This is a genomic window from Nocardia coffeae (genome assembly GCF_019890715.1).
Lineage (GTDB): Bacteria > Actinomycetota > Actinomycetes > Mycobacteriales > Mycobacteriaceae > Nocardia > Nocardia jiangxiensis.
This window is the reverse complement of the sequence record NZ_JAINZY010000014.1, coordinates 115,344-230,686: the sequence shown is the minus strand read 5'-3', so window position 1 is coordinate 230,686 and position 115,343 is coordinate 115,344. Positions and strand designations below refer to the sequence as shown.

The following is a 115,343-nucleotide window of genomic DNA, read 5'->3' as shown; positions in this document are numbered from 1 at the left end:
GTGCTCGAGCACCATGTCGTCGGATGTGGCACGGATGCCGTTGTTTTCGTGCGCGAGAGGGGACTTGAACTCCTGATCGCGGCACTCGTGCCAGGATTGCGTGTTCGAGCAGTTCGAATAATGCCTGGGCGTTGAGGTCCTGCCAACGAGTAGCGGCTGCACGGAGATGCTGCACGAGTTATCTCGGAGAGCGTCCGCGCACCCGGACAGCTGCGAAACACCTGATTTCCCAGCAATGTTCAGATGGGCGAATTCCACGCGGTCTGGATGTACTCGTATTCGTATCCACTGCGGGTGTGGAGGATTCCGCGGCCCGGTGGGAGCTTCTCGAAGCGGAGGCGGGGCAGTCTGCCTTCGCTGGGGTCGCTGCTCATGATGAGGGTGGTGGTGCTGAGGTGACGGAGCTCCCCGAGTGTTGGTTCGGCCATGCCTCGGTCGGCCCCGACGGAGCTTCGCGCGATGATCAGGTGGAGGCCGACCTGACGCGCGAAGGACAGTTGTGCCATGAGTCGCCGCGCGGGGTTGTCGTGAGTGTCGGGGGCGAGTTGGTGGTCGTCGATGACGACGAAGATGTCGGGGCCGGGCCACCACCGCTCCGGCGCTTGCGGCGTGCTTTCCTGCGGTCCTGGCATCCGCCTTTTCAGGTACTGTGCCAGTTCGCCGAGCAGATCCCCGGCGGTCTGGACACCCTCGCTGTATCCGGCGAGGAACTTCTCTGGAATGCTGTCCACGAGGCCCGTGGCCCGATAGTCCACGAGGACGAAGCGTGCCTGTTCGACGGTGTTCGATGCGCAGATCGCCGCGATGATCGAGCGCAGTACTGTCGTCTTGCCGCATCCAGGTTCGCCGATGATGATCAGGTGCGGGGTGGCTTCGAAGTCGAGATAGACGGGCGCGTGGTGGGTCTCGTCGATGCCGATCGGAAACCGCAGGCAAATTTCGTCCGAGTCCACGCCGGACGGCCAGTTTCCGGCTCGGCGCAGCAGCTCGTCGCGGTCCACTCGTTCGGGCAGTTGGCGGATGGCCGGTGCCGGATGTCCCGGTGTGTCGGCCCGGATCTTCGCTATCGCCAAGGTTGTTGCGTTGTGCAGTGTTTCGGGATCGGTGTCGCCGTCCAGTCGCGGGAGCGCAATGCATATCTCGCGGTCTGCCAAAGTCAGGCCGCTTCCGGGAGGGTCCTGGGGAACCTGTCGGGCGATCTCGGAGTCGTCCGAGCGATACCGCGGGCCCGGCATGCGCAATCCGAAGCGAGTTCCGAGTGCCTCATCCAGCGGTGGATCCGCATCAGACCAGTAACTCATCACCGTAAGGACATGCACCCCGTAGGCGGGACCTCGGGCGCCGAGACCGACGATCGCTTTGTAGAATTCAGTCTCGCGGTCATTGCGCAGCTGGCGGAGGCCGTCGGTCACCAGGAACACATCGCCGAACGGGTCGTCGCGGATCGCGGCCGACGCGGCGGGATTGTCACCCGAATCCATTGTGCGCAAACGCCGGAACTGATCCATCGATTCGATACCCGTTTCGCGGAAATATCGCTCCCGGTGCTGCACCAGTGCGGTCAGCTGGTTGAGCATGCGTCGCACCGGGCCCTCGTCGTAAAGCGTTGCCACCGAACCGACGTGCGGCAACTGCTCGAGGCGGGCGAGTTCAGGACCGATGCAGAGGCAGTAGAACTGCACCTGTTCGGCAGTGTGCGTCAGTGCCAGCGCCATGATCAGCGACTGCAGGGCGGTCGACTTCGTCGAAGGATCTGCGCCGTGGATACCGACGTTGCCCTGGGGCCCGGACAGATCGACGATCAGCGGATCACGGCGTTGCAGTTCGGGGCGCTCGACGATGCCGATCGGGACGCGCAGAGTGCTCACCCGCCGGTTGTCGCCGGTGCTGGTCATGTCGATGAGCTGGTCGAGTGTCGACGCTGGGTCCAGTGGTGGCAGCCAGATGGCCCGTACTCGTTGATCGTGCGAATGTATTTGGGACACAATGATGTCGAGCTTTGCTCGATCATCCGCATCATTCGGATGGGCGTCGTGGGATCTACGCAATCGGGTGGGACGTGCGGCGGTGAATCGAATCGGTTCGAGATGACCGTCACGAAGATATCCGTGACCAGGTGCATCCGGCAGCATCGGGGCATCGTCGGTGCCCAGGACGCGCTGGGATTCCTCGGCGGACAGGTTCCCCAGGGCGATACGGCACGTGAAATGGTTGTCGACTCCGCGAAATGGGTTCTCCGTCAACTGTTGTGCGCTGACGAGCAGTGAGAATCCGTGTGTGCGCCCCACGCGGCCCATCGTGTTCACCGCATCGGCGAACTGCGGTCGCTGGGCGAGGAGTTCGTCGAGTGCATCGATGACGACCACCAGCCTGGGCAAAGGCTCCGCATCCGCTTGCCTGGCTCGTTGATACTCGGCGGTGTTGGCGAGTCTTCCCGCGGACCGGTACTTCTCCTCCCTGCGTGCGAGTTCCCGGATCAGCGCGTTCGCGATTCGGTCGGCCAGGGAAAGATCCTGCGCGACACCGGAAACCAGCCCGGATACGTGCGGCAGGTCCGCCAGGTCGTCGAACGTCCCGTCGCCGCGGAAATCGACCAGGAAGAAGCCGATATCCTCCGGTGAACAGGCGATCGCCGCCCCCACAACGGCCGTCCTGAGCAGCTCCGATTTGCCTGATCCGCTTGCGCCGACCACGATCCCGTGCGCATTCGTCTCCGCGTCCAGCGGGATCTGCAGTGCGGCGGGATTCCCGGTCGAGTCGATACCGATCGGTATCCGCAGGAGGCCGTGAGTGTGATGCGACTGCCGGGCAGCGCCCAGCTCCCGTTCGGAGAGACCGTATAGCGCAGCGAAATCAACACCACTCCAGGTGAATTCATCCACTGACCGCTCCGCCGAAGGATCGAATCCCACAACGCCCCCTCACATCGACGACACCGTACAGTCGGCACATTGCCCCGGTGATCATAGCCGCGGACGCGAAGCGTGATACTCCAGCCGGACTCATGGTTATGGATGCTGCTGGTCAGGTAGTGATGTCGGGCGGCTTCCGCGTGATCAGGTTGTATTTGTATGGGACATAACCGGATTCACGATCCTTCACCCCGAGCTCGGTGAGCCCGGCGCAGATGGACTCGACGCCCCACCGCAAGCCGCCGCGCTCGCGACGGGTGCAGGCCGGTTTTCACCTTGCCGTTGCGGATGCGGCGCGCGTCATGCCGAAACGAGGCCGGAAAACTGTTGTCTCCGGCACGATTTGATGCATGGGGTTGATAGCGGGGATTCGCGGGTGGATCGAACGTCAGCAGGAGGCGACGCGCAACCACGATCGGTGAGATTGGACATCGAGCCAGTGTGAAGATGGGCGCCGACATGATCGGCGCTGGTCATGACGCTAGGCGTCACCCGGTGACGGCTGTGCGTCATGATCGAGAACTTTTTCGCGCCGCCGGCGGCGATAGTCGCGCTGGCGGCAACGCCGAACAATGCGTGGCATCAGCGCGCAAAAGACAGCCCCCGGGATAGATCCGCCCGCCACAGCCGGGACAGACGATGGCCTCCGGCTCCTCGCCGACCCGGCCGTCCCGCCGGGCGGACATCGTGCGCTCGAATACCGCCAAAGACCTCTTGCGAGCGCGATAGGTGCGAGCCACTGGCCTCGTTCCAACTGCGAGACAGCCCGTGCAGCAACGGGTTTCCGTCAATCATCAACCGTTCGGCCGGCTCCGGCGGGGTCAGCCTGCATACGATCGCGAAACGAGCCGACGTCGGGCAGGGCACGCTGTACCGGCACTTCCCGACCCGCGAAGCGGTGGTGCTCGCGGTCTACTGGCAGGACATGCACCAGCTGCTCTCGGCGATCTCGCCCAGGCCCGCACCCTGGGGTGAGATCCTGCCCACCCTCGAGGGGCCGGGAGTAACTCGAGGGTTGCTGTCGCAGGTACCGCCGAACAGGGAAATTGGAGGTACGACCACCGCCGCCACCGAGACCCTGGGGATCCGATCTTGCACTTGAAGGCTCCGACACTCCCGCACGATGTCAGCAATCACGCACCCGTTGCGGAGACCGACGGCCGTGTTCCTGCTGTCGCGCGCCGCCTTCGTGCCGTGGCTGCGCTGAACTGTCCCGGTCGTGGGCGTTCTCGCCGCCCTGGCGCTGCTCGTTCCCTAGCTGGGGCCACCCGGAAATCGCGGCGGAGGCAGGTGTTGGCGGGCCTCGGTGCGCTCGGCATGCTCGGGGCTCTCGTGGTGTTCGTTGTCCCGCAGCCGGTTGCCGGGGCGGCCGTGGGTTCTGCGGGTGCGGAGAATCCCGCAGCCCGTGCGGCTGTCGCGGACTTGACCGGAGCACATCCGGGGACGGTCGCGATTCCGACGGATTTCGCCGACGAAAGTGGATACCGGCCGGTGATCACGGACGGGCTGCTGGTCGATCCGGGTGGCGAATGTTCCTCGCCGGTGCGCTTGCCCGCCCAATTCCAGACCGCGTGCCAGGCGCACGACCTGGGCTACGACATGTTGCGCTACGCCGACGCCCACGGGCAGCCGCTGGGCCCGTGGGCGCGCCGAGCCGTCGACACCGCGCTCGAACAGCGAATGCGGAGCGCCTGCGATCACCGCCCCGAGCTGGAGCAGGCCCGGTGCCAGGCGATGGCCACCGTCGCGGTAAAGGCGGTGGACCTGAACTCCCGCCGTCAGAACTACGCGACGCCCCGGCCCGAGTACCTCTTCGGGATCCAGCTCTCGGGCGAGCATCTCGGCCGCCAACTCCTCGCCCCTGCCGCACTGGTGCTCAGCGCTATCGCGCTTGCTCGTCACCGAGTTCGTACGCGGCGGCCGGCGGCGAGCGGCGCAAAACACCGGGGGCCACTCGGGGGCCACTGGCCACTGGTGTTGCTTCATCGGTTCGCCTCCTTCAGTGCACGCAGAGTTGGAGTGAGTAGTTCGGCCACAGTCACGGGGGCGTGGACAGCGAGCGATGCAGAGGACGGGTCGGCCAGCAGCAGCGCTCGGTCTCCGATCGCCAGGCCCGCCTGTCGGCGCAGCCGGTACGGGATGCGGAGGAAGCCGTCGTGCATCGCGACCAGCCCGCCCGCCACGGGTGCGGCAACGAGAAGGCGCTGCTCGGTGACAGTGAGGGACAGGCGAGTTCCCGGTGCCCAGCCCAACGCGGCGAACAGACACCGATCCGTGACACGTCCGGCTCACCGACCGTCGAGATGCCGTACAGCAGGTCCGTGCGCGGCGGGGCAGTAGCCGTCGGTGCCGAGCGGTGGAGAATCTCGTGCAGGGTGCCCTGTGGGGGCACGATCGGCTCGATCATGCGAGCCCTCCCGCGGGATGCCCGACGGCCGCGTGGGCCAGGATGAAGAAGTGGCGTCTCCGGCAGATCCGCCGGGAGTCCTTGCGGGTCGGACACATTCTCACAGTCGCCTCCGCGTGCTCTGGTAGGTCTCGAGCACGCTCGACGCAGATGTCTCACCGGTGACCGGTCTTTGTGCGCGAGAGGGGACTTGAACCCCTACGTCCGTCAGGACACTGGAACCTAAATCCAGCGCGTCTGCCATTTTCGCCACTCGCGCGTGCTGGTACGACCGTCCAAACTCTACCGGGCGTGGCGGCTGGAGCGAAGCGCTGGATCGGCGTTTCGTACTCGTGGGTAACACCACCTGGAGTTATAACGATTGCATAACGGTCAATATGAGGGCCCCTCAACTTTTCTGAACGGGGGTTACCGGCCTCACCAGCGGGTTCAAACGTGAGGGAGGGTCATGTTTGGCGGCATTCTTGTACGGTCGTGCCGAAATACTCAACGGTAGCCGTGGGGGTACGAGGCAAACGTGAGGATTTCCTCATGATTTTGTGCCATCCTCGCCATAGATCAGTCCTCAGGGCCGAGGAGTGCGGTGTGCACACCAGGTGCGGCTCCGAGTTCAGGGGCGAGCCACCACGAGTAGGAAGTCGAACGTCTTGACGATCAACGAGAGCACCGGGACCGGATCTACCGCAAAGGTCTCCGGGGGGGTTCCCGACACGGGTATCAAGTCGTCGCTTGTGGACCGGCTGCTGGCCGGAGAGGCCTATGCGCTGGCCTTCGGCGGCCAGGGGGCGCAGTGGCTGGGCGAGCTCGAGGAGATCGGGCGCGACAGCGCCCTGGAGCCCGAGCTGACCGCGCTGGTGAACGAGGCCGCGACGCTGCTGGGGCCGGTCGCCTCGCAGCTGCTGGTGGTCCGGCCGGTCGGTTTCGACCCGGTGGCCTGGATGCTCGAGGACGAACTGGCCGACGAGGACTCCGAGGAGATCTCCGGCGCACCCTCGCCGCAGCTGTTGCGCTCGGCCGCGGTCTCCATGCCGGGTGTGTTCCTGAGTCAGGTCGCCGCGCTGCGGGCGCTGCGGCTGCAGGGGCTGGATCCGGCCGAGCACGCGCCGGTCGCGGTGGTCGGGCACTCGCAGGGCCTGCTGGCGGCGAAGGCCGCGCAGGAGAACGGCTCGCGCGATGCCGAACTGCTCGCCACGGCCCAATTGATCGGTGCGGCAGCGACTCTCGTGGCGCGCCGTCGCGGGCTGATCCCGGTCGGCGAGAAGTCCCCGATGGTCGCGGTGTCCAATGTCGACCCCGAACAGCTGCAGGCGATCATCGCCGAGGTGGCCGAGGGCGTGGATCCGGCCGCGGCCGCGGTGCTGTCCATTCGCAACGGACGCCGCCGGGTGGTGCTGTCCGGCACCGTCGCCCAGCTGGACCGGGTGCGGCAGCGCTGCGCGGAGATCAACGACGAGCAGACCCGCGATCGTGACGCCAAGAAGCGCGGCGGCGCGGTGTTCGCGCCGGTGTTCGAGGATGTCGAGGTCGAGATCGGCTTCCACCACCCGGCACTGGCCGAGACCGTGGATCTGGTGTCCGGCTGGGCCGACAAGTGCGGCATCGACGCCGAACTCGCCGGTGAACTCGCCCGGCAGATCCTGGTCGATCCGGTGGACTGGGTGTCCATCGTCGAGAGCACGGTTTCCGAAGGCGCACAATGGATTCTGGATCTGGGCCCGGGTGATCTGCTGACCCGCCTGACCCAGGGTTCGCTCAAGGGCACCGGCGTCGGCATCGTCGCCGCGGCCACCCGGCCCGGCCAGCGCGCGTTGTTCACCCCCGGTGCGGCCCCCTCGGTCGCCGCGGCCTGGACGACGTTCGCGCCCCAGCCGATTCGGCTGCCCAACGGCCGGGTCGTGGTCGAAACCTCGTTCACCCGGCTCACCGGCCGCTCGCCGATCCTGCTGGCGGGGATGACCCCCACCACGGTCGACGCGAAAATCGTTGCGGCCGCGGCGAATGCGGGCCACTGGGCCGAACTCGCCGGTGGCGGTCAGGTGACCGAGCAGATCTTCGCCGATCGCGTCGCCGATCTGAAGACCCTGCTGCACCCGGGACGTTCGGTGCAGTTCAACTCGCTGTTCCTGGACCCGTACCTGTGGAAGCTGCAGCTGGGCGGTAAGCGCCTGGTGCAGAAGGCTCGTGCGGCCGGAGCCCCGCTCGACGGCGTGATCGTCACCGCCGGAATTCCGGAGCTGGACGAGGCCGTCGCCCTGATCGAGGAACTGACCGAGGTCGGCATCAGCCACGTCGCGTTCAAGCCGGGCACCGTCGCGCAGATCCGCGCTGTGCTGCGCATCGCCGACGCCGTACCGGACTACCCGGTCATCATGCACATCGAGGGCGGGCGCGCCGGCGGCCACCACTCCTGGGAGGATCTGGACGATCTGCTCCTGGACACCTATGCCGAACTGCGCAACCGCGCGAACGTCGTGGTCTGTGTCGGCGGCGGGATCGGCACCCCCGAGCGCGCCACCGAGTACCTGACCGGCCGCTGGTCGCAGGTGTACGGCTACCCGGCGATGCCGCTGGACGGCGTGCTGGTCGGCACCGCCGCGATGGCGACCCTGGAGGCCACCACCGCACCCGAGGTCAAGCAGTTGCTGGTGGACACCCCCGGCACCCCGGACTGGGTCGGCGCGGGCACCGCGACCGGCGGAATGGCTTCGGGCCGTAGCCAATTGGGCGCGGACATCCACGAGATCGACAACGCCGCCTCGCGCACCGGCCGCCTGCTGGACGATGTCGCCGGTGACGCCGACGCGGTCGCCGAGCGTCGCGAGGAGATCATCGCCGCGCTGAACGGCACCGCCAAGCCGTACTTCGGCGATCTGGTCACGATGACCTACCTGGAGTGGCTCGAGCGCTACGTCGAGCTGGCGGTGGGCCTGGACCGGCGCAAGGACTTCGACTGCGGCACCGATCTGGGCGACGCGATCACCGACGCGACCAGCTCGGTGTGGCTGGACATCACCTGGCGGGACCGGTTCGCGGAGATGGTGCGCCGCACCGAATCCCGGCTCAACCCGGCCGACCGTGGCGAGATCGCAACGCTTTTCGCGAGCGACGACGCGTTCGAGGCTCCGGTGCAGGCGATCTGCACGTTGAAGGAGCAGTACCCGGCCGCCGCCGAGGCGGTGCTGCACCCCGCCGACGTGCCGTTCTTCGTCGCGCTGTGCAAGACCCCGGGTAAGCCGGTCAATTTCGTGCCTGTCGTGGACGGCGACGTGCGTCGCTGGTGGCGTTCGGATTCGCTGTGGCAGGCGCACGATCCGCGGTACTCCGCCGATCAGGTGTGCGTCATCCCCGGCACGGTCGCGGTCGCGGGTATCACCCGGGTGGACGAGCCGGTCGGCGAACTGCTCGACCGCTTCGAGCAGGACACCGCGTATTCGCTGGTGCGCGAAGGGGTTACACCTCGCGCCGTGGACGGCCGCCGTCGCGCCGACGTGATCGCCGGCGCCATCGACCTGGTGCTGGCCGCCCCCGACGTGCAGTGGGCCGGGCGCACCGCGCCGAACCCGGTGCACCGCTTGGGCGATCCGGGTGACTGGACCGTCGGCGAGCAGGGCGCCTACCACCGCTCCACCGGTGCGACGCTGGCCGCGGTCGAGGGTCCCGACGCGGACAACGCGTACGTCGAGCTGGCCGTGCCGCTGGCACGCCTGACCGGCCGGGAGACCGAAGCCGGTGCGAGCGTGCGGATTCGGCTGACCGTGCCCGCCTCGGCCTACAACGGCGGTGCGCCGGTCGTCGCCGAGGACGACGCCGCGGCCGCGATGTCGGCGCTGCTGGCCGTCGCCGCCGGACAGGCGCTGCCGGAGGTCAAGTCCGCCGACGGCACGCACGTCGCACACGTGAATCTGGCCTGGTCGCCGGATCTGATCGCCGATCACGCCGGTGTCACCGGCTCGGGTCTGCCCGCCGCGCTGAGCACCATCGGCCGTATCGTGCCCGACGTCCTGGTGGGCGCCTGCTGGCCCGCGGTCTTCGCGGTGCTGGGCGCGGCCCGCACCGAACAGGGCGGCAGCGTCATCGAGGGCATGCTGGATCTGGTCCACCTCGATCACCGGATCGAGCTGGCCGACGTGCTGCCCGACGAGCACGCGGTGCTGGCCGTGCGTGCGGAGTCCGGTGCGGTGCTCGACACCGATCTGGGTCGCGTCGTCGAGGTGAGCGTCACCGTCGGCGTGATGCGCGACCACGGACTGGACACTCCGGCCGTGGCGAAGCTGGTGGAGCGCTTCGCGATTCGCGGTCGCAACGGCAGCGGCGAGCTCACCGATCCGCCGCGTGCGGCCGGGACGGTCTCGGACGACGCGACCGACACCCCGCGCCGCCGTCGCCGCGACGTGACGATTCTGGCTCCGCGCGCGATGGCCGCCTTCGCGGCGGTCTCCGGCGACCACAACCCCATCCACACCTCCGACAACGCCGCCAAGCTGGCCGGTCTGGGCAGCCCGATCGTGCACGGCATGTGGCTGTCCGCGGCCGCGCAGCACGCGGTCTCGGCGATCGATCCCTCCTCCCCGCTGCCGCCGCGCAGCCTGACCGCCTGGACCACCCGATTCCTGGGAATGGTGCGGCCGGGCGCGGAGATCGACGTGCGCGTCGAGCGGGTCGCGGTGGACGCGGGCACCGAGATCGTCGAGGTGTCCTGCCGTATCGACGGTGATCTGGTGATGACGGGCACCGGGCGGCTTGCCGCGCCGAAGACCGTGTACGCCTTCCCGGGACAGGGCATTCAGGCCAAGGGGATGGGCCTGGATGCGCGGTCCCGCTCCAAGGCCGCCAAGCAGATCTGGGAGCGCGCCGACAAGCACACCCGCGAGGCGCTGGGCTTCTCGATCCTGGCCGTGGTCCGGGACAACCCGACCTACCTCAAGGCGCGCGGCGTGGAGTACCGGCACCCGCAGGGCGTGCTGCATCTGACGCAGTTCACCCAGGTCGCGATGGCCACCCTCGGGGTGGCGCAGGTGGCCGAGTTGCGTGAGGCGGGCGCGTTCGTCGAGGGCGCGATGCTGGCCGGACATTCGGTCGGCGAGTACAACGCGCTGGCCGCCGTCGCCGGTGTGCTGCCGCTCGAAGCGGTGCTCGAGGTGGTGTTCCAGCGTGGTTCGGCCATGCACGAGCTGGTGCCGCGGGACGACCAGGGCCGCAGCGACTATCGGATGGCCGCCATCCGCCCGTCGCAGATCGGGCTGCCCGACGCCGAGGTGATCGACTGGGTCGCGAGCGTGAGCGAACAGGCCGGGGAGTTCCTGGAGGTCGTGAACCTGAACCTGCGCGGCGCGCAGTACGCGATCGCGGGCACGGTCAAGGGACTCGAGCTGCTCGAGGACGAAATCGAGCGTCGCCGTGCGGAATTCGGCGGTAAGCGGGCGTTCATCCTGGTGCCCGGCATCGACGTGCCGTTCCACTCGACCGTGCTGCGCAAGGGTGTTCCGGAGTTCCGCGGCAAGCTCGAGGAGCTGCTGCCGCAGGAGCTGCACCCGGAGGTGCTCATCGGACGCTACATCCCGAACCTGGTGCCGCGGCCGTTCTCGCTGGATCGCGAATTCATCGCCGAGATCGCCGATTACGTGCCGTCCGAGCCGCTCGCGGCCGTGCTGGCGGACTGGGACAGCTGGTCCGCGCGGCCCTCCGAGCTGTGCCGGGTCGTGCTGATCGAGCTGCTGGCCTGGCAGTTCGCCAGCCCGGTGCGGTGGATCGAGACCCAGGATCTGCTGTTCGGCGATCCCGAGCAGGGCGGTCTGGGCGTCGAGCGGTTCGTCGAAATCGGTTTGGCCGCAACGCCTACCGTGGCGAACCTGGCGACCAACACGCTCAAGCTGCCGCAGTTCGGCACCGCGAAGGTCGAGGTGCTCAACATCGAGCGCGAGTCCGGTGTGGTGTACTCCACCGACACCGATCCCGCCCCGGTCGACGAGCCGGAAGAGGTCGAGGCTTCGACCGAAACCGCCACTGCCGCAGCGGCTCCCGCAGCCCCGGCAGCTGCCCCGGCAGCCCCGTCCGGCGGCCCGCGCCCCGACGACATCTCCTTCACCGCCGCCGACGCCACCCGCGTGCTCATCGCGCTGTGGACCAAGCTGCGGATGGATCAGATCGGCCCGGTGGACACCATCGAGGGCCTGTGCGACGGCGTGTCCTCGCGCCGCAACCAGCTGCTGGTCGACCTGGGTTCGGAACTGTCCCTGGGCGCGATCGACGGCGCCGCCGACGCCGATATGGGCGCGTTGTCGGCCACGGTGGATCGTCTGGCCCGCACCTACAAGCCGTTCGGCTCGGTGCTGTCCGATGCGATCGGCGATCATCTGCGCAAGGTGTTCGGCCCGTCCGGTAAGCGGCCCGCCGCGATCGCCGAGCGGGTGAAGAAGGTCTGGGAGCTCGGCGACGGCTGGGCCCACCACGTCACCGCCGAGGTGTCCCTGGGCACCCGCGAGGGCGCGAGCATCCGCGGTGGTGACCTGGGCGGGCTGGTATCCGGCGCGCTGGGTGACGGTGCGGCCGTGGACGCCGCGATCGACGCGGCCGTGCAGGCCGTCGCCGCGCGTCGCGGAGTGGCGGTCTCGCTGCCCACGGCCGGCGGTGGCGGCGGTGCGACCGTCGACGCGGCCGCGCTGGGTGAGTTCACCGAGCAGATCACCGGACGTGACGGCGTGCTCGCCACCGCGGCTCGGGTGGTGCTGGATCAGCTCGGCCTGACCGACCGGATCTCCGCGCCCGAGGCGTCGGACGAGTCGTTGGTGGATCTCGTTGCCGCGGAACTGGGTTCGGATTGGCCGCGGCTGGTCGCTCCGGCCTTCGACGCCCGCCGCGCGGTGCTGATCGACGACCGCTGGGCGACCGCTCGCGAGGATCTGGCCCGGTTGTGGCTGGGCAGCGACGGCGAGGAGAACGTCGACGGCTTCGTCGGCGCGGGCGCAGCCGTTGCCGCACAGGCGAACTGGTGGCGCAAGCGCGCGATGGGCGAGGCCCGTTCGGTGCTCGCCGCACAGTACGAGCGGATCGCCGAGGCGGCGCTGAACACCGTCGAGCCGGGCGTGTGGTCCTCGGACGTCGCGGTGATCACCGGCGCCAGTAAGGGTTCCATCGCCGCGGCCACGGCCGCGCGGCTGCTCGGTGGCGGCGCGACCGTCATCGTGACCACCTCGAAGCTGGACGATGCCCGCCTGGCCTTCTACAAGCGGCTCTACCGCGACAACGCCCGCCACGGCGCGGCGCTGTGGGTGGTGCCCGCGAATATGGCCGCCTACGCCGACGTGGACGCCCTGATCGAGTGGGTCGGCAACGAGCAGGTCGACAATGCCGGTGGCGCAAAGGTTCTCGTCAAGCCAGCGATGACCCCGACGCTGCTGCTGCCGTTCGCCGCACCGCGCGTGGCCGGTGACCTCTCCGACGCCGGCGCTCGCGCCGAAATGGAGATGCGGGTGCTGCTGTGGTCGGTGGAGCGGCTGATCGCCGGACTGTCCGCGATCGGCGCGGATCACGACGTCGACGCGAAACTGCATGTGGTGCTTCCGGGTTCGCCCAACCGCGGCATGTTCGGCGGGGACGGCGCGTACGGCGAGGCCAAGGCCGCCCTGGACGCGGTGGTCGCCAAGTGGCATGCGGAGAAGGCCTGGTCCGCGCGGGTCACCCTGGTGCACGCGCTGATCGGCTGGGTGCGCGGCACCGGCCTGATGGGCGGTAACGATCCGCTGGTCGAGGCCGTGGAACAGGCCGGTGTGCAGACCTGGTCGACCGAGGAGATGGCCGAGCAGCTGTTGCAGTGGTGCACCGGACAGGCCCGCGTGGTCAGCGAATCCGGCCCGCAGCAGATCGACCTGACCGGCGGTCTGGCCAGCGCGAAGTTGGACCTGCCCGAGCTGGCCAAGCAGGCCCGCGAGCAGGCCGAGGCCGAAACCGATGCGGACGAGCGGGATTCGGCTCCGACCATCGCGGCGCTGCCCTGCCCGCCCACTGTGAGCTCGGCCCTGCCGACGCCCGAATGGGGTTCGGTCACTGCGGATCTCGAAGATATGGTCGTGATCGTCGGTGCCGGTGAGCTCGGCCCGTACGGTTCCGCGCGGACCCGCTTCGAAATCGAGGTCTCCGACGAGCTGTCCGCCGCGGGCGTGCTGGAGCTGGCCTGGACCACCGGTCTGGTCACCTGGGAGAACGACCCGAAGCCGGGCTGGTACGACGCCGAATCCGGTGAGTACGTGGACGAATCGGAGATCGCCGAGCAGTACCACGACACCGTGGTCGAGCGCTGCGGCATCCGTCGCTACGGCGACGACGGCGCCATGGCCGAGAACACCGCGCCGCTGCTGACCTCGGTGTTCCTGGACAAGGATCTGACCTTCGTGGTCAACGGCGAGGCCGAGGCCCGCGCGTTCCACGCCGCGGATCCCGAGCACACCGTGATCACGCCCGTCGCGGATTCGAGCGACTGGCAGGTGATTCGCCAGGCGGGCACCGAGATTCGGGTGCCGCGCCGGGCCAAGCTCTCGCGCACCGTCGGCGGGCAGATCCCGACCGGCTGGGATCCCACCAAGTGGGGTGTCTCCGCGGATATGGCCGCCTCGATCGACCGGGTCGCGCTGTGGAACATCGTGTGCACCGTGGACGCGTTCCTGTCCTCGGGCTTCAGCCCGGCCGAGCTGATGAGCTGGGTGCACCCGTCGCTGGTGGCCAACACCCAGGGCACCGGTATGGGCGGCATGAGCTCGATGCGCTCGCTGTACATCGACAACCTGCTCGGTGAGCCGCGGGCCAACGACATCCTGCAGGAGGCTCTGCCGAATGTCGCTCTGGCGCACGTGGTTCAGTCCTACGTCGGCAGCTACGGCGGGATGATCCACCCGGTCGCGGCGTGTGCGACCGCGGCGGTCTCGGTCGAGGAGGGTGTGGACAAGATCCGCCTGGGCAAGGCCGATCTGGTGGTCGCCGGTGGTTACGACGATCTCGGTATCGAGGGCATCGTCGGCTTCGGTGACATGTCCGCCACCGCGGACTCGGCGGCCATGAGCGCCAAGGGAATCAGCGATCGCTACTTCTCCCGCGCCAACGACCGTCGCCGCGGCGGATTCGTCGAATCACAGGGCGGCGGAACGGTTCTGCTGGCTCGCGGTGACGTCGCGCTGGAGATCGGCCTGCCGGTGCTCGGTGTGGTCGCCTACGCGCAGTCCTTCGCCGACGGCGTGCACACCTCGATCCCCGCGCCGGGCCTGGGTGCGCTGGGCGCGGGCCGGGGCGGTCCGGAGTCCCGGTTGGCGGCCGCGCTGCGCAGGCTGGGCGTCACGCCGGACGAGGTCGCGGTGGTCTCCAAGCACGACACTTCCACGGGCGCCAACGACCCCAACGAGTCCGAGCTGCACGAGCGCCTCGCCACGGCGATCGGACGCTCGGAGGGCGCGCCGCTGTTCGTGGTGTCGCAGAAGTCGCTGACCGGGCACGCCAAGGGCGGTGCGGCGGCGTTCCAGATGATCGGGCTGTGCCAGGTGCTCGAACAGGGCGTCGTCCCGCCGAACCGCAGCCTGGACTGCGTCGACGAGAAGATGAGCGAGTACCCGCACCTGGTGTGGGCGCGTGAGCCGCTGCACTTCGGAGATCGGTTCGCGCTCAAGGCCGGTCTGGTCACCTCGCTGGGCTTCGGGCACGTCTCGGGTCTGCTGGCGATCGTGCATCCGCAGGCATTCCTGGAGGCGATCGACCCCGAGCGTCGCGAGGACTACCAGCAGCGGGCGCAGCAGCGCCGGCTGAACGGGCGGCAGCGGTTCACCGAGGCGATGTGCGGCGGTGCGCCTATGTACGAGCGTCCGGCGGACCGGCGGCTCGGTGGCGACGGCACCCCGGCCAAGCAGTCCCGTCAGCTCGAGGCCGACGTGCTGCTCTCCGAGCAGGCGCGGCTGGGCTCGGACGGGCTGTATCTGGCCCAGGGCGGTTGCAGCACCGGCGCTCTCGCCGAATAACGAAACATCGCACCCGGCGTCGTGACTCCTGCGGGAGGAGCGACGCCGGGTCGCACACCAACTCGTTTCCGCCGCGACGGCGCGCCGATCCCGTAAGGTCGGCGGGTAGTCGCGGCGGAAACGGTCGTGGGACAACCCGTCCGTCTCACGTCGCCCGCACTCTCACCCCCGCACTACGACGAGGAGTTCGTTCGCCTTGACGATCCTGGGTATCGGCTTGGACCTGGTCACCATCTCCGAATTCGCCGAACAACTCGAGCGCGCCGGAACCACCATGCTGCGGGAGAGTTTCACCGCCGGTGAGCGGCGCTACTGCCAGAGCAAGGGCACCGATCCGGCACGCAGTTACGCCGCGCGGTGGGCCGCGAAGGAGGCGGTGCTCAAGGCATGGGCCACCTCTCGCTTCGCCCGCAGCCCGCAGATCGGCGACAACCCCTATCCGCTGATCGAGGTCGTCAACGACGCCTGGGGCCGCCCCAGCATCAAATTGCACGGCCTGGCAGCGGAATTCCTGCCGCGCGTGCGGGTGCACCTGTCGTTGACCCACGACGGCGACACCGCCGCGGCCATGGTGGTCCTGGAAGATCCGGGCGAACTGGCCGATCTCATCGAACGGTCCTAGCCGCAACCGTTTTCGGTTCGGCGCGCGCGGCCGGGGGCCTCAGGCCTCCGGCTGGCGCTGGCCGCCGGTGCGGGATTCCTTCTCCGCCACCAGAAGATAGGCGACCATCAGTCGCTTGAGCTCGCCGACCGCGTCCTCGTGACGCAGGCCGTCCTGCACGGAGAAGTTCAGCATCGAATACACCACGTGCACGAGCACCTGCGCCATCATCGAGCGGCGGGCGCGCGGCGTACGCGGCATCAGCGGGCGCAGCATCTGCTGCACGACCTCGGCGAACTCCTTCTCGTGGATGGTTCCCGTGGCGCGGGTGGACGGGGTGGACTGCATGGCCAGCCACACCTCGCGCCGGGACGGGTCGGTCATCCACAGATCGGCCATGTGGTCCACGAACTTGTTCATGTGCCGCAGCCAGTCCATCGACGGGACCTCGCCGTTGAAATCCGACAGCTCGCGGGTCACCGCGACCAGATCCTGCCGGTTCAGCTCGCACACGATGACGTACTTGTTCGCGAAGAACTGATACAGCGTGCCGATCGGCACCTCCGCGCGCGCCGCCACCTCCTCACAGGTGAACGACTCGAATCCGACCTCCACCAGCAATTCCCGGGATGCCTGCAGCAGCGCGTCGAATTTGCGTTTGCTGCGTTCCTGGGTGGGGCGGCGTCGGGGCATGAGCTCCTGTGGGTCGTCCTGCAACTCCAACGCCGGGTCCGGACGTCGGTTCGACCTCGGGGCCGTGCGCGCTTCCACCACGTCCACCAGGCTAGCGGTAGCGACACGCTGATGACACGCGGCTGCGCCGTCGGATTCCGGTTTCGTTGCGGCTCACGACCCATCCGGGCCGGATGTCGTGACGAAGACATACCGAGTACGCGTGCATCGACGCGACTCCTCTGCTCTGAACCCAGCATTCCGCGTCGTGCAGTTCCGCGCGTGATGTGCAGAGTTCGTATCGCATGAACCCGGCTTCACCGGCACGTCGAAAGGCATGATCAGTGGTAGCACGATCTGTGGTGACCTTCGGTGTCTGCACCGAGCGTGGCGCGGTCCACGCAGTGGCCCTGTCCGACGGGGACGGCGCCCTGTCCGACCGGCTGCTGATCCAGCGGACGTTCACCATCGGTGACGGCAGGGTCGACCTGGCACGGGCGGTCGAGGCCGCGCTCGACGCGCTGGCCGAGAAGATCGGCACGGATCAGCAGATCGCCGGTGTGGCGGTCACCTATCGCGATCCGGCCGAGCGGCGCGCGATCGTGACGGGTCTGGCCGCGGGGCCGTGGCGGAGTGCGTCGATGGTCTCGGCCAAGTCCGCCCATCTGGCTCTGGCTCGGGCGATGCCGTGGACGGGCGAATTCGATCATCTGCTGATCTGCGAGGTGGTTCGGGGATATCAGTGCTTCTCGTTGATCTCGCCGGGGCGCGATCGGGTGGTGGCCTCGATCGCGGCGTCGGGGTCGGCGCTGAGCCAGGAATCCCTGCGTCCGGCGGTGACCGCGGCGTGGGACCAGTTCGATGCCGCGGGCGTGCAACCCGATGCGGTGGTGCCGATCGGTTCGCGCGCGCGCAGCTCGGTGGTCGAGGCGAGCCTGGCCGACGGATTCGACGTGCCGATCATCGCGAGCCGGATCGGCGCGGTGGCCGCGGCGGCGGGTGCGGCGCTGGCCGTGCACCCCGAGCCCGAGGTGGAGGTCCGGCGTCCGCGGGTGTCCCGCAGTGCCGCGGCGCTGGTCACCACGGCCAGTGTGCTGGCCGGTGGATTGGTCGTGGGTGGCGTGTACGAGGCGACCTCGGGCTCGCGGCCGGGTACCGCACCCGATCTGGCCGATGCCGCGAACGCCACCCCGCAGCAGCATCGCGCGGTCCCGGCCCCGCAGCCCGCCGCACAGCCCGCTCCCGCCGGATCGCCACGGCCACAGTCGCTCTCGGGGCATTCCTCGCATTCGTCCGATGCGCCCGGTGCGGCGCCGATCGATTCGGCGGGGATGCTGTGGGGCCCGGCCGGAAGCCACCGGATGGATCAGCATCAGCAGCAGGCCCCCGAGCTGATGAAGGTGACCCCGGGTCCGGCCGCCGCGGGCCCCTCGACCGAATTTCCCCCACTGCCCGAACCGAATTCGCCGGTGGTCGGGCCCAATCAGCAGCTGTTGTTCCCGGGCGAGGCCCCGCCGCCGGAGCTCACCTCACCGCAATTCGCGAAGTGGTGGGACAACCACTGGCGGCTGATGCTGGCGTGGGCCGCCGAACTGATGCCGCACCCGATGCCGCACTCCACGCAGCACCCGAGCCCGGACTCGGCGCAGCGCATGTGAGTTCGCGGCCGCGAAATACGTGAATGCCGGGACTCGTGGACGACGGTATTCGCGAATGATGGTGCGGCCCGGCCGTTTCCGGCGTCCGGGCCGCACCCTTCGGTGCTCGCGCCCTACACCGACAGATCGCGCCGCAGCTTGGCCACGTGCCCGGTGGTCCGCGAAGTCTCTCACCCCTCGGGGGTGTACTCAGCGTAACCACCCTGCTTGGGGAACGTCACGGCGGTGATCTCGTGCGAAGCGTCGATGAGGGCCCGGATGACCTTGTGGTCCGGCCCGAGGTACGGGTTGACCGCTTCCGCCATCGCTTGCAACTGTTCACGCAACGGCGTGGAAAAGTCTCGGGGAAGCTTGCCCGGGAACTCGGGCGGGTTGTTCGGATCTATCGGGTAGCTGACCGGGGTTATCGTCTCATCGTCGGCCATGGCCCTGCCTCTCAGAATCTCGGATGACACACGGAGGTCGGTACGTTCACGGTGCCAGACTGGTTGTCGTAGCGAAACTCGTGGCCTTGGATGCCGCCCCGGATCGAAACAGCGATCCGCCATGTACCGGCGTAGCAGCCCGCCGATACCTTGTAGTGACGCCGCCCGGCACCCCACGTCCCCGGGACGGTCGAGTCCGGTTGCGACACTGAGGCAACCTCCCACTTCCCGCCGTGCTGCCATTCGAGTGCGAGAGTGACCAAGTGCCGGTCTGGCCGCACGTCGCACGCCGCAACGCCTTCGCCGACTATCTGTGGTGAATAGACCGAAGGTGTGGACGGACTGAATTCGAAATCGCAGGAATTCACAGCGTGAGCCGGGCCGGTGCCGACCGTGAGTGCTGGACCGATGCCGACGAGTACAGCAGCGAGAACTAGACCTAATCGAGTATTCATCTGTCCCCCTGGGCATTTCGACTAGTTCCATACTTCAAAGCATCGCGAAACCGGGTGATCACCTCAACCGGCAACGACTTGGCCTCAGCCCCGGTCGCCAACTCCGGAACCATGTACGTTCCGGGCTCGGTGCGCTGATCAAGCTTCATGCCCTCACCCCCGGCGCGGCCAGAGCAGCAGGGCGAAGAACGCGGCCAACGGCACCGCAAACGCCACCCACACCGGCATCACGCTGACTCGTTCTCGTCGTCCACCAGCCGGAGCCGTTCCGCCTCGCAAGGGCCGAACGCTCGCGCGTCGCTACACGACTGCCGGTACTCCAGATACACCCCAGTACCCGGTACCTCACCGGGGCGCTCCTGCATTTCGAGCACCCCACCGGGAAACACGTAAAGCCTTGTACTCCTGTGCTTTTCGTTGTCTTCTGCGCTCATATCAACCCCTGTAGTAGGTCGCTGGAAGGGCAACCCGGGACCGGTACCTCTCCGCCTGCCCCGGGCGCTGGTTCCGACGCTACGAAGCGATAGCCAGCGCGGTCTATCACCGTGCACAACCGTGCAACAGAAGACGATTCCGAGTGCACGACCACTACAGTCGAGCCACAATCGAGAGTGCTAGTGCAACTTGGTGCACGACTCAATGGAGGTAACCGCGATGAACGCTACGTTTCTCGGCAAGTGCGGAAGCACCGGCGGAAACTGCCCGACCCTGCTGTCCTACGAAGACGGGTACCTGGTCCAAGCATGGAAGACCGAAACCCCTGGCACAGTCGAGCTTCCGCACAGGTTGCTTGGTTTCCTCGAACCGGACTACTACATCGGCGAACCGTTGGCTGATACAGGCCGTGGAACGTTTCTGCTGTCCGGCAGGCCGGTAACCGACCCTGGCACGCTCGCACAACTCGACATAGCGGACGATGAAACCGTCATCGCCGTAGAGAAGGCAGAGAGGACTTATTACGGTGCAACTGCTACACGGCAATCCGTGGCCTGACCTATTCGGTGAGTGCCGCCGCGAAGCATTCCATCTCGAAGTCCGGGATGCGTATGCGGTTGCCGACGAGTCAGAGCCGCTCAGGAGATTTCTCGACGGAGAGCCGGACGACTACGCATGGCTCGAGCCGTGGCTACAGCTGGTGAAGGACACCACCGGCCGGGGCGTAGCGGTCACCCGTGTACGTGTCGTCACGGTGCCGCACACGGACTACACCCGGTTCTCTCTGGCGGTTACAGAGCTGAACACCGGTGCCGGGGAAGACATCCGGTATCTGCCCCGACATGAGGCCGGAGAGGTGCCAGGAGATGATTTCTGGCTGCTGGATGACAACCGGGTGGTGTTCAACCTCGTAGATGAGAACGGACGTGCGGTAGATACGGCAGCGTTGACCGCGGATGCGGGGATTGTCGAGCACTGCCGACAGATCAAACAGCAACTCTGGTCACTCGCTACGCCGTATCGAGGATACTTCGTTCGGTGACCGGTTCTGTCAACCAGCAACGCGAATCTCTCGGGGCCAGACTCCGAGAGATTCGCTTTACCTCTGGCTTATCGGGTGCTGCACTGGCTCGGCTGAACGAGTGGCATCCGAGCAAGGTATCCAAAATCGAGTACGGCAAAATCCTACCGTCGCTGGACGATATTGCCGCGTACTGCCGAGACTGTGACGCTCCGGATCAATTGGCAGACCTAACCGCGACGCGGAGAAATATTGATACCGCATATCTGGAGTGGCAGAAGGTTCTAGGCACTGGTACCAAGCGGAGACAAAGAACATTCATTAAATCGGAATCCGAAGCGCGGATTCTGCGCGGATACGAACCTGTGGTGATACCTGGGCTGTTGCAAACCGCAGACTACGCAGCGGGAATCCTGCAGAAAGTTATCGAGTTTCAGCAGGTGCCGAACGACCTGGACGAAGGCGTATCGGCCCGGATCGAACGGCAGCGTGTCTTGTACCAGCGAGACCACTTGTTTCATTTCCTCATCGCGGAACAAGCCTTGTACACCACCGTTGGTGACGATCAGACCATGATCGGCCAAATGGATAGGCTACTTGCCGTCCAGGGAATGCCCCGCGTTACGTTGGGCATCATCCCTGCTACAGCACCGTTCGAGATGACTACAACCGCGTTCGTCATGTTCGATACGAAGGTAGTCTTCGTGGAAGCCATAACAGCTGAGTTGACGATCACACAACCACGAGAAATCAAGGTTTACCACCGGACGTTCGACATGCTCGCCCGACAGTCCGTGACCGGGGATGCTGCCCGGACCCTGATCCGCCGGGCACTCGCGGTCCGGGCCGAAGCGGCCGAGTAGGCCAGTCCGGGGCTGACCGCTGGATACACGGCCCCAGTTGCCTGTCGCTTGGGGTATCGACCCAGCGGCCCACCGTGCCCGAATCTCTCAGACGCGATTTGTTCGGCCAACGCTTCACGTAGATCTTCCGGATTGCCGAGCCAGCACCGCCCCGGCGCATCTCGGCCAGTCATTCAGACACCAATTGGCTTGCCGCTGATTTGGTTTCAGCGGTGTGCCCAAATACTCAGCGCTCTGTCGCGATAGTTCCGACCTGGTTCATACGCGGTACCGACCAAGTGCCGCGATACGGCTCGGCTCATGACAGATGAACAGAAGACCTGATGGACCGTTACGTCGGGTAGACGCGTATGCGCATGTGAGCCTGCGGCCGCGAGATGCGTGCATGCCTCGTGGACGACGGCGTCGCGAATGACGGTGTGGCCCGGCCGTTTTCGATGTCCGGGCTGCACCCCTCGGCTACCGCGCGGTGCCGGCGGCCCTACACCGACAGATCGCGCCGCAGCTTGGCCACGTGCCCGGTGGCCCGCACGTTGTACTGCGCGACCGCGATCTTGCCCTCCTCGTCGACCAGGAAGGTCGAGCGGATCACGCCGGTGATCTTCTTGCCGTACATGGTTTTCTCGCCGTAGGCGCCCCATGCGGTGAGCACCTCGCGGTCCGGATCGGACAGCAGCGGGAAGGTGAGCTTCTCGTTGTCGCGGAATTTTGCGAGTTTGGCCGGTTTGTCCGGCGAGATGCCGACCACTTCGATGCCCGCGCCGCCGAGTTCGGCCAGATTGTCGCGGAAGTCGCAGGCCTGCTTCGTGCAGCCGGGCGTGCTGGCTGCCGGGTAGAAGTAGACGATCACCTTGCGGCCGTGGTAATCGGCCAGGGACACCGGCTTGCCGTCGGCGTCGGGAAGGGTGAAGCCGGGCGCGATATCGCCCGGAGCGAGCCGGGAGTTCTCGGTCATGCCAGCACGGTAGCTCACTGGCGGGCGGGTCGGGACCGCAGCCGGGTAGCGGAGGCGGCGGCGATCTCGCGGCGGCGGATAGACTCCACGACAGCGACGCACGCCCACCGGACGAATCACAGGAGACACAACGTGGCGAAGGATACCGAGAGCATCGAGCGGGAGATCGAAGCCGCGCGCAACCGGCTCGCGAACACACTCGATGAGCTCGCCGTTCGGGCCGACCCGCAGCGGATCGCCGACAAGACCAAACACGCGGTGCTCGCGAAGTTGAACGAGCCCAAGGTGAAATACGGCCTCATCGGCGCGGGCGCCGTAGTCGTGGCCGTGACGCTGGTGAAGATCTTCCGCCGCTGAGAATATCGGGCCCGAAAAACGAACACCCGGTGTGGCATTGCGCCACACCGGGTGTCGGGTTTTCTGGGCCGGATTACTGCGTCGGGCAGGCCATTCCGGTGCCGTCCGGGTCCAGGTACGGGGCGTAGCCCGGCTCGCCGCGGAACAGCGGCGCCTTGCCCGCCTTGCGGACCTCGTCGCAATTCTTGTACACATGGCCGCCTGCGGAACCGGTCTGGGTCAGACCCGCCGATCCGGTGGAGCCGACCAGGTCGTCGATGCTCGAAGACCCGGTGCCCGCCGAACCCGACGGGATGTTGGGGCTTCCGGCAGATGCGGAGGGGGCCAGCGGGGCGGCGAGTGCCAAGCCCGTGCCCACGATCACGATGAGCCTGCGAACGTTCATGTATTCCTCGATAGTAGCTACGGATGACTGGGGCGGGACCCGACCGGCACTCCCCGTGGTGCTCGGGCCGGGCTTGCGAGTCTACTGTTCTGATGGCGTGCGCCGTTGTCAACCTGGTGTCGCGAGTGCGCCCGAATCTCCCAGCCGGTTCCCAGGGTGCGCGGGCGCCGGGTTCAGCCCTCGGACGGGCCGGGCGGCGGCGTGTGCCACGGCGTGACCGGCGGTTTCACCCAGAGAATCTTTTCGTCGGAGTAGCTGCGTTGCGCCGCAGGGTGATTCGGGTGGCGTTGCGCCCAGGCGTCTTTCTCGTCGAGTAATTGTGCTGTCCGGGACCAGGTTTCGTCGGTGCTCGGGGGATTGGTGTCCGCGGCGCGGGCGAGTTTGCGACGGGTTGCCGGGGACAACGCCAGGAGTTCGGCGCCGGTGATGTCGCGCTGCCAGATGTAGGCCGCCAGGCGACGCGCCTTCTCGGCGCGGCCCTTGGCGGCGAAGTCGGTGTGCGCGTAGTCGGCCATCTCAGGGCTGTGCCAGGCCGTGGCGGTAGGCGTAGCGGACGGCATCGGCGCGGTTGCGCGCGCCGATCTTGGCGAAGGCGTTGTTGATGTGCGTCTTGACGGTCGTCTCGGAGATGTAGAGCGATCCGGCGATCTCGGCGTTGTTCAGGCCCTGCCCGATCAGGCCCAGGACCTCCGCTTCGCGGGCGGTCAATCCGTCCGGTTTGGGCGTTGCGGCCGTAGGGTTTTCGCGTGCGGTCCGGGACTGTGAGATCGTCGCGTCGGACAGCGCGGCGACCAGGCGCTGGGAGACGGTGGCGTCGAAGGTGGACTGTCCGGCGGCCGCTGCGGTGATGGCGGCGGCGATCTCGGCGCGTCCCGCGTCCTTGGTGAGATAGCCGCGCGCGCCTGCCCGCAGTGCGCCCAGGATGGATTCGTCGTCGGCGTAGGTGGTCAGCACGATGACCGCGGTGCCCGGATGTTCGGCGATGATCCGGGCGGTGGCGCCCGCGCCGTCCAGTACCGGCATGCGCAGATCCATCAGCACGACGTCGGGGGACAGCTCGTCCACCGCCCGTACCGCCGCCTCGCCGTCACCGGCCGAGCCGACCACGCGCACCCCGTCGACGAGTCCGAGCAGCGCGACCAGACCCTCGCGCATCACCTGCTGATCATCGGCCACGAGCACCCGGATCGCGGTGTCGGGCTCCGCCGCCGCTTCCGGCCCCGACCCACTCATGCTGTGTTTTTTCGGCACGAGTGGGGGGCCTGCGTGGTTACGCTCCGCTGCCGCTTCCGGCCCTGACCCACTCATGCTCTCCCTTTCGGCCGGGCGAAATCTCCTGTGCTGACGCCCCGTCGCCGCCCGCTCAGCCGGGTACTTCCGCCGTCACCACCCAATCGCGGCCGTCGCGTCCCGGTCCGGCGGACAGGGTGCCGCCGACCAACGCGATCCGCTCGCGCATTCCGGTGAGACCGTACCCGCCGTTCTCGTCGCGCGCCCGCGGTGGTTCGGTCGGTTCGGTGCCGGACAGGATCGGATTGCGCACCGACAGGCGCACTCGGTCCGGAGTGAAACCCAGCGCGACGGTCACCGCCGCGCCGGGTGCGTGTTTGGCGGCATTGGTGAGTGCCTCGCGGGCGGTCCGCAGCAGCGACACCACCGCGGCCGACTGCACCGCGCGCGGTTCGCCGTCGACCAGGCAGTCCACACTCATCCGCCGGTCCCGGCGATAGCCCTCGACGAGTCCGCGCACCGCCTCCGGGAGCGGGGGGACGTCCTCGCGCAGTGCGGCCACCGCGCCGCGGGCCTCGGTCAGCCCGTCCTGGGCCAGGCGGTGGGATCGGCGCAGATGGGTCAACGCTCCGGTCACGTCGCCCTTCTCGCTGAGCAGGCCCTCGGCGACCTCGAGCTGCACGGTCAGCGCGCCGAGGGAGTGCGCGAGCACATCGTGCATCTCCCGGGCGATGCGGGCGCGTTCGTCCAGCGCCGCGGCGCGGGCGTGTTCCTGCTGGGCGCGGCGGGTCTGTTCGAGCAGCATTTCGGTCTGATGGATCTGCAGGCGGTACTGGCGGCGATACAGGCCCATCAACAGCACGATCGCCAGGATCGCCACGGGGGTCAGCACGTGGGTGGTGAGCTCTCCGGCGAGTAGATCGCCGATGATCAGCAGCACGGCCGCGACGGCGACGGCGGTCATGATCGTGCGGGTGCTCACCGCGATCTGCCGAGCGAAGATGCCGACCGTCACCCACAGCTGGATCACCGGGGCGCTCACCGAGTTCGGGTCGGGCCACGGTCCGGTCGCGACGGCCGAGAGCATCATGCAGCCGATCAGCGCGGGCACGACCAGACGCGGGCGGCTGTCACCGAAGACCTCGTAGATCAGGAAGATCGCGTAGGCGGCGCCGAACACGACCCACAGCCAGACGGGGACCGGACCGCGGTGATTCCACAGCAGATTCGCCGCCAGCAGCAGCCCGCCGACGATCCGGAACAGCGGACTGTTCTCCGGATCGGTGCCGAGCAACCCTCGCGCGGCACGCAGGAGTCTCTGCGCCATCACTCTCCTCACGGATCGGTACCGCCCAGCATTGTCGCCGATCACCGGCGGCGCAGCGCGGCGGCGGCGTGTCGTACGCCGCCGGTGCGGCGGGCGCACCGCTGTACCGGGCGACGTGTCGACCCTAGGTAGTGCGGCGGCGCGCGAGAACCTGCCGGCGGTGGAGTCCGCGGGTGGAGATCTCCGCACTACACCCCGGGGTGGAGACGGCCGATTCCATCCGTCGGTCCACGCGCTACGGGCCCTGCGCGAAATAGCTTTGTTCACATACCAACTCGGCGATCAGCAGGGAGAATCCGATGACCCAGCCCGTACCCACCAGCAATCGCGCATTCGGCGAGATTCCCTCCGCCGCAGCCGATTCCGCGGTCACCACGGCTGCCGCCGGTTCCTCTTCGGACCGGACCGGTCGGCTCCGGCGGATCGTCGTGAATCTGTCCCCGGTGGTGATTCCGATGGGCTCGTACTATCTGCTCACCGCACTCGGACACAGCAGTTTCGTCGCGCTGGTGTGCTCCACCGTCCTGTCGGCGCTGTGGGTGCTGGTCCCGGCGGTGATGCAGCGTCGCTTCGACGGTCTGGCCGGATTCGTCCTGGCGATCAACGGTCTGGGGCTGGTGCTCGCGCTGGTGAGTGGCAGCGAACGGATGATGCTGGCCAAGGATCCGATCACCGAGGCGGTGGTCGGCGCCGTGCTGCTGGGCAGTTGCGTGTTCGGGCGTCCGGCGATGTTCGGCATCGTGCAGCGCCTGCGAGCCTCCGGTGCGGATCAGGTTCGGGCCTGGAACACGTTGTGGCGCGAGGACTCCGAGGTCCGGCGGATCTTCCTGTACTCGACGCTTGTCTGGGGCGGCGCATTCGCCCTGGCCGCGCTGGTGCGGTTCGCGATGATCGCCACGCTGCCGACCTCGACGGTGGTCGGGCTGGGAAATCCCGTCGAATGGACGGCGCTGGGTCTGGCCTTCGCCTATTCGATGCACGTCCGTAAGCGGATGAACATCGACGCGCGGATCGCCGCAGCGTAGTTTCCCCGAATTTCTTTCATTACAATTGAACAGGTTTCCATCATTGCACCGGCGATTTCAATCAAAGAAATCGCCGGTGCAATGATTGTAATTCGCCGTCGGTTTTCTGTTGAGTTTCTGCCGAAGGGTTCAGATTTCCATTTTAATTTCACCTTTCAGAAATATTGGTACGGCCTGATTGACCGGTGAGGATCGGTGGGTCCGCGCTGAATGCGCAGGGTCACCGTTGTCGAAGAAAGGTTTGAGGTCGTACCAGATGAGGAAGTTTGCTGCGAGTGCAGCGTTGGTGGTGAGCGCCGTCGGAATCGCCGCGGCGCCCGCCTATGCCGCCCCGGCCGCACCGGCCCCCGCCCCTGCCATCGCGTCACCGTTCCAGAATGTTCCGGCTTCGCAGGCGGTGGACGTCAACGGAATTCACTACACGCTGAACCGGGACGGTGGATCGGCTGTTCTGAAGGCCGTCGACGGTACGTTCAAGAAGGTCGGCGACAGCCTGACCGTCGCCGATGCCAAGGGCACCGTCGTCGATTCGGTTCCGCTGGTGTACCGCAAGGACAACACCCAGTTCCCGATCAACGCGGACATCGCGGACCACCAGGTGCGGCTGACCCCGCAGACCACCGGTGGCACCCCGGTCGCCCACCCGATCTCCGCGTCGGCGATGGCCAACGCCAAGGATGCCACCAAGGTGGATCCGAAACAGATCGACGAGTCATTCAGCCCGCGTGACCAGCAGGAGCTGTCGGCGTTCGGTTCCCGCGCGACCATCTCCAGCCTGGTCGGCGCGGTGGTCGGCGCGCTGATCGGCGTCACCGTCGGCTGTGTCGCCGGTGGCGTGGTCGGTTCGGTCTCCACCGCGATCACCACCCTGTTCGCGGGTGTGCTGCCCGGCGCGATCATCGGCTGCATCGCCGGTGTCGCGACGATCGGCACCGTGGGCACTCTGCTGGGCACCATCCTGGTCGGCGGCCCGATGATGCTGTGGTCGGCGTACCAGTACTTCAGCACCATCAATGCCCCGTGCACCACGCCCGGCGCGTTCTGCACGAACCCCGCCGCTCCGCCTGCTCCCGCCAAGAAGTAGGTCCGCGCACCGACGAGATACCCGACGGGCGGGTCTCCTGGCCAGGAGACCCGCCCGTCGGCGTGCGCGCGAATAGGTTGAATGCCCAACGGAATCCGCGATTTCACCGACCGAGTAATGCCACCGCAGCGGACATTCCGCGTATTCGCCGAGTGCCCAGCGGCGTTCGCGGGCGCGCTGTCCGGGGTACGGAACGGACTACCGCTCTCCCGGCCGGCTCTGGGTATGGTCGGCGGAGGTGGGGTGGTGAGGAGGATCCAGGAAGATGAGCGAGCAGGGCGGGTCGGTGGAGGTCGCCGATACGACGGGTGTGCGGCGTGGGAGTGCGCGGCTGATCGTGGTGCTGGGCGCGTTGTCGGCGTTCGGGCCGATCACGACGGATCTGTATCTGCCGAGTCTGCCGCAGGCGGCGACGGCCTTGCACGCGAGCCAGGCCGGAATCCAGCTCTCGCTGACGACCTGTCTGATCGGGTTGGCGCTGGGGCAGTTGCTGGCCGGTCCGCTCAGCGACCGATGGGGCAGGCGGCGTCCGATGATCGCCGGGATGGTCGTGTTCACCGTCGCCTCGGCGCTGTGCGCCCTCGCGCCCACGGTCGCGCTGCTGGACGCGGCGCGGCTGCTGCAGGGGCTGGCCGGTGCGGCCGGCATCGTCATCTCCTTCGCGATCGTCCGGGACAGTTGGTCCGGAACCCGAGGGGCGCGAGCCTTTTCGATCCTGCTCGGGGTCAGCGGTGCGGCACCGGTCGTCGCGCCGGTGGCGGGTGCGCAGCTGTTGCGGGTGATCGACTGGCGCGGGCTGTTCTGGGTGCTTGCCGTACTCGGGCTGCTCTTCGTGATCATCGCGATCGTGGGCGTGCCCGAGACGCTGCCGCCGCAGGCGCGGCACCGCGGCGAACTCACCGCGACGTTCGCCGCGCTGCGCCGGATCGCGGTCGTCCCCGAATTCGCCGGATTCGCGCTGGCCGGTGCGCTGTCCTTCGCGGCGATGTTCGCCTATATCTCCGCGTCCTCGTTCGTCTTCCAGACCCTGTTCGCGCTCAGCCCACAGGTTTTCGGCCTGATCTTCGCCGCCAACGGCATCGGGATCGTGCTGGCCAACGCTCTGAACGTCCGCCTGCTGCGCCGCTGGTCGCCGCGTCGAATCCTGGATCTGGGCCTGGCCGGTGTATGCGTGGGCGCGGTAGCGGTGCTGATCGTGGCGCTCGCGCACGGCGGGCCCGTGGCGATCGAGATTCCGCTGTTCGTGATGGTGTCGTCCATCGGCCTGACGATGCCCAATGCCGCGGCCCTGGCGCTCGAGCGATTCGGCGACGTGTCCGGAAGCGCGTCGGCGCTGGTCGGCTGCACGCAGTTCGTCCTGGGCGCGGTCGTGGCCCCGCTGGTCGGCCTGGGCGGGCACAGCGCCGTCCCGATGGGCGTGGTCACCGTGACCGTCGCCGTCCTCGCGGTGGTCGCCCGCGTCGGTCTGGTGACCTTCGCCGGCCGATCCACCGAGCGGACCGAGATCGGCTAGGTCATCGGACGCGTCGCCCGCGCCCGGGACGACTCAGGGCACGTATCGCAGGATGGCCGCCGCATGTGCGCTGTCGGGCAGGTCCGCGGCGCGCACCGCCAGTACCCGGCCGTCGGAAAGCAGTACGCGGCGGGCGATTTCGTCGAGGACGCCCGGTGCGTCCGCCTGGCCGGTGGCCGCGAAGGTGAGTGATCCGTCCTCGCCGACGGTTCCGTGGACCGGGGTGTCGATATCCACCATGAGGGTTCGCACCATGCCGAACGTCGCGGCTCGGGCGATGTCGGACAGATCCGCCGTGCCGCGGCCGTCACCGCGACGTTGCTCGAATTCCGCACGCAGCTCGGACAATTCGTCGGCGTAGTGGCCGTCCAGGACAGTGCGGGCGCGGGCGGCCAGTTCCGCGTCGGCCAGATGTTCCGGATTGCCCGCGAGCTCCTCGGTCAGCAGGCCCGGATAGCTGTTCACCGAGCGGAACAGCGATGCGGTCGGTTCGGCCGCGGCGAGGATCAGCGGAACATCCCTGCCGGACAGCACATTTCGCAACGCGTGATCCACCGCGCGGCAGAACTGCCGGATCCGCACCTTGCGGCCCTCGGTGCCCTGTAGCCGGCCGTGCGGGCTGCGGCTCATGCCCGGCTGCGCGATATGGTCGATCAGGCTCACCGGCAGCCCGGCCACCGCGACGTCCTGCGCCGGTTCGTCCGGGGTCACTTCGACCAGGCGCACCGCATTCTCCGACAGTGCCAGCACGAAGGCATCCTGCGGAAAGGTGATGGTGCGCAACAGCGGTTTGATGTCGAACCGGTCCCCGACGGTGACGCCCGCCTCGAGCCGATTCGGCACCCGGAACGTCCGCATCCGCTCGGGCGTGGCGAGCACCACCAGCGTGCGCGACAGATACCGCCAGTACTCCTCGTCGTCGATCAGGTCCTCGATCTCCTCCTCGAGGGCCACCCGGGCCTCCTTGTCGGTGATCTGGTCGAGCGCTTGGCGGGCCTGATTCTCGAACGCGAGCCGGTTCTTGTCCGGCGTCGGCGCGCTCACCTCGGTCGGGGTGTAGATCGAGACGCACCACGGCTCGACGGTCGATACGAGGGCGAGGATCTCACCGCGGGTCGGAATATCGGTGTGCAGCATGCGTATCCTCCGTATCTCGGCGTCGGCGGGTTCGTGCCCGTCGATGGATCAGAGCAGGCCGATATTGTGTTCGGCCGTGGTGACGACGTTGTCCAGATCTCCGTGCAATGTCTGCCTGGCCAGGCTCAGCGTGAAGCCCGCGGCCGTCGCGCCCGGCACGTGCGCGGGCATGGCCAGTGCGTGCTTGTCGACCAGCACGTCCAGCACCACCGGTCCGCCCTTGTGCGCCAATGCGGTTCGGATCGCATCGGGTAGATCACCCGGCTCCTCGACGCGAATTCCCTTGGCCCCCATGGCCTCGGCGACCTTGCCGAAGTCCGGGTTGCGGAACTCGGTGCCGAACGGGATCAGCCCGGCCTCCTGCTGCTCGATGTCGACGAAATCGAGCATGCCGTTGTTCAGCACGACGTTCACCACCGGCGTCCTGCGCTGCACCTGGGTGAGCAGATCGCCCAGCCCGAGCATGGTGAACCCGCCGTCACCGCACAGGGCGATGGTCTGGCGTCCCGGGAAGGCGAGTTGCGCGCCGAAGGCGTTGGGGGAGGCGTTCGCCATCGAGGCCCAGGAGAACGATCCGAACAGGCGTCGGTCGCCCCCGTAGTGGATGTGCCGCGAGGCCCAGATGACCGCGGTTCCGGTGTCGGCGAAGAACAGCGCGTCGTCGTCGGCCGCCTCGTCCAGGAGGGCGGCGAGGTATTCGGGCCGGATCGGCGTCAGCTCCGGACCTCGGGTGACGTAGTGCTGCAGATGTTTCTCGAAGCTGTGCGTCGCCTTCACGCATTTGTTCAGGAATCGGTTCGCGGACTTGGCCGCGACCATGGGCAGCAGTTCGCTCACGGTGGCCTGCACGTCACCGATGACGCCCAGCGCCAAGGGAATTCGCCGGCCGAGGCGCCGCGGGTTGCGATCGACCTGGATGACCTTGACGCCGGTGTGCGGCAGGAAGTTCGGGAAGGGGAAGTCGGTGCCGAGCATGAGCAGCACATCGCACTTGTTGATCGCCTCCCAGCAGCCGCCGTAGCCGAGCAGTCCGGTCATGCCGACCGCATTCGGGTTGTCGTGCTCGAGCCACTGCTTACCTTTGAGCGAATAGCCGACCGGCGCTTGAAGTTTCGCGGCGAGTGCGCGTACCTCGACGCCCGCGTCGGCGCAACCGTCGCCGCCGAATACCGCGATTCGATCGGCGTCGTCGATGATCTCGGCCATGGCCGTGAGATCCGCGGCCGCCGCCGGAGCCCGCTGTGGCACCGGAACCGACAGGCGCAGAGACAGTTTCGGTGCGTCCTGCACCGCGACGTCGCCGGGCAGCGCCACCACGGTCGGCCCGTGCTCGGCCATCGCGATGGTCACCGCGCTGCTCACTACGTGATGCAACTGCGCGGGATTGGTGATGCGGCCGATGTAGTGCGCCGCGGTGTCGAAGAACTTGTAGGGATTGAGTTCTTCGACGGTGCCGCTGTCCAGCAGCGCGGATTCGCTGTCGCCGGCGAGGGCGATGATCGGCGCGCCCTCCTTGCGGGCATCGAGCAGGCCGTTGATCAGATGGGTCACGCCCGGCCCGGCGGTGCCGCACACCGCGACCGGCCGACCGGTCAGGCAGGCCTCGGCGACCGCGGCGAAGACGCCGTACTCCTCGTGCCGCACATGGACGAAATCGACGTTCCCGTTGCGGCGCATGGCGTCGATGACCGGGTTGAGTGCGTCGCCCACGATGCCGTAGCAGCGGCGCACGCCCGCCGAGACCAGCATGTCCCACAGTCCGTCGGCGACGTTCTTCGCCATACCGCTACCCGCCTCCCACTCGTCGTGATCCTGCGAGCGATCGCGAGCCGGGCAGTTGCCATGGGCCCACTCGGGAAGGATATTCAGAGCATGTGGCGTTTGCGAAGGGTTCGCTAGATCTCGAACGAGTCACGATTGGGCGGGCGCGTCCGGACCTGGGGTACAGGTCCGGACGCGTCGCGGTGCGGTGATCCGGTTCGGCGCCTGCTACTCGGCGATCTCGATGGCCAGCGCCGGGCACACCCGGGCCGCGTCACGCACCGCCTCGTACTGGTCCTCGGTGGGCTCGTCCTGTAGCAGCACCACGACGCCGTCCTCGTCGCGCTGGTCGAAGACGGCCTCGGACATCATCACGCATTGTCCCGAGCCGACGCATTTGTCCTGATCCACGATGACTTTCATGAGCAAGCTCCTTTTACCAGGCGATGGGGAGGGAATGGACGCCGTAGACGACCATCTCGTGTTTGAACTGCACGTCGTCGATCGGAATCGCAAGGCGCAGTGAGGGTATCCGCTTGTACAGGGTGCTGTAGACCACCTGCAGCTCCATCCGCGCCAGCGGCTGGCCCAGGCACTGGTGCACGCCGTAGCCGAAGGCGACGTGATGACGCGCCTTGCGGTGGATGTCGAGCACATCCGGATCCGGGAATGCCGAATCATCCCGGTTGCCTGCGTCATTGGCCAGGATGACGCCCTCGCCCGCGCGGACGAGCTGTCCGCCGACCTCGACGTCCTGCAGGGCCACCCGCCGACGTCCGCCGTGCACGATGTTCAGATAGCGCAGCAGCTCCTCGACCGCGTTCGCGATCACCGCCGGATCCTGGGTCTCACGCAGTTCGGCGAGCTGATCGGGATGTTCCAGCAAGGCAAGGGTGCCCAGCGCGATCATGTTGGCCGTCGTCTCGTGTCCGGCGATCAACATCAGCACGCTCATATCCGCGGCTTCCTCCACGGTCAGCTCGCCCGCGGCGACCTGCCCGCTCACCAGTCTGCCGATCAGGTCGTCGGTCGGCGTCTGTTGTTTGGCCGCAATGAGTTTCAGCAGATATTCGCGTAACGCCTCGTTGGCGGCGATCGCCTCCTCCGGGGGCGACTCGCGGGAGATGAGCTTGCGGCTGCAGGACTGGAAGAATTCGTGATCCTCGTACGGCACGCCGAGCAGTTCACAGATGACCAGCGAGGGCACCGGCAGTGCGAACGCGGTCACCAGATCCGCGGGCTGCGGACCGGCGAGCATATCGTCGATCAGCCCGTCCACGATCTGCTGCACGCGGGGCCGCATGGCCTCGACCCGTTTGACCATGAAGTTGCGGGTCAACATCTTTCGCTGTCGATCGTGTTCGGGATCGTCCATCGCGATGAACGCGCGGAAGGTGCGACGTCGCGCGTTGATCGCCGCCGACTGATGCGGATAGCCCTCCTTGCGGGTATCGGCGCTGAACCGCTGGTCCGCGAGAACAGCGCGCTGCTCGTCGTAACCCGTGACGAGCCAAGGTGTTTCGTCGTTCCAGATGCGTACCCGGCTGACCGGACCGACCTCGCGCAGCTGTGGCGGCGGGTCGAACGGACAGCCCGTGGCTCGCGCCATCGGGTATGCGGGAAGGGATTCGGTCATCGTGACCCCCTGACAGAGTTACTAAACAATCGTTCACTAACTCGGCCAGGATAGATCCCGTTGGTTCTGCTAAGCAACGATTAGCGAGATGTGAAGGGAGTCAATCGATGACGAGCGAGATGAGCTCGTCGACGAACTCGGTCACGATCTCGGCCGGCTGTGCGCCCTGGCTCGCATGCCACAGCGCGACCCGGCCGTGCGTCCCGACGAAGACCACCACCGCGGCCCGATCCGGTGGCAGCCGCAACCGCACCCCGGTCTCCTGGCAGTGCTCGAACGCGGTGATCACCTGCTGCACGAACTGCATGAGCGGACCCGGACGCGCGGCCTGCGCGGGCCGGTTGTCGATCATCAGACGGTAGTGGCCCGGACTGTCCAGGGCGAATCGGCAGTACGCCTTCATCTGCGCGCGCACCCGATCCAGCGCCGCCTCGGGCGGGAACTGTGCCTGCGCATCGGCCATCGCCGTGGCCAGTTGGGTGGCGTCGTATTCGATCAGCCCGTCGACCAGAGCGGATTTATCACTGAAGTGTTGATAGATACTCGCCGGTGAGATTCCGGCGGCGCGTGCCACGCCGCGGATCGTGAGTCCCTCCTCGCTGCCCAGATCCGACAGCAACCGTGCGGCGGCCTCGAGGATCTCCAGCCGCAAGCGCTCGCCCTGGCCCCAGGGGTTGCGTGCGCGTTGCGAGGTCTCACCCACGCGAGCACTGTAACTGTTGCGGGTGCCGCGAGTCCGACCTTGCTCGCCAGCGTTGGCGAGCCCGGCCGGGGCCCGCCGGGGTCATCGGGTCAGGCCCAGCATCGCCGCCGTCAGGCCGAAGTCCGGACCCAGGTCCTGAACCCGTCCGGTCCGGCAGCCATCGGCCCGCAACTCGATCCGCGCACAGAAGGTACTGACTATCTCCCCGCTGACGGTGCCGATCAGCGCATGTGCGCGGCCGAACCGGCCGGGGCGATCGACCAGGCGATCGAGGTTCTCGGACAGCAGCGGGATGACGTCCGTGCTCTCGATGATCTGGGATGCGTTGGCGCGCAACTGATCGGTCGCGGTCGTCAGGCCGGTCAGGCTGTCGGCCAGCCGATCTCGATACGCGCCGAAGGTGGTTCCGGTGTTGGCCAGGACCGCTTCGAGCTGATCCAGCGTCGCCGCCAGGCCGGTGGACTGTTCGGCAAGTAGCGTGGACATGCGGGTGACGTTGTTGCCGAATTCGCGTACGGATGCGTCGTTGTCGGCCAGCATCGAGGTCAGGTCGTTGAGCTGGACGACGATCTGCGAGATCGCATCCCCGTCGACCACGCCTACTCGCAACGCGCCGGTCAGCGCCGTCAACGTGTCGTGGATCTTCGCGCCCCGACCATCGAGCATGTCGTAGAGCAGGGTGCCCGACAGCGGGCCCTGCGTACTACCCGGCGGTGGGGCCAGGGCGGCGGTGAATGTGTCGATGGTCTGCAGCAGCGTGTCCAGTTCGACCGGGCTGCGGGTCGATTCGACGGTCAGATGCGCGCCGTCGGTAAGGGTCCGGCCGCCGGTGTACGCGGGGGAGAGCTCGATATGCCGATCGGTCACGATGGACTGGGAAATCAGTGCGGCCGTGACGTTTTCGGGGATCGTGACGTCGTGGTCGATGCTCATGTGGACCTCGGCGAACCGGGGATGCGGCACGATCTTGTCCACCGTGCCGACCCGCAGGCCCAGAACCGTGACCGGATTGCCCGCGAACATGCCCGAGATACTGCGGAAATCGGCCGTGATGTGGGTGGGGTCGGGGCGTCCCGGCATCACCGAGCAACCGGTGCAGGCGAGTGCGACCATGCCGATCAGCACCGCCGCCGCACCCCGTATCCAGTGCTCCATGGTGCTGCTCCTCGGGGCGGGGACGGCTGGTGAACGAGGCATCGCCCGATAGCAAGCCAAGGTAGCAGCGGCGTGCCGGTCCCACTGCGCAGTTGAACAATTTCCTGGACATCTGTATCGCCGGAGGGATTCCGACTGCCCCGGCTATCGCCGGGTCACTCCTCGACGGTGACGGTGAGTCGCGGTTTGGCGGTATCGGCCTCGTCGGCCACCATCTGCCACACCGAATCGATCATCGGAGCCAGTAGCAGTTCGCCGAACTGTCGCACCAGCACTGCGACCACCTGGGTCGATTCGCGGCGGGAGGTCGAGGCCAGACCCGCCTCGCGCAGGGCGACGACCTCGCTGCGCACCAGTTCCACCTGGCGTTCCAGGAATTTCAGCCGGGTCGGCTCCGGTTCGAGGACCGCGCGGCGGATGTAGTTCACCACGGCCGGGTTCTCGCGCAGCATCTCCCGCACGGCCTCGTCCCGCGCGCCCGCGACCTCTCCCGGGGTTCCGGTGTTGGGCACCGAGTGCACGGCCTGATAGAAGTACTCGCTCACCAGCTGATCGACGGCCTCGCGCAGCCCCGCCTTGGTCTTGAAGTGGTGCTGGACCAGGCCGAGCGTCACGCCCGCCTCGGCGGCGACCGCCCGCAGTGAGACCCGGGACTCGCCGTACTGCGCGAACAGATCCATGGCGGCATTGCGGATCCGTGCCTTGGCGGTCAGATCCTCGTTCGTCGCGCGTGGATTCAGCATCGGTCCTCAGCTCGTCAGGGTCTGCCGAGGATCTTACGTCGTGTAGTAGTCCAGTCCCGCAGGAAATAGCGGTGCTGTTGACCGGCAGACAATACAACTGTACTGTCCGTTGCCGTGAACGACCGGGGTGTGCCACCCCGCGCGCCGGAAAGCAGAGGGATCACGCATGTCCGAACTCTTCCCCGATTACCGTCCCTCCTGGGAGACCGATCAGCATCGCGAACTGCGCAAGCACGCGGCGGAGTTCTTCCGCAAGGAGAGCGTGCCGCATCGCGAGCGCTGGAGCGGGCAGCACATGGTCGACCGCGAATTCTGGAACAAGGCCGGTGCGGCGGGCCTGCTCGGGCTGGATCTGCCGGAGGAATTCGGCGGCGCCGGAGGCGATTTCGGCATGCAGGCGGTCGTGCAGGAGGAACTGGTCTACGCGCACGACAACGGGTTCGGCTTCTCGGTGCATTCGCCGATCGTGTCGCACTACGTCCACCAGTACGGCAGTGTGGAACAACGGCGAAAGTGGTTGCCGGGCATCATCGCCGGTGAACTGGTGCTGGCCGTTGCCATGACCGAGCCCGGCACCGGCTCGGACCTGCAAGCGGTGCGCACCACGGCGATCCGCGACGGTGATCATTACGTGGTCAACGGCTCGAAGACGTTCATCTCCAACGGAACTCACTGCGATCTGGTGGTCATCGTCGCCAAGACCGATCCGGCCAAGGGCGCCGCGGGCGTCTCGCTGATCGTGGCCGAGACCAAGGATCTGGCCGGCTTCGAGCGGGGCCGGGTGCTGGAGAAGATGGGCCAGCACGCGCAGGACACCCGCGAGCTGTTCTTCTCCGATATGCGCGTGCCGGTCGCGAATCTGCTCGGCGAGCAGGAAGGTCTGGGCTTCTACCAGCTCATGGAACAGCTCGCGCGAGAGCGGCTCATCATCGCGAGCATCTGCTCGGCACTGGCCGAGGCCGCGGTGCTCGAGGCGCTGCGGTATTCGCGGGAGCGGGAGGCGTTCGGGCGCCCGATCGGCAAATTCCAGCACAACGCCTTCACCCTGGCCGAGGTCAAGACCGAGGCGCTGGCCATCAAAACCCTTGTGGACTACGCGATCTCACAGTACGTCGGCGGAAAGAACGACCCGGCCACCGCGTCCATGGCCAAGTTGTTCGCCGCCGAGACCGCCGACAAGGTGGTCGACAAATGCCTGCAACTCTTCGGCGGCTACGGCTACATGATGGAGTATCCGATCGCCAACATGTACACCGGCTCGCGGGTGAACCGAATCTACGGTGGCACGAGCGAAATCATGAAGGAGATCATCTCCCGCTCACTGTGAGTTCATCGCTCCGGGCTGCACTGGGCGGGATCGGCGAGTTCGCCGCACGGCGTACCGCCGTGCGAGCGGATGATGTCCTTGCCCGCGTTGTCGGTGAGGTAGCGCAGGAACGCCGCGGCGAGCGAGTCGTACGGCAATTCGCCGTTGCTGTAGGCGTATTCGACGCCCCAGAACGCGTAATTGTGCGCCAGGACCTCGTCGCGGGTGGGCTGATGCTTGTCGATGGTGACCGTGGCGACGCCCGGATATCCGGCGGCCTCGGTGTAGGCGGAGTAGCCGACCGCGCCGGGAATGTCGGCGACAGCTTTGAGCATGTCGCCGGTCAGCGGCACCTCGCAGGCGGCCACACCGGGTGGATTCGTGACCTGTATGGTCCGGCAACTGGCCTCCGGGAGCGTCACGGAACTGCCGCCGAGCAGCCGCTGCCCGAAGGTCTCCCGGGTGCCGGATCCGAAGGCGCGGTTGACCAGTCGCACCGGCAGGTCGGGTCCGCCGAGCTTGTTCCAGTTGGTGATCCGGCCCTCGAACAGATCCCGGATCTGCGGGGCGGTCAGATCCCGCACGCCCAGATCGCCGCGCACGATCACCGAGAACACCGCCACGGCCAGCGGACGCGGCAGCAGATCGGGATAGCCGACGCCCTTGGGGCCGTCGGTGATGGCCAGCAGTCCGGGGTCGCCGTGGCCCTTCTCGTCGACGGTGGTCAGGCCGCGTTCACTGCCGTCGAATGCGAAGGTGAAATTCGCTGTGGGACACCTCTTCCGGTAGGCGGTGGCGGCATCCCGGATGACCGGCTCGAAGGCCGAGGACCCCACCAGAGTGAGCTGGCCCGCAATGCAGTCCGGCGCCGGCGGATTGTCCCCGACCAGCGAGATGCCGAATTGCACGACGATGACGACCACCAGAAATCCGATGAACGCCAACATATTTCGGGACAGTCCGGTGCGACTCTGGGTGGCCCGGACCCGGCCGCCCTTGAGCTTGCCGTGCAGTGAGGGCTCCGGATACGGGCCGGTGCCGGTCCCGCGCGAGAGAATGGCGAGAATTTTGTAGTGGTCTCGCCGGTTCATCGGGACCTTCGGCAGGTCGATGACGCCGACATCGTGCGTCTCGTCCGCGTGCGCCGCGATACCTCGGCCCGGCTCGAGATAGGCCCCCAGGATGTTGTCGCTCAGTTCGGTCACCGCCATTCCGGCGATCCGGCGATGCGGGAAATGCAGGCGCAACCCGACCCGTTCGTCGTCGGGCATCGCGTAATCGGCGGAATCGATGTTCGTGACGCCGTCGTTCTCCACGCGGATCAGCACGATCGACAGGTCCTGCAGATGCGTGTCCGCAGTACCGCCGTCCGGCTGCAATTGTTCCAGAACGCCCGGAAATACCGACTCGATCTCCCCGGTCACCGGCGTATCCATCTGCACGCGATAGCCCAGGCGTTTACGCCGCATGATCACGAATTCCCAGAAGAACGCGATCAACGACACCACGAGCGCGATGACCGGCAACCCGATCTGCACCAGATAGCTGTCCACTCGGATCTTTCCCCCGAATATCTTGATGTCCAGCCATTTTCGCCCCGGATGCCCCCGAATCCACGCCCGGATCGCAGTGTTGGGCAACAATTCATCGTTCGGATGGTTCGAGCGAGGCTCGGCGCCGACGGGGCGGATCAGGCGTCGTGGAAGACCAGGCCGAGGGTGTGCCGGCGACCGGAACGCACGACGCTCACCCCGTGCCGCATCGGGGCCGCGGACCAGCCGCGCGCGCCGCGCACCGGGCGCTCGCGAGTGGTGAAGATCAGCCCGTGGCCGTGCGGTAACAGCGTCGCCGAACCGCGGGACTGGGCTCGTGGCCGCTGCTCGACCATGAGGAATTCGCCGCCGGTGTAGTCGCGGCCGGGTTCGTCCAGGCCGATGACCACCTGGAGTGGAAAGATCATGTCGCCGAACAGGTCTCGGTGCAGCGCGTTCCAGTCGCCGGGGCCGTAGCGCAACAGGATCTGCGCGGATTTGTGCTGTCCGGCCTTGTGGCACAGGGTGATCCAGTCCTCCAGGCGTTCGGGCCAGCTCCCGGGACGGCCGAATTTCGCCGCCCAGTCCCGGGCGATGGGCAGGAGTCTCGGATAGAACGCCCGGCGCAGTTCGCGGACCGGTTCGGGTAGGTCGTGGTCGAAGTATCGGTATTCGCCCGAGCCGAAGCGATGCCGGGACATGATCACCGTGCTGCGGAACAACTCCGGGCGTTCGTAGAGAGCGGCCAGTGCCCGGCATTCCTCGGCGTGCAGCAGCGGTCCGGTGAGCGCATATCCGTACTCGTCCAGCTCCTCGGCCAGCGCGGGCCAGTCCTGATCCGCGACCCGCGCGGCGATCTCGCTCGAATTATGCTGTGCGGCCGGCATATTCGAGGTCCAGAAGTACTCGCTTGTTGTCCAGGCCGCCCGCGTAGCCGGTCAGGGCGCCGTTCGCGCCGACGACCCGGTGACACGGCCGCACGATCAGCAGCGGATTCGCGCCGATGGCCGTGCCCACCGCGCGCACCGCCACGCGCGAGGCGCCGATCCGCTCGGCGATCCGCCCGTAGCCGACGGTGGTTCCGTAGGGGATCTCGTCCACTGCCTGCCACACCCGGCGCTGGAAATCTGTTCCGCCAGTGGTGTATTCGAGGTCGAAATGTGTTCGCTCGCCCGCGAAGTAGTCGTTCAGCTGAGCGATTACCTCGGTGAACGCCTCCGGCGCCGCGGTCCGGTCGCCCACGGCCGGGGTCTTCTTCCCGCCGCTCATGGACACCGAATCGAGCGCGAGGCCGTCCGGGCCGAGCTCACCGGTCAGCAGCAGTTCCCCGACCGGGCTGTTCATCGTCGCGTACACGGCCATCGCGATTCCTCTCACTCGTCGCGTCGTATCCTCACCGACGACTCTGCCCGAGTTCCCCGCCCGATACCAGCGGTAATCGGACATGGCATTCGGCGGCGAATCGGCGATGAGTTACCTGCTCGAGGTCGTGCGCACGCGGAAAACGGACGAATCGAGGGCCGCGATCGACCAGCGCGATCGGATCAGTCGGTGGCCGCTCGCCCGGGGCGGATATCGATATCGCTCTGCGCCAGGAGTGCGGCGAGCTGCCGCCACCGACGATGCCGATGCCGGAACATGACGTGGATGAACAGCCGGACGCCGAATCCGTGCAGGCCGTCCTGCACCTCGATCTCGTCGGTGTAGCGGCAACGGGTGTCGCCGATCGGTTCGAAGGTCAGGTGGTGATGCCAGATCCGCACCGGACCACCCCACTCGTTGGTGTAGATCTCCCGATCGGTCAGCCGCACCAGTCGCAGATGATGCCGCCACGCGGGAACGACCCCGAACCACCAGATCCGCGCCACCCCTTCGACTCCCGGCTCGACCCGATCCGGAATCTCCAGCCGCGGCACCGAGATGATCGGCGCGACGACGAAGGCGAACAATTCCGGCGTCCGAGCCATCGCACACGCCACTTCGGCCCGCAGCGGAAGTTCGGTAGTTAGGGTTACCTTACTCATGCCGGAAATGATGGCCGTTGTCGTGGCCGTTCCGCAAGGGGTATCGCCGGGTGCGGAATCAGGAGTCCGGGTCCGTGCGCTTCAGGAACGATTTCGATTCGTCGATCGGAGTGTTCTGCGCGGCGGACAGCCACCACCGCCCGTCGCGCTCCACCAGGACGTACAGGGCGACTTCCGAGAAGGCGCCCGGCTCGACGGCCTGTCTGCGGATCTGGGTGACGACCACGCCCGGGGCCGGACTGGCCGCTGCCACGACCTCGAAGCGGGACGGCGGTGCGACGGGTTTGCTCTGCCCCATCATTCGGCGATGGATCGCGTTGATCCGGCTGTGTCCGACGACCAGCGCGCCGAAGGGGGTGCCCCACAGCACGTCTGCGGCGAACGAGTTGTCGTAGCGGTCGGCGTCGGCCGTTTCGCCCGCCTTCTGCAATTCGGCGGCGAGGTCGGTGGCCACGGCCTGTGCGGTCGTATCGGCGGCCGGGTCGTGCAGATTCGGTCGTGTATCCATGTCATCCTCCGCTTCCTGATTCTGATCACAGCCTGCAAGCTCAACCAAAGTTGAGGTCAAGCCGGTGTGAGCGAGGTGACGGTCTCGTAGTCGGCTAAGGGTTCCGGGCCGCATCGATCCGGTCCAGGAGCCAGCGTGGTCCGGTCGTGCGGGCGCCGAGCGCTTCGATGCGGGCCCGCAGGCCGCGGTCCGCGGTGACGACGAGGACCTGCGCGTGCTCGCCATGTTCGGCCGTGACCGCGACGATCGCGTCGTCACCCGAACCCGCGGCGCGTACCACCCTGATATTGTGGAATTCGTTGTTGTCCAACGCTTTTGCGGCGCCTTCGAGGACGACGACCACCTCGCACGAGTGCGGAAGGTGCAGCGCTGCCAGCCCCGTCAGCAGCCGTCGCGCCGCGCCCGCGCGGTCGCGCCACCAGCCGTCGGGGCGGGAGCCGACGACATTGGCCGCGTCAACGACGAGCATCCGCACGGAATCGTCCATCTCGCCAGTCTCCATCAGGGGAGCCGGCCGGTCACGCAGCGGCGCGTGCCTAACGGGGCTGGGTCTGCTGCTGCCGGGTGTCCAATTCGTCCACGAACACCTTGGCGCACCGGGTCAGCTGCGCGGGAGTCAGTGCGGAGAGCATCTTGCCGCAGTCGGCGTTGCTCGCGGCGGGGGTGCCGGGATGTGCCGCGGCGGCTGTCCCGTTATTGTCCAGTTCGACGAGTTGGACCGGGGCCTTGTGGCTGGCGCTGATATCCATCCGGTAGGCGACGCGGCCGTTGAATTCCACGAAACCACGCCAGGTGTCACCGTCGATCGGGGTGAATTCGACCAGTTTGCCGCCGTTGGCCATCACCGTCCCGGCGTTGGTCGCCAGCCAGGAACGCGCGTCGGCGTCGAGGTTGTCGATATTGATCCGGCGCGGGTCGTTGTCGTCGAGTACGTACACCGACTGCCGGTTCAGGTTGCGAGCGTGCACCTCGTCGGCGGGGGTCACCGAATAGGCGACGAACAGCTGGGAAGTGCTGCCGCGCAACGTCATCGGGGTTACCCATTGCAGTCGTCCGGTGACCTTGTCGCGCAACAGGTATTCGGAGACGTTGCCGCCCTGTGCATCCGAACTCGCCGGATCGAAGCCGAAGTGGTTGCGGTTCATATCCTCTCGTCCCGCAGCCCACTTGTTCTCCGAACGTTGCTGGGCCGTCAGGGATTTCGGATACACTGGACCGGGAAGCGCACCGGCGGCGACATCGGGCCGGTACTCCAGCCGCGTGTGGCCGTGATCGCCCCGGACGACGATCACCCCCGCGGGGGCGGTGACGGTGCGGTGGGTCCACGGGATCGGAGTGGTGACCGGTACGACGACGATCGGCTCCTTGCCGTCGCAGTACCCCCAGACATCGCTGGGATCGAAGCCGATCAACGGAAAGTGTTCTGCGATGAGGTTGTTCAGGCTGTTCATCCGCGAGCCGCCGAACGCCCGGTCGATCCCGTAGGGGCCGCTGAACGTACACGAGGTGGCGGCGCCCTGGCCGGACCATTCGGCCACCCCGCCCAGCGGCACGTTGATCCCGCTGCCGTCCATCACCCCGCTCCAGTATCCGGGCGCGTCGCCACGTCCGTTGAGATAGGTGATGGTCTCGGTGCGCAGGCTCACCGCCTGCACCGCGCCGGTCGCGCGGCTCAGGGCGATCTTCGCGCCGTCGAGCGAACCGACCCGCGGTTCCCAGCCCGCGGTCGACAGATCGCCCTTCTGGATGCAGCTGTAGACGTCGTGATTGCCCCGGATCGCACAACCGTCGGAGTTCCGGTTGCCGTTGTCGGTGATCAGGTGCAACGAAGAGGGCGCCTGATTGGGATCGTGCGCGTAGAAGGTGGTCGCACCCGCGTAGAAGCGCCCCTCGTTCTTGTCCAGGTTGATCGCGAAATAGCCCGCACCACAGAACGATACGATTGTCAGCAGGACCGCGATCCCGGCGAGGGCGGCATTCTCCAGCTCGGCGCCCGCGTAGAGCGCCACGCCGATGAAGAAGTACGCGATCAGCCACCACAGTCCGCTGCCGTGCAGGATCACATTGAAAAACCATGCGTGCACGCCGTTCTGGATGCCGAAGCCGGGTGCGAGAATCGCCCAGAACAACCAATAGACGACGATCAGCAGCAGCGGCGACGCCCACGCGATCACCGCCGTCAGCAGTACCCGACCCTCATACGGCATAGCGCTCACCGGATTTCGCTCGGCCGCCGCAGCGGCACAGTCTCCCTGTCTGCACTGTAACGGGACGAATCTCGGTGCACAGCACCCGAAAAATATGGTGTTTGAATCAGTGCGGCGCGGTTCAGGCCGATCGTGGCGGCAGCGGCGGGAGTTCCAGATTGTCGCGGAAGGTGTCGCCCACGTAGTCGTGGCCGACGATGCCGCGCTTGCGGAGTTCGGGCAGCAGTCCGGCGAGCAGGAAGTCCCGGGTGCGCGGATCGTCGAGACCGCCGAGGCCGATGACGTCGAGAACGCCTGCGGCATAACGTTCCTCGATCGCGTCGGCCAGCTGCTCCGGAGTGCCCGCGGCGGCCCAGTGTCCGGTGTCCTTGGCGGCGATGATCAACTCCCGCAGCGTCTTTCCGGACCGAGCGTAACCGGTGAAGATCTCCACCCGGCCGCGCCGCCGATGCACCGAACGCACCTCCGGCAGCAGATGTTCCGGAATCGGCTCGTCCAGTGGCAGATCGGTCAGATCGACTCCACCGCCGAGCATATCGGCCAGGGCGTGACGTCCCGCCTCGAAGTCGGTGGCCTCTTCGCGTTCGCGTACCAGGCGCAGCGCCTCGGCCTCGGTGGCGCCGTAGGTGGCGTGCAATGAGCTGAAGATCAACGGAAGTCCGTCGGCGCGACCCAGTTCCGTTGCGCGCGTGCGGATTCGCTTGGTGTAGGTCAATGCGTCGTCCAGGGTGCCCAGCGAGGTGAACACCACCTCCGCGAACCGGGCGCCGAGTTCCACGCCGCCCTCGGACTGCCCGGCCTGGAACTGCACCGGCCGACGTTGCGGCAGTGGCGGGATGTTGAGCGGACCGCGAACCGTGAAGTGGTCGCCCGCATACTCGATCGGACGGACCGATTTCGCGTTCAACCGCGCCCCGCCACGCCCGTCCGAGGTCAGCGCATCGGGCCCCCAGCTGTCGAACAGCGCGTTGACGACCTCGATCGATTCCGCCGCGCGGGCGTACCGTTCCTCCGGACTCGGCAGCTCGGCGTCGCCGTAGTTCTCCTCGCCGACCGAGGAGGTCACCGCGTTCCACGCCGCGCGGCCGTTGCTGATGTGATCGAGGGTGCCGAACAGTCGCGCCAGGTTGTACGGGTGATGGAACGTCGTGGTGACGGTCGCGATCAGGCCGACGTGCTTGGTCACCGCGCTCAGCGCGGACAGTACGATCAGCGGCTCCTGTGCCCCGATCGCGCCCTGCATGCCGAAGCTGAGCAGGTCGGCGGCGAACAACGCGTCGAACCGGTGTTCCTCCGCGAGCCGGGCCGTCTCGAGCAGATCGGTGAGCGTGGACTTCCCCGGATCGATCGCCGCGGCATAGACCTTCGGGGATCCGCTCACTCCGGTCACGATCTTCAGCGGCCGCCGCCGGTCGGTGCTTGCCATACCGCGACGCTAACCAGGCACACCGGTATCGCCCACGGGTTACGCTCAGCGAGATCCTTTCCCGCAGTGCATGATCGCCGCGTTCACCCGCGTGGTGCCGCATCCGCCGCCGCCGGATTCCGTAGACTGCGGGGGTGACCGATCTCGCGGATTTCGCCCGGCTGATCGCCGGTGATCATGGGCTCTGTGTCGTGTCGACCGCCCGAGCGGATGGCACGATCCACTCCTCACTCGTCAACGCCGGTGTGCTGAAACACCCGCTGACCGGCGAGGAGGTCGTGGGGATGGTGCTGCGCGGCGGCACCCGCAAGTTGGCGAATCTGCGCGCCCGGCCGCGGATGACCGCCGTCGTGCGCGTCGGCTGGGAGTGGGCCGCCGCCGAGGGACCGGTGTGGATCGCCGGACCCGACGATCCGGTCCCCGGAATCGACCCCGAACGCCTGCGTTTGTTGCTGCGGGAGGTTTTCACCGCCGCGGGCGGCACCCATGAGGATTGGGACGAATACGACCGCGTCATGGCGCAGGAGCGCCGGGCGGTCGTGCTGATCGTTCCCGATCGCGTCTACGCCAACGGCTGAGCGGCTGCCCAGGCGACCGGCAGCACCACGTCCACGCTGTCGCGCTGTGCCAGGGGCAGCAGCATCTTCATCGTCGCGTCGAATCGATCCGCGAAGTGCGGCAGCGGGCGCAGCGGCCGGTCCAGCCCGATGAAGAAATCGTCCCAGTGCACCAGCACGACCCGCCGCGCGCCGACCACGCCGACGACGTCGTCCCAGTACCGCAGCACGAACTCGGGTGACTGCCTGCCCAGACCGCCGATGCCCAGATAGACGACCTCCGCGCTGCGCCCGTCCAGCATGCCAGGACGGTGATTCGCACTGGCGTGCATCAGAATTCGACCGATCGGGTGTTCGATGAGCACCGAGTAGGCGGTCCCGGTCTTCCATGCGCGGGTACGCGCGGGCGGAACCAGCGGCCGCGTCACGATGCCCGGATAACGGTCACCCGGGCTGTGCACCGAATTCAGGAACGTCAGCGTGAACTGCCCGTATTCGAGGGTGTCCCCGTCGCCCACCACCCGCAGTGAGGATTCGGCGAGGCCGAGCCCGCGCCCGATGTTCGCGGTGGACTCCGACCCGACCAGTTCCGCACCGGTCTGCAGGCACCACACCGGCGCGTCCAGGGCGTGGTCGTAATGTGAGTGTGCGCAGAACACCGCGTTCAGCGTCCGCACGTTCAGCCGCTCGATCGCGGCCCGGACCAGCCCCGGATCCGGCGCGATCCGCCCCAGCGCCACCCGCAGCAGCCCCGGCCGCGTGACGAACCCGTCGCACAGCAGACTCGTCGTGTCGTCCGTCAGCAGCAGTGAGCTGGTCCCGAGGAAGTGCGCCGTCAACCCGCCGGGTGTCACATCGGCGCGCTGCTGGTAGGCGTGGTAGGGCGCGAGATCGGGACGACCGAGGGGAGTTCTCACCCCGTTATCCTGCACCTCTTGCCGTGCGATCGGGCGGAGCGCGCCGTGTGGGCTGCTATCTGCTAGCCGAACAGCACGGGCAGCGAGGTGGGGGATCGGAAGACCTGGCCGCGGATGTGCGGATCGTTCGCGTCCGGGTCCAGCCGCAGATTCGGCAGCTTGTCCAGCATCTTCTCCAGGGCCAGTCGCATCTCGGTGCGGGCCAGGTGGATGCCCAGGCAGTTGTGCGGTCCCTGCCCGAAGGACATGTGCGGGCGCGGCGCGCGGAAGATGTCGAAGTCGTCCGGATCGTTCCACCGGCTCTCGTCCCGATTGGCGGCGGCGAGCATCAGCATCACCGTCGAACCCTTCGGAATGGGCACATCGTGCAGGACCGTACTGGCGGTGGCCATGCGGGTGATGTTCAGCAGCGGTGTCTCGAACCGGATGGACTCCTCGACCGCGCGCGGGATCAGCGCCCGATTCTCCCGCAGCGCGTCGAGCTGATCCGGACGAGACAGCAAGGTGCACAACATATTTCCGGTCGATCGATAGGTCGTCTCGATCCCGGCGGGCAGCAGCAGTCGCAGGAAGGAGAAGATCTCCTCGTCGCTCAGGCGCTCGCCGTCGAGTTCGGCCTGGGACAGATCGCTGATCAGATCCTCACGCGGCTCGCGGCGACGTTCGGCGAGAATCTCCGCGAGATACGCCTTGACCTCCTGTGAGGCGGTGATGGCGCGTTCGCGGTTGGAGTGGAACCCGAGGATGGCGATCGACCAGCGCTGGAACTGCCGCAGGTCCGCACGTGGCAGGCCGAGCATCCCGGCGGTCACTAGGGTCGGGAAGGGGAAGGTGAACTCGGTGACCAGATCGGCGTGTCCGCGGTCGGCGAACCGGTCGATCAACTCGTCCGCGACCGGGACGATGAGCCGTTCCTCCCAGTTCGCCAGGGCCTTCTGCCGGAACGCGGTGGACACCAGCGCGCGGTAGCGGCGGTGTTCGGGATCGTCCATTCCGAGAATGATGTGCTTGCCCATGATGTCGCCCATGAGCATGTCGATGATGTGCGCCGAGGAGTAGGTCTTGCCGTCGCGCAGCACCTCGAGGATGTCGTCGTAGCCGTAGACGAAGAACACCGCCGCGTCATCGGCGTGCGGCATGTTCGAGGTGTCCAGGCGCTGCACCGGATGTTCTCGGCGCGCGGCGGCCAGTTCCGGATACGGGTCGCGGACATCGCCCGCGACGTCGTCGTCGAACACCTCGAAGACGCTGTCGTCACCGGCTTCGCGCTCCCGCCCGGCCCCGTCCGGCGGTTCGACCTGGTCTGCGGTGGCCTTGACGTGTGTGTCCACGAACCCTCCTCGGTAAGACCAAATATTCGTTCCGAAGCGTACGGATCCCTCGAAGGTGGGTCAATACCCGTCAAATCCGGTTCAGGTCGACCGTTGACGACGGCCGCGCGAGATCCGTAACATGTGGAACGAATTTTAGGTTCGCTGCTCGAGCGGCCTGGCAGACGGAGATACACGTGGCCTACGAAAGCACTGCCGAGCCCATCAAACTCGGCTATCTGTTCGACTTCCGACTTCCCGAGAGCTTTCCGCCGGATATGCGGGACGACCTGACCCGCCCGTTCCATCTGGTGTTCGCCGAGGGACAACGACTCGGCCTGATCGACCGTCCGGTGGAGATCGTCTTTCGCGAGGTGGAGGGCTTGCCCAAGGGCTCGGTGAAGGCGGTGATCGATGCGTACGGGGAACTGGTGGACGAGGGGTGCCTGGCCGTATTCGGCCCGCACATCACCGATAACGCCGTTCCGATGCGGGAGGAGATCGAACGCCGATTCCGGGTTCCGGCGATCAACGTCTCGGGGTCGGAGGACTGGCTCGGCGAATGGACCTTCGCCCTGCCGCAGGGGTCGATGACCGACGAGCCCGTCTTCTGGGCGCACCTACTCGCCAAGGGCGGGCACACCGAGGTCGGCGCGCTGGTGGAACGCTCCCTGGTGGGCGAGAGCTATATCCGGAATTTCCGGAAAGCCTGCCGCGAGGAGGGAATTCGCATCGTCGCCGAGGTGGCCATCCCGCAGACCGCGCAGGACATCGGCGAGGAGGTGCGCGCACTGCACGAGGCCAAGGCGCAGGCGATCGTGCACTGCGGCTTCGGATTCGGGGTCGCGATGGTGAATCCCGCACTCGCCGCGCTGAATTGGGATCCGCCGCGGTTCATGGGCACCGCATTCCAGAATGCCTGGATCAACGAACTGCTGTGGAACGCCTTCCTCGGCTGGACCGGCCTGGACCAGTACGACGAGGGAAACCTGGTGGGACAACGGTTTCTGGATGTCTACCAGGCCGATTCCGGGCGTTGCCCGCAGTACTGCGTCCCGGTGGTGAACCACGACATCGCGACGGTTCTGTTGCACGCCTTCGCCGATGCGCATCCGCTGTCTCCGCGCGGGGTCGCCGAGGCGCTCGAGCGGGTCAAGATGCTACCGGCCGCGGCCGGCGCCCCCGGCACCCGGCTCTCGTTCGGGAAGTGGACCCGGCGCGGGTGGATGGGCGCGGGCTATCTGGTTGCGCGGCGACTGGATCCGGACGGCGTGACATCGCACCTGGTCGCGCGATTCGGGCAGGAGTAGACCGTGAGCGCCCCGGAGGAACTCCGATCCGGCACCCTGCCGGACGCCGCACCCGGCCGTGCGCCGGGTGGCGCCCCGCGCCGCCTGCGCACGGCGGGGATCACGATCCTGGTCGTGGCGGTGCTGGCCGTCATCGCCGCCTACGCGAGCCGCGGCGCGGACGATCCGCGGATCGCGAATCCCGCGGTCAGCGGCGCGCCCCGCCCGGTGCCGCCGCTGTTCGGCTGGAATCACTGGATCACGGTGCACGAGATCGGGACCGTGGTGATGATGGTGGTGCTGGTCACCGTGGTCGTCGTGGGCTGGCGTCGCTATCCGGCACATCCGGTGCTGTTGATGACGCTGGTGACCACCGCGATCGTGTGGCAGGACCCGATCATGAACTGGGCGCCCTACGCCGCCTACAACCCGCAGCTGTGGCACTGGCCGGTGCACTGGCCGCTGGTGTCGCTGTCGCCGACGGTCGAGCCGTTCATCGTGATCGGTTATGCCACTTTCTATCTCGGACCCTACTTTCCCGCGATCTGGGTGCTGCGCCGGCTACAGGCCCGTCGTCCGCACGATTCGTTCGTCTCGCGGCATCCGCTGTGGAGTCTGGCCGGATTGACCCTGGTGATCGGGTTCGTCTTCGACGCGATTCTGGAATGCATCCTGGTGCGCAGCCAGCTGTACATCTACACGCAGGTGATCCCGTTCGGCTCGCTGTTCACCGGCAAGCCCTACCAGTTCCCGTTGATCTGGGAATCTGCGCTGGTCACGGTCGTGATGATCCCGGCCGCGGTGCTGCTGTACCGCGACGACACCGGACGCACGGTCGCCGAACGGCTCTCGCACCGCGCGCGGATCTTCCGGAACCATCCCGCCCTGGGCGCGTTCACGGTGATGTTCATCCTGATCAACATCGCCTACTTCTGTTACGGCGGCGGATTCGCCATCATCCGCGACAGCCGCGCGGCCACCTCGGTCGCCTGCCCGTGGCCGTTCCCGGAGGCGAAAGTCTATGACCCGCAGGGGTTCTACGAGAAGAACGGACAGGCCGGGCCGTACTCGGCCGGGATCTGGTCGCGGTGGGAGAGCGCGCAGTCGGGACGCCCCGCGACAGCGATGCCCGCCGATGGCGGACGGTGCGGGGGCAGGGCGTGAGCGCCGATGAAATCGACGGTGGTCCAGCAAGATTCGGCCTGCTTGCCTCGGGAATAGCGGGACGGGCCCTGCGGGTGGCTCCGGCCGCGCCGGACGAATCGCCGTGGACCGACGGCCGTGTGGTGTTCGTCGACGCCGAAGCTCCCGCGCTCGACCAGATCGTCGAACTCACGGTGCAGGCGTCGATGATCGGCGCGGGCAGCTTCCGAGCCGATCTCCTCCGGCGGCTCGCCCGCCGATCGACCGCCGTACTCGATCGGTATCTGATGCTGGAGGGGCATCGCGCGCTGGCCGCCAACGGCGATCTGCTGCCCGCCGTCGCGAACGCGTTGGTCGACCTGGACGTCGCGGATCTGTCCGATTGTGCCGCAACATCATTGGCGCTCGCAGCGGGCAAGCGTGCGCTGGGCGATCCGCCGCCGGAGTTCGGGGCGATCCATCCGAAGCGTCTGCTGACCACGCAGGAGAAGTTCGCCGAACAGGGGGCGCCGGACACCAGGCCGCCCGACTCGGCCGATGCCGAGGACGATTCGCCGGACGAGTTGGATGAGGAGGATTCCGGCGGTAAGCTCCCCGCCCTGTTCAGCAACGTCGTCGGCGGACAAGGGCTGCTGGCCCGGCTGTTCCGGCGCATGCTGAGCCTCGGCCGGGAGTCCGAGGGCGGCATCACCGGTGGCGGTGTGCCGAGATCGGCTCGGGCACTGGTGAAACCGGGGCGCATCGACACCGACGGCACGGGCACCGCGGCCGCGGCGGATGCCGTGGCCGAACTCCGGCGCGAGGGCCTGTCCTATCCGGAATGGGACGTCCACCGCCGCCGCTATCGGCCCGGCTGGTGCACGGTGGCCGAATCCGATCCCCGGGCAGGGGATCACGCGATCCCGCTCGCACCCGTGAGCAACGCCCTGATGCGCGCCCTGGCCCGGCTGCGCTCGAGTCTCGACCACAAGCATCGCCGCATGCAGGGCGACGACATCGATGTGGACGCGGTGGTGGACGAACGCGTACAACTACTCTCCGGAGCCTCGCCGGACGGCGCCGTGTACATCGAAAGTGTCAGGTGTACACCGGATCTGGCTGTCGTCGTACTGCTCGACATCTCCGGTTCGGCCGCATTGCCGAGCGTTTCCGGCGGAACCGTGCACGACCAGCAGCGCACCGCGGCCCTCATGCTGACCTCGGCGTTGCACGCACTGGGCAATCGGGTCGCGCTCTACGGGTTCTACTCGCAGGGGCGGGCCGCGGTCCGGGCGTTGCGGGTCAAGCGATTCGATGATCCGCTGGACGCCGCGGCGCTGCGCAGGCTCGCCGCACTCGAGCCCGCGGCCTACACCCGGATGGGTGCGGCCGTGCGGTACGGCACGACGATTGCGAGCGAATACCGCTGCGACGCAAGAACACTGCTCGTCGTACTGTCCGACGGATTCGCGTACGACCACGGTTACGAAGGTGTCTACGCCGAGGCCGACGCCCGGCGTGCGCTGTCCGAGGCTCGTCGTCAGGGCATCGGATGCGTCTGCCTGAGCGTCGGCGCGGAGACCGGGATCGATGCGTTGCGCAGGGTTTTCGGCACCGCCGCCTACGCCGCCGTCGCCTCACCCCGGGAGGTGTCGCAGGTGGCCGCGCCGTTGTTCCGGGACGCGTTGCGTTCCGCGGACCTGCGCCGCCGAATGACCCGAGCCCGCGCCTCCTGAAGATCCGACAGCTGTGTCGCGCAAGCGAATCCCGGAAGATCACCGAGAAAGGCCAGGACGATATGGAGAATTCCGTTCGCCCCTACTACGTGCCGGTCGGCAACGAGGAACGGGTGTTCCTCGCGGCGTTCCGGCAGGGGCTGCCGATCATGCTCAAGGGACCGACCGGCTGCGGCAAGACCAGATTCGTGGAGGCGATGGCGCATCAGGCCGGGCGGCCGCTGATCACGGTGGCCTGCCACGACGACCTGTCCACCGCGGATCTGGTCGGCCGATATCTGTTGCAGGGCGGGGAAACTCGCTGGGTGGACGGTCCGCTGACCCGCGCAGTGCGCGAGGGCGCGATCTGCTATCTCGACGAGGTGGTCGAGGCCCGTCAGGACACCACGGTGGTGCTGCATCCGCTGGCCGACCATCGTCGTCAGCTGCCCATCGACCGGCTCGGGACGACCCTGGACGCCGCCGAGGGCTTCTGCCTGGTGGTGTCCTACAACCCCGGATATCAGAGCGTCCTGAAGGATCTCAAGGATTCCACCCGGCAGCGCATGATCGCCATCGAATTGGGTTATCCGCCGGCGGAAATCGAGGAGAAGATCATCGCCGTCGAGGCCTGCGCCGATCAGCGCGCGGCCGCGCAGCTGGTGCGGATCGGTCGTGCCGTGCGGCAGGCCGACGCACCCGGCCTGCGCGAGGTGGCCTCCACCCGGGTGCTGATCAGCGCGGCCAAGTTGATCGCCCAGGGGCTCGCGCCCAGGGAGGCCGCACTCGCCGCCATCGCCGGGCCGCTCACGGACGATCCGCTGGTCGCCGCGAACCTCGCCGCGGTGGTCGACGCCTACGTGCAGGAATGAACGACCCCGAGAGAAAGCAGAGATGCATGTCCGACACGGCGGCAATGGATTTCGAATCACGCATGCTCATCGACGGCCGCCTCACCGACGGCGAGGCCGGTCGTTTCCCCGTCGTGAACCCCGCGACCGAGCAGGTACTGGGCGAGGTGGCCGATGCGTCCGCGGCCGATATGCACCGGGCGATCGCGGCCGCGCGGCGAGCGTTCGACCGGACCGCGTGGGCCACCGACCGCGCACTGCGCCGACGCTGCCTCGAACAACTCCAGGCTGCGCTGGAGGAAGAGCGAGAAGCGTTGCGGGAGGAGCTGATCGCCGAGGCGGGCTGTCCCCGGGCGATCACCTTCGGGCCGCAGCTCGACGCCCCGCTGGCCGACGCGGTGAAGGTACCGGCCGAGCTGATCGAGAAATACCCGTGGGAGACCGATCTCGGCGATATGCACGTGCCGGTGACCGGTCGTGTGACCAGGCGGGTGGTGTGGCGTGAGCCGGTCGGTGTGGTCGGCGCGATCGTGCCGTGGAACTTCCCGTTCGAGGTCAGCATTCACAAGCTCGCGCAGGCGCTGGCCGCGGGCAACACCGTGGTCCTCAAACCCGCGCCGGACACCCCGTTCAACGCGACCCGGATCGGGCGCTTGATCGCCGAACGCACGGATTTCCCACCGGGCGTGGTCAATATCGTCACCGCCTCGGATCATCTGGTGGGGGAGGAGCTCACGCTCTCGCCGCACGTCGATCTGATCTCGTTCACCGGTTCCACGGCGGTGGGGCAGCGCATCATGGCAAAGGGTGCGGCGACGATGAAACGCCTGTTCCTGGAACTGGGCGGGAAATCGGCGAGCATCGTGCTGGACGATGCGGACTTCGGGCAAGCCCTGCTGCTCGGGCTCGCGCCCTGCCTGCATGCCGGGCAGGGCTGCGCCAACCCGACCCGGCTGCTGCTGCCGCGTGCGCGATACGCCGAGGGTGTGGAATTCCTGGAGGCGATGTACCGGGGTATCGAACCGGGCGATCCGCAGGATCCCGCGACGCTGTGCGGACCGGTCATCTCCGCGCGCCAGCGCGATCGGATTCGGGGATACATCGACAAGGGCGTCGCGGAAGGGGCCCGGCTCGTCGTCGGCGGCAATGCCGCGCCCGTGCCGTCCGACCGTGGATTCTGGGTTCGGCCAACACTTTTCGCCGATGTCGACAACAGCATGACGATCGCCCAGGAGGAGATCTTCGGCCCGGTGCTCGCGGTCATCGCCTTCGACGACGATGACGACGCGGTTCGCATCGCCAACGACAGCCGATACGGCCTGGCGGGCAACGTCATGTCCGCATCCTTCGACCGTTCCATCGCCGTGGCCCGGCGGCTGCGCGCCGGATTCATCGGCGTGAACGGCGGTGTCGCCTACGGCGCCGACGTGCCGTTCGGCGGATACAAGTTCAGCGGCGTCGGCCGCCAGAACGGCGTGGCCGGATTCGATCAGTACACCGAGATCAAGTCGGTCGGATATCCCGTCGACTGACCAGGAAAGGAATCGACATGGGGCGTGTGACAGGCAAGGTCGCCTTCATCACCGGAGCAGCACGAGGGCAGGGCCGCAGTCATGCGGTGACCCTGGCCGGGGAGGGCGCGGACATCATCGCCGTGGATCTGTGCCGTGACGTGGACACACTCAAATATTCGCTGGCGCGTCGGGAGGATCTGGACGAGACCGCCGAACTGGTTCGCAAGGCGGGCGGCAAGATCCTGGCCATCGAGGCCGATGTGCGGGACGCCGAGCAGATGCGCGCCGCGGTCCGCGACGGGCTGGCCGAATTCGGCAAGATCGACGTCGTGGTCGCCCAGGCCGGTATCGCCGGAATGCAGGGCGATCCGAAGGATCAGGCGTGGATCGATGTGATCAACACCAATCTGATCGGCACCATCAACGCGATCCAGGCCGCGCTGCCGCATCTGCCGGAGGGCGCGTCGGTCATCGCTACCGGTTCCACCGCCGGGCTCATGCAGACCAAGGCGCTGGACAATCCGGGCAGCGATCCCGGCGGCATCGCCTATCCGCTGTCGAAACGGCTGCTGTCCACCTACGTTCACGAATTCGCGGCGCAGTTCGCCCACCGCAAGATCCGCGCCAACGTCATACATCCGACCAACTGCAACACCCCCATGCTGCACAGTGAGCCGATGTACCAGGCGTTCCGCCCGGACCTGCCGAATCCCACCCGCGAGGATGCCGAGGTGGCCTTCCCCGTGCAGCAGATCATGCCGGTGCCGTATGTCGAACCCGAGGACATCAGCGAAATGGTGCTGTTCCTCGCCTCGGACGCCTCCCGCTACGTCACCGGGATGCAGATGCGCGTGGACGCCGGAGGGTATCTGCGCTGGTACGACTATCACGTCTGAAAAGTGCGCTGTACCGGGCTCTCCGGCGAACATATCGCCGGAGAGCTTCGGCGTGTGCGCGATGCCCGATGCAATAGCTTGCTACTGAAGAGGATTCACGCCGAGACGTGCGCAGATCCCGAAGATCTCTTCGAAGATCGACCCCGGCACGGTGAACGGCTCGGTCGCGGAGATCTCCGGCAGGTGTGCGGCGATGTCGTCGGCGGTGGGCCGCGTCCCGGGCTCGGCCAGCCAGCCTTCGCCGAGACCCACGAACACCCGGGCGAACCGCCCGGCGCAGGCGGAGTAGTTCCGATGGGTCCACTCGCAGTCCCGGCTGGCCAGGAAGACCGCCATCGGCACGACCAGCTCCGGGTCGATGACCTTCAGAAATCCCAAGTCTTCCAACGCCTTCGGATCTCCGACGGTCTCGGTGACCATGCGGGAGAAACCGAAGGGCAGCACGGTATTGGACTTGATGCCGTGCGGTTCGCCCTCGATGGAGATGACATTGGACAGTCCCACCAGACCGGCTTTGGCTGCGGCGTAATGCGATTCCATCGGCTGCCCGAACATGCCGCCCGAGGAGGAGATGAACACGAACCGGCCGTACCGCTGCTGTTTCATCACCGGATAGGCCGCATGGGCGAGGTGGAAGCCGCCGTCGAGGTGGACCTCGAGCATGCGACGCCAATCGGCGGGCGTCATATCCTCGAAGGCGATGCTGTTGAAGATTCCGGCGTTGCTGATCACGGCGTCCAGGCGGCCGAAGGTGTCCACCGCCGCGCGCACGATCGCGGCCCCGCCCTCCGGGCTGGTCACCGACTCGTAGGAGGCCACCGCTCGGCCTCCGGCCTGCTCGATCTCCCGCACGACCTCGTCGGCCACGCTGGTGTCCGCGCCTTCGCCGCGCATACTGCCGCCCAGATCGTTGACCACGACGGCCGCGCCCCGCGCCGCCAATTCCTGTGCGTAGAGCCGCCCGAGTCCGCGGCCTGCCCCGGTCACGATGGCAACCTGGCCGGTGAAGTCGATCATCTGCGTCCCACCTCGTCGTGCGTGCTTCGGCCCATCACGCTACAGCGGAACGAATATTTGGTCAACGCGCCAGAGGGCTGTCGTCGGGCGGTGTGTGCTACCCGATTGCCTGCTCTTGTTGCCGTCGGGATGCCGCCCCGCCTGCGGAAATGCAATTCTCAACTACTGCGAATGTCATTGTACTTTGGGGCCTGATCCGTTATCGTTACCGGACGTGGCCGAAGGGCGGCTGCGGGACGGTGCCACAGAGCCACACGTGCCACCGCCGGGCGTCGGCGCTACGCCGCGTCCCACGGCAAGGCGAAAGCCTTTCTACAGCAAGCGATGTTCATGTCGATCAAAGCTGTATCCGGCGGCAGCGCCGAGCGAGCGGTGTCGGGCGCCTTCTGCGAACTGATCGAAAGTCTGCGGTGCGGGCACGGCATCTCCGCCGCAGTCCGGCGTCTGGAGGCCGCTGCCACCGGTTGGGCGGCCACCGGGGTCACCTTGCGCGCGTTCAATGCCGAACTGCAGGCCTGCCTGACCGAGGCCATCCGCACGGTCGTGCGTTCGGCCGCACTCACCGGTGACGCCGAATCCGTGGTGGAGATCGTCATCTCCGCGACCGCGGTGGTCGCGGACGTGCATCACCGGATCTGGTGTGACGGCCGGCTGGGGGAGATCCAATCGCTCGCCGCGGCGTTGCTGTCCGGTGAGAGTCCGCTGCGGCTGTCCAGGGAGAGCGGGATCGCCGTCGCCGAATCCTATTGGGTGGTAGCGCTGTCGGTGCCGCCCGGCGCCGCGCCGGCCGCCGAACCGGTGCTGCGGCGGATCCGGATCGAGTTGACCGAGCGCTACGGCGATCGGGTGCTGCCCCGCCTGTCCGCGGCCGGTGGCACGATCCTGGTCCCGGCCGCCGATGCCGAGGACGCCCCGGCCTCACTGGTCTCCGAATTGTCCGCGGCGGCACAGGTTCCGGTCACGGCCGCGGGCGTGTGGGCGGCGCGGGACGATATCCCCGCCGCGGCGCGGCAGGCGCACGAACTACTCGAACTCGCACTGGTCTTCGGCAGCACCGGCCGCTGGCACACCTTCGTCGACCTGGCCCTGGAATATCAGCTCACCCGGCCCGGCAGCAGCCGGGAATACCTTGCCGCACTGCTGGATCCGCTGGTCAGCCACGCACATCTCGACGAGACGTTGCGGCTGCATCTGCGCGGCGACCTCTCGCGCCGGCGCATCTCCCAGATGCTGAACATCCACACCAACACCCTCGACTACCGCCTCAAGCGAATCGGTCGGCTCACCGGTGTGGATCCGTTCAGTCCGGACGGTCAGTGGTATCTGCGGGCCGCGCTCGTCGCGCGCACGGCGTTGTCGAAGTCGATTGCCGCACAGCAGCGCCCGGAATCGGCCGGGGATCACTCCGAATGCGCGACGACACCGCGAAGTGTGGTGTCGCGCAGATGAATCAGCGAGGCGCGGGTGCCGATCTCGGCCAGGATGTTCTCGGGAATCCAGGCCACGCCGATCATGCAGCGCGCCAGCATCTCGTCCGAGGGACTCTCGATCGCGATCTCGCCGGAGCGAATTCCCTTGGCCAGCAGCGCTTTCATCTGCCGGACGCGTTTGGTGAAGAGCCAGCCCGGATTCGGGGTGTCCGGCGGGGACTGCCGCATCCAGGCCAGCTGGATGCGGAACTCGTCGCCGAACCGGTCGAGCATATTGGTGTTGATCCAGCTCAGCGCGTCGAGCTTCTCGATGGGTGAGGATTCCGAACGCAATACGTCGGTCCAGCCGACCGCGACCTTTTCACCGAACGACCGCATGATCGAGGCGAGCAACTCCTCCTTCGAGCCGATCACCCGGTACACCGACCCGGTGCCGAGCCCGGCCGCGGCGGCGATATCGCGAATGGTCGTGCTCTCGTAGCCTCGTCGGCCGAATTCGGCCCGTGCGACCGCGCGGATGTGCGCGGCCTTGGAGTCGTCCTCCTGCTCGTCGGACCAGGTCCGCACGACCGCGTCGGCGGCCAGGAACGCCGGGGAGGCATCGAGTTCGGCGTCGGTGTGGCTCGCGGCCGCGACACCCTCCAGCAGGATTCGGCAGAACAGCCGGGCCACCTGGTCCGCCGGTGCGTTGTGCCGGATGATGTCCAGTCCGACGTGCAGCATGGTCTGGGTGATCCGGTCGGCCAGCAGGTGCAGATCGATGTCGGCCCGCAGATAACCGGCCCACCGCGCGGCGCGCAGCGTCTGGAACATGGCCTCCAGAATCGCCGTCGGCCGCTGCCTGGTCAGCTCGATCAAGGTGGGGTTCGAACTGGGGCCCTCGTAGAACGACATCTGCAGTGCCGCACGGTGATCCACCGCGCAGGTGGCGATCTGCGCGCCGAGGTCGGCGATGCGGTCGAACGGTGAGCGCGAGTCGGGTCGATCCAGCGTGTCCAGGGTGCGCTGGGCGACCTGATCCAATGCGGCGTGATAGCGCTGCAGCAACCCGACGAGGATCGCTTCCTTGGATTCGAAGTGGTGGTAGAGGCTGCCGGGCAGGATGCCGCAGGCATCGGCGATCTCCTGCAAGGACGTGCGCAGCCCCGAGGACGCGATCAACGACGCCGCGGTCTGGAGAATTTCGGTGCGGCGGGAGCTGTCGTCCTCGGTACGGCCGTTGCGTGCCGCGGGGGCCTCGGTCGTGCCGTCCGCGTTGCGCCCGCGGCTCACCTGACCACGCGCCACAACACCTCCACAACATCTCGGCCCCGGTCATCGGACGAGGGCGAGCCCGGCGGTCGAGAATACCAATTCTTTGATCCACGGTATCACCAGCTGTGGTCCCGTACCGGCCGGGGCATTCCGGCGGCCGGTACGGGTTTCGCGCCGAGGGGCGATAATTCCGGCCGTATCCGAATCAGGACGAGGTCGGCAGTTGCCGGGCCAGATCCATGACGGTCACCGTATCGGTGCCGGTCTTCTTGAGCCGTTCGGACGAGCGGTAGCCCAGATCCACATCCGTCGCCTGCGCTCGCAGCGCTCCGACGGTTACCTCGGCCTTGGGCAGCTTTCCGAACGTGTCGAACGAGTAGAGCCGCAACGCATTCTGGTGGGTGATCTTGTCGATCTCGGCGTCCGGAACGCCGTCGAGATGGATGGCCAGCGTCTCCGGGGCAACCGGCCAGGTGGAATCGGAATGCGGATAATCGCATTCCCAGTTGAGCATGTCGAGATTGAGTCTGTCGCGGGTCTGGATACCGAATCCGTCATCAATGAAACACAGTGCGATGCGGTCCAGGAATACCTCGCTCGGGAGCTTGTCGCCGAAATTCTGATGCGTCCACGCGCGATGCATCCGATACACCCGGTCGATGCGCTCGAGGAAATACGGCACCCAGCCGATACCGCCCTCGGACAGCGCGAAGGTCAGATCGGGGAATTTCTTCAACATCGGCGACCAGATCAGATCCGCGGCGGCCTGGACGATACTCATGGGCTGCAGGGTGACCATCACGTCGACCGGCGCGTCGATCGAGGTGATGACGACGCTCGACGACGAGCCGATATGCAGATTCACCACCGTGTTCGTATCGCTGCACGCCTTCCAGAACGGATCCCAGTGCGCATCGTGCAGTGAGGGATAGTTCAGCTTGGTCGGATTCTCGGAGAAGGTGACCGCGTGGCAGCCCTTCGCGGCGACGCGCCGGACCTCCGCGGCCATCAGCTCCGGATCCCAGATCGGCGGCAGGGCCTGCGGAATCATCCGTCCCGGATAGGCGCCGCACCATTCGTCGATATGCCAGTCGTTGTAGGCGCGCAGCACGGCCAGGCCCAGATCCTTGTCCTTGGCCCGCGCGAAGTACTGGCCGCAGAACTGCGGATAGGAGGGGAAATTCAGTGCGGCGGCGACCCCGTTGGCGTTCATATCGCGAATGCGCTCGTGAATGTCGTAGCAGCCCTCGCGGATCTCGGCGAGTTTGGTGGGCTCGGCGCCGTATTCGTCCGGCGGGCGACCGGCCACCGCGTTCAGGCCGACGTTGGTCGCCTCCTGTCCCTCGAACACCCAGGCGTCGGTGCCGTCTGCGCGCTGGATGAGTTTGGGCACGTCATCGGCGTACTTGGCGGGAATGTGGTTGTCGAACATGCCGGGTGGTTCGACGAGGTGGTCGTCGACCGAGACGAGCACGAGGTCGTTCATATCCATGCTGCACTCCTGTTCGGGCTCTGGAGGTGGTCCCGTCGCGCGAAATCCGAGCACGACCCGCTCGCGGACCGCCGCTGATCTGGACTGTAGTCCGGAACAGATATTTGGTCAACAGGGTATTGTGCTGTGCCGTAAGTGAATAGAATCCGGACAGCAGCAGATCCGGGCTAGGAGTGAGCATATGGCCGAGCCGCGAACCGTCGTCGTCACCGGAGCCTCACGGGGGCTCGGACTCGCCTCGGCGGCCCATCTGTACCACCGGGGCTGGCGGGTGGTCGCCGCCATGCGCTCGGTCGACGCGGGTCTGCAGCGTTTGCGGGAGCGGACCGGCGCTGCGCCGGGGGATGCCCGGCTGGTCGGCGTCGCGCTGGATCTGACCGATACGTCCTCGATCGAGCGGGCCGCGAAGCAGATCCTCGAGGTGACGGGCGCGCCGGATGCGCTGGTCCACAACGCCGGGATCTCCGCGGCCGGAATGGTCGAGGAGACACCGATTACGTTGTGGGAGAGGATGTTCGCGACGAATCTGTTCGGTCCGGTGGCGCTCACCAAGGCGCTGCTGCCCGCGATGCGCGCGGCCGGGCGCGGTCGCATCGTGCTCGTCTCCAGCGAGGCGGGTGTGCGCGGAATGCCCGCTACCGCACCGTATTCCGCGGTCAAGGGTGCGGTCGAGCGCTGGGGTGAGGCGATGGCCGGGGAGGTGGCGCCCTTCGGCATCGGGGTCACGGTGCTCATCGCGGGCACCTACGAGACCGACATCATCACCGATGCGGGCACCACGGACACCCGCGACCTCGACGGACCCTATGCCCGCCTGCATCGCACGATCGATCGACGCGGCCGTCTCCTGGTCGGGCGCGCTGCCCGTCCGCCGGAACGTTTCGCCTGCGGGCTGGCCGCGGCGCTGCAGGACACCGGCGCTTACGCCCGTCACCCGGTCGGACCGGATGCGCGAATGCTGTTGCTGGCCAACGCAATCATTCCGACCCGGGTGATGCACCACATGACCCGGCTGCTGTTGGGGATTCCGCGCCGCGGCAGCCTGCGGGCCGAATGAGGGGGAGCAACCAAATATTTGATCCAACTCGATCGTCGGATGCGGGTCGCGGAGTCGGGGTTTCGATCAGGCTGAATACAACGGGCGGGTGGGGGTGGTCGATCGCCCTACCATGGCCCGGCGTGTGGACGAACTGCACTCGTCGTCCGCGCTGCGTATCGAGAGGATTTGTTGTGAAGCCGAACCGTTTTCGGAAGTCTCGTCTCCGGGCCGTGGCCGTACTGGCCGCGGTCGCCGCCCTGGGCCTGCCGTTGACCGCCTGCGGGAAGGGCGATTCGGTGCATGCGGAGAATGGTGTCACCACTCTGCGATACCTGGGGTGGACCGATCAGGTGACCTTGCCGGAACTGGCCGAGGACCTGGGGTTCTTCGACGGCAAGGTCAAGCTCCAGTGGTCCGGCAATACGATCAGCGGGCCGCAGGAGATCCAGACCGCGGCCACCGGGCAGGTCGATTTCGGCGGTGCGTTCGCCGGCGCCGTCGCGAAGTTGATCACCGCCGGGGCGCCGATCACGGCGGTGATCAACTACTACGGGTCGGACCAGAAGTCGTTCCAGGGCTACTACGTGCCCGACGACAGTCCGATCCACACCGCCGCGGATCTGGTCGGGAAGAAGATCGGGGTGAATACGCTGGGCGGCCAGAACGAGGCCGACATCCACGACGCGCTCGCCAAGGCCGGTCTGAGTCAGGAACAGATCAAATCCGTGCAGCTGGTGGCGTTGCCGCCGCCGAACATCGAGGACGCGGTCCGCAAGGGGCAGGTGGACGCCGCCTCGCTGAGCGGCCAGTTCCAGCAGCGCGCGCTCGCCGTCGGCGGCCTGCGCCCGGTCTTCACCGAACTCGACGAATACGGTGGGCCCATCAACGGCGGTCCGTACGTCTTCCGCAACGACGTCATCGCCAAGAATGCCGATGCGGTGAGGACTTTCACCACAGGCGTGGCCAAGGCGATCGAATGGGAGCGTGACACCCCGCGCGATCAGGTGGTCGCCCGGATGACCCGGATCATCGATTCGCGACACCGCCCGGGTGAGAACACCTCCACCCTGAAATACTGGCTCTCGGTGGGCGTTCCGTCGAAATACGGCGTCATCTCCGACCAGGACTTCAGCCGCTGGGAGACCTGGCTGCGCGACACCGGCGCCATCCACGACAAGCTCGACCCGAGCAAGTTCTACACCAACAAGTTCAACACCCTGGCCCAGCATTCGTGAGGTGGTCCTGCGGGGCAGGGGCTCGCAGCGCTCCCGCAGTACGTCGTCAGGGCCCTGTGCTCGTTCCGAGGAAGTGGCCTCGAAACGGTCATCGCGGGCCCAGTGCGACCGCGCGGCGCAGGTCGGCGGCGTATGCCTCGGGTTGTTCCCAGGCGGCGAAGTGGCCTCCCGCTGGGTGTGTCACGTAGTCGTGCAAGTTCACGAATGCCTCTGCGTAACTTTGTGGTTCGGGTTTGATGTCGTGCGGGAATATGGACAGTACGGTCGGGGTCTCGATGCGGTCGGGGAGGGGGAACGGTTCGGTGTAAGTGGCGAAGGAGGTGCCTATCGTTCCGGTGGTCCAGTACGCGTTGATCCAGGTGAGTTGTTCGTCGGCGGTGAAAGCTGTTCCGTCGGACCAGGATTGCAGTTTCTCGACGATCCAGGCCGCGAGTCCGGCGGGGGAGTCGCCCAGGGCGACGGTGAGCGTGTTCGGACGTGTCGACTGCTCGGCGATGTACCCGCCCTCGGTCCGGAACCATTGTGCTGCCCGGTCCAGGTAGGCCACCGCATCGGGCGGGAGTTGCGTGCGGTCCGCCGTGAACGCGTGCTGCGGAGCGATATTCGTCAGGTGCAGAGCGCTGACCCGGTCCGGGTGCGCGGCGGCGAGCAGTTCCGCGACGGTGCCGCCGACATCGCCGCCGGACGCGGTGTATCGCGAATAACCCAGCGTCTCCATGGCATTCGCGATGATCTCGGCCATTCGACCGGCCGACATGCCGGGTGCGGTGAGTGGTGCCGCGAATGGGAATCCCGGCAGAGCGGGGATCACCACGTGCATCTCCGTGAGCAGGGGCAGGAGGCGTTCGAACCGCAGGACCGAATCCGGCCAGCCGTGCAACAGTACGACGACCGGCGCATCGGGATCCGCGGATCGCCGGTGGATCATCCGCAGCTCGGTGTCTCCCGCTTGCACTGTTGCCCAGGGGAATTCGCCGATGCGACGCTCGTGCACGGCCCAGTCGTAACTGTTCGCCCAGTGGTCGAGCAACTCGTCCAAGCGGGTGCCGTTGATACCGCGCGTCTCGTCGTCGCTCCACGGGGTCGCGACCCGTCGGGTCCGCCGCAGTCGGTCCCGCACGTCCTCATCCATGTGTATCAGCGTACACATGGATGTGTACGCTCGTACACATGACTTCCCGCAATGCGACCGCCACCAGGCAGCGGATCCTGGAACACGCCCAACACCAGTTCGCTCGGCACGGGTACACGGCGATCACGGTCAAAGGCGTGGCCGATGCGGCGGGTGTCTCGCCGAATCTCATCACTCGCTATTTCGGTGGGAAGGAAGGTCTTTTCCTGGAGGCGACCCGGGTGCAGATCCCGGTCGCGAACTCCTTCGACGGTGACCGCGCGAGCCTGGGCGCACGTCTGGCGGCCAGCATCGTCCGGCGCTGGTTCGACACCCCCGGCCAGGATCCGCTGCTCGTCCTGCAGCGCGCCTCCGGCGAACGCCCGCAGGCGGCCGAGGCGCTGGCGGCCTTCCTCGACGCGAATTCCCTGGACCCGCTGTACCACTACCTCCGCGACACCGGCCTGGACGACGCCGATGCCCGCGACCGAGCCGCGGCAATCGACGCCTTCGTCCTCGGCGTCTCGACCCGCCGCCGAGTCCTGCGCTCCGAACTCGGCGACCCCGCCGACCTCGAGGCGTGGCTGAGTGCGACCATCCAGCGTCTCGCCGACGGGTGACGCGCCGGTGTCACCGGGATTTCGCGCCGTTGCCCCGGCGCGGCTCAGTAGTAGACCGCTCCCGGAACGCCGCCACCCGCCGCGATCGCGTCACCGGTGATGGCGACACTGCGCGGTGAGGCCAGGAAGGTCACCACGTCGGCGACCTCCTCGGCATCGATGATCCGCCGCAACGAGTTTCGCGCCTCCGCACGTTCCAGCTCGGCGAGTTGTTCGCCGGACTTCGCGGATGCGGCAGCCAGACGTTCGGTGAGCCGCTCGGTTCTGGTCAATCCCGGATGTACCACCGTGACGTTGATCCCGTGCGGTCCGAGTTCGTCGGCCAGGTTCTTGGTGAGCGCCGCGACGCTGACGTTGCGGATCGTCTGCGCGATCGAATTGGCTTGTCGCGCACCGAGTCCACTGATGTTGACGATTCTGCCCCACCCCTGCGCCACCAGATGTGGCGCGACCGCACGCGCGGTGCGCAGATAACCGAGAACCTTGATCTCCACCTCGCGCCGGACGGTGTCGTCATCGGTCCCCGCGAGATCGGTAGCGGCTCCCGCGCTCCACGGCGTCGCGGCCGAATTGACCAGGATGTCGACACCGCCGAGTTCGGCGACGGTGCGGTCCACCAGCCGCCGTACCTGCTCGTCGTCACCGGTGTCGGTGGGGACCGCGAGGATCCGCCGGCCCGATTCCACGGCCACCGCGCGCGCCGCCGCCGCGAGCGGTTCGGCGGAGCGCGCCGCGAGCACCACATCGACGCCCTCGGCCGCGAGGGCACGCGCCACGGCCAGTCCGATACCCCGGCTGCCACCGGTCACGATCGCCCGTTTTCCGTTCAGATCCAGATCCATCCGGCCGACGCTAACAGTGTTGCGAGCGTCGGTGACCTGTCCCACGCGCGCTGATCCGAACTCGGCGCGGCGCACCCTTCCGCGGTCGCCGAAACCCGTCGACGGCACGGGTTTCGATCCGGTGCTCGGTCGCATCACCCCGGGGGCGAGTCGCCGCGGCGGTGATCCGGTGGCGCACATGATCGCTCGGCCGATCCTGGCCTGGCGCGCGAATTCCGCGCTGATCAGGTTCCGGAGTAGACGTCGGCCATGTGGTTGATGCGGTGGGCGCGGGCGAGTTTGGGCAGATCGCTGCCGTCGGCGACGTGCTCGCCGCCGGGGCCGAGGCGGTCGATGGTTTCCGCTGCCCAGGCGACCTCGTCGGCCTGCGGGCTCAGCGCCTGGTTGACGGTCGCGGTGTCGCGGGCGTGCATGCAGAGCTTGCCGCTCATGCCCATCGACTTCGTCACCGCCAGCTCCGCGGGCAGATCCGCCGGGCCGGTGACGCATGGACCGTCGATCGGGCCCGCGATCTCGGCGGCGCGGCTGGCGACGACCAGACGGCTGCGCGCATACGCCAGGGCGTCCGCGCCGACGTTGGTGTCGCGACGGAAATCGCCTGTGCCGAAGGCCAATCGGATGGTGGCATCGGCCGAGGCGATATCGAAGGCGAATTCGATGCCCCGTGCCGATTCGACCAGTGCGAGCACCGGGACACCGGGGATCCTGGCGGCGGTGCGGTCGACCTGCTTCGCGGACTCGGTCTTGGCGAGCATCACGCCGCTGAGGCCGGGAACGTCGCGCAGGGCCGCGAGATCGATGTGCCAGTCCGGGGTGGTGATGTTGTTGATCCGCACCCACCCGGTGCCGCCGGAACTGAGGAAATCGGTGACATGGTCGCGGGCAACGGCTTTCGCGGACGGGATCACACCGTCCTCGAGGTCGAAGATGACGGCGTCGGCTGCCGATTTCATGGCGTCGTCGAATCGCTCGGGGCGCGAACCCGGGACCAGAAGCCAGGAGCGAGCGTGGATCGCCGGGACTGTGACGGTCTGCGGCGCGGACGTACGGGTCATTCGGTGTTCTTTCCTCTCGGCGCTCAGCTGTCCCGCTGCGCGAATTCGATGCGGTACGCCAACCGCGTCGAACGGTACACCACATCCAATATATTGGATGTGGACAGGGTCACTCTGTGCCCTGTGTATTCCGAGGGTTTGCCGGACGTACAGTATCCAATATGTTGGGTGACCGGGTGGAGCGGCGACGCATGAGCGATGTGGCGTTCGATCGGATCTGTGACGCGATCGTCACCGGTCAGCTCGCCCCCGGTTCGAAGGTGCGCGACAGTGATCTCGCCGACCAGCTCGGCCTGAGCCGAACTCCGGTGCGCGAGGCCCTGGCCCGGTTGATCGACACCGGACTGGTCGAGGCCAAACCCGCCGCATTCACCCGGATCACTCCACTGCACCGCGCGGACGTCGAAGCGACGCTGGCTGTTCTGGAAGTGCTGGACCAACTGGCCGTGCGAACCGGAGTGCCCAACCTGACCCCCGACATGATCGCCCTGATGCGCACCGCCAATGACGATCTGGCACAAGCGATCAAGGCCGACAACATCGGCGCGGCCCTCGCCGCCGACGACATCCTGCACGGCGTGATCGTCGACGCCGCCGCGAACCCGCTCCTCAAGCGGCTCATCCAACAGGTCCACCCGCAGATCCATCGCATCTACTACCGCAAGTTCTCCAGCCTGCGCGGCTGGCAGGACGCGCTGGAGCACCACGACAATCTGATCGAACTGTGCGCCGCGGGCGACAGTGACGCCGCGGCCGAAATCTCTTCTCAGCACCGGCGTTTCCTCGGCGGCCTGATCGGTGAACTCTTCGACATCGACGAGGACAGCTCGCCCGCTCCGTCCCACTGACGGAGCGGGCGCGGCTTCCGGTCCGCCGCACCGGCGTCAATGATCGGCGTCGGCGTTTCCGGCCTTCCACTCCGGCCACGGGACGTTCCAGTCACCGAGGCCGTCGACGCCCGAAAGTGTGCTGCCCACAGTATTTTTCACGATGGCGATATCGCCGCGCTTGGCGTTCTCGTAGACCCAGTGGGCGTCGGCGGGACTGAGGTTCAGACAGCCGTGACTGGTGTTGGAGTAGCCCTGCTGACCCACCGACCACGGGGCCGAATGCATGAAGATGCCGCTGTAGGACATCCGGGTGGCCCAGTCGACGCGACTGCGGTAGCCGCCGGGAGCGGTCGCGGCGAGGCCGAAGGTGGTGGAATCCATGATCATGTGGTCGAAACGGTCGCTGATGATGTAAATGCCGTTGTTGGTCGGCGAGGATGCCTTGCCCATCGAGGTCGGCATCGTCCGCACCACTCGGCCGTTGTGTTCGACGGTCACCATCTTGGTGTTGTCGTCGGCGGTGAAGACCATGGGATCGCCGACGGTGAAATTGGAATGGATGTCGCTGTCGCCGATCACTCCGCGGCCCAGATCGTGGCCGTAGGTGTTCACGGCGATGGTGACGTGGCTGCCCGGCGCCCAGAAATGCTCTGGCCGCCAACGTACTTCGCGTTTGTTCACCCAGTAGAACGCGCCCTCCACCGGGGGCGTGGTGGTCACCTGGATCGCATTCTGCACCGCGTGGCGATCCGGGATGTCCTCGTCGAACTGCACCGCGACCGGCTGGCCGATCCCCACCACCTCGTTCTCGCCCGGCAGCAGCCACGGATGCGTGCGCTTCGCCGGTTGCATCGTGGTGAAACTCACCATCTTGGTGCTCGCTCCGCCGATGCCGATCGCCGTGGCCCGCAGCCGATAGGTTCGCCCGAAACCGAGCTGTTCGTCGGCCTGCCAGGACAGCTTGTCCGGCGCGATCCGCCCCGGCACCGGATTCCCCTCCGGCGTCGTCAGCGCGACGTCGGTGAGCAGGCCGTCGTCGACCCGCACCCGAACCGGATCGGCCACCGGCACATTCACCGCGCCGTTGTCGGCCGGCGCGACGATCTTCGGCGTGATCATCGCGAGCAGCGGCTGCCGTTGGATGGCGCTGTCCGGCCCACGCGCATGCGCCGCGCACCCCGCCACCAGCGCAACCGCCGACATCACCACGACCAGATACGACAGCCCCCCAATGCTCTGCCGCCCTGTGCGCATAGGCAACCCCGTTCCAGTCGGGCGCATCCGGAAAGTCCGGCTGCGCAACTCACCAGATACCCACAAGGATGAACCGAGACCACGCGCTCCTCATACTGCCAGCCGGAACCGCCGCCGCCTGGCAAACACGACGATCCATTCACCACCACCCCTGTTGACCAGGCGATTTCACGTTACGAGCGCTGAACTGTTATGGTTTCCCTCGCACCGGAACGGAGCCCGAGGGCCCCGGAAAGGAATACTGCACCAGCGCCATTAGCTCAATTGGCAGAGCAGCTGACTCTTAATCAGCGGGTTCGGGGTTCGAGTCCCTGATGGCGCACCTAATCACCAGGTCAATCCCGATATTCTTCTCGGCCTGTCAGCCGAATACCAAAAATACACCAAGAATCGCGGACCGCGCCCTCCATCAACTGGCCCAGCCCAGACCCTTCTCCAGCATCACTGATGAATCCTGCGCCTGCTCCGGCGACACAGTGTAGTGCCGCTCGGTAACCCCCTCTCTGAAGTGCAGATCGCCTCCGACGTCGGCCCGGGGCTTGACTCGGGTGATGTAGCGAGCCTCGTCGGAGGTGCTGACCGCGATGCGCGATGTGGACCTGACCGGGACGCCTCTGTCGGGGATCACCGACCTGACCAAGGCCATCGGCAACGGCATGGTCCGCAACTTCGGCAGTTGGTGCGTGGCGGCTACGCTGCGCACCACTGTGACTGTCCGGCTCGCCCGTGAGCGCGGTTCGATCGAGTTACGTGCCGCCGCGCCGCTATGGTCGTCCCGAGAAATATCTCAGCGCGGATCTGCCCATCGCCGCCGACGTATCGTCCAGCGCGGCCGTGACTGTCGCTGCTACGGCGGCTTCGAGTTTCTCGCCCCGGGGATCGTTCCCGTGCAGGACTGGACAAGGATCAACGGCAGGTAATTCGCACGAGGTTATGTATATCGGAGGACTCGAAACTTTCATCTTGCCGCATTCCGCATCAGAACTCCTTCGTGAGGGACACAACACTGGGTTGATAATCGACCATTCTTGCTCCTGTCAGGAATGTATGTATACAGCGAGAGCGGAGTTATCGGCTGCCCGTCGCTCGGCGCTGCAGAAAATGGCGAACGCGTTCTGGCATCGCTATCCGAGTCGTTCGAAAATCGCTGGGAACGCGTGGAAGGCATAGCAGGCTGTCATTTGATGTCGGCCATCCCGGACTGGAACCGGGTGATCGAATCATACGAACGCCCCACGCATGTCGAGAGCTGCCGAAGTACGTCCGGCGAGCGAGTCGACGGCACCGACCCGAGCAGTCGAACGTCGAGGCGCAAATCATCGAAAATGCCTCTCCCGCAGGCACTCACTGTGCGGCGGACTGTCGCCGATCGACTACGACACCCACATGGCCGCCGTGCGCTCGGAGACCGCTGCAACCAGGTCACGAAATGAGACCGTATAAAGGTCACGAAATGAGGCCGCATAAAGAAATGCTCCACACTTCGAGCGGGCTGGCGGTACCAACATCGAGCGAGTAGCGTTTTTCAAGCAGGACACCTGAAAGCCTCATCGAGGAGATAACGAAGGAGTGTTGAGCATGAGTATTGATGTGTCCGCAGCCAAGTGGTTCAAGAGCAGCCGCAGCATGAGCAGTCGCTACTGCGTCGAAGTTGCCGGTTTGGATGGGGGGATGGTCGGAGTACGTGACTCGAAGAACCCTGTCGGTCCGGTACTGGTCTTCTCGTCATCGGAGTGGGACGCCTTCACGGCCGGAGTCAAGAACGGCGCGTTCAACCAGCCTGCTTAGGAATTCGGCCCGGGACGAATCAGCACAGCCCAACACACCGTCGGCGACAAGGACGGCGGTGTGCTGGCCGGTGGCGCGGTCGTCACATCCGACGGGTTCGCGCGCTCACAAATCCTTCGCCGAATGCGGCTGGGCGGCGCTCGGCGTGGACAGCGAGATCAGCGGCCCCGTAGGTGCGGCGGCGGTGTTGCCTCGGCTGCGGACGTAGCCATCGAGTTCGATGATCATGACGCGCTCATCATGCTGGTTGGCGAGTTCCCCCCGAATGCGGACCCTCGCTCGCCCGCCCCGCGGCGGCGCGACCTCGGCGATCGTGACCCGGCCGGACAGGGTGTCTCCGGGTGGACCGGCTTCGGCAGCGCGCACTGCTCGCGACGGTCGAGTCGCTCAGGGCGATCGGGTTGATGTCGGGCCTGCTCGATCCGATCCCGGCCGGATTGCCCAGGGTATCGATCTGCGCCGCAGCCCGAATGCAGTGAGGCCGTGTCAGCCGATGCAGAACGCCGAGGAACCGGTCGACAGCAGGCAGCCCAGCGGATCCGGCGAGATGGTGAGTGGCTCCTGCGTCGGCATGACGCGGGACGGCGTGTGTGCCGTGGCCGATCCCGCGCTGACGCCGAGTGCCGCCGCGGCGAGCACGGCGGATGCGCCCAGCTTGGCGAGAAGGTGACGATTCGGCATTCCTGCCTCCAATTCTCGGTCGCAGCTACCGATTCCCGGTAGCTGACATCCGGCGGGGGAGCGGGCCGGGCAGTGACACTGCCCGGCCCGGACACTGTGGACCGACGATCATTTCGGCACGGTCGCCACCTGCGCCTGCCACATCCAGTGCAGTTGTTCGAGTCGGGCGGAAATGCCGATGAACAGGTCCTGTGTGACGGGATCGGCCTTGTCGGTGGCGTCGATGCGCTCGCGCAGTCGCACGATGACCGCCGTCAGATTCGCGACGATCGCCTCGATCACGGCGGTATCGGGCTGCCAGCCCTCGTTGAAACCGATCGCTGAGGACTGCTCGGCCACCGTGCGCGCGCGTCCGTCCGGGCTGACTCCGATCGCCGTGGCCCGCTCGGCAACGCTGTCGGTGAAATCCCTTGCAGCGGTGACTAGTTCGTCCAACGCGAGATGGACGGATCGGAAGCTCTGTCCGATGACGTTCCAGTGCGCCTGCTTGGCGATCAGTGAAAGATCGATCAGATCCGCCACAGTGCCGCGCAATGCCTCACCGGCGATCCGCTGCTGTTCGTCGTCGAGCGTGCTGGTGATCGGTTCCGGCATACCCGGTACCTCCTGTTCGGTCGAGATCGGTGACTCGCGTTACTGGTCGTGCTGGTAACCGGCTTGGCGATTCCGGGCGATCTCCGCGTCCAGACGAGCCTTTTCGGCTTCGGCGTCCTTCTGGACGGCGGTGCGCTGGGCGCGCGCCTTGTCCTGTTGCGCATGGCCCTCGGCTTTGAGGTCCTCGTCCTCGATCACGACGCCGGCGACCTCCTTGGCCTTGCCCTTCACGTCATCGACGACGCCTTCGATCGCATCGCGCGGACCGTTGTTGTCTTGCACCACAATTACCTCCGGTGTGGGGGTACTTCGACGGGCACCTGGGCTGAACCCGTACGGCGGCGATACCCGCGGAACCGGGATTCAATCGCGGACCGATCGTGGTCTGCGCCACCGAAATCGTCGGGCGGTTTGACATCCGGCATGAGGGGTATCGCCAGGTACCTGTTACACCCGGCGAAAACCACGCCACCGCAACACTGTTAGGGAGCACTGCCATGGGAATCATCACCATGATCATCATCGGATTGATCGCCGGCGCGATCGCCCGCCTGTTGATTCCGGGCCGCCAGCGCATCGGCTGGCTGGCCACCATCGTCGTGGGCATCGTGGGCAGCTACGTGGGTGGCACTCTCGGCAGCCTGGTATTCGCACCACACATTTTCAGCGTGCACCCCCCGGTGCATCATCTGTTCCTCGGCTCGATCGTCGGTGCGGTGATCGTGCTGCTGATCTTCAACACGGTCCGGTCGCGAGTGTGACCGTTTGGGAGCCTGTGGCGCTGTTGGTGTCCGGTTCGATCGCGGCGACCGTCGGGATCCTGCGCGTGACCCGGGATCCGCGGCGAGTGTCGACGGGAGTGCTTCTGCTGGCGGCCGTCGTGCTGCTCGGATCGGGTATCGGCGTGGTCGTCGCTGGCTCCGCACCACTGGTCGTGCCACGGCCCCGGCTGGCGGCGGTCGCGACATTCCTGCCTGTCGTGATCGGTATCGTGTTGCTGGCCAACGGTATTGCGGTGATCCGGAAAGAAGGACGGTCGCCGACCACGCTCACCCCGGTGGTGGTGGGCGCCGGGCTGATGCTGCTGTCCGCCGGGATCGCCGTGGTTGTCGTGCAGCCCGCGGCTCCGACTCGGCTGACCTGGCTGACCGTCCTGTGCTGTGCGCTCGGCGGATACTTCGTCGCCCACCTGATCGCGTTCGGTGGTTATGCGCTGCTGTACAGCAATCTTCCGGATCGGCCGCAGGCCGACGCCGTGGTGATCCTCGGCTGTGGACTGCATCGTGGCTCGGTGACGCCGTTGCTCGCCGCGCGGCTCGATCGGGGCATCCGTGCGTACCGCACGGCGGTGGACGCCGGTGCGCTCCCGGTTGTCGTCACCTGCGGCGGGCAGGGCCCCGACGAGGCGACCTCCGAAGCCGATGCGATGGCCCGTTACCTCGCCACACACGGTGTGCATGCGCATTGCATCGTGCGAGAAAGGCATTCACGCAATACCGCGGAAAATATCGAGAACTGCGTGCGTGAGTTGGCCGTTCGTGGCACTCCTCGCGACAGGATTCGAATGACCATGGTCACCAGTGACTTTCATGTTCTGCGCACTGCCGTGTTCACCCGTCGCCTCGAAATCGACGCCCAAGTCGTGGGGGCCCGTACCGCCGGCTACTTCATCCCCGCGGCATTTCTGCGGGAATTCTTCGCCGTGCTGGTGACCCAGTACCGGCGCACCCATCTGATCGTTGCCACAGGCGCAGTCGTCGCTCTCGCTGCCATCGTCGTCGGCGTCGTGCCCCGGTGACGGCCGTTGTTTGCCCGGCGCGAAAACCGGTCATTGCAGAGGGGCATGCCGAAGGCGGCGCGCAGCACGGTGCCGCTGCACAGGAGGAAAAGACGTGGAGTTGCTGATGGCGCTGATCGCAGTCGCGCTCGGAGTTCCGGCCGTATCGATGATCGTGGCCTACGGTAGCGTGGCGTTCAGCCGACAGCGCCGGATACAGGCAGTATTCCGAGGTGTCGGCGATCCGCGGGAAACCATCGAGGTGCCCGACGTGGCGAAGGTTGATCTTGCGATGTGATCCGAATGAACCCGCGAACGAGTCGGCCGACCCGCTGGAACTGAACTTTCCGGCCGTGGCCGGCGAACTCGCCGACGTCCGCCACAGCGTGCGGGGGTGGCTCGAGCGTCGCTCGGTGACCACCGACCGAGCTCTCGATATCCTGCTGGCCGTCGACGAGGTCTGTGCCAATGCCATCGAGCACGGCCACCGCGACGACGGGGGGTTCGTCTCGCTGACCGCTCGCGTCGAGGGTGATCACGTGCGCATCGTCGTCGCCGATCACGGCAGGTGGAAGCCGCAGGGCGCGGCTGCGGATCCGATCCGGGGGCGCGGGCTGGCCATCGTCCGCACACTGATTCCCCGGGTTGTCATCACGACCGGCGATGGCGGCACGGTCGTCGATATGCGGGCTCCGATCCGGACCGGGAGTGCGGCCGGAATTCCACTCGGTTCGGGCCCGGCGCACGGGCCCGGCAGAGCGGGCCCGGCGCAGACCTAGGCGGTGTCCTCGCTCGCCCGGCAGGCTCGTTCGTGCACGGTCAGCAGGACGTGATCGAATCTCGTGCGCAGACCGGCGCCGTTCGGGTCCAGCTGTTTCGCGTCCTCGACCAATTGCGCGGCCAGATCGCGCAGTTTGGTGTTGGTCTGCTGGGAACGCCACTTCAGCACCGCGAAAGCCTGTTCGGAGTTCAGGTTGTAGACCAGGGTCAACATGCCTTTGGCCTGCTCGATGGGCGCCCTGCTGGCGATCACGTCGGGCAACGCCTCGCTGAGGGTTTCGTTGCGTTCCTGCTCGAGTGCGTCGCTGAGGTCGACGTAGTACCCGGTGGTCCCGACCACTGCCCCGTCCTCGTCGGTCTCGTACTCGCCGATGACGATCATTTCGTGCACTTCGCCGTCGGTATCGATGATCCGATGCCGGCCACAGAACGGCTCGCCGCACTTCATGAACTTCTCGAACACCACTTCGATGTCGGCGCGGTCGTCGGGATGCTGATGGGACAGCAGCAGTTCCGTGGTCGGCTCGACGGTGCCGGGCTCGTAGCCGAACATGCGCGCCAACTCGTCGGACCATTCCCATCGCTGCTCGGTGAGTGAAAACCTGAACTCGCCCGCGTTGGAGCACGGCTCGTTGCCGATCACGCTGCCGAGCGCCGTCGCGAATTGCGGGTCGAGCTCTCCACCATCGATCATTGGCACATTATCCGCCCTGGTGGTCGGATCGGCGACGCCCAGGGGCGGATTGCTCGCGCCTGGAATGGCCCTGTTGTCCGGATCAGTCCGGCAGGGCTTGATCGCGCAGTGTCCGCAGAGTCTTCGTGAGGATTCGGGACACCTGCATCTGCGAGCATCCGAGCTGGTCGGCGATCTCCTGTTGCGACATCGAACGGTAGAACCGCATGGTCAGTATCGTTCGCTCCCGGTCCGGCAGCGCACCGAGCAGCGGTGCGACCGCCAGGTAGCTGTCGATGACCTCGAACTGCGGTTCCTCCGCGCCGAGGGTGTCCAGCGCGGAGCGCGTGGGTGGGGTGTCCCCGTCGCTGTCGCTGCCATCCAGTGACGAGGTCTGGTAGGCATTGCGGGCGATCAGCGCCTGGGTCACCTCGGCGAGATCGCTCCCGAGCTCGGCGGCGATCTCACGAGCCGTGGGCACCCGGCCCAGTCGTTGGGTCAGCGCTTCGGACGCCGCTCCCAGTCTGCTCTGAATTTCCTTGAGCCGCCGTGGAACTCGCACCGCCCAGGCATGGTCGCGGAAGTGCCGGCGCACCTCACCCATGACGGTCGGCACCGCGTAGCCGAGAAATGTCGAGCCGACATCGGGATCGAAGCGATCCACCGCGACGACCAATCCGACTCGGGCGATCTGCAGCAGATCGTCGAAATTCTCGCCACGGCCGGTGAATTTTCGGGCGATATGCTCGGCCACCGGCAGGCAGCGGGAGATGATCTGCTCGCGCAGCATCCGGCGCTGCGGATCGTCGGCCGAGAGTGCGGCCAATTCGGTGAACAGTGGTTCGATGTTGTCGTAGCCCTCGCCCGTCATTGATCACCGTCACGGGTCCAGCGAAACGTCACGTTCGTGCGATATCCGTCGGGTATGTCCGCGGACGGGTCGACTGCGACCGTGACCGAGTCGGTGAGGGTGGACACGATATGCCAGCCGATGGCGTGCTGATCCGGCCCGCTGTCGGAGGTGGTGATCGCCGACACCCGGATTTCCATCGTCGCGTCGCGATAACCGATCGTGCAGTCGAGCTCGGACTCGGGTACCGCGTCCTGAATCAGCGCGGTGGCAACCTCTTCCAGTGCGAGCCGGATGTCGGTCACCTCGTCGATGCCGAAATCGGCCACCAGAGCGATGGTTTCCGCCACTGCTCGCAGCATTGCGAGTTCTTCGAAGTCCGCGCGTACCCGAATTGCCATCGTGCGGGTGCGCGCCGATATCGCGGATGCCTTCTCGTTCAAATCCATTCCTTACCTCCCGAATGCCGTGCCCTACACCGAATCAGCGAACGCGTACGAGCGTACGAACAGCCGGTTTCCCACGATGCTCGGTGATTGATCCCGCCGGTGGCGGGGTATTCTGAGGTGAGTTCGCGCTGTGGCCTCACGCGGCGTCGATCCGATGCGACGGAGGAAGACGGTGGCGATGAGCAGGGAAGATGCCGCGCGTGTGCTCGATGTCGAGGTGTACACCCTCGACGGTGCCACGGTGATCGCGGCTCGGGGGGAAATCGACATCCTGTCGGTGCCGCTGCTGCAGTCGTCGCTCGAGCAGGCTCACGACGACGGTGTGGATGTGGTCGTCGACATGTCCGAGGTCGGGTTCATGGGTTCCGCCGGGCTCAGCGCGCTGCTGGCCGCCGCCGAAGGAGCCGAGCCGCAGAAATTGCGGGTGGTGGCCTCGAGCGCTGTGCGCCGACCCATCGAGGTGACCGGGCTGGACAAGGTGCTCGCGGTGTTCGCCACGCTCGATGACGCGCTGGCCTCCGGAGAACCGATCGCGGCCGGCTGAGTCCTCGGGCCTCATCGGCCGGGCAATCGCACGACCTGGACGAAGAAATCATCGATCTGTTTGATCGCGGCGATGAATTGATCGATGTCGACAGGTTTGGTGACGTAGGCGTTCGCGTGCAGCCGGTAGCTGCGCAGGATATCCTCCTCGGCCGCCGAAGTGGTGAGCACGACCACCGGGATGTGTGCCAGATCCGGGTCGGACTTGATCTTGCCCAGCACTTCGCGTCCGTCGTATTTGGGCAGGTTCAGGTCGAGCAGGATCAGGTCCGGTCGCGGAGCATCGGCGAACGGGCCGTGCCGGTAAAGGAAGTCCAGCGCCTCCCGGCCGTCCCGGACGACGTGCAGAGTGTTGCCGATCTTGTTGTCCTCGAAGGCTTCTCGGGTCATCAGCTCATCGGCGGGGTCGTCCTCGACGAGCAGGATATCGATCGGCCGGGCACTACGGGTCATGCGTTGGTTCCTTCGGGTTCGAGAATTTCGGTGAGGGTGAGGTCGGTGCCGCGCAAGGTGAACCAGAACCGGCTGCCGTCGGCGTAGTCGATGTCGATCCAGATGCGGCCACCGTGGTATTCGACGATCTTCTTGCAGATGGCCAAGCCGATGCCCGTGCCGCTGTATTCGTCACGGCCGTGCAGCCGCTGAAAGATGACGAACACCTTCTTCGTGAATTCCGGTGCGATGCCGATTCCGTTGTCCGACACCGAGAATCGCCAGCCACCGTCCTCGTCGGGTGCACAGGTCACCCGGACCGCCGGCTCGCTGCCGGGACGGCGGAACTTGATCGCGTTGCCGAGCAGGTTCTGCCACAGCATGGTCAGCAGCACCGATTCGCCGACGATCTCGGGCAGTGTTTCGGGGCGCTCGATGTGGGCGCCGGTCTCCTCGATCAGCGACGACAGATTGCCGATCGCCTTGTCCAGCGGCCGATCGAGTGCGGTCGGAACGCTGACGCCGCCGGAGCGACCGACCCGGGAGAAGGTGAGCAGATCGTTGATCAGCACCTGCATCCGTTTGGCGCCGTCCACGGCGTAGTGGAGATACTGGGTGCCGCGCTCGTCGAGGGTGTCGCCGTAGCGCTTGTCCAGCAGTTGGCAGAACGAAGCGACCTTGCGCAGCGGCTCCTGCAGATCATGTGAGGCGACGTAGGCGAACTGCTCGAGTTCCGCATTGGATCGGCGCAACTCGACTGCCTGAGCATCCAGAAATATCTTCTGCTGCTGCAGAATTGCGGTCGCATCACGCGAGGCGCTCAGTTCGGCGACGATGCGTCGGCGCATCTCCTCCACCGCGGTCGCGACGGCAACCAGGTCCGCCGGACCGTGCGCGTCGATGCGATGCCCGAAGTCGCCGTCGGCGACCAGGCGCGACGCGGTGGTCAGATAGTGCAGCGGGCGGGCGACCAAACGTCGCACCGCGATCGTCAGGACGAGTGCGGTGAGCACGAACAGGACGACCATGCCGACGAGTACGCCGTCGCGCACCGCGCGGGCGTGCTCGAGTTCGGTGGTCGCCGCGCCGGCGGGCGTCGCTCGGTCGAGCAGTCTGTCGCTGACCCGGTCGGTATGACCGATCACTCGCGAACCGGCGAAAGCGCCGACGATCACCAGCACGATCATGCAGGTGAGCACCACGTGGAACCAGCTCTGCACGGTCGATCGCGAGATCATTCCGGAATCGCGTCGTAGGGAAGGTTGTCGTGTGAAAGGTATCGGCATGTTCAGACGGCCTCCGACCGCCACCGGAGGTGCAGGATCGCCAGATCGTCTTCCAGGCCGCCGGCCGCCTCCGCCAGATCCTCGACGCGGGCGATCACGTCGTCGACGAACTGCTCGGGCGCGGCTGCGATCATGTCCCGGGCCAGCTCGAGCAGGCCCTGCTCGCCGAGCCGGTTCTTCGCGGCGTCGACGCAGCCCTCGAACAGCCCGTCGGTCAACAACATCAGACTGGTGCCGACCGGCAGGGACAGTTCGTGCGAGGGCCATTGCGCGTCTCGCGGAACGAAGCCCAGCGCGGGGCCGCCGGGCACCTCCAGCCAGTGCAGCTCGGCGCCCGAATGCACCAGCAAGCCGGGATGTCCGGCCCGGCGAACCCAGACCGTGCGGGAGACCGGGTCCAGCACGAGAGTGGTTGCGGTCGCGAAGGTCTGCCGATCGGCGCGCTCGGCCAGCAGCACCCGTTCCAGCAACTGCAGCTGGCGCATTCCGACGATGCCGCTGAGAACCAGTGTGCGCCAAGCCAATCGCAGCGCCACCCCGGTGGCGGCGGCGTCGGGGTCGTGCCCGGACACATCGCCGATGACCGCGTGCACCAGGCCCGCGTGATCCTGTACGACGTCGTAGAAGTCCCCACCCAGCAACGCGTGATCCCGGCCCGGGCGATATCGCGAGATCACCTGCACCGCACTGTCGTTCGGTAGCAGAGGTGTCGGTAGCAGACCGCGTTCCAAGCGAGCGTTCTCCCGGGCGCGCATCTGGCTGGCGTGCAGCGCCACCGTCGCACGTTCGGCCTGTTTACGCTGAACGGCGTAGCGCACGGATCGGCCGAACAGCTCCGGCTCGACGCGGCCCTTCACCAGATAGTCCTGGGCTCCGGCGGCGACTGCGGCCAGACCGGTCCGTTCCTCGTCGAGCCCGGTCATGACAACGACGGCGACGTCGGTGTATTCGTGGATGCGTGCCAGCGCCTCGATGCCCTGCGCATCGGGAAGATGCAGGTCCAGTAACACACAATCCGGGACCCGGTTGGTCAGATACTCGCCGGCGTCGGCTATCGACCGCACCCAGTGCATTCGCAGCTGCGCCTCGTCGCCGACCAATTCCTCCACGAGAGCGGCATCGCCGGGATCGTCTTCGACGAGCAGGATCGCCAATTCCTGCAGTGCGGCAACGATTCCAGCAGCATCGTCGGCACACACCGACATACAGCCTCCGATCACAATGATCTCGCGACTTGCGCACAAGCCGACCAGCTCATCGGCCGGTTGCTGGACCGTGAGGCAGCGATGATCGTAGCCGATCCACCGCGGGCACTGTCGAAACGGGGACCGCGCCGATCGGCATCGTCGGCGTATTTCGTTGTCGGATAGGGAAATCCACGGCCGACGTGCCGGCTTCGAGAACCTCGCAGCGGCGCTCAGTCCGCGCGGCGGACCTCGACGCCGGTCACCGCCGTGATCTCGGCGGCGCGGGCCTCCGGGAGACCGTCGTCGGTCACCACCAGGTCCAGTTCGTCCAGGCCGAGGATGCGGTATCGGCCGAACGTGCCGTACTTCGAGCTGGCCGCCACCAATACCGACATGCTCGCGGCGGCGACCGCGGCACGTTTCGGTTCGACCTTGGACTCCGCGGGGATCGTTACGCCGCGACGCAGGTCCCAGGAACTGGTGCTCAGGAATGCGATGTCGAGCGAGAGTTCGTGCAGCGTCAGCGCCGGGAGGCGGCCGACGGTGGACTGGTTGCGTTTCTCGACCCGCCCGCCGAGGGTGATGATCTCGATCGAGGGATGGTCCACATAGGACGTGGCGATGACGAGATCGTTGGTGACCACGGTGAGATCGCGGAAGTCCGCCAGGTGCGGGCGCATCGCCTGCAGTGTGGTGCCCGCGTCGAGATAGATCGTCATCGACTCGCGCACGAGCGTGGCCGCCAGCCGCGCCATCGCATCCTTCTGCGCCACGTCGGCGCCGGCCTTCTCGGTGCGCGGCGGCTCGGTGGCCAGGCGCGTGACGATCTTCGCGCCGCCCTGCGTGGCCACGACCCGCCCCTGGCGCTCGAGCTCGGCCACATCGCGGCGGACCGTCATGTGACTCACCCCGACGAGCGTCGCCAACTGCCGGTAACTGAGTACGGAGTCGCGGTGCAGGTGCCCGAGGATGAGGTCTCGCCGCTGCTCCGGGATCAGCGGCGGTGCGTCCGTCATCTCCGACCTCCCTTGTGCCGTCAGTCTATCGAGTGAACATGGTGCCCGAAGTGTCTCCCACCGGGCTGTCCCAGGTGGTGCCGGACCGGTTGGTCAGTTCCTCGATCGCGTCGTCGTCTAGCAGGCGCGGCCGCCGTCCGTCGGTGAGCAGCGAGATGCGGCACGCCTGTTCGAGTTCCACGGCGGCGACCAGCGCGTCGTCGAGGTCGGGGCCGCTGGTGACCTGGCCGTGATTGGCCAGCAGGGCCGCGCGGAACGGGTGCGGATGCGCGGTGAGCAGTGCGCCCAGTTCGGCGTCGCCGGGAGCCCGGTACGGGATCAGCGGCGCCTGCCCGACCCGCATCACGAAGTACGGCGTAAGGGGCGCAACGGCACTGGCGAACGACCACGGCGGCAGGCAGGCCACGGCGACGGCGTGCGGCGAGTGGACGTGCACCGTGGCGGTGTGCCCGGGGTTGCGCGCGTACATCGCCAGGTGCACCGCGACCTCCTTGGACGGTCGCGGTCCGGACAGGTGCGTGCCGGTGCTGTCCAGTACGGCGATGCTCTCCGACGACAGTCGGCCCAGATCCGCGCCGGTGCCCGTGATCAGAATCCGGGCGCCGTCCCGCACGCTCAGGTTGCCGCTGGTGCCTGGACTGATCCCGGCGTCGGCGAGGCGGCGGCCCGCGGCCACGAGTGCGTCGATCATCGCAGCGCCTCCCACGCCGTGCTGAACATGTCCGCGGCGCCGAAGTTTCCGGACTTCAGCGCGAGTGCCACGCGACGTCCGGTGGCCGTGGTTCCCTCGGCCCAGCACACACCGGGTGCGATCAGCCCGCCGATGCGCAGTGCGGCGACGCCGAGCCGCCCGACGACCGCGCCGGAGGTCTCCCCGCCCGCCACGATGCACTGGGTGACACCCGCCGCGACCGCCTCTTCGACGATGCGGGACAACGCTTCCTCCGTTCGTGTCGCGGTGTGCGGGTCGGATCGGACGTCGTCGAGATCACCGACCGAGTAGATCACCGGCGCGCTCGCCGGATCCTGTTCGGCGAACCAGGACAACGCATTTCGCACCACCCGGTCCGGGTCGTCGGTGAGTGCGGCCACGTCGAGGCGGAGCATGGGGGCGCCCTGCTCGGCCGCGTGCCGGACCTGTTCCCGGGTGCGCGCGGAAGCGCTGCCGCACACCACGATTCGGCGCCCGGCCGGTGCGCTCCAGGCGTGTGCCGGGTCGGCGTCGCCGAGGGCGCTGCCCAGCGCGAGGCCCGCCGCGCCGGACACCAGCACATCCGTCGCTGTCGCGGCGGCGATCGCGGTGAGGTCGTCGTCGGTGAGGGTGTCCACGACCAGGTATTTCTGTTGTGCCGCGTCGAGTGCCTCGGCCAGCCGCTCGGGACCTTCGCGCACGACGTCGGCGTGGATCTCGCCGACCTCGTGCCGGGTCTGCGGGCGCAGCAGGTCCGCGACGCGCGAGCGGGTCATCGGGGTGAGCGGGTGGTGCCGCATCGGCGAGTCCGCCAGCGGGACGTCGCCGACGTACAGCACGCCGTCGCGGACGGTCCGGCCGTTGTCCGGGAACGCGGGCGCCACGACAACGTGCGCCGCGCCGGTGCGTTCGGCGAGCGCGTCGAGCACCGGCCCGATGTTGCCCCGGTCGGTGGAGTCGAACGTGGAGCAGTACTTGAACACGAACTGCGCGCACCCCGCCGCGCGCAGGCGTTCGAACGCGCCCAGTGACACCTCGACGGCCTCGGCCACCGGAGCCGTGCGGGTCTTGAGTGCGGCCACGACGACATCGCTGTCATCGGGCACCTCGCCCGGACCGGTGAGTACGACCGGACGTCTGCCGCGTGCCGCGTAGGCCGCCGCGATGTCCGTCGCACCGGTGAAGTCGTCGGCCACCACGCCGATCCTGACCACGGCTTTCCCTCCGATCGTCGACTGTCCCTGACAGCATACGTGACTTTGTGTGAATTTCTTTGAATATTTTATAGAACCGATGTTACAGTGGCAACATTCAGCGAGCACTGCGAGGACCGATGGTGATCCAGCACGAAAACGATTCCCCCGGCGCACCCGTCCGGGTAGCCGTCACCGGCGCGCGCGGCGGCTATGGCCGCACGCTGCTGGCCCAGTTGAAGACGACGCCCGGCGCGGTGCCCACCGTCCTGATCGACCCGGACGTCACGGGTGTGCGCGACATGCTCGCCGAGCTGGGCATCACCGGCGTCGCGGTCGTGCCGGACGGGGCCGCGGTGGACTGGTCGGTAGTCGACGTGCTCGTGGAGGCCACCGGCCGCGTCGGCGCGGGCGTCGCGTACGCCCGGACCGCGATCGGCCACGGCTGCCACGTGGTGATGGTCAGCAAGGAGGTCGAGACCGTCGCCGGGGTCGCGCTCGCGCGCGAGGCCGCCGCGGCCGGGGTGCGCTACCTGCCCGGCGAAGGCGACCAGCCCGCGAACCTGATCCGGCTGCTGGCCTGGGTCGAGCGGGTCGGGCTGGAGGTCGTGGCACTCGGGAAGTCCAGCGAGTACGACCTGATCTTCGACCCGGCCACCGGGAGGCTGACGCAGCTCGACACGACGATCGATGCACCGGTCATGGCGGATCTGCTGGAGCTGCGGCAGGACACTCTCTCCCGCCGGGCCGAAGTGGTCGCCGAACTCGAGCGTCGGGCCGCGGCCGACTCCTGCGAGATGACCGTGGTCTCGCTGTACACCGGAGCGTTGCCGGACACCGAACGCCTGCACTACCCCGTCGCGCGGCCCGCCGAACTGGCCGACGTCTATGCCCTGCGCGAGCACGGCGGGCTCATCGAACGCCCGCGCTCGGTGGATGTCTTCTCCGCGCTGCGCCTGCCCGGTGAGACGAGTTTCGCGGGCGGTGTCTTCGTCGTGGTGCGCACCAACGACTCCGAGACCTGGAAGATGTTGGCGGGCAAGGGACATGTCGTCAGCCGCGACGGCCGGTACGCCTGCATCTACTGGCCCTACCACCTGATGGGCATCGAGACACCGCTCACGATCCTCGCCGCCGCACACGGCCCGGACGCTGTGCGACCGGCGCAGCACGCCGTTCTGGCGGGACGGACCGCGCGCGCCTTGCGCGCCGGGGACGCCTTCACCGTCGAGGGCCACCACCACGAGGTCGCCGGGATCGATCCGGTGATCCTGCCCGCGCGAGCGGACGACACGCTGCCGTTCTATCTCCTCGGTGGCGCGCGCCTCGTGCGCGACGTGCCCGCCGGTCACCTCCTGACCTTCGACGACGTCACCGGCTACGACGACACCGCGGCCGCTCTGTTCCGCTCGGCCGGTGCGGCCCGATGACCACCGGACAACTGCATCTGATCTTCGCCGCCGTCGCGATCGTGCTGGTCGTGGTGGCGATCGTGAAACTGAAGATGAACCCGTTCCTCGCGCTGCTGCTGGGCGCCGTGCTGCTCGGCTTCGCGAGCGGGCTCGGCGTCGAGGGCACGGTCGACGCGTTCGAGTCCGGGTTCGGCGGCACGCTGTCGGACACCGCGCCCGTCATCGGCCTGGGGTCGCTGCTCGGTGCGATCATCACCGGAACCGGCGGGGCGAACCGCATCGCGGACGCGTTCGTCGGGAAGCGGCCGGTGCGGTGGATCCCGATCAGCATCGGCGTCGCGGCGCTGATCATCGGACTGCCCAACATCTTCGACGTCAGCTTCGTGATGCTCGTGCCGCTCGCGTACGCGCTCGCCCGCCGCACCGGCAGCCACCTGCTGTTCATCGGCATGCCGCTGGCCGCCGGCCTCTACACCGCCCACGGTCTGCTGCCACCGCACCCCGCGCCGACCGCGGCGGTGAGCGCCTATCACGCGAGCTTCGGCCTCACTCTCGCCTTCGGCCTGATCATCGCGGTACCGACGCTGATCCTGTGCGGTCCGGCGCTGACCCGATTCACGCGGCGCTGGTTCGGACCCCCGCCGGATCTGGACGCGGGCCCCGCCGCGGGCGCCGAGGAGAAGGGCGAGCGGCGGCCACCGCTGTGGCTCGCGCTCGGCGTGGTGCTGTTGCCGCCGGTACTGCTGGTGATCGGCGCGTTCGGTGTGGACAACACCTCCGGACACGGTGTGGCGCACACGATCTTCTCGTTCTGCGACGACCCCGTGGTGGCGCTGCTGCTGTCGGTCCTGGTCGCGATGTTCGGGCTGGGCCGGACCTCGGGTATGGGTGCCGCGCAATTGCAGGGCATCGCGACGAGCGGGCTCGAGACCGTCGGACCGGTGCTGTTGATCGTGGGCGCGGGCGGTGGCCTGGCCAAGATGCTGTCCAAGACCGGTGTCAGCGCCGTGATCGTGGACTTCGCGCAGGGCTGGCACATCCCGGCGCTGGTGCTGGCGTGGGTCGTCGCGGCGCTGCTGCGGATCTGCCTGGGCTCGGCGACGGTCTCCACGGTCACCGCGGCGGGCATCGTCGCGCCGATCGCGGCGGCGAACCCCGCACTCTCGCCGGAGTTGCTGGTACTCGCGACCGCGTCCGGCTCGGTCATGCTCTCGCATGTCAACGATTCCGGATTCTGGTTGTTCAAGGAGTACTTCCAGCTGTCGGTCAAGCAGACCTTCCGGACCTGGACCCTGATGCTTTCGCTCCAGTCGGTGATCGGACTCGCGGGCGTACTGGTGCTGTCACTGTTCGTGTGAGCACCCCGGGTGCCCACCGGCGCGTCACGAGCGTCGCCGGTGGGCACTCGTCATTCCGGCTCACCTGTCGGTGAGGTGCGCGAGCGGGGTGATGACGCGTTCGGCGATATCGGATGGCCAGCGGAAAGCGGGGGAGGCCAGTCGCTGGTGAGCCAGGCCGTGTAGGCCGATCCACAGTGCGATCGTGTCGGCGGCCGGGTCGCTGCTGGTGGCGCAGCCGACGTTCACGCAGCTCTCGAGGGCTCTGCCGAGTCGCCGCAGACACGCCTGGCCGAGTGTGGCCAGGTCCTCCTCGCTCACGGAACTCTCGTTCGGATCGGGCGCCCACGATCCCGCGAACATGATGCGGTAACGGCCCGGATGGGCCTGTGCGTATTCGAGATATCCGCGCCACAGGGCCGTCAGCTGCGCACGCGGGGTGTCGTCGGCAGCGTCCATGGCCGCGCCCAGCCATTCGTCCAGTTCGGTGAAGGCGCTGCGTACCACGGCCAGCACGATGGCGGGCTGGTCGGGGAAGTGCCGGTAGATCGAGGGGGCGGCGATCCCGACGCGACGGGCCACCGAGCGCAGCGTGATGACGTTCGCGTCGCCGTTCTCGTCGAGCATCTCGGCTGCTGTCGTCACGATCTCCTCGCGCAGGCGGCCGCCTTCGCCACGGCGGTTGCGAACGCGGGTCCGGGTGGTTGATGCGTCGTCTGCCATGCCATCACCTTACGTTGAAAAACTTACAGCTGTTAGTCCTTGTGTAAGCGAGACAACAGTCGTAGCCTTACGGTCGTAAGTTGAAGCTGAGCGGATCGGAAATCTCATGAGCAACAACATCGTCACCAGCAACATCACCGAGATCGTGCTGCCCGGGAAGGTCGAACCGGAGGGGCTGCAGGTTGCCACCCGCGACCTCCCCTCGCCGGACAAGGGGCAGGTCGTGCTGCGCATGGAGGCGACCGGCGTCTCGTTCGCCGAGCAGCAGATGCGCCGCGGCAAGTACTTCGACCAGCCGCCCTTTCCGTTCGTCCCCGGCTACGACGTGGTGGGCACCGTGACCGCGGTCGGCCCGGACGCCGATACCGCGCTGGTCGGACGTCGGTTCGCCGCGATCACCAAGACCGGCGCATGGGCCAGCCACCTGCTCGTCGACCCCGCCGACCTGCTGCCCGTGCCGCAGGACCTGGATCCCGCGGCCGTGGCGACCGTGCTGGTCAACGGGATCACCGCATGGCAGATGCTGTATCGCACCGCCGAGGTTCGCTCCGGCGGAACCATCGTGGTGCTCGGCGCGAACGGCGGCGTCGGGTCGACACTCGTGCAACTGGCCCGGCACGCCGGGATCAGCGTCATCGGCACGGCGTCGCCGCGTCACCACGCCACGCTGCGTGAACTGGGCGTCACCCCGGTCGACTACCGCGACCCGCAGATGTACGAGCGGATCCGGGAGATCGCACCGGACGGCGTGGACGCGGTGTTCGATCACATCGGCGGCCCCGGGGTGAGCGAGTCGTGGCGGCTGCTGCGCCGGGGCGGCACGCTCGTGTCCTACGGCACCGCGGCGACCAAGGACGAGGACGGCAGCTCGCAGCTGCCGGTGCTGAAGCTGTTCGGGCAGCTCGCGATGTGGAACTCCTTGCCCAACGGCAGATCCGCGCACTTCTACAACTTCTGGGCCGGACGTCGTTGCCCGAGTTCGTTCCAGGCCCGGCTGCGTGCGGATCTCACTCAGGTGCTGCAGCTGGTGGCCGAGGGCGCTCTCACTCCGCAGATCGCCGCGCAATTCCCGCTGACCGAGGCCGTCGCAGCGCTGACGCTCGCCGAATCCCACACCGTCGCAGGCAAAGTCGTCATCGTGCCCGACGCCGACCAGGCGTGAGAATCGCGACTCGATCGCGCCCGCTGTTCCAGGAGACATCCACGATGACCACCACATTCGCCGTCCCCGACAACACCACCGCCGCCCGGATCGATAACCGCGCCACCTATATCAGCTTCGGACTCGCCTACGTCATCGGACACGGCACCGCGGCCCTGTCCCGCGGCGACGACCCGCTGGTCGAGCTGCCCGGGTGGCTACCGACGACCCTGCTGTTCCTCGGCCTCGCGATCGGCACCGTCTTCGCCACCATCGCCGCCCTGCGCTCCCAGCAGGGAGCCACCCGACCGGAAGTACTCAGCGCCAGGCTTCTGGGGCTCGCCTGGATCGTGGCGTTCGCCGCCTTGTTCCTGGCCATCACCGGCCTCACGGCCAGCATCGACGCCCCCGACCTGGCCACTGTGCTGTGGCCCGCAGGTTCGGGCCTCATGGTCGGATTGATCTACATCGCCGAAGGCGCCCACCGCCGCAACACCCTGCACTACGGCCTGGGCGCCTGGCTGGCACTGGTTTCCGCCTTCGCGTGCTTCTGCACTCCTCCCGGCTTCTTCACCATCCTGGCCGTCCTCGGCGGCGGCGGATACGCCCTTGCGACCATTCTGGAATCCCGCCGTCTCGCCAACGAATGATCCTGTAGCACAACATCATCGGAGGTCGACCCCGTGGACCGTCACGGCATCCGCACATCGGTGCCGCATCGTCATCGGCCGCTCTCCGCACTTGCCGGAGAGCGGCCGATGACATCGGTCGATGTCCGTTCATCCTGGGCGGCAGGGTGTTTCGACGGAATCCGATACCGTCGGGCGGCCGAACCGTCCGGGCATGGTCTGGCAGACTTTTACGGAGACCTCGAGTGCGAGGCGATGATCTGCACGGGAGGGCGGGGAACGGTATGTCGAGTCGTGTGGTGGGTCGGGCTCGCGCGGATGGTGGCGTATTCGGTGACGTCCTCATCGAACGTGCCGAAGCGAGGGTCGCGACCTGGCTCGAATCGGATACGTCGAGGGTGTTCACGATCGAACGCCGAGGGCAGCGGACTCGCCGGAATGTGCCCATCGGAACGCGGGACGAGAATTTCCTGACCGCCGATCTGGCCGGAGAGCCGGTCGCGATTCATCCGGGCAGCGGCCGGATCGTCCGGCGGACGTACCGAATCGTCGTCGAATACCGTTCCAGGACTGTCAGTTTCGGCCCGAAAGATCTCACGACGTGCAGATTCGTCGACGGAAGTCCGCAGGAGATAGAAAAGCAGTTCTGCTTGCTCACCGCCTATACGGACGGCAGCGTGGGCATCGAATGGGCTCTGCCGGTGCGGATCTCAGTGCTGAAACGAACGGTGATCCCGCCGGAGCCCACGGGCGAGGACATTCTCATCGCCTGTGGAGTCGCCGCCGCGTTTGGGACGGGATCGTTGTCGTTGACCTCCATCGCGATGGGCCTGGTGTCGTCGGTATTTCCCACCTGAGCGCGCGCTGATCTCAATCGGCGTGTGTGCGAATGCGATCCGCTGCCTCGTCCAATGCGGCGGTGCCGGGCTTGTGCCGGGTCAGGGTGGGCAGGACGAGCAGGCGTTCGCCGTCGGGGCGGCGGTGAGTGCGCAGGGGGGTCTGCAGGTGGGGGCGGGGGCCTACCTCGAGGAATATCGTTTCGGTTCGGGCGGCGCGTTCGGCGGCTTGCCGCAGCAGGGTGGTGGTGACGAAATGTTGCGTCCAGTACTCGACGTCCAGGCCATCGGCGTCGATGTGGTCGCCGGTCACCGTGGAGATCATCGGAATGGTGGCCGGGGCGGTCTGCACGTGATCCATCTGCTGTCGGAACACGACGCCGACACCCGCCATGAGCGTCGAGTGGTAGGGATACGGAAATTCCTCGAGTATGCGGTAGTACACGCCCTCACGGGCGAGTTGGGTGCCCAGGTCGTCCAATGCGGCACCGGTGCCCGCGAGCAGTACGCCGCCCTCGGACATGACGACGGCGATCTGGATGTCGCCGTGCGAGCCGGCGACGATGTCCTGTGCGCGCTCCTGGGAGATGGCCGCGGTCGCAGTTCCGCCGATTCCGTTGGCGGCCTTCAGCGCGAGTGCCGAGGCGGCGACGAGTCGGCACGCTTCGGGCAGGGCGAGGATCCCCGAAGCCGTCGCGGCGGCGTATTCACCGAAGCTGACGCCGACGGTCACCGAGGGAGCGATACCGCGTTCGGCCAGTGCGCGGATCAGTCCGAACTGGACCGCGAAGATCGCGGGTCCACCGAGTGTGAGGTTCCGATAGTCGCCGGTCCGTGCGGATTTCAACTGCTCCTCGACGGACCAGTCCAGGTGGTTGTCGAAATGTCCGGACACCTCGTGCACCGCGGCCCGGAACGTCGCGTCCTCGTGCATCAGCGCCACCCCCATGCCTTCCCACAGGGCGCCGTACCCGGAGAAGATATAGGCGACGCGGCCGGCCGGACCGTCGATAGCTGTCATGGCTCGATGCTCCTTCGAAATATCATGTGACGCAGACCTTCTCGTCATCACCGGCGGAATCGTCGGAGGTTGGCGGCGCGGGTTCGCCGGATCTGCGCCGCCCCCGCACGACCGGCCACCAGTTCCGCGAGCCCAGCAGTGCCGCGGTCGCCGGGACCACGATGGTCCGCACCACCATGGTGTCGATGATCAGACCGATGCCGATGGTGAAGCCGACCTGTGCGGTGTTGCCGACCGCGGCCGCGGTGAGCGCCAGCATGGTGATCGCGAAAACCGCACCGGCAGTGGTGATCACACCACCGGTCGAAGTCACCGCCTGGATGATGGACGATCGGGGCGAACCGCGCAGACCGGTGCTCGATTGCAGCATCCGGTCCCGCACTCGCGAGGTCAGCAGGACGTTGTAATCGGCGGCCACCGCCACCAGGATGATGAACGCCAGTGACGGCACTGCCCAGTGCAGTGGCCGGTGCAGCAGGTGCTGCCAGATCCCGACGCTCAGTCCCAGTGCCGCGCCGAACGACAGGATCGCCGAGCCGACCACGTAGAGCGGCACCACCAGACTGCGCATCAGTGCCGCGATGACCAGGAGGGCGAGCAGGCTCGCGAGGACGACGATGGTCGCGAAATCGCGCAGCGCCATCGACCGCAGGTCCCGGTAGGTGGGTGTGAGGCCGGTGGTCTCGACCGCCGCAGCGCGCAGATCCGTTCCGCGCACCGCCTGCTTCGCGGTGTCCAGGATCGTGCCCGTGCGATCCATCGCCTGCGTGCTGAACGGATCACCGGAATCGGTGACGATCATGCGGGCCATCCGGCCGTCCGGCGAGATGAACAGTCCCATGGCCGTCTGCAGATCGGGCCGGGACATGGCCCACTGCGGAATGTAGAAGCCTCCGGTGTTGCCGGCGTTGGTGTTCCTGCGCAGCTCGCTCAGATAGTCCGACGCGGACTTCAGGCCGGTCTGCAGCCGGGTCAGCTGCGAGGTCATCAGGTTGACGCCGTCGTCGACCCGGGTGGACCCGTCCGCGAGGCGACCGCTGCCCGCCACGAGCTGGTCGGTGCCCGCGTCGAGTTGGTGCAGGCCGGTGTCGAGTCGGCGCTGACCGTCCAGCAGCGCGCCCGCGCCGTCACCGGCTCGGGTCAGTCCGTCGTCCAGTTGTGCCAGGCCGTCGGCCAGGCGGCGGTTGCCGTCCGCCACCTGCTGAACACCGCTCTGTAGCCGCTGGGCGTTGGTCAGCGCCTGTCCGGCCGGGGTCGAATCGAGAAATGCCAGTAGCGATTTCGATGCCGCGCACATCGGCTGCGCGTCGCAGTTCGGCGTCGTGGCCGTTTGCTGCCGGAGTGCGGCGAGATTGCTCTGCGGGGTGTTCAGGAAGGCCAGGGCCTGCCCGACACCGTCCGCCAGCTGGCGCGAGCCCTGGGTCAGCTGATTCGCGCCGTCCCGCAGTTGCTTCGTGCCCGAACGCGCTGCGATCAGGCCGTTGTCGAGTTGCACGTCGCCGTTCACCAGTTGCCCCGAACCGGCGACGGCCTGCTTCATCCCCGCGCTGAGTTGCTGTGAGCCCTGGTGCAGGGCCGCGGCGCCATCGGCGAGTTGGCCGGTGCCGTCGGTCAACTGATGGATCTGCGGCTGTGCGGCGGCGAGCTGGACCACACCGCCGGACAATCCGTCGGCCACGACTCCGGCCTGATATCCGAGCGAACTCTCCGGGATCGTCTCACCGAGCGGTCGGCTGATCGACTGCACCGAGATCACCCCGGGCACCTTCGCCACGGCGGCCGACACCGATTCCAGCGCGGCGAAGTCCTTGGTGTTGCGCAGGTCGTGATCGGCTGTGACAGTGACGTATTCGGGCAGCAGGATATTGCCGCGGTAGTGCTTGGCGACGATGTCGTAGCCCCGGTTGCTGTCGGTGGTGGCGCGCTGGGCCTGCCGCTCGTCGTAGCTCAGATGGATGGTCGGGATGACCGCGGCCAGCAGGATGAGCCCGCCGAGCGAGAACGCCAGTGCGCGACCGGGACGCCGCACCGTCCGCACCGCGATCCAGCGCCAGTACCGCGATCTGCCGGACTGTTTGCGCGGTTCGAGCATGCCGAGCCGGATCGCCAGGGCGATCATCGCCGGGGTCAGCGTGAGAGCGGCCAGGAGTGTGACGAAAACGCCTATCGCACAAGGCAGGCCGACGGTGCGGAACAGGCCGATCCGGGTCACCGACATGCCCGCGCAGGTGAGCGTCACGAGCAGGCCGGATGCCAGGATCACCGCGGCGATCCGCGGGAAACTCGTCGTCATCGCCTCGGTCGGGGACGCACCGGTCCGGCGGGCCTCGTGGTAGCGGCTGATCAGGAAGATCGCATAGTCGGTGCCCGCGCCCAGGACGATCGCCGACAGCAGCGAGACCGAGAAGATCGACAGCGGCATCCCGTGCATGCCGAGGACGGCCGCCGTCCCGTTCGAAACCGCAAGGGCCAGACCGATTGTGGCCAGCGGTATCGCGACCGCCGCCGGTGATCGGTAGACGGCGAACAGCACCAGCATGATGCACAGCACGGTGAGTGCGGTGACGAACGGGAGCGAGGATTCGATGCCGGAGAACTCGTCCGAGATCGTGGCGGCGGGGCCGGTGGTCAGGACCGTCAGGTTCGGCGGGCGGGCGAGGCCGTCGATCGTGGCGCGGATGGCGTTCACCGACGCGATGGACGCGGAAGTGCCGGAGTCGCCGACCAATCGGACGAGTGCGTAGGTCGTGGTCTTGTCCGCGCTCAGCGCTGCCGGTGCGGTCGTCGGGTTGCCCCACAGGTCCTGCAGGGACTGGACGTGCGCGCTATCGTGCCGCAGGGCGGCGACGAGTTTCCGGTAATAAGCGCGATCGTTATCGTTCAGCCCCCCTTCGCGATTCAATACCACATACGCGGAACCGGACGAAGTGGACTCGTGGAACGTGATTCCCATGTTCTGCAGTGCGCGTACCGCAGGTGCATCTCTGGGGATGAAATCCGCCGAATGGTTCGAGGCGACCGAACTGATTTGCGGGACAGCGATGTTCAGTATGCCCGCGAGTACGATCCAAACGCCGATCACGAACAGCGGACGTTTGCGAGCTACCCGCCCGAAACTCTCGATCAGGTCGAATGGGACTTTCATGCGATTCCCGTCAGTGGGAATAGCGGCAGCCCCGAAGCGGCGCCGACCGGGGTACGTTCGTCTGTTACGGACGCTGTCAACTGCACGTATGCCCAAGTGAGACAGCGATCTTGGCACAGCATGAACCCCACCCTACGTGAGGGTGTTCACATCTGTCGCCGCCTCCACGAATTCGGCGAAACGTGTGGACAACACAGGGCAATCCATCCGATAATTCTGCGGTCAGTCAGTTTCCAGACACACTTAGTGGGGGCCATGGTTGCCATCGCCATAATCGGAATCGGTTGCCGGTATCCCGGAGGCATAGTGGATTCGTCCAGTTTCTGGGATTTTCTGGTGCGCAAGGGAGATGCGGTCACCGAGATCCCGGACCTGCGATGGGATGTCGACCGTTACTACGACCCCGACCCGGAGGCTCCGGGCCGGATGTACACCCGGCATGCATCATTCGTCGATGAACCATTCGCGCGATTCGACTCGGACTTCTTCGGTATCTCCCGGCGGGAGGCCGCGACCCTCGATCCGCAGCAGCGGCGGTTGTTGCAGGTGTCCTGGGAGGCACTCGACGACGCGGGCGTCGCCGGGCACGTGAGCGGCGGCTCGGTCGGGACGTTCATCGGCGGCTTCACCAACGACAACGCGGTGGGCAAGGCCGGGTCGCACGCGCTGGATCGGATCGACAACTTCGCGGCCACCAGTTCGTCACAGACGTTGCTGTCCAACCGGATCGCGTACACCTTCGACCTGCACGGGCCCAGCCTGACCGTCGATACCGCGTGTTCCTCCTCGCTCGTGGCCACCCATCTCGGTGTGCGCGCGATCGCCGACGGGGAATGCGATATCGCACTGGTCGGCGGCTCGAACGTGATCTTCCAGCCCGAGACGTTCATCACGATGTGCAAGGGCCGGTTCCTGTCCGTGGACGGTCGATGCAAGTCCTTCGACGCCTCCGCCGACGGTTACGGCCGTGGTGAGGGCGTCGGCGTCGTCGTGCTCAAGAACCTGGAAAACGCTGTGCGCGACCGGGATCGGATCTACGCGGTGATCCGCGGCAGCGGGGTGAACCAGGACGGTCGCACCCTCGCGCTGCCGGTCCCCAATCCGGATTCGCAGTACGCGCTGGCCCGCAAGGTGGCCGCGGAGGCCGAAATCGACCCTGCCCTGGTCGGTTACGTCGAGGCGCACGGCACCGGCACCGGCGTGGGCGACCCGCTCGAAGCCTCCGCGCTCGGCCGCGCCTACGGGATGGCCGAGGGCCGCACCCGTGCGCTGCGCATGGGTTCGGTGAAGAACAATTTCGGCCACACCGAGGCCGCGGCCGGGGTGGCCGGACTGATCAAGGCGGCGCTGACGGTGCGGGAGGGTCGCGTCGCGCCGCAGGCGTATCTGGAGAACCCCAACCCCGAGATCGCGTTCGAGGAGCTGCGCCTGACCGTGCCGCTCGAGGTCGAGGATCTCGACGGAATTCACGCCGGTGTCAACAGTTTCGGATACGGCGGCACCAACGCGCACGTGCTCGTCGAGCGCGCTCCGGAACCGGTGCACGGCGACGAGGCCCGGGACACGGTTCGGGTGTTCCCGGTCTCCGCCCGGAGTGAGGAATCGCTGCGACGGCTCGCGCGAGGGTACGGCGATCTGCTCAGGTCGCCCTCCGGCGTCGCCGAACCAGCCTCTCCGACAGCCGATTCGCCGACCGTCGATGCCGCCAGTGGTGGCGGCGTGGTCGACGTGCCGCGGGTCAAGGCCGCGGTGGTGCGGCGTCGCGCGCATCACCACCTCCGGCGGGGATTCGTCTACCGCGATGCCGAAGACCTTGTGGCGCAGCTGGATTCGTTCGCGTCCGGAGAAGGTAAGATCGGCGACCGAGTGCTGGTCGAAGGTTTGCGCTCCCCGGTGTTCGTCTTCAGCGGTATGGGTCCGCAGTGGTGGGCGATGGGCCGCACGCTGCTCGTCGAGTCCGGCCGGTTCCGGGATACCGCCCAGGCGATCGATGCCGAGTTCCGGAAGATCGCCGGCTGGTCGATCCTGGACGAGATGCTCGCCGACGAGGACGACTCCCGCATCGCCCGCACCGATATCGCACAGCCCGCCAACTTCCTGATTCAGGTGGCCCTGGTGGATCACCTGGCGCAGTGGGGAGTTCACCCGGCGGCGGTCGTCGGGCACAGTGTCGGTGAGGTTTCCGCGGCCTACGTCAGCGGTGTGCTGTCGCTGACCGACGCGCTGACCGTCGCCTACCACCGCTCCCGCCTGCAGGCGCAGACCGCCGGCAGCGGCGGCATGCTCGCGGTGGGATTGGGTCCGGACGAGGCGCGTCAGCGTTTCGAGCGATTCGGTGACGCGGTGTCCATCGCCGCGGTCAACGGCGCCACCGCGGTGACGCTCGCCGGACTCGAGGGCCCGCTCGAGGAGTTGCGTGAGGAGCTGACCGGTGAGGGCATGTTCGCGCGGCGGCTGCGCGTCGAGGTGCCGTATCACAGTCATCTCATGGATCCGATCCTCGGCGAGCTCGCCGAGGTGCTGTCGGGTCTGACCCCGCGCGAGCCCACCGTGCCGGTCTACTCGACGGTGACCGGCGGTCTGTTCGACGCCCGCGAATTCGCCGATCCCGGCTACTGGTGCCGCAACGTTCGCGACACCGTCCGGTTCGCCGACGCGATCGACGCGCTGATCGACGAGCGGTTCCGCGTCTTCCTCGAGGTGGGGCCGCACCCGGTTCTGGTCGGCAACATCCGCGAGGCGTTCGTGCGGCACAGCGTGAGCGGCGCCGGTATCGGCACGCTGCATCGGGACGAGGACGCGGAGTCGGCGGCGCTGGCCGCGCTCGCCGAGCTCTACCGGGTCGGTGCGGTCGACACTCCCGGCGAGGCCGCGATGTACCAGGACACGAAGATCGCGCACCTGGACCTGCCGCCGTATCCGTGGCTGGATCTCGAGATGTGGGAGGAGAACATCCGCACGGTCCGTGCCCGGCACGGCGATCCGAACCGGTACGCGCTGCTCGGCGACCGCACCGATTCGCTGGAATCGGAATGGGAACTCACCCTGGCTCCGGCCAACCTGCCGTGGCTGCGTGATCACAACGTCGGCGGTGCGGTCGTGCTGCCGGGCGCGGGATATATCGACGCGGCCCTCGCGGCGGCGCGGCAGCGCAGCAGCCACGACCAGTGCGGTGTGGACGCCCTCGCGTTCGTCGCGCCGCTGATCGTCTCCGAGCACGACGTGCCGGTGATGCGCGTGGCCGTCGAGAACGCCGCCAAACGCCTGTCGATCAAGGCGCGATCCGGGCACGGGGATCTGTGGACCCAGCACGCCTTCGGTCGGCTCGTCGAGATGGAGTCCGGGTCCTACCAGCTCGCCGTACCGGCCGAGGAGCCCGGCGACATCGCCTTCGACCACGATGAGATCTACGCCGCGATGGATGCGCTCGGCCTGGCCTACGGGCCCGCGTTCCGGCGGATCCGGCGGGCCCGGGTCCGGGGCACGACCTGTGTCGCCGAGCTGGACACCCGCGGCCTCGTCGAGGGCGGTTCCGTCCCCGACGCACCGCACGTCGTACACCCGGCACTGACCGATGCGGCGTTCCAGTGCGCCGCGGTGCTGCTCGCCGCGAGCAGTTCCGCGCAGAGCACCCGGGCCGTCGCACACGTTCCCGCCGCCGTGGACCGGGTGCGGTTGTTCGGGCCGATCCCCGACGAACTGCTCGCGGTCGTCTCGGTGGTATCGACCGAGCCGCTGCGCGTGGACGCCTTCCTGACCGATCGGAACGGTGAAGTCGCGCTCGCGCTCTACGGCGCGGAATTCGCACCCATCGGCGTCGCGCCCGATCCGCTGGACGACCTCGAGCGCCTGTTCTACGAGCGGCGCTGGGAGGACCTGCCCGCACTGCCGCCGAACGATCAGAGCCGGGCGATCAACGTGGCGGTCACGATCGGCTCGCCCGCCGAGACCGTGCTGTCGGGGATGACCCAGGGGCCGATCGAACCGCTTCGGATCGCCTGGGACACCGATCCCGACGACACCGCTGCGGTGGACGCGGCGACCAAGCAGCTCACCGAGGCCCTGGCCCGTGACGGCTATCTGCGGATCGGCCTGGCCGCCGGGCCCGGATACGACGCCGCCGAACTCGCCTACCGCGTAGTGGCTTTCGCACGCGTGGTCAGCGCCGCCTCCGCCGAACGGCTCGATGGCGACCTGGCCGACTTCGATGTGCGGGTGGTCATCGTGACCACGAACGGCATGGTCGGGCCGGGCGATACCGAACTCGATCCGGCGCACGCCGCCCTCGTCGGGTTGCGTCGCACGCTCGCCCAGGAGCAGAACCCGATCGGCTGGGCGGCGATCGACACCGACGGTTCGGTGAGCTCCGAATCCCTTGTCGCCGAACTGATTCGGGGAACGACCGCCGAGTCGGACGAGATCCGGTTGCGCGGCGAGGTCCGATCGGCCGAACGCGTGCAGCGCTCGGCCGCGGAGTTCGTCGAGCAGTGGGACGTGCCGAACCAGCTGTCCAGCCCCGACGAGGCGTACGAGGTGGTGCTGCCGCGCACGCGGTTGCTCAAGGACCTCACCCTGCGCGCGTGCGACCGGGTCGCGCCGGGCCCGCGCGAGGTGGAGGTCCGAGTCGAGACGATCGGCCTCAACTACAAGGACCCGCTCAAGGTGCTCGGCATCCTCACCGAGCGGCAGCTGTCCGGCACCTACTTCGGCACCGTCCCGGGGATGGAGGGGTACGGAGTCGTCACCCGGGTCGGGTCCGAGATCACCGATATCGAGCCCGGCGACGCGATGGCTGTGGCGACTCGCGGACTGTTGCGCCGATACACCCTCCTCGATGTCGACGGCGGCGGTGCGTGGGTGCGCGCTCCGCGGGCGGTTCTCGGCGACCATCAGGAACTGGACCCGTTGGCCATCGGCTCGGGGCTGCCTTACATCACCGCCTACTACTCGCTGCGCACGCTCGCGGATCTCGGGCCCGGTGACAGCGTGCTGATCCACGGCGCGGCCGGTGGCATGGGGATGGCCGCCGTGCAGGTGGCCGCGAGCCTCGGGGCGACGGTGTTCGCGACGGCCGGTTCCGCGGAACGTCGTGCGGCAGCGGTGGATATCGGCGCGACCCATGTGCTGGATTCGCGGTCGTCGAGCTTCGTCGACGAGGTGCTCCGGCTCACCGACGGTCGCGGCGTGGACGTCGTCTACAACTCGATGCCGGGTGAGGTGATCAGTCAGGACTTCACGGTCGCCGCGGAATTCGGGCGGATCATCGAGATCGGCAAGGCCGATGTCTACTTCGGCGGCACCGTGGACCTGCGGCCGTTCAACCGGAACCTGAGCTTCTACTCCATCGATATGGACCGGCTGCTCGCGCAGCGACCCGAGCGTTTCCGGCAACTCATGCAGGAATGCGTCGTCGCGCTGGCTCAGGGCAGCGTCAAACCGCTTCCGTACGTGCGATTCCCGATCACGGAGCTGTCCACCGCCTTCGAGACGGTGCTGCGCGCGTCGCAGGTGGGGCGTGTCGTGGTCGACCTGCGCACCGACACTCCCGAGGTGCTGCCGCAGCGTCCGGCGGCGTTGTCGGTCCGGCCCGACGCGACCTACCTGATCACCGGTGGTTTCGGCGCGTTCGGTCTGGCGACGGCGCGTGCCCTGGTGCAGCGTGGGGCGACCCGGCTGGTACTGGTCGGTCGCCGCGGGGTCGGCAGCGACGACATCCGTCGGCAGCTCGAGGTACTGGCCGCGCGGGGTGTCGACGTGGTCTGCGAATCCGCCGACGTCAGTGATCCGGCCTCGGTAGGGCGGCTCCTGGACACGACCGCGGATCCCGAACGCCCGCTGCGCGGCGTGTTCCACACCGCCGGAGTGATCGCCGACGAACCGGTGGCCGATATCAGCGCCGCGACGATCGGTTCGGTGTTCGCGCCCAAGGTCGGCGGGGCGCAGGCACTCGATGCCGCGACCCGTGAGCGTGGTCTCGACCTCGACGCCTTCGTGCTGTACTCCTCGATCAGCGCGATCACCGGGACCATTCCGCAGGCCTCCTATGTCGCGGCGAACACCACACTCGATGCGTTCGCCGCCGCGCGCCGCGCCTCGGGATCGGCTGTGACATCGGTGAACTGGGGCGCGATGGCCGGCGGCGGTATGGCCGAGGCATCCCTCGCGGTCACCAAATATCTCGAAATGCTCGGATTCAACCCCCTCGACCTGGACCGCGGCGCCGGTCTGCTGTTCGATGCCGCCCGGTTCGGGCAGTCGAATCTCATGCTCGCCGATGTGGATTGGGCGACGTGGCGGGGCAGTAACCGGGTGGCCGCGAGCAGTGGCCGATTCGAAGAGGTCGTCGACGAGGTTCCGGAGTCGCAGCAGGCCGCGGCGGCTCGCCAGATGCTGTTGAATCTGCCGCCCGAGGAGCGGGCGCCCGCGGTCATCAAGGTGATCGTCGAGCAGTTGTCCGAGGTACTGGGCGTCGAGGCGGAGAGTATCGACACTCGCGGGCCGATCGCGGATCTCGGCATCGATTCGGTGATGGGTGTCGAGTTCGGCGCCCGGGTGCAGAAGCAACTCGACGTACAGATGAGCGTCTTCCAGTTCACCGGGGATCTGACCATCGAGTCGATCGCCGCTCGCGTGGTGAAGCTACTGGAGCAGGAACAGGAGAAGGCGTGAGTAATAAGTCCACGGCGCTGGAGAAATGGTGGTTTCCGACCGCGGATTACCGCGGGAGGCGGCCGTCGGTGTGGTTGTTCGGCGGCGCGGGCGTCGAGCAGGCGTGGACGGCGAATCCGCTGATTCCGCTCATCGGTGACTACGACTTCGCGGTGTGGCGGATGCCGGGCCGGAGCGTGCGCAAGGACGAGCCGGATCCGACCAGCCTGCGTGCGGTCGGTCGGGAGATCGCCGAATCGATCGCCGAGATCGGCGCGGTCCGGCCGGTGCTGTCCGGGCTGAGTTTCGGTGGCCTGCTCGCCTTCGTCGCCACTCAGGAACTGGAGAAGCTCGGGGTGCAGGTCGGCCGGTTCGTGCCGATCGTGAGCGCGTGTCCCAACGAATGGCGGATGGGTGCGGTCTACGCGTGGCTGAACGGCGGTCCGATCAGGTACACCAAGCGGCGTCTCGCCGCGGCGGACAAGGCCGGGAAGTTGCCGCCCGAACTCAGCGGTGCGAACCGAGAGGTGATGCAGCGCCCGTACGTCGCGGATCTCACCGCGGGTTTCCGGGAATGGTCGCATTCGGTGATCAAGACGTCGATCACCGATATTTCGGCGTCGGACGAGCAGCGTCTGCACCTGTCCAGCCTCACTCGGTGGCGGCCGTACACCCGCGGAGAATTCGATTCGATCACCTCCACGGGCGGTCATTTCTTCTACCGTGAGCATCCGGAGGTGGTGTCGCGCGTCTTCGATCGGGAGTCGGAGATCGCCTACAGCGGCGGCTTCTGAGAATTATGTGATCGGGGTGTGGTCTGGTCGTGGCAGATGTGGCGATCGTGGGAGCCGCGTGCAGGTTCCCCGGTGCGCAGACCCTGGACGAGTACTGGGATCTGCTGAACAACGCGGTCGAGGTCGCTACGACGACGGGCCTGGTCCGGCCGTCGGACCAGGCGCGATCGTCCGCCCGCGGGCTGTCGGGGAGATTTCTCCGGGACGTCGAGGAATTCGACGCCGACTTCTTCGGTATTCCGCCGAGGGAAGCGGCGGCCATGGATCCTCGGCAGCGGGTCGTTCTCGAGCTTTCCTGGAATCTCGTCGAGAGTTCCGGTGTCGACGCCGATTCTCTCGGCGGCTCGCGGGTCGGGGTATTCATCGGTGCGATGGGCGATGATTATGCGAATATGACGCGGAACGGCGATGCGGCGGTATTCGATCGCTATTCGCATACGGGTACGAGTCGCGGGATGATCGCCGATCGTGTTTCGTATTTCATGCGGCTGCGCGGTCCGAGTCTGACGGTGGATTGTGGTCAGTCCTCGTCGTTGATGGCGGTGCATCTGGCATGCCGGAGTATTGCGTCCGGTGAATCCGTGCTGGCCATTGCCGGTGGTGTGCATCTCAATCTCGATTCGGCGGCCGAGGATATCGAGTCGCATTTCGGCGGTCTTTCGGAGCAGGGACGGTGTTTCACGTTCGATTCCCGCGCGGACGGATATGTCCGGGGCGAAGGTGCGGGGCTCGTATTGCTGAAAAGTCTGCCGGATGCCATTGCGGACGGTGACGATATTCTGGCGGTCGTTCGCGGAAGTGCGGCCGGACACGGTGGCGAAGGTCGGGGCGGCATTGCGGTGCCCACCGTGGCAGGGCAGATCGATGTCCTGCGGCGTGCGTATCAGGATGCGCGAATGGACCCGCGCTCCGCGCATTACGTCGAATTGCACGGGACCGGTACCAAGGTCGGTGACCCGGTGGAAGCGGCGGCGCTCGGTGCGGTATTCGGTCCGCGGCCGGCGGATGACCCGTTGCTGGTCGGTTCGGTCAAGACGAATATCGGTCATCTGCTCGGCGCCGCCGGTATCGCCGGTCTTCTGAAAACCGTTCTGGCTGTTCGACACCGGAAGATTCCGGCGAGCCTGAACTATCGTGCACCGCGCTCCGAGATCGATCCGGATTCTCTCGGTCTGCGGGTCAGCGACGTGTCGAGGGCCTGGGGCGATGGTGCTGCGCGGATTGCCGGTGTGAGTTCGTTCGGTATGGGCGGCTCGAATTGCCATGTGGTGTTGTCGTCTGTCGACGAGTGTGAGGTAGGGGGCTCGGTACGCGAGGATTCGGCGTCCGATGGTGTTTCGGCGGGTGTGGGGTCGGCTGTGGTGCCGTGGGTATTGTCCGGGAAGTCGGGCGAAGCGCTTGTGGGGCAGGCGAACCGGTTGTTGGGGCATGTGCGGGATCGTCCGGAGTTGGATGTTTCCGACGTGGCGTTTTCGCTGGTGTCTCGGTCGGTGTTCGAGCATCGGGCGGTGGTGGTCGGTGGTGATCGTGACGAGTTGATCCGTGGGTTGGCCGGGTTGGTCGAGGGGGAGCCTGGGCGGAATGTGGTGTACGGGCGGGCTGGTGCTGGGGGCAGGACGGTGTTCGTGTTTCCGGGGCAGGGGTCGCAGTGGGTGGGTATGGGGGTGGAGTTGCTGGATGGTTCTCCGGTGTTCGCCGAGCAGATGAATGCTTGTGCCGCAGCGCTTTCGGAGTTCGTGGATTGGTCTTTGATCGATGTGTTGCGCGGGGCGGAGGGTGCGCCGGGGCTGGATCGTGTTGATGTGGTGCAGCCGGTGTTGTTCGCGGTGATGGTGTCGTTGGCTGGGTTGTGGCGGTCGGTGGGTGTCCGGCCGGATGCGGTGATCGGTCATTCGCAGGGGGAGATTGCTGCGGCGTATGTCGCGGGTGCGTTGTCGTTGCGGGATGCGGCTCGCGTAGTCGCGTTGCGGGGTCGGCTGTTGGTGGCGTTGTCGGGTGCGGGTGGGATGGTCTCTCTCGCTGGTGATGTCCAGCGGGTGCGCGATCTGGTGGCTGGTTGGGGTGCTGCGTTGAGTGTCGCCGCGGTGAATGGTCCTTCGGCGGTGGTGGTGTCGGGTGCGCCGACCGCATTGGAGGAGTTGCTGATTCACTGCGAGCGCAGCGACATCCGTGCTCGGCGTATCGACGTGGACTACGCGTCGCATTCGTCTCGGGTCGAGGCCGTCCGGGACGACTTGGTGAAGGTGTTGTCCGACCTCGAGCCGCGTTCGTCGGAGGTGGCGTTCTTCTCCACGGTCACTGGAAACCTCTGTGACACTGCGAGTTTGGATGGCGAGTACTGGTATCGCAACATTCGGCAGACGGTCGAGTTCGAGGCTGCTGTGCGTGCGGCGTGCGGGCAGGGGTATCGGGTGTTCGTCGAGTCGAGCCCGCATCCGGTGTTGATCGCCGGTATCGAGGACACCGTCGCTGAATGCGTCGAAGATGCCGGTTCGGTTGTTGTTCCGTCGCTGGGGCGTGGTGATGGCGGACTCGATCGGTTCCTGATGTCCGTCTCGCAGGCTCATGTGCGTGGTGTGAGGGTGGCATGGCGTGAGATGCTCGCGGGCTCGGGTGCTCGTCGTATTCCCTTGCCGACGTATGCATTTCAGCGGCGTCGGTACTGGTTGACGGGATCCGCTGCGCCTGATCGAGCTGGGCGGTACGAAGCTCGGTCGAGTTCGGTCGTCGAGCCGTCCGAGGACGTTGTGAAACCGGTCTCCGCGCTGGCGCAGCGGTTGCGCGGGCTGGCGGAGGACGAACAGCTCACCGTGCTGTCGCAGATTGTCCGATCCCAGGTTGCCGTGGTGCTGGGGCACGACGGTCCCGGTGATATCGACCCGGATACGGTCTTCCGTGACATGGGATTCGACTCGCTGTCGGCGGTCGAACTGCGGCATCGGCTCGAGGCCGCGACCGGGCTGGCACTGTCCTCCACACTGGTATTCGATTATCCGACGCCCGCGATGCTCGCTCGCCACGTGCGGGAGGAGATCGTGGGAATGCGGGGTCGGGGGCAGCTGGAATCGCCGCTGCGGGCCGTAGTCGATGAACCGATTGCGATCGTGGGGGCGGGGTGCCGGTTTCCGGGCGGGGTCGCCTCACCGGATGATCTGTGGGAGTTGGTATCTCGCGGCGAGGATGTCGTGTCCCGATTCCCGCTCGACCGCGGTTGGGATCTGGCGGGGCTGTTCGATCCGGACCCGGATGCGGTCGGTAAGTCGTACACGCGGGCGGGCGGATTCCTCGACGATGCGGCCGGATTCGACGCGGCATTCTTCGGAATCGGTCCGCGTGAGGCGACGGTGATGGATCCACAGCAGCGGCTGTTGTTGGAGGTGTCGTGGGAAGCGTTGGAGCACGGCGGAATTGATCCGCTGCGGTTGCGCGGCACGCCGACCGGAGTGTTCACCGGTCTGATCGCACAGGGCTACGGCACGCAGGCGGCGGCCGCCGAATCCGAGGACTACTCCGGCACCGGACAGACCTCGAGTGTGGCGTCGGGTCGGGTGGCGTACGTGTTGGGTCTGGAAGGTCCTGCGGTGTCGGTGGATACGGCGTGTTCGTCGTCTCTCGTGGCGTTGCATCTGGCGGTGCAGTCGTTGCGGCTGGGTGAGTGCGATCTGGCGTTGGCCGGTGGCGTCACCGTCATGGCCACACCGAGGATCTACACCGAGTTCAGTCGCCAGCGCGGGTTGTCGGTGGATGGGCGGTGTAAGGCGTTCGCGGGAGCTGCGGACGGTACCGGATTCGCTGAAGGCGCTGGTGTGCTGGTGGTCGAGCGGTTGTCGGATGCGCAGCGGCTCGGGCACGAAATCCTCGCGGTGGTACGGGGATCGGCGATCAACCAGGACGGCGCGTCCAACGGGTTGACCGCGCCGAACGGCCCGTCACAGCAGCGGGTGATCCGGGCCGCGTTGGCCAATGCGGGTTTGTCCGCGGCGGATGTGGACGCGGTCGAGGCACACGGGACGGGCACCAGGTTGGGCGATCCCATCGAGGCACAAGCCTTGTTGGCGACCTACGGGCGCGACCGTGTCGACGCACGGCCGGTGTGGTTGGGATCGGTGAAGTCGAATATCGGCCACACGCAGGCAGCGGCGGGAATAGCCGGTGTGATCAAGATGGTGCAGGCCCTGCGCCACGGGATGTTGCCCCGGACCCTGCACGTGGATGTGCCCAGCCCCCATGTGGATTGGTCGTCCGGCGCGGTCTCGCTGCTGACCGAGTCCCGAGAATGGCCCGATGCGGGTACGCCACGCCGCGCGGGCATATCGTCGTTCGGGATCAGCGGCACCAACGCGCACGTGATCCTGGAGCAGGCGCCCCCCGAACCGGCACCCTGTCGAACCAACCGTGCGCTGGTCGATGTCGCTGCAAATAGCGATGTGCCCGTTGGTATCTCACCTGACAGTGTCGTCCGCGTTGAGGCCGAGCCTGACAGTGCCAATGGTGTCGAATCCGTCGGGGACGCTACCAGTGCTGCCGCACCGATTGGTGACGCATCCGACAGTGTTGTGCACGTTGGCGACAGACCTGATCGTGTTGGGCCCGTTGGCGAAGTTGCCGGTAGTGCAGTGCGTGTCGGCGAAGCAGCTGGTCCTGTCGCGCGCCTGCGTATCGAATCCGATGGTGATGTGTCCCTTGAGGGTGCTGCTGGTGCCGCGGCTGGGGGTGGCGCAGCCGACGGTGTTTCTGCTGCTGCGGGACTGCCGGTGATGCCGTGGGTCTTGTCGGGGAAGTCGACTGAAGCGCTTGTGGGGCAGGCGAGTCGGTTGTTGGGGTATGTGCGGGATCGTCCGGGGTTGGATGCGTCGGATGTCGGCTTCTCGTTGGTGTCTCGGTCGGTGTTCGAGCATCGGGCGGTGGTGGTCGGTGGTGATATTGACGAGTTGATCCGTGGGTTGACCGGGTTGGTCGAGGGTGAACCCGACCGGAAGGTGGTGCATGGCCGCGCTGATTCTGTGGGGAAGACGGTGTTCGTGTTCCCCGGTCAAGGGTCGCAGTGGCTGGGTATGGGTGTGGCTCTGCTGGACAGCTCGACTGTGTTCGCCGAGCAGATCAATGCCTGTGCCGCAGCGCTTTCGGAGTTCGTGGACTGGTCCTTGATCGATGTGTTGCGTGGCACTGACGGTGCGCCGGGGTTGGACCGTGTTGATGTGGTGCAGCCGGTGTTGTTCGCGGTGATGGTGTCGTTGGCTGAGTTGTGGCGGTCGGTGGGTGTTCGTCCGAATGCGGTGATCGGTCATTCGCAGGGGGAGATCGCGGCGGCTTATGTAGCAGGGGCGTTGTCGTTGCGTGATGCGGCTCGTGTGGTGGCGTTGCGTAGTCGGCTGCTGGTGGCGTTGTCGGGTGCTGGTGGAATGGTCTCTCTCGCTTGCGATGTCGAGCAGGCTCGCGATGTGATGGCGGACTGGGCCGACTCGTTGAGTGTCGCTGCGGTCAACGGTCGTTCGGCGGTCGTGGTGTCGGGTGCGCCGACCGCATTGGAGGAGTTGCTGATTCACTGCGAGCGCAGCGACATCCGCGCTCGGCGTATCGACGTCGACTACGCATCCCATTCGCCTCAGGTCGAGGCGATTCGGGACGGGCTCGCGGAGGCATTGTCGGGAATCGAGCCGCGTACCTCGGACGTCGCGTTCTTCTCGACGGTCACTGGAAATCTCTGCGACACTGCGACTTTGGATGGCGAATACTGGTATCGCAACATTCGGCAGACGGTCGAGTTCGAGACCGCGGTTCGTGCGGCCTGTGAGCAGGGGTACCGGGTCTTCGTCGAATCCAGCCCGCATCCGGTGCTGATCGCCGGTATCGAGGACACGGCCGGTGAATTCATCGAAAGCGCTGGCGCGGTGGTCATTCCGTCGCTCGGGCGTGGTGACGGCGGGTTCGATCGGTTCCTGATATCCGTCGCACAGGCTCATGTGCGTGGTGTGAGCGTCGAATGGGATTCGATGTTCGAGCGCGCCGACGTTCGCCGTATCCCCTTGCCGACGTACGCATTTCAGCGGCGTCGGTTCTGGTTGTCGAGTTCGTCTGCGACCGGTGACGCGAGTCGGTTCGGTGTGGGGGAGACCGGGCATGCCCTGCTCGGTGCGGTGGTGGAGCAACCCGGCACCGGTGGAGTCGCGCTGACCGGGCGGCTGTCGCTGGCGGACCAGCCATGGCTGGCCGATCATGCGGTGTCCGGCGTGGTGGTGTTCCCAGGGGCCGGATTCGTGGAACTGGTCGTTCGAGCCGGTGACGAGGTCGGTTGCGGTGTGGTCGAGGAACTGATCCTGCGCGCGCCGCTGGTACTACCGGCCGAGGACGTGATTCAGGTACAGGTTGTCGTCGGCGGCGACGACGAGGCCGGACAGCGGACGGTATCGGTGTACTCGCGCCGAGGCGACTCCGGCTGGACCTTGCACGCGGAGGGAACGCTGCGTGCCGGTGACGGAGTACCGGACGTGCCGGATCTGTCGGTGTGGCCACCGGTCGACGCGGTCCCGGTCGACCTGTCCGATGCCTATGCGCGGTTGACCGGCCGGGGATACGAGTACGGCCCGGCATTCCGAGGGCTCCGGGCGATGTGGCAGCGCGGTGCGGAACTGTTCGCCGAGGTCGCCGCGCCCGCCGACGCGGGTGTGGACGTCACCGGTTTCGGAGTCCACCCGATGTTGCTGGATGCGGCCCTGCACGCTGCGGTGATCGCCGCCGGTCCGGGCGAAACCACGTTGCCGTTCGCCTGGGAGGGCGTATCGCTGCACGCATCGGGAGCAGGTGCTGCACGGGTGCGGCTCGCCCCGGCCGAAGGCGGCGCGGTATCGCTGGAATTGGTCGACAGCGCCGAACTTCCGGTGTTGTCCGCACGGTCGGTGGCAATGCGTCCGGTGACGGCTCAGCAACTTCGCGCGGCGGCAAGAGGCCATCTCGGAACCGGCACGGACAATATGTTCGAGGTGCTGTGGTCGCCGGTACATGCCACCGATGAGCCCGCCCCTGCGGTAACGACGTTGTCTTGGAGGGCATTCGCGCAGCAGACCGGCATCCCGGATGCGGCGACGCACGATGCGGTAAGTGTCGGAGGGGTCCGGAGTACGGTCGGTCCGGATCGGGCGGCGGATGCGACCACATCGGATCGGATGGCTACAGACGGCGTTCGGGATGTGGTTGGCCCCACGGCGGCCTCCGATGTGCAGCGTGCCCGAGACACCGCTATGGAACCGGTTGCATCGGATGTGGTGGGTGAGGATGTCGTCCGGGATCTGGTTGTTCCGGATGCGGTGGTTTTGGAAGTGGCCGGGTCGCGGGACGCCGTGGTGGCCGATGTCCACGACGCGGTACATCGAATCTTGGATGTAGTTAAATCGTTTCTGGCACAGGATGTTTCCGGCAGGCTGATTGTGGCCACGTCTGGTGCGATGGCGTTGCCGGGTGAGGATGTCACTGATCTGGCGGGCGCGGCGGTGTGGGGGTTGGTGCGATCAGCTCAAACCGAGAATCCGGGGCGAATAGTCTTGGTGGACACCGACTCCGGTGTCGATGCGGCTGCGATTCTGGCGGTTGGAGAGCCACAGGTGCTGGTGCGCAACGGAATAGCGCACACTGCCCGGCTCGCGGCGACGGTCGCCGACGACATGTTGACGCCGCCCGAGGATCAGCCCTGGCGGTTGGGTATTGCCGAGAAGGGCACGCTGGAGAACCTTGCGCTGGAAGCCTTCCCGCCGGCCGATGCTCCGCTCGAGCCCGGTCAGGTGCGGGTCGCGGTACATGCGGCCGGAATGAATTTCCGCGACGTACTGATTGCGCTGGACATGTACCCGACCCGGGATGCCGTGCCGGGGAGTGAAGGCGCCGGGGTGATCGTCGAGATCGGTTCCGCGGTAACCGGTCTCGCGGTGGGCGACCGGGTGATGGGTGTGCTCATCGGGGTCGGTCCGCGGGTGATCGCCGATCAGCGCATGGTGGCGGTGATACCCGGCGGGTGGTCCTTCGCCGAGGCCGCCGGAGTATCGGTGGCGTTCCTGACCGCTTATTACGCGTTGGCGGATCTGGGCGATGTGCGGGCCGGGGAATCGTTGCTGGTGCATGCCGCGACCGGCGGCGTGGGCATGGCGGCGGTCCAGTTGGCCAGGCACTGGGGGCTGGAAGTTTTCGCCACGGCGAGCCCCGGCAAGTGGGATACGTTGCGGGCGACGGGTTTCGACGAGGACCACATCGCGAGTTCGCGGACGCTCGAGTTCGAACGGAAATTCCTGACCGGCACCGCGGGCAGCGGTGTGGACGTGGTGCTGGATTCGCTGGCCGGTGAGTTCGTCGACGCGTCGTTGCGGTTGCTGCCGCGCGGGGGACGTTTCCTGGAGATGGGGAAGACCGATATCCGCGATGCGGAGGCGATTGCCGAGCGGTATCGGGGAGTGCGTTATCGCGCGTTCGATCTGTTCGAGGTGGATCCCGAACGGATACAGCGGATGCTGGCCGATCTGGTGGAGTGGTTCGAGGCCGGGGTCTTGCGACCACTGCCGGTGACCACCTGGGATGTGCGGCGCGCCCCGGATGCCTACCGACACCTCGGTCAGGCCCGGCATACCGGCAAACTCGTGCTGCGGATGCCCGGAGCGTTCGCGGCGGGCACGGTGTTGATCACGGGCGGCACCGGTATGGCCGGTTCGGCGATGGCCAGACATGTGGTAGCCGAACATGGTGCGCGAAATCTGTTGTTGGTCGGCCGACGTGGCATGCGGGCCGATGGGGCGGATGATCTGGTGACGGAGCTGTCCCGGTCGGGTGGGCAGGTGCGTGTCGCGGCATGTGATGTGGCCGATCGGGATGCGTTGGCGCAGTTGCTGGCCGACATTCCTGCCGAGGCTCCGCTGACGGCCGTGATCCATGCTGCCGGGGTGCTCGACGATGCGGTGCTCGAGTCGTTGACCGCCGAGCAGGTGGACCGGGTGTTGCGTGCGAAGGTCGACGGTGCGTGGAATCTGCACGAGCTGACCCGGGCGACGAGTCTTCCGGCGTTCGTGCTGTTTTCGTCGGTAGCGGGCACCGTGGGAACGCCCGGACAGGCGAATTATGCCGCGGCGAACACCTTCCTGGACGGGCTGGCCGCACATCGTCGGGCGGAGGGGTCGGCGGCGGTGTCGTTGGCGTGGGGATTGTGGGCGCAGGCCAGCGGCATGACCGGACATCTACAGGCGCAGGATGTCTCCCGGATGCAGCGCGGCGGCCTGGCCGCGATGTCCTCGCAGGAGGCAGTCGCGTTGTTCGACAGCGCATTACGCGTCGATCGCCCCTGCCTCGTACCGGCGCGCTTCGACCTGGCGGGAATGAGTTCCCGGGCAGGTGTACCCGCGCCGCTGTTCGAGGGCCTGGTCCGCGGACCGATCCGGAGATCGGTGGATAATGGCGCCGCGGAGCCGGTTTCGTCTCTGGTGCAACAGTTGCGCGGGCTGGCCGAGGAAGAACAGCACACGCTGCTGTTGCAGATGGTGCGTTCGCAGGCCGCCGTGGTGCTGGGGTACAGCGACCCCGGTGATGTCGCCCCCGACACGGCTTTTCGCGACGCGGGGTTCGATTCATTGTCTGCGGTCGAGCTGCGTAATCGGCTGAAGGCGATGACGGGACTGGCTCTGTCGTCCACACTCGTATTCGATTATCCGACACCCGCGACTCTCGCCCGCTACATGCGGCAGAAGTTCGATGTCGGATCGCCTCGGAAGACGGATGCGGATGGATCTCCGGACGCGGAAATTCAGCGCCTGATCTCGTCCATACCGATCGATGAGCTTCGCCGGTCGGGAGTTCTGGATACCTTGCTCCGGCTGGCGAATGCGCAGGACGACGAGAGTACCTCGACTCACAGCGAAGAAGATCTCGTCGATATGAGCTTGGACGACCTTCTCACTGTCGCTCTCGGTGATCAGGACGACCGATGAATTGGGAGACCGCATGACTACGAAGCTCGAGCAGGCGACCGAGGCGTTGCGCAAGGCGCTCATTCAGATCGAGCGGTTGAAGCAACAGAACAAGACGCTTGTCGAGCGTTCGTCCGAGCCGATCGCGATCGTGGGTTCGGGGTGCCGGTTTCCCGGCGGTGTGGCGTCCGCGAATGATCTGTGGGAATTGGTATTTCGCGGCGGCGACGCGGTATCGGACTTTCCGGGGGATCGGGGTTGGGATACAGCGGGGTTGTTCGATCCGGATCCGGATGCGGTGGGTAGGTCGCATACGCGTGCGGGTGGGTTTCTCGATGACGTGGCCGGATTCGATGCGGCGTTCTTCGGGATTTCTCCTGCCGAGGCGATGACGATGGACCCGCAGCAGCGGTTGTTGTTGGAGGTGTCGTGGGAGGCGTTGGAGTACGCCGGGATTGATCCGCTGAAGCTGCGCAGCTCCTCGACCGGGGTCTTCACCGGCGTGATCGCGCAGGGCTACGGCGTGGAGTCGGAGGGTTTCACGGCGACCGGGCAGATATCGAGTGTGGTGTCCGGTCGGGTGGCCTATGTGCTGGGGTTGGAAGGCCCTGCGGTATCGGTGGATACGGCGTGTTCGTCGTCATTGGTGGCGTTGCATCTGGCGGTGCAGTCGTTGCGGTCGGGAGAATGCGATCTGGCATTGGCCGGCGGTGTGACGGTGATGGCCACGCCGAGTGTGTTCTCGGAATTCAGTCGGCAGCGGGGCGTGTCGGTGGATGGGCGGTGTAAGGCGTTCGCGGGGGCAGCGGATGGCACCGGATTCGCTGAGGGTGCTGGTGTGCTGGTGGTCGAGCGGTTGTCGGATGCGCGGCGGCATGGGCACGAAATCCTGGCGGTGGTCCGGGGTTCGGCGTTGAATCAGGATGGTGCGTCGAATGGTTTGACCGCGCCGAACGGCCCCTCGCAGCAGCGGGTGATCCGGGCTGCGTTGGCCAATGCGGGTTTGTCCGCGGCGGATGTGGATGCGGTCGAGGCGCACGGTACCGGCACGACTCTGGGCGATCCCATTGAGGCGCAGGCGTTGTTGGAGACCTACGGGCAAGGCCGCAGCGATGGTCGCCCGCTGCTGCTCGGGTCGGTCAAGTCGAATATCGGTCACACACAGGCGGCTGCGGGTGTGGCCGGTGTGATCAAGATGGTGCAGTGTCTGCGGCACGGGGTGTTGCCACAGACACTGCACGTGGATGTGCCGAGCCCGCATGTGGATTGGGCCTCGGGGGCGGTCTCGCTACTGACCGAGTCTCGGGCGTGGCCGGTTACGGGAGCGCCACGCAGAGTGGGGATTTCGTCGTTCGGGATCAGCGGGACGAATGCGCACGTGATTCTGGAACAGGCGCCCGATGATGTGGCGTCCGGTGGCGTGGGATCCGGTGGCGGGGTTTCCGGCACTCGTGCTGTGGTCGCCGAGGCCGAATCCGGTGAGTCGGGTCTGCCGGTGCTGCCGTGGGTGCTGTCGGGCAAGTCGGCGGACGCGTTGGCCGGGCAGGCAGGCCGGTTGTTGGAGTACGCGCGCCGGCATCCGGAGGTGGCTGCGGACGACATCGGTTTCTCGCTGGTCGGCCGGTCGGTGTTCGGACATCGGGCGGTGGTGGTCGGTGGTGATCGTGACGAGTTGATCCGTGGGCTGACGGGGTTGGTCGAGGGGGAGCCTGGGCGGAATGTGGTGCACGGTCGCGCCGACACGTCGGGCGGCACGGTGTTCGTGTTTCCCGGTCAAGGGTCGCAGTGGCTGGGTATGGGTGTGGCTCTGCTGGATAGCTCGCCTGTGTTCGCCGAGCAGATGAATGCTTGTGCCGCAGCGCTTTCGGAGTTCGTGGATTGGTCTTTGATCGATGTGTTGCGCGGGGCGGAGGGCGCGCCGGGGCTGGATCGCGTCGATGTGGTGCAGCCGGTGCTGTTCGCGGTGATGGTGTCGCTAGCTGAGTTGTGGCGGTCGGTGGGTGTTCGTCCGGATGCGGTGATCGGTCATTCGCAGGGTGAGATTGCTGCGGCGTATGTGGCGGGGGCGTTGTCGTTGCGGGATGCGGCTCGCGTAGTCGCGTTGCGTAGTCGGCTGTTGGTGGCGTTGTCGGGTGCGGGCGGAATGGTCTCGCTGGCTTGTGATGTCGAGCAGGCTCGCGATCTGATGAAAGCCTGGGGTGCTGCGCTGAGTGTCGCCGCGGTCAACGGTCGTTCGGCGGTCGTGGTATCGGGTAGTCCGGTCGCGCTCGGAGAGCTGTTGGTGGAGTGCGAGATTCGCGACGTTCGTGCGCGGCAGATCGACGTGGATTACGCGTCGCACTCGAGTCAGGTCGAGGCCATCCGAGACGACTTGGTGAAGGTATTGTCCGACCTCGAGCCGCGTTCGTCGGAGGTGGCGTTCTTCTCCACGGTCACCGGAAGCCTCTGCGATACAGCGGTTCTGGACGGCGAGTACTGGTATCGCAACATCCGGCAGACAGTGGAGTTCGAGGCTGCCGTGCGTGCGGCGTGCGCGCAGGGATATCGCGTGTTCGTCGAATCCAGCCCGCATCCGGTGCTGGTCGGCGGCGTGCAGGACACGGTCGGTGAGTGCGTCGAAGATGCTGGGGCGTTGGTTGTTCCGTCGCTGGGGCGTGGTGAGGGTGGGCTGGATCGTTTTTTGATCTCTGTCGCACAGACTTATGTGCGCGGTATGGGGGTCGAGTGGAGCTCGGTGTGCGCGGCGTCGAGGGCTCGTCGTGTCCCGTTGCCGTCGTACGCTTTTCAACGGCGCCGCTACTGGCTGGCAGGCGGCGGCGCGGGTTCGGCCGGGGCCATGGTGCCGGATGCGGCGATCGATCATCCTGATTCCGCTCTCGCCGAGGTCGCCCCGGACAACATGTTCGAGCTGCAGTGGTTGCGTGCCCCCGAGGTGGGCGAGCGGACCACGGAATTGACGACGCTGCCCTGGGAGGTATTCGAACAGCGCAGGATCACTCCGGCTGCGGCGGCCTCGAAGTCGAGGGGTGAGGCGACTCCGGATGTGGTGGTGTTGGAGGTGGGGGCGTTCGGTGGCGAAGTGGTGGCGGATGCCCACGATCTCGCTCGTCGGGTGTTCGCTGTAGTGCAATCGTGGTTGGCGCAGGAGGTTTCGGGCGTCCTGCTGGTTGTGACGCGCGGTGCGGTGGCGTTGCCGGGTGCGGATGTCACCGATCTGGCGGGTGCGGCGGTGTGGGGGCTGATTCGCTCGGCGCAGTCGGAGAATCCCGGTCGGATCGTGCTGGTGGACACCGATTCCGACCTCGACGCAGCCGCGATCCTGGCGGTGGGCGAGCCGCAGATACTGGTCCGCTCGGGAGCTGCGTACATCGCCCGGCTCGTGGGCGTGCCCATTGAATCGCGCACCACCAACGCTGAATCGTTCTCGACCGCAGCGAGTTTCGATCCGGCGGGCACGGTGCTGATCACCGGTGGCACCGGTATGGCCGGTGCGGCGATCGCCCGGCATGTGGTCACCGAGCATGGTGTTCGGAACGTGGTGTTGGTGAGTCGCCGTGGCGTGCAGGCGGATGGAGCCGATGACCTGGTCGCGGAGCTGACCGAATCGGGTGCGCGGGTGCGGGTGTCGGCCTGTGATGTGGCTGATCGGAATGCGTTGGCGCAGTTGTTGGCCGACATTCCCGCCGAAGCTCCGCTGATGGCCGTGATCCACGCGGCGGGGCTGCTCGACGACGCGGTGATCGGTTCGTTGACGCCCGAGCGTGTCGATACGGTCCTGCGCGCGAAGGTGGATGGCGCCTGGAACCTGCACGAGTTGACTCGCGAGCTGAATCTCCCTGTGTTCGTGCTGTTTTCGTCGATGGCGGGCATCGTGGGCTCCGCCGGACAGGCCAACTACGCCGCGGCGAACACGTTCCTGGACGCCTTGGCGACGCACCGCCGAGCACACGGTTCGGCGGCGGTGTCGCTGGCCTGGGGATTGTGGGCGGACACGAGCGGCATGACCGCGCGACTGCGTGCCGAGGACCTGGCCCGGATGAACCGCGGTGGCCTGGTGGCGATGTCGTCACGGGAAGCGCTCGGGTTGTTCGACGCCGCATTGCGCATCGATCGCCCTTGTCTGGCACCGGCGCGCATCGATCCCGCCGGGATTCGTTCCCAGGCGGTCGCGGGTGTCGTCCCGCCGTTGTTCGCGGATCTGGTCCGCATCGCGCCTGGCCGCTCGGCCGATGACGAGGAGTCCGTGCTGACGCGACGGCTGCGCGGATTGACCGAGGACGAGCAGCGCGCCGTGGTGTCGCGGACTGTCCGGTCGCACACCGCCGTCGTCCTCGGCCATCCCGGCCCCGATGACATCGACCCGGCTATCACCTTCCAGGACTTGGGATTCCGATCGTTGACCGCGATCGAGTTCGGAAACCGGCTGAAGGCCGCGACCGGACTGGCCTTGTCGTCCACGCTCATCTTCGACTACCCGACGCCCGCCGCGCTCGCTCGCCACATCCTGGGCGAGATCGTGGGGGTTCGGGATCAGGGACAGCGAGAGTCGCCGGTTCGTCCGGTGGTCGACGAGCCGATCGCGATCGTGGGTTCGGGATGCCGGTTCGCGGGCGGTGTGGATTCCGTGGATCGCCTGTGGGAGTTGGTCTTCGGGGGCGGGGATGTGGTGTCCGGGTTCCCGGAGGACCGCGGCTGGGATGTAGCGGGGTTGTTCGATCCGGATCCGGATGCGGTGGGCAGGTCGTATACCCGGGCGGGGGGATTCCTCGATGACGTGGCCGGATTCGATGCGGCCTTCTTCGGGATCTCGCCGACCGAGGCGACGGCGATGGATCCGCAGCAGCGGCTGTTGCTGGAGGTGTCGTGGGAGGCGTTGGAGCATGCCGGAATTGATCCGCAGCAGCTGCGCGGCACCTCCACCGGCGTCTTCACCGGCATCATCAACCAGGCGTACGGGGCCGCCTCGACCGA

At 67.0% G+C, this 115,343-nt stretch carries 89 protein-coding genes, 2 tRNA genes and 1 pseudogene (1 of these 92 only partly in view); 41 read left to right on the top strand and 51 right to left on the bottom strand.

The window, feature by feature from the left end; genetic code table 11:
* Positions 1 to 239 precede the first annotated feature (239 nt).
* Complete coding sequence (gene eccCb / locus K7711_RS37225) at positions 240 to 2,882, bottom strand: type VII secretion protein EccCb (protein ID WP_222975812.1); 2,643 nt, start codon at positions 2,880 to 2,882, stop codon at positions 240 to 242.
* A 541-nt stretch (positions 2,883 to 3,423) separates the two neighbouring features.
* Between eccCb and K7711_RS49400 the strand changes: the two genes are divergently transcribed.
* On the top strand, positions 3,424 to 4,014 hold the full coding sequence (locus K7711_RS49400) for a TetR/AcrR family transcriptional regulator (RefSeq protein ID WP_222975810.1): 591 nt from the start codon (positions 3,424 to 3,426) through the stop codon (positions 4,012 to 4,014).
* A 152-nt stretch (positions 4,015 to 4,166) separates the two neighbouring features.
* Here the strand turns inward: K7711_RS49400 and K7711_RS37215 are convergent, their stop codons facing one another.
* The 3 genes from K7711_RS37215 to K7711_RS37205 all read right to left on the bottom strand — a co-directional run bounded on the left by K7711_RS37215 (position 4,167) and on the right by K7711_RS37205 (position 5,578).
* Entirely contained in the window at positions 4,167 to 4,751 is a 585-nt protein-coding gene (locus K7711_RS37215) for a hypothetical protein (RefSeq protein WP_222975808.1), read from the bottom strand.
* A gap of 143 nt (positions 4,752 to 4,894) precedes the next feature.
* Entirely contained in the window at positions 4,895 to 5,164 is a 270-nt protein-coding gene (locus K7711_RS37210) for a hypothetical protein (protein ID WP_222975806.1), read from the bottom strand.
* A gap of 330 nt (positions 5,165 to 5,494) precedes the next feature.
* Positions 5,495 to 5,578, bottom strand: a tRNA-Leu gene (locus K7711_RS37205).
* Positions 5,579 to 5,966: 388 nt separating this feature from the next.
* Here K7711_RS37205 and K7711_RS37200 point away from each other — a divergent pair.
* Complete coding sequence (locus K7711_RS37200; RefSeq protein WP_222975803.1) at positions 5,967 to 15,314, top strand: type I polyketide synthase; 9,348 nt, start codon at positions 5,967 to 5,969, stop codon at positions 15,312 to 15,314.
* 196 nt (positions 15,315 to 15,510) lie between these two features.
* Complete coding sequence (acpS, locus tag K7711_RS37195) at positions 15,511 to 15,936, top strand: holo-ACP synthase AcpS (protein WP_040820002.1); 426 nt, start codon at positions 15,511 to 15,513, stop codon at positions 15,934 to 15,936.
* Positions 15,937 to 15,975: 39 nt separating this feature from the next.
* Here the strand turns inward: acpS and K7711_RS37190 are convergent, their stop codons facing one another.
* Positions 15,976 to 16,608 carry a TetR/AcrR family transcriptional regulator gene (locus tag K7711_RS37190; protein ID WP_235748388.1) on the bottom strand — a complete coding sequence of 211 codons (633 nt, stop codon included), beginning with the start codon at positions 16,606 to 16,608 and terminating at the stop codon, positions 15,976 to 15,978.
* 323 nt (positions 16,609 to 16,931) lie between these two features.
* Between K7711_RS37190 and K7711_RS37185 the strand changes: the two genes are divergently transcribed.
* On the top strand, positions 16,932 to 18,245 hold the full coding sequence (locus tag K7711_RS37185; protein WP_222975801.1) for a DUF7159 family protein: 1,314 nt from the start codon (positions 16,932 to 16,934) through the stop codon (positions 18,243 to 18,245).
* Positions 18,246 to 18,415: 170 nt separating this feature from the next.
* On the opposite strand, the gene K7711_RS37180 is transcribed toward K7711_RS37185, so the two are convergent.
* Positions 18,416 to 18,670, bottom strand: a complete 255-nt coding sequence (locus K7711_RS37180; RefSeq protein ID WP_222975799.1) for a hypothetical protein — start codon at positions 18,668 to 18,670, stop codon at positions 18,416 to 18,418.
* Positions 18,671 to 19,779: 1,109 nt separating this feature from the next.
* Between K7711_RS37180 and K7711_RS37175 the strand changes: the two genes are divergently transcribed.
* From K7711_RS37175 to K7711_RS37165, 3 genes are read left to right on the top strand one after another with little or no spacing between them, the layout of a single operon-like run.
* Positions 19,780 to 20,118: a hypothetical protein gene (locus K7711_RS37175; protein ID WP_222975797.1), complete on the top strand. Its 339-nt coding sequence runs from the start codon at positions 19,780 to 19,782 to the stop codon at positions 20,116 to 20,118.
* Complete coding sequence (locus tag K7711_RS37170; protein WP_222975795.1) at positions 20,087 to 20,602, top strand: DUF6879 family protein; 516 nt, start codon at positions 20,087 to 20,089, stop codon at positions 20,600 to 20,602. Before K7711_RS37175 ends, K7711_RS37170 begins: the two co-directional genes overlap by 32 nt.
* Positions 20,599 to 21,444 (top strand): helix-turn-helix domain-containing protein, encoded by an 846-nt coding sequence (locus tag K7711_RS37165; protein ID WP_222975793.1) that lies wholly within the window; start codon positions 20,599 to 20,601, stop codon positions 21,442 to 21,444. The genes K7711_RS37170 and K7711_RS37165 overlap by 4 nt, the downstream gene beginning before the upstream one ends.
* Before the next feature lie 481 nt (positions 21,445 to 21,925).
* Here K7711_RS37165 and bcp read toward each other — a convergent pair whose 3' ends face one another.
* Entirely contained in the window at positions 21,926 to 22,399 is a 474-nt protein-coding gene (bcp, locus tag K7711_RS37160) for a thioredoxin-dependent thiol peroxidase (protein WP_040820014.1), read from the bottom strand.
* Between the two features lie 132 nt (positions 22,400 to 22,531).
* Between bcp and K7711_RS37155 the strand changes: the two genes are divergently transcribed.
* Positions 22,532 to 22,756, top strand: a complete 225-nt coding sequence (locus K7711_RS37155; RefSeq protein ID WP_040820017.1) for a DUF3618 domain-containing protein — start codon at positions 22,532 to 22,534, stop codon at positions 22,754 to 22,756.
* Positions 22,757 to 22,829: 73 nt separating this feature from the next.
* Here K7711_RS37155 and K7711_RS37150 read toward each other — a convergent pair whose 3' ends face one another.
* The 4 genes from K7711_RS37150 to K7711_RS37135 all read right to left on the bottom strand — a co-directional run bounded on the left by K7711_RS37150 (position 22,830) and on the right by K7711_RS37135 (position 25,698).
* Positions 22,830 to 23,141 (bottom strand): excalibur calcium-binding domain-containing protein, encoded by a 312-nt coding sequence (locus tag K7711_RS37150; protein WP_040820018.1) that lies wholly within the window; start codon positions 23,139 to 23,141, stop codon positions 22,830 to 22,832.
* A gap of 173 nt (positions 23,142 to 23,314) precedes the next feature.
* On the bottom strand, positions 23,315 to 23,656 hold the full coding sequence (locus tag K7711_RS37145; RefSeq protein WP_222975791.1) for a hypothetical protein: 342 nt from the start codon (positions 23,654 to 23,656) through the stop codon (positions 23,315 to 23,317).
* A 1-nt stretch (position 23,657) separates the two neighbouring features.
* Complete coding sequence (locus tag K7711_RS37140) at positions 23,658 to 24,374, bottom strand: response regulator transcription factor (RefSeq protein ID WP_222975789.1); 717 nt, start codon at positions 24,372 to 24,374, stop codon at positions 23,658 to 23,660.
* Between the two features lie 130 nt (positions 24,375 to 24,504).
* A complete protein-coding gene (locus K7711_RS37135) occupies positions 24,505 to 25,698 on the bottom strand; it encodes a sensor histidine kinase (protein WP_222975787.1) in 1,194 nt (397 codons plus the stop codon).
* Between the two features lie 299 nt (positions 25,699 to 25,997).
* Between K7711_RS37135 and K7711_RS37130 the strand changes: the two genes are divergently transcribed.
* The 3 genes from K7711_RS37130 (at position 25,998) to K7711_RS37120 (ending at position 29,320) form a co-directional block, all read left to right on the top strand.
* Positions 25,998 to 26,723, top strand: a complete 726-nt coding sequence (locus tag K7711_RS37130; RefSeq protein ID WP_222975785.1) for a VC0807 family protein — start codon at positions 25,998 to 26,000, stop codon at positions 26,721 to 26,723.
* A gap of 256 nt (positions 26,724 to 26,979) precedes the next feature.
* Positions 26,980 to 27,807, top strand: coding sequence for a DUF8020 domain-containing protein (locus K7711_RS37125; protein WP_222975783.1), 828 nt, complete (start codon positions 26,980 to 26,982; stop codon positions 27,805 to 27,807).
* 265 nt (positions 27,808 to 28,072) lie between these two features.
* Positions 28,073 to 29,320: a multidrug effflux MFS transporter gene (locus K7711_RS37120; protein ID WP_222975781.1), complete on the top strand. Its 1,248-nt coding sequence runs from the start codon at positions 28,073 to 28,075 to the stop codon at positions 29,318 to 29,320.
* A 33-nt stretch (positions 29,321 to 29,353) separates the two neighbouring features.
* On the opposite strand, the gene K7711_RS37115 is transcribed toward K7711_RS37120, so the two are convergent.
* From K7711_RS37115 to K7711_RS37085, 7 genes are all read right to left on the bottom strand, one after another.
* Positions 29,354 to 30,457, bottom strand: coding sequence for a baeRF11 domain-containing protein (locus tag K7711_RS37115; RefSeq protein ID WP_222975779.1), 1,104 nt, complete (start codon positions 30,455 to 30,457; stop codon positions 29,354 to 29,356).
* Positions 30,458 to 30,505: 48 nt separating this feature from the next.
* Positions 30,506 to 32,239: a thiamine pyrophosphate-dependent enzyme gene (locus K7711_RS37110; RefSeq protein ID WP_222975777.1), complete on the bottom strand. Its 1,734-nt coding sequence runs from the start codon at positions 32,237 to 32,239 to the stop codon at positions 30,506 to 30,508.
* 207 nt (positions 32,240 to 32,446) lie between these two features.
* Complete coding sequence (locus tag K7711_RS37105) at positions 32,447 to 32,641, bottom strand: ferredoxin (protein ID WP_222975775.1); 195 nt, start codon at positions 32,639 to 32,641, stop codon at positions 32,447 to 32,449.
* A gap of 13 nt (positions 32,642 to 32,654) precedes the next feature.
* Positions 32,655 to 33,854, bottom strand: a complete 1,200-nt coding sequence (locus tag K7711_RS37100) for a cytochrome P450 (protein ID WP_235748364.1) — start codon at positions 33,852 to 33,854, stop codon at positions 32,655 to 32,657.
* Between the two features lie 100 nt (positions 33,855 to 33,954).
* A complete protein-coding gene (locus K7711_RS37095) occupies positions 33,955 to 34,557 on the bottom strand; it encodes a TetR/AcrR family transcriptional regulator (RefSeq protein WP_222975773.1) in 603 nt (200 codons plus the stop codon).
* 81 nt (positions 34,558 to 34,638) lie between these two features.
* Entirely contained in the window at positions 34,639 to 35,712 is a 1,074-nt protein-coding gene (locus K7711_RS37090) for an MCE family protein (RefSeq protein WP_222975770.1), read from the bottom strand.
* A 155-nt stretch (positions 35,713 to 35,867) separates the two neighbouring features.
* On the bottom strand, positions 35,868 to 36,455 hold the full coding sequence (locus tag K7711_RS37085) for a TetR/AcrR family transcriptional regulator (protein WP_040820040.1): 588 nt from the start codon (positions 36,453 to 36,455) through the stop codon (positions 35,868 to 35,870).
* A gap of 166 nt (positions 36,456 to 36,621) precedes the next feature.
* Here K7711_RS37085 and K7711_RS37080 point away from each other — a divergent pair, with 166 nt between their 5' ends.
* Positions 36,622 to 37,782 carry an acyl-CoA dehydrogenase family protein gene (locus tag K7711_RS37080; protein WP_222975768.1) on the top strand — a complete coding sequence of 387 codons (1,161 nt, stop codon included), beginning with the start codon at positions 36,622 to 36,624 and terminating at the stop codon, positions 37,780 to 37,782.
* Between the two features lie 2 nt (positions 37,783 to 37,784).
* On the opposite strand, the gene K7711_RS37075 is transcribed toward K7711_RS37080, so the two are convergent.
* From K7711_RS37075 to K7711_RS37040, 8 genes are all read right to left on the bottom strand, one after another.
* Positions 37,785 to 39,401, bottom strand: coding sequence for a substrate-binding domain-containing protein (locus K7711_RS37075; RefSeq protein ID WP_235748363.1), 1,617 nt, complete (start codon positions 39,399 to 39,401; stop codon positions 37,785 to 37,787).
* Between the two features lie 50 nt (positions 39,402 to 39,451).
* Entirely contained in the window at positions 39,452 to 40,180 is a 729-nt protein-coding gene (locus tag K7711_RS37070; RefSeq protein WP_222975766.1) for a 2OG-Fe(II) oxygenase, read from the bottom strand.
* Positions 40,161 to 40,655, bottom strand: a complete 495-nt coding sequence (locus tag K7711_RS37065) for a methylated-DNA--[protein]-cysteine S-methyltransferase (RefSeq protein ID WP_222975764.1) — start codon at positions 40,653 to 40,655, stop codon at positions 40,161 to 40,163. Before K7711_RS37065 ends, K7711_RS37070 begins: the two co-directional genes overlap by 20 nt.
* Positions 40,656 to 40,837: 182 nt before the next feature.
* Positions 40,838 to 41,317: an Rv1443c family protein gene (locus tag K7711_RS37060; protein ID WP_222975762.1), complete on the bottom strand. Its 480-nt coding sequence runs from the start codon at positions 41,315 to 41,317 to the stop codon at positions 40,838 to 40,840.
* 58 nt (positions 41,318 to 41,375) lie between these two features.
* Positions 41,376 to 41,825: an SgcJ/EcaC family oxidoreductase gene (locus K7711_RS37055; RefSeq protein WP_222975760.1), complete on the bottom strand. Its 450-nt coding sequence runs from the start codon at positions 41,823 to 41,825 to the stop codon at positions 41,376 to 41,378.
* A 94-nt stretch (positions 41,826 to 41,919) separates the two neighbouring features.
* Complete coding sequence (locus K7711_RS37050) at positions 41,920 to 42,312, bottom strand: NYN domain-containing protein (RefSeq protein ID WP_235748362.1); 393 nt, start codon at positions 42,310 to 42,312, stop codon at positions 41,920 to 41,922.
* Between the two features lie 49 nt (positions 42,313 to 42,361).
* Positions 42,362 to 44,032, bottom strand: a complete 1,671-nt coding sequence (locus tag K7711_RS37045) for a hypothetical protein (RefSeq protein WP_222975756.1) — start codon at positions 44,030 to 44,032, stop codon at positions 42,362 to 42,364.
* A 121-nt stretch (positions 44,033 to 44,153) separates the two neighbouring features.
* The gene (locus tag K7711_RS37040) at positions 44,154 to 45,458 is read right to left on the bottom strand and encodes an NtaA/DmoA family FMN-dependent monooxygenase (RefSeq protein ID WP_222975754.1); all 1,305 of its coding nucleotides are present in this window, start codon (positions 45,456 to 45,458) and stop codon (positions 44,154 to 44,156) included.
* Positions 45,459 to 45,592: 134 nt separating this feature from the next.
* On the opposite strand from K7711_RS37040, the gene K7711_RS37035 reads away from it, so the two are divergent.
* Positions 45,593 to 46,036, top strand: a complete 444-nt coding sequence (locus tag K7711_RS37035; RefSeq protein ID WP_222975752.1) for a pyridoxamine 5'-phosphate oxidase family protein — start codon at positions 45,593 to 45,595, stop codon at positions 46,034 to 46,036.
* Here the strand turns inward: K7711_RS37035 and K7711_RS37030 are convergent.
* Both K7711_RS37030 and K7711_RS37025 read right to left on the bottom strand, forming a co-directional pair.
* Positions 46,021 to 46,932, bottom strand: a complete 912-nt coding sequence (locus K7711_RS37030; protein WP_222975750.1) for an MBL fold metallo-hydrolase — start codon at positions 46,930 to 46,932, stop codon at positions 46,021 to 46,023. The genes K7711_RS37035 and K7711_RS37030 overlap by 16 nt on opposite strands.
* Positions 46,933 to 46,994: 62 nt before the next feature.
* A complete protein-coding gene (locus tag K7711_RS37025; RefSeq protein WP_222975940.1) occupies positions 46,995 to 48,170 on the bottom strand; it encodes a cytochrome P450 in 1,176 nt (391 codons plus the stop codon).
* 269 nt (positions 48,171 to 48,439) lie between these two features.
* Here K7711_RS37025 and K7711_RS37020 point away from each other — a divergent pair, with 269 nt between their 5' ends.
* The 6 genes from K7711_RS37020 to K7711_RS36995 all read left to right on the top strand — a co-directional run bounded on the left by K7711_RS37020 (position 48,440) and on the right by K7711_RS36995 (position 55,629).
* Complete coding sequence (locus K7711_RS37020; RefSeq protein ID WP_222975748.1) at positions 48,440 to 49,552, top strand: ABC transporter substrate-binding protein; 1,113 nt, start codon at positions 48,440 to 48,442, stop codon at positions 49,550 to 49,552.
* Between the two features lie 3 nt (positions 49,553 to 49,555).
* Entirely contained in the window at positions 49,556 to 50,695 is a 1,140-nt protein-coding gene (locus tag K7711_RS37015; RefSeq protein WP_222975746.1) for a spirocyclase AveC family protein, read from the top strand.
* The gene (locus K7711_RS37010; protein ID WP_308015121.1) at positions 50,692 to 52,389 is read left to right on the top strand and encodes a nitric oxide reductase activation protein NorD; all 1,698 of its coding nucleotides are present in this window, start codon (positions 50,692 to 50,694) and stop codon (positions 52,387 to 52,389) included. The genes K7711_RS37015 and K7711_RS37010 overlap by 4 nt, the downstream gene beginning before the upstream one ends.
* 62 nt (positions 52,390 to 52,451) lie before the next feature.
* Positions 52,452 to 53,240 (top strand): CbbQ/NirQ/NorQ/GpvN family protein, encoded by a 789-nt coding sequence (locus tag K7711_RS37005; protein ID WP_222975744.1) that lies wholly within the window; start codon positions 52,452 to 52,454, stop codon positions 53,238 to 53,240.
* A gap of 62 nt (positions 53,241 to 53,302) precedes the next feature.
* Complete coding sequence (locus tag K7711_RS37000) at positions 53,303 to 54,751, top strand: aldehyde dehydrogenase family protein (protein ID WP_372460224.1); 1,449 nt, start codon at positions 53,303 to 53,305, stop codon at positions 54,749 to 54,751.
* 17 nt (positions 54,752 to 54,768) lie between these two features.
* A complete protein-coding gene (locus K7711_RS36995; RefSeq protein WP_040820064.1) occupies positions 54,769 to 55,629 on the top strand; it encodes a mycofactocin-coupled SDR family oxidoreductase in 861 nt (286 codons plus the stop codon).
* An 81-nt stretch (positions 55,630 to 55,710) separates the two neighbouring features.
* On the opposite strand, the gene K7711_RS36990 is transcribed toward K7711_RS36995, so the two are convergent.
* On the bottom strand, positions 55,711 to 56,646 hold the full coding sequence (locus tag K7711_RS36990; RefSeq protein ID WP_222975742.1) for an SDR family NAD(P)-dependent oxidoreductase: 936 nt from the start codon (positions 56,644 to 56,646) through the stop codon (positions 55,711 to 55,713).
* 330 nt (positions 56,647 to 56,976) lie between these two features.
* On the opposite strand from K7711_RS36990, the gene K7711_RS36985 reads away from it, so the two are divergent.
* Positions 56,977 to 58,095: a PucR family transcriptional regulator gene (locus K7711_RS36985; protein ID WP_222975741.1), complete on the top strand. Its 1,119-nt coding sequence runs from the start codon at positions 56,977 to 56,979 to the stop codon at positions 58,093 to 58,095.
* On the opposite strand, the gene K7711_RS36980 is transcribed toward K7711_RS36985, so the two are convergent.
* Both K7711_RS36980 and K7711_RS36975 read right to left on the bottom strand, forming a co-directional pair.
* Positions 58,047 to 59,348: a TetR/AcrR family transcriptional regulator gene (locus K7711_RS36980; RefSeq protein WP_222975936.1), complete on the bottom strand. Its 1,302-nt coding sequence runs from the start codon at positions 59,346 to 59,348 to the stop codon at positions 58,047 to 58,049. The two genes, K7711_RS36985 and K7711_RS36980, sit on opposite strands and share 49 nt — an antisense overlap.
* Positions 59,349 to 59,535: 187 nt before the next feature.
* The gene (locus K7711_RS36975; RefSeq protein ID WP_222975740.1) at positions 59,536 to 60,822 is read right to left on the bottom strand and encodes an amidohydrolase family protein; all 1,287 of its coding nucleotides are present in this window, start codon (positions 60,820 to 60,822) and stop codon (positions 59,536 to 59,538) included.
* A 181-nt stretch (positions 60,823 to 61,003) separates the two neighbouring features.
* Here K7711_RS36975 and K7711_RS36970 point away from each other — a divergent pair, with 181 nt between their 5' ends.
* Together K7711_RS36970 and K7711_RS36965 are read left to right on the top strand one after the other, a co-directional pair.
* Positions 61,004 to 61,879 (top strand): SDR family oxidoreductase, encoded by an 876-nt coding sequence (locus tag K7711_RS36970; protein WP_222975739.1) that lies wholly within the window; start codon positions 61,004 to 61,006, stop codon positions 61,877 to 61,879.
* A gap of 212 nt (positions 61,880 to 62,091) precedes the next feature.
* Positions 62,092 to 63,096, top strand: coding sequence for an ABC transporter substrate-binding protein (locus tag K7711_RS36965; RefSeq protein ID WP_308015120.1), 1,005 nt, complete (start codon positions 62,092 to 62,094; stop codon positions 63,094 to 63,096).
* A gap of 88 nt (positions 63,097 to 63,184) precedes the next feature.
* Here K7711_RS36965 and K7711_RS36960 read toward each other — a convergent pair whose 3' ends face one another.
* A complete protein-coding gene (locus tag K7711_RS36960; protein WP_235748361.1) occupies positions 63,185 to 64,228 on the bottom strand; it encodes an epoxide hydrolase family protein in 1,044 nt (347 codons plus the stop codon).
* Positions 64,229 to 64,266: 38 nt separating this feature from the next.
* Here K7711_RS36960 and K7711_RS36955 point away from each other — a divergent pair, with 38 nt between their 5' ends.
* Positions 64,267 to 64,827, top strand: a complete 561-nt coding sequence (locus tag K7711_RS36955; RefSeq protein ID WP_222975736.1) for a TetR/AcrR family transcriptional regulator — start codon at positions 64,267 to 64,269, stop codon at positions 64,825 to 64,827.
* A gap of 44 nt (positions 64,828 to 64,871) precedes the next feature.
* On the opposite strand, the gene K7711_RS36950 is transcribed toward K7711_RS36955, so the two are convergent.
* Both K7711_RS36950 and K7711_RS36945 read right to left on the bottom strand, forming a co-directional pair.
* On the bottom strand, positions 64,872 to 65,669 hold the full coding sequence (locus K7711_RS36950; RefSeq protein ID WP_222975735.1) for an SDR family NAD(P)-dependent oxidoreductase: 798 nt from the start codon (positions 65,667 to 65,669) through the stop codon (positions 64,872 to 64,874).
* A 224-nt stretch (positions 65,670 to 65,893) separates the two neighbouring features.
* Positions 65,894 to 66,724: an HpcH/HpaI aldolase/citrate lyase family protein gene (locus K7711_RS36945; protein WP_222975734.1), complete on the bottom strand. Its 831-nt coding sequence runs from the start codon at positions 66,722 to 66,724 to the stop codon at positions 65,894 to 65,896.
* A 191-nt stretch (positions 66,725 to 66,915) separates the two neighbouring features.
* Between K7711_RS36945 and K7711_RS36940 the strand changes: the two genes are divergently transcribed.
* Positions 66,916 to 67,572: a GntR family transcriptional regulator gene (locus K7711_RS36940; protein ID WP_083895479.1), complete on the top strand. Its 657-nt coding sequence runs from the start codon at positions 66,916 to 66,918 to the stop codon at positions 67,570 to 67,572.
* Positions 67,573 to 67,608: 36 nt separating this feature from the next.
* Here K7711_RS36940 and K7711_RS36935 read toward each other — a convergent pair whose 3' ends face one another.
* Positions 67,609 to 68,808: a L,D-transpeptidase gene (locus tag K7711_RS36935; protein WP_222975733.1), complete on the bottom strand. Its 1,200-nt coding sequence runs from the start codon at positions 68,806 to 68,808 to the stop codon at positions 67,609 to 67,611.
* Positions 68,809 to 69,057: 249 nt separating this feature from the next.
* On the opposite strand from K7711_RS36935, the gene K7711_RS36930 reads away from it, so the two are divergent.
* From K7711_RS36930 to K7711_RS36920, 3 genes are all read left to right on the top strand, one after another.
* Positions 69,058 to 69,130: transfer RNA gene (locus tag K7711_RS36930), tRNA-Lys, on the top strand.
* Positions 69,131 to 69,380: 250 nt separating this feature from the next.
* Positions 69,381 to 69,728 (top strand): hypothetical protein, encoded by a 348-nt coding sequence (locus tag K7711_RS36925; RefSeq protein ID WP_222975732.1) that lies wholly within the window; start codon positions 69,381 to 69,383, stop codon positions 69,726 to 69,728.
* Between the two features lie 658 nt (positions 69,729 to 70,386).
* Positions 70,387 to 70,596 (top strand): DUF397 domain-containing protein, encoded by a 210-nt coding sequence (locus K7711_RS36920; RefSeq protein ID WP_222975731.1) that lies wholly within the window; start codon positions 70,387 to 70,389, stop codon positions 70,594 to 70,596.
* A gap of 105 nt (positions 70,597 to 70,701) precedes the next feature.
* Here K7711_RS36920 and K7711_RS36915 read toward each other — a convergent pair whose 3' ends face one another.
* From K7711_RS36915 to mbp1, 4 genes are all read right to left on the bottom strand, one after another.
* Positions 70,702 to 70,962: a hotdog family protein gene (locus K7711_RS36915; RefSeq protein ID WP_222975730.1), complete on the bottom strand. Its 261-nt coding sequence runs from the start codon at positions 70,960 to 70,962 to the stop codon at positions 70,702 to 70,704.
* 120 nt (positions 70,963 to 71,082) lie between these two features.
* Entirely contained in the window at positions 71,083 to 71,277 is a 195-nt protein-coding gene (locus K7711_RS36910; RefSeq protein WP_222975729.1) for a hypothetical protein, read from the bottom strand.
* A 108-nt stretch (positions 71,278 to 71,385) separates the two neighbouring features.
* On the bottom strand, positions 71,386 to 71,871 hold the full coding sequence (locus K7711_RS36905) for a Dps family protein (protein ID WP_222975728.1): 486 nt from the start codon (positions 71,869 to 71,871) through the stop codon (positions 71,386 to 71,388).
* A gap of 39 nt (positions 71,872 to 71,910) precedes the next feature.
* Positions 71,911 to 72,153, bottom strand: a complete 243-nt coding sequence (gene mbp1, locus K7711_RS36900) for a microaggregate-binding protein 1 (protein WP_372460222.1) — start codon at positions 72,151 to 72,153, stop codon at positions 71,911 to 71,913.
* Between the two features lie 215 nt (positions 72,154 to 72,368).
* Here mbp1 and K7711_RS36895 point away from each other — a divergent pair, with 215 nt between their 5' ends.
* The 4 genes from K7711_RS36895 (at position 72,369) to K7711_RS36880 (ending at position 74,427) form a co-directional block, all read left to right on the top strand.
* Positions 72,369 to 72,632, top strand: coding sequence for a GlsB/YeaQ/YmgE family stress response membrane protein (locus K7711_RS36895; RefSeq protein WP_222975934.1), 264 nt, complete (start codon positions 72,369 to 72,371; stop codon positions 72,630 to 72,632).
* A complete protein-coding gene (locus tag K7711_RS36890) occupies positions 72,629 to 73,669 on the top strand; it encodes a YdcF family protein (RefSeq protein ID WP_222975726.1) in 1,041 nt (346 codons plus the stop codon). Before K7711_RS36895 ends, K7711_RS36890 begins: the two co-directional genes overlap by 4 nt.
* 94 nt (positions 73,670 to 73,763) lie before the next feature.
* Entirely contained in the window at positions 73,764 to 73,946 is a 183-nt protein-coding gene (locus K7711_RS36885) for a hypothetical protein (protein WP_222975725.1), read from the top strand.
* Positions 73,936 to 74,427: an ATP-binding protein gene (locus tag K7711_RS36880; protein WP_222975724.1), complete on the top strand. Its 492-nt coding sequence runs from the start codon at positions 73,936 to 73,938 to the stop codon at positions 74,425 to 74,427. Before K7711_RS36885 ends, K7711_RS36880 begins: the two co-directional genes overlap by 11 nt.
* Here the strand turns inward: K7711_RS36880 and K7711_RS36875 are convergent.
* The 3 genes from K7711_RS36875 to K7711_RS36865 all read right to left on the bottom strand — a co-directional run bounded on the left by K7711_RS36875 (position 74,424) and on the right by K7711_RS36865 (position 76,400).
* Complete coding sequence (locus tag K7711_RS36875; RefSeq protein ID WP_222975722.1) at positions 74,424 to 75,122, bottom strand: PAS and ANTAR domain-containing protein; 699 nt, start codon at positions 75,120 to 75,122, stop codon at positions 74,424 to 74,426. The two genes, K7711_RS36880 and K7711_RS36875, sit on opposite strands and share 4 nt — an antisense overlap.
* Before the next feature lie 82 nt (positions 75,123 to 75,204).
* Complete coding sequence (locus K7711_RS36870) at positions 75,205 to 75,972, bottom strand: RNA polymerase sigma factor SigF (protein ID WP_222975720.1); 768 nt, start codon at positions 75,970 to 75,972, stop codon at positions 75,205 to 75,207.
* Positions 75,969 to 76,400: an ATP-binding protein gene (locus K7711_RS36865; protein ID WP_235748360.1), complete on the bottom strand. Its 432-nt coding sequence runs from the start codon at positions 76,398 to 76,400 to the stop codon at positions 75,969 to 75,971. Before K7711_RS36865 ends, K7711_RS36870 begins: the two co-directional genes overlap by 4 nt.
* A 178-nt stretch (positions 76,401 to 76,578) precedes the next feature.
* Here K7711_RS36865 and K7711_RS36860 point away from each other — a divergent pair, with 178 nt between their 5' ends.
* Entirely contained in the window at positions 76,579 to 76,944 is a 366-nt protein-coding gene (locus tag K7711_RS36860) for an anti-sigma factor antagonist (protein ID WP_222975718.1), read from the top strand.
* A gap of 11 nt (positions 76,945 to 76,955) precedes the next feature.
* On the opposite strand, the gene K7711_RS36855 is transcribed toward K7711_RS36860, so the two are convergent.
* The 6 genes from K7711_RS36855 to otnK all read right to left on the bottom strand — a co-directional run bounded on the left by K7711_RS36855 (position 76,956) and on the right by otnK (position 82,769).
* Complete coding sequence (locus tag K7711_RS36855) at positions 76,956 to 77,396, bottom strand: response regulator (RefSeq protein WP_222975716.1); 441 nt, start codon at positions 77,394 to 77,396, stop codon at positions 76,956 to 76,958.
* Positions 77,393 to 78,613 (bottom strand): sensor histidine kinase, encoded by a 1,221-nt coding sequence (locus tag K7711_RS36850; RefSeq protein ID WP_235748359.1) that lies wholly within the window; start codon positions 78,611 to 78,613, stop codon positions 77,393 to 77,395. Before K7711_RS36850 ends, K7711_RS36855 begins: the two co-directional genes overlap by 4 nt.
* 50 nt (positions 78,614 to 78,663) lie before the next feature.
* Positions 78,664 to 79,866 carry a PP2C family protein-serine/threonine phosphatase gene (locus K7711_RS36845; RefSeq protein WP_222975712.1) on the bottom strand — a complete coding sequence of 401 codons (1,203 nt, stop codon included), beginning with the start codon at positions 79,864 to 79,866 and terminating at the stop codon, positions 78,664 to 78,666.
* 212 nt (positions 79,867 to 80,078) lie between these two features.
* Complete coding sequence (locus K7711_RS36840; protein ID WP_222975710.1) at positions 80,079 to 80,864, bottom strand: DeoR/GlpR family DNA-binding transcription regulator; 786 nt, start codon at positions 80,862 to 80,864, stop codon at positions 80,079 to 80,081.
* A gap of 25 nt (positions 80,865 to 80,889) precedes the next feature.
* Positions 80,890 to 81,555 (bottom strand): class II aldolase/adducin family protein, encoded by a 666-nt coding sequence (locus K7711_RS36835; RefSeq protein WP_222975708.1) that lies wholly within the window; start codon positions 81,553 to 81,555, stop codon positions 80,890 to 80,892.
* Positions 81,552 to 82,769, bottom strand: a complete 1,218-nt coding sequence (gene otnK / locus K7711_RS49095; RefSeq protein ID WP_308015119.1) for a 3-oxo-tetronate kinase — start codon at positions 82,767 to 82,769, stop codon at positions 81,552 to 81,554. The genes K7711_RS36835 and otnK overlap by 4 nt, the downstream gene beginning before the upstream one ends.
* A gap of 122 nt (positions 82,770 to 82,891) precedes the next feature.
* Between otnK and K7711_RS36825 the strand changes: the two genes are divergently transcribed.
* Both K7711_RS36825 and K7711_RS36820 read left to right on the top strand, forming a co-directional pair.
* Entirely contained in the window at positions 82,892 to 84,178 is a 1,287-nt protein-coding gene (locus K7711_RS36825; RefSeq protein ID WP_222975706.1) for a hypothetical protein, read from the top strand.
* Complete coding sequence (locus K7711_RS36820; RefSeq protein WP_222975704.1) at positions 84,175 to 85,518, top strand: GntP family permease; 1,344 nt, start codon at positions 84,175 to 84,177, stop codon at positions 85,516 to 85,518. Before K7711_RS36825 ends, K7711_RS36820 begins: the two co-directional genes overlap by 4 nt.
* A gap of 60 nt (positions 85,519 to 85,578) precedes the next feature.
* On the opposite strand, the gene K7711_RS36815 is transcribed toward K7711_RS36820, so the two are convergent.
* Complete coding sequence (locus tag K7711_RS36815) at positions 85,579 to 86,220, bottom strand: TetR/AcrR family transcriptional regulator (RefSeq protein ID WP_222975702.1); 642 nt, start codon at positions 86,218 to 86,220, stop codon at positions 85,579 to 85,581.
* Positions 86,221 to 86,326: 106 nt separating this feature from the next.
* On the opposite strand from K7711_RS36815, the gene K7711_RS36810 reads away from it, so the two are divergent.
* From K7711_RS36810 to K7711_RS36800, 3 genes are all read left to right on the top strand, one after another.
* Entirely contained in the window at positions 86,327 to 87,382 is a 1,056-nt protein-coding gene (locus K7711_RS36810) for a medium chain dehydrogenase/reductase family protein (protein ID WP_222975700.1), read from the top strand.
* Between the two features lie 44 nt (positions 87,383 to 87,426).
* On the top strand, positions 87,427 to 88,011 hold the full coding sequence (locus K7711_RS36805; RefSeq protein WP_222975698.1) for an ABC transporter permease: 585 nt from the start codon (positions 87,427 to 87,429) through the stop codon (positions 88,009 to 88,011).
* A 419-nt stretch (positions 88,012 to 88,430) separates the two neighbouring features.
* Entirely contained in the window at positions 88,431 to 88,847 is a 417-nt protein-coding gene (locus K7711_RS36800) for a hypothetical protein (RefSeq protein ID WP_222975696.1), read from the top strand.
* A 13-nt stretch (positions 88,848 to 88,860) separates the two neighbouring features.
* Here K7711_RS36800 and K7711_RS36795 read toward each other — a convergent pair whose 3' ends face one another.
* Entirely contained in the window at positions 88,861 to 89,847 is a 987-nt protein-coding gene (locus tag K7711_RS36795; protein ID WP_222975694.1) for an acyltransferase domain-containing protein, read from the bottom strand.
* Between the two features lie 22 nt (positions 89,848 to 89,869).
* Complete coding sequence (locus tag K7711_RS36790; protein WP_222975692.1) at positions 89,870 to 92,992, bottom strand: MMPL/RND family transporter; 3,123 nt, start codon at positions 92,990 to 92,992, stop codon at positions 89,870 to 89,872.
* Between the two features lie 255 nt (positions 92,993 to 93,247).
* Here K7711_RS36790 and K7711_RS36785 point away from each other — a divergent pair, with 255 nt between their 5' ends.
* The 4 genes and pseudogenes from K7711_RS36785 to K7711_RS36755 form a co-directional block, all read left to right on the top strand.
* On the top strand, positions 93,248 to 99,661 hold the full coding sequence (locus tag K7711_RS36785) for a type I polyketide synthase (protein ID WP_222975690.1): 6,414 nt from the start codon (positions 93,248 to 93,250) through the stop codon (positions 99,659 to 99,661).
* Positions 99,658 to 100,434, top strand: a complete 777-nt coding sequence (locus tag K7711_RS36780) for a thioesterase II family protein (RefSeq protein WP_222975688.1) — start codon at positions 99,658 to 99,660, stop codon at positions 100,432 to 100,434. The genes K7711_RS36785 and K7711_RS36780 overlap by 4 nt, the downstream gene beginning before the upstream one ends.
* Positions 100,435 to 100,463: 29 nt before the next feature.
* Complete coding sequence (locus tag K7711_RS48020) at positions 100,464 to 110,393, top strand: type I polyketide synthase (protein WP_443678114.1); 9,930 nt, start codon at positions 100,464 to 100,466, stop codon at positions 110,391 to 110,393.
* A gap of 13 nt (positions 110,394 to 110,406) precedes the next feature.
* Positions 110,407 to 115,343: pseudogene (locus K7711_RS36755) on the top strand (SDR family NAD(P)-dependent oxidoreductase); its annotated part runs 4,588 nt beyond the window's last position; the annotation flags it as partial.

Excerpts from the sequence above, each read along its gene's own strand:
- K7711_RS49400 (WP_222975810.1), top strand. The coding sequence starts at position 3,424 with ATGATCGAGAACTTTTTCGCGCCGCCGGCGGCGATAGTCGCGCTGGCG.
- K7711_RS37215 (WP_222975808.1), bottom strand. The coding sequence starts at position 4,751 with ATGCTCGCCCGAGAGCTGGATCCCGAAGAGGTACTCGGGCCGGGGCGT.
- K7711_RS37190 (WP_235748388.1), bottom strand. The coding sequence starts at position 16,608 with ATGCCCCGACGCCGCCCCACCCAGGAACGCAGCAAACGCAAATTCGAC.
- K7711_RS37180 (WP_222975799.1), bottom strand. The coding sequence starts at position 18,670 with ATGGCCGACGATGAGACGATAACCCCGGTCAGCTACCCGATAGATCCG.
- K7711_RS37175 (WP_222975797.1), top strand. The coding sequence starts at position 19,780 with ATGAACGCTACGTTTCTCGGCAAGTGCGGAAGCACCGGCGGAAACTGC.
- bcp (WP_040820014.1), bottom strand. The coding sequence starts at position 22,399 with ATGACCGAGAACTCCCGGCTCGCTCCGGGCGATATCGCGCCCGGCTTC.
- K7711_RS37150 (WP_040820018.1), bottom strand. The coding sequence starts at position 23,141 with ATGAACGTTCGCAGGCTCATCGTGATCGTGGGCACGGGCTTGGCACTC.
- K7711_RS37145 (WP_222975791.1), bottom strand. The coding sequence starts at position 23,656 with ATGGCCGACTACGCGCACACCGACTTCGCCGCCAAGGGCCGCGCCGAG.
- K7711_RS37140 (WP_222975789.1), bottom strand. The coding sequence starts at position 24,374 with ATGAGTGGGTCGGGGCCGGAAGCGGCGGCGGAGCCCGACACCGCGATC.
- K7711_RS37135 (WP_222975787.1), bottom strand. The coding sequence starts at position 25,698 with ATGGCGCAGAGACTCCTGCGTGCCGCGCGAGGGTTGCTCGGCACCGAT.
- K7711_RS37130 (WP_222975785.1), top strand. The coding sequence starts at position 25,998 with ATGACCCAGCCCGTACCCACCAGCAATCGCGCATTCGGCGAGATTCCC.
- K7711_RS37125 (WP_222975783.1), top strand. The coding sequence starts at position 26,980 with ATGAGGAAGTTTGCTGCGAGTGCAGCGTTGGTGGTGAGCGCCGTCGGA.
- K7711_RS37120 (WP_222975781.1), top strand. The coding sequence starts at position 28,073 with ATGAGCGAGCAGGGCGGGTCGGTGGAGGTCGCCGATACGACGGGTGTG.
- K7711_RS37115 (WP_222975779.1), bottom strand. The coding sequence starts at position 30,457 with ATGCTGCACACCGATATTCCGACCCGCGGTGAGATCCTCGCCCTCGTA.
- K7711_RS37110 (WP_222975777.1), bottom strand. The coding sequence starts at position 32,239 with ATGGCGAAGAACGTCGCCGACGGACTGTGGGACATGCTGGTCTCGGCG.
- K7711_RS37105 (WP_222975775.1), bottom strand. The coding sequence starts at position 32,641 with ATGAAAGTCATCGTGGATCAGGACAAATGCGTCGGCTCGGGACAATGC.
- K7711_RS37100 (WP_235748364.1), bottom strand. The coding sequence starts at position 33,854 with ATGACCGAATCCCTTCCCGCATACCCGATGGCGCGAGCCACGGGCTGT.
- K7711_RS37090 (WP_222975770.1), bottom strand. The coding sequence starts at position 35,712 with ATGGAGCACTGGATACGGGGTGCGGCGGCGGTGCTGATCGGCATGGTC.
- K7711_RS37085 (WP_040820040.1), bottom strand. The coding sequence starts at position 36,455 with ATGCTGAATCCACGCGCGACGAACGAGGATCTGACCGCCAAGGCACGG.
- K7711_RS37080 (WP_222975768.1), top strand. The coding sequence starts at position 36,622 with ATGTCCGAACTCTTCCCCGATTACCGTCCCTCCTGGGAGACCGATCAG.
- K7711_RS37070 (WP_222975766.1), bottom strand. The coding sequence starts at position 40,180 with ATGCCGGCCGCACAGCATAATTCGAGCGAGATCGCCGCGCGGGTCGCG.
- K7711_RS37065 (WP_222975764.1), bottom strand. The coding sequence starts at position 40,655 with ATGGCCGTGTACGCGACGATGAACAGCCCGGTCGGGGAACTGCTGCTG.
- K7711_RS37060 (WP_222975762.1), bottom strand. The coding sequence starts at position 41,317 with ATGAGTAAGGTAACCCTAACTACCGAACTTCCGCTGCGGGCCGAAGTG.
- K7711_RS37055 (WP_222975760.1), bottom strand. The coding sequence starts at position 41,825 with ATGGATACACGACCGAATCTGCACGACCCGGCCGCCGATACGACCGCA.
- K7711_RS37050 (WP_235748362.1), bottom strand. The coding sequence starts at position 42,312 with ATGGACGATTCCGTGCGGATGCTCGTCGTTGACGCGGCCAATGTCGTC.
- K7711_RS37045 (WP_222975756.1), bottom strand. The coding sequence starts at position 44,032 with ATGCCGTATGAGGGTCGGGTACTGCTGACGGCGGTGATCGCGTGGGCG.
- K7711_RS37040 (WP_222975754.1), bottom strand. The coding sequence starts at position 45,458 with ATGGCAAGCACCGACCGGCGGCGGCCGCTGAAGATCGTGACCGGAGTG.
- K7711_RS37005 (WP_222975744.1), top strand. The coding sequence starts at position 52,452 with ATGGAGAATTCCGTTCGCCCCTACTACGTGCCGGTCGGCAACGAGGAA.
- K7711_RS37000 (WP_372460224.1), top strand. The coding sequence starts at position 53,303 with ATGCTCATCGACGGCCGCCTCACCGACGGCGAGGCCGGTCGTTTCCCC.
- K7711_RS36995 (WP_040820064.1), top strand. The coding sequence starts at position 54,769 with ATGGGGCGTGTGACAGGCAAGGTCGCCTTCATCACCGGAGCAGCACGA.
- K7711_RS36990 (WP_222975742.1), bottom strand. The coding sequence starts at position 56,646 with ATGATCGACTTCACCGGCCAGGTTGCCATCGTGACCGGGGCAGGCCGC.
- K7711_RS36985 (WP_222975741.1), top strand. The coding sequence starts at position 56,977 with ATGTCGATCAAAGCTGTATCCGGCGGCAGCGCCGAGCGAGCGGTGTCG.
- K7711_RS36975 (WP_222975740.1), bottom strand. The coding sequence starts at position 60,822 with ATGGATATGAACGACCTCGTGCTCGTCTCGGTCGACGACCACCTCGTC.
- K7711_RS36970 (WP_222975739.1), top strand. The coding sequence starts at position 61,004 with ATGGCCGAGCCGCGAACCGTCGTCGTCACCGGAGCCTCACGGGGGCTC.
- K7711_RS36960 (WP_235748361.1), bottom strand. The coding sequence starts at position 64,228 with ATGGATGAGGACGTGCGGGACCGACTGCGGCGGACCCGACGGGTCGCG.
- K7711_RS36955 (WP_222975736.1), top strand. The coding sequence starts at position 64,267 with ATGACTTCCCGCAATGCGACCGCCACCAGGCAGCGGATCCTGGAACAC.
- K7711_RS36950 (WP_222975735.1), bottom strand. The coding sequence starts at position 65,669 with ATGGATCTGGATCTGAACGGAAAACGGGCGATCGTGACCGGTGGCAGC.
- K7711_RS36945 (WP_222975734.1), bottom strand. The coding sequence starts at position 66,724 with ATGACCCGTACGTCCGCGCCGCAGACCGTCACAGTCCCGGCGATCCAC.
- K7711_RS36940 (WP_083895479.1), top strand. The coding sequence starts at position 66,916 with ATGAGCGATGTGGCGTTCGATCGGATCTGTGACGCGATCGTCACCGGT.
- K7711_RS36935 (WP_222975733.1), bottom strand. The coding sequence starts at position 68,808 with ATGCGCACAGGGCGGCAGAGCATTGGGGGGCTGTCGTATCTGGTCGTG.
- K7711_RS36920 (WP_222975731.1), top strand. The coding sequence starts at position 70,387 with ATGAGTATTGATGTGTCCGCAGCCAAGTGGTTCAAGAGCAGCCGCAGC.
- K7711_RS36910 (WP_222975729.1), bottom strand. The coding sequence starts at position 71,277 with ATGCCGAATCGTCACCTTCTCGCCAAGCTGGGCGCATCCGCCGTGCTC.
- K7711_RS36905 (WP_222975728.1), bottom strand. The coding sequence starts at position 71,871 with ATGCCGGAACCGATCACCAGCACGCTCGACGACGAACAGCAGCGGATC.
- K7711_RS36895 (WP_222975934.1), top strand. The coding sequence starts at position 72,369 with ATGGGAATCATCACCATGATCATCATCGGATTGATCGCCGGCGCGATC.
- K7711_RS36875 (WP_222975722.1), bottom strand. The coding sequence starts at position 75,122 with ATGATCGATGGTGGAGAGCTCGACCCGCAATTCGCGACGGCGCTCGGC.
- K7711_RS36870 (WP_222975720.1), bottom strand. The coding sequence starts at position 75,972 with ATGACGGGCGAGGGCTACGACAACATCGAACCACTGTTCACCGAATTG.
- K7711_RS36865 (WP_235748360.1), bottom strand. The coding sequence starts at position 76,400 with ATGGATTTGAACGAGAAGGCATCCGCGATATCGGCGCGCACCCGCACG.
- K7711_RS36860 (WP_222975718.1), top strand. The coding sequence starts at position 76,579 with ATGAGCAGGGAAGATGCCGCGCGTGTGCTCGATGTCGAGGTGTACACC.
- K7711_RS36855 (WP_222975716.1), bottom strand. The coding sequence starts at position 77,396 with ATGACCCGTAGTGCCCGGCCGATCGATATCCTGCTCGTCGAGGACGAC.
- K7711_RS36850 (WP_235748359.1), bottom strand. The coding sequence starts at position 78,613 with ATGATCTCGCGATCGACCGTGCAGAGCTGGTTCCACGTGGTGCTCACC.
- K7711_RS36845 (WP_222975712.1), bottom strand. The coding sequence starts at position 79,866 with ATGTCGGTGTGTGCCGACGATGCTGCTGGAATCGTTGCCGCACTGCAG.
- K7711_RS36840 (WP_222975710.1), bottom strand. The coding sequence starts at position 80,864 with ATGACGGACGCACCGCCGCTGATCCCGGAGCAGCGGCGAGACCTCATC.
- K7711_RS36835 (WP_222975708.1), bottom strand. The coding sequence starts at position 81,555 with ATGATCGACGCACTCGTGGCCGCGGGCCGCCGCCTCGCCGACGCCGGG.
- K7711_RS36820 (WP_222975704.1), top strand. The coding sequence starts at position 84,175 with ATGACCACCGGACAACTGCATCTGATCTTCGCCGCCGTCGCGATCGTG.
- K7711_RS36815 (WP_222975702.1), bottom strand. The coding sequence starts at position 86,220 with ATGGCAGACGACGCATCAACCACCCGGACCCGCGTTCGCAACCGCCGT.
- K7711_RS36810 (WP_222975700.1), top strand. The coding sequence starts at position 86,327 with ATGAGCAACAACATCGTCACCAGCAACATCACCGAGATCGTGCTGCCC.
- K7711_RS36805 (WP_222975698.1), top strand. The coding sequence starts at position 87,427 with ATGACCACCACATTCGCCGTCCCCGACAACACCACCGCCGCCCGGATC.
- K7711_RS36795 (WP_222975694.1), bottom strand. The coding sequence starts at position 89,847 with ATGACAGCTATCGACGGTCCGGCCGGCCGCGTCGCCTATATCTTCTCC.
- K7711_RS36790 (WP_222975692.1), bottom strand. The coding sequence starts at position 92,992 with ATGAAAGTCCCATTCGACCTGATCGAGAGTTTCGGGCGGGTAGCTCGC.
- K7711_RS36785 (WP_222975690.1), top strand. The coding sequence starts at position 93,248 with ATGGTTGCCATCGCCATAATCGGAATCGGTTGCCGGTATCCCGGAGGC.